Here is a 112,672-nt window from a genome sequence, read left to right on the forward strand (position 1 = left end):
GACTTCGAGATCATCCAGGAGACCGACCAGAGCATCAAGGACAAGACCAAGACCCTGGTGGCCTCCTCGGCACTGCCGGACATCTACTTCTCCTGGACCGGAGACTACGCCGACAAGTTCATCGAGGGCGGGTTGGCCACCGACCTCAGCGACGTGCTCTCGCCCGATTCGGACTGGGGCTCGACGTTCGGGGCAGCGTCGCTCGATGCCTTCGCGCAGGACGGCAAGTACTACGCCGTCCCCCTCTACAACAACGGCAAGTTCATGGGCTACAACAAGAGCATCTTCGAGGCGGCCGGCGTCGCCGTCCCCACCACCTTCGAGGAGCTGATCGCAGCCTGCCCGAAGCTGGAGGCGCAGGGCGTGGAGCCGCTCGCCTTCGGGAACAAGGACGGCTGGCCCGGCCTGCACTTCCTCCAGCAGCTCTTCGCCTACAACGTGCCCCGGGACGTGCTCGAGAAGGACTTCGTCCCCGCGACGGCCAGCTGGGACCACCCCGGCTACGCGAAGTCGCTCGAGGAGTTCCAGACGGTGGTGCGGGACTGCACGGCCACGGGCACCGACTCCAACGGGGTGCTGTACTCCACGGCGCAGCAGGCGCAGTCCGCCGGCCAGGCAGCCATGTACTTCCAGGAGATCCTGGAGTTCGACTCGGTGGTCACGGACGGCTCGGAGATCACCGCCGAGGACTTCGGCATCTTCGCCCTGCCCGCCCCCGAGGGGGCCGAGGGCGATCCGGCCGCGCTCGAGGGATCACCCGAGGGCATGATGGTCAACGCGAGGTCCCCCCGCCAGGCGCTCGCCGTCGACTTCCTCAAGTTCGCGACCAGCAAGGCCAACGCGGAGACGCTCGCCGGAGCCCCCTTCAGCCAGCCCAGTACGATCGTCGGTGCCGTCTCCGCATCCACGGCGAGCCCGGCCGTCGTCGAGGGTGTCGCGAAGCTCAACGAGGCCAGCTACCTCCTCGGGTGGCTCGACGCCGTCACCGTCCCCGATGTCGCGGACGCCTGGCTTGCCGGCGGCGAGGCGCTGGTGTCCGGATCCGAGACTCCCGAAGAGGTTCTGAGCAATGTCCGCGCCGCTTCAGACAGCGCCGAGTAGCACCGCACCCGCCGCGCCCCTGCTTCCACGAACCGTCGACGCAGGGGCGCGGCGGCCCCGCAGGCCACGCGGTTGGGTGTGGGTCGCTCCCGCGCTCCTGGTGCTGGGCGTCTTCGTCTACCTGCCCCTGCTCCAGAACCTGCAGTACAGCGTCATGAAGTGGGACATCTACGCGGGCGGCTCCTCCTTCGTGGGGCTGGCCAACTACGAGAAGCTGGCCGGCGACCCCGTGTTCTGGCGGGCGCTGCTCAACAACACGGCCTACGCGGCGGTCTCCCTCGTCTGCCAGGTCTTCGGCGCGCTGCTCCTCGCCGCGCTGGTGGAGGGCCTCCGGTCCGAGCGGTGGCGCCGCGCACTGCGGGCCGTCTACTTCGTGCCGTCCGCCATCTCCCTGACGGTCGCCGGGCTGCTGTTCTACTTCGTGTACGAGCCGGAACTGGGCATCCTGAACGCGCTGCTGAGGGGCGTCGGACTGGATGGGCTGACGCAGGCCTGGCTGGGGCAGGAGGGCACCGCGATCTGGGCCGTGATCGCAATGAGCCAGTGGCAGGGCTTCGGCTACTCCACGCTGCTGTTCGCGATCGCCATCCAGCGCATCCCGCAGGACCTCTACGACGCCGCGTCGCTCGACGGCGTCGGCCCGATCCGGAGGTTCCTCCAGGTCACCGTCCCGCTGACGCGTGAGATGACCGGCCTGATGATCATCGTCACGCTCTCGGGCGCGTTCCAGGTGTTCAACGAGGTCATGGTGATGACCAGCGGAGGCCCCAACAACTCCAGCCAGGTCCTCGTGTCATGGCTCTACCGGATGGGCTTCGGCCGCAACGACTTCGGCTACGCAGCCGCCATCGCGACGGTGATCTTCGTCCTGACCCTGGGCGTCGCGCTCCTGCAGCTGGCCATCACACGGAAGAGGAGAGTCGAATGGTGACCCGAACGAGTGTCCTCGGCGTCGTCGCGCGGACCTTCGTCGCGTCGTTCCTGCTGGCCCTTGCCGTCGTCGTGATCTATCCGCTGCTGTGGATGGTCCTGAACGGGTTCAAGACCAACAGCGAGCTGTTCGGCAACCCCTTCGCGCTGCCGCTGCAGTTCACCTGGGAGAACTACGCGAAGGCGTGGAACCGCGGTGTCAGCAGCTATCTGATGACCAGCATCCTCGTCACCGTCACGGCGACCATCGCCACCGTCTTCATCAGCGCCTGGGCGGCGTACGGGCTCACGCGGATGCAGATCCCGTTCAGCCGGACGGTCCTCGCCCTGATCCTCGGCGGCCTGATGCTCGCTCCCGCCGTCGCGCTGATCCCGCTCGTCAGGATGTTCCAGGCGCTCGGGCTCTACAACACGTTCTGGGCGCTCCTGATCCTCTACGTGGCGTTCCGGATCCCGTTCACGACCTTCCTGATCCGCGCCTACATGGTGGACCTGCCGGTCGAGATCGACGAGGCGGCAGCGGTGGACGGGGCCGGCAAGGCCAGGGCCTTCTGGAGCATCGTGCTGCCCATGTGCAAGCCGATCCTCGTGTCCAGCGTGATCCTGAACATCCTCTTCACCTGGAACGAATACCTGTTCGCCATGGTGTTCACCAGCGGGGGAGACCTGCAGACCCTGCCGATCGGGCTGACCAACCTGATGAGCAAGCACGGGACCGAATACCCCGTGGTGTTCGCCGGCATGACGATCGCCGCCGTCCCGGTGATCCTGCTCTTCTTCCTCACCCAGAAGTACTTCGTCCGCGGACTCGCGGACGGCGTCGGGAAGTAGGCACCCCGGTCCTGTCCGCGAGGACCGGGGTGCCTGCACCGACCCGACCGGTCCGGTCAGTCGGTGCTGATCTGCCGGCGGAAGGTGTCCCGTCGGGCATGGAGGTCCCAGAGCACGCCGGCGAGGACGGCCGGGTCCTTCTCCGGGTCGCCCTCGATGATGCGGCCGCCGATGATGAGCTGCGAGACGTGGATCCCCTCCTCGCCGAGCACCTCGTGCAGCAGCTGGGCGTAGGCCGCCTGGCCCGCGAAGGCCACCGAGGTGCCGGTGACACCGCGGCCGGGCTTGACCGCGGACCCGCCGTTGACGAACAGGATGGTGCCACGGTTCCCGCCGAGGAACCTCATACCGGGCAGTACCTGGTGCACCGCGGCGACGGGGCCGTAGATGGAGAACTCCACCGGGCCCCTGAGGTCGGCCGGTGTCGTCTCGAGGACGGGCCGCATGAAGTCCTTCTGCGGCAGGGGGCTGTACTGCAGCACCTCGATGGGGCCCAGTGTCTCGGTGGCGGCCTCGAGGGCTGCGGCGATGGATTCGGGGTTCCGGACGTCCGCCGCGAAACCGCGGGCCTGGATGCCCTCCGTGCCGAGGTCCTCGGCGAGGGCGTCCACCTTGCCCTGGCTCCGGGAGATGAGGGCCACGGAGAATCCCTCCGCTCCGAAACGCCGTGCCACAGCGGCCCCGAGGCCGCGTCCTGCTCCGATGATCGCGAGAGTTGTCATACTCCGTGCAAGGAGCCGGGCCGCCCCATCATTCCGACGTGAGCTGATTTTCTCAGCGGAGCGTCCCGAGGATGGTGCGCTGGATGACGACGGCGGCAGCCCCGCGCGCCCACTGGGCGAAGTCCGACGGCTGGCGGCTCAGCCGGATGGGCGCCGCTTCCGGGTCGCGGTGGTAGTCGATCGAGGCCCGCAGTGCCTCGGCTGCGACGTCCGCCAGGTCCATGCCCTCACCGGACAGCACGACGAGCTCCACCATCGTCAGGTTCGCGACCGCCGACACCAGGAGGCCCAGCGCCTCTCCCGCCGCGCCGACGACGGCGGCGGCCACGGGGTGGCCCTCCCCGGCGAGCCCGAGGATCTCGTCGTAGGTCCGCTGCTCGCCGGTGGAGGCGGCGAACTGGGAGCAGATGGCGGGAATGGTCAGCACGGCGGAGGAGCACCCGCGGTGGCCCTCCATGCACCGTGGCCCGGAGGGGTCGAGCGGATAGTGCCCCACGAGGCCGAGCCCGGCATCGGGCGGCGAGATGACGGCGTCGTTGATCACCAGCCCGTAGCCCACGCCGGCGCCGACCGTCAGGACGGCGAAGTCCTTCTCCCCGCGCCCCGCGCCGAACCACTGCTCCGCGATCGTGAGGGCCACGACGTCGTTCTCGACGGCGACCGGCAGCCCGGTCCGCTCCTGCACGAGTGCGGCGAGGGGCACGTCGCGCCACCCGAGGAACGGGGCGCGCAGCACCTCCGCACCGGAGTCCACCTTGCCGCCGATGCTGATGCCGATACCACTGAATCCCGCCAGGGGCCCGAGGTCGGCCACGGCGTCGACGATGGCGTCGATCACCTCCCCGACGGCGTGGCCCGGCAGCGCCGCCTCGCTCGACCCGACGACATCGGCCTTGAGGTTCGTGGCGACCGCGGACGCGGTGTCGCCGGTCAGTTTGACGCCCACGAACCGGTGCGCGTCCGGACTGACCTCGAGCGGGCGGACGGGCCTCCCGATGGCCGCGGCCGCGACCTCGTCCGACTCCCGGAGGACGCCCGCATCGAGGAGGGGCTTGCTCAGCCGCGTGAGGCTGGCGACCGACAGGCCGAGGCGGGCCGCGAGGTCGGCACGGGAGATGGGTCCGCGGATAAGGACTTCGCGCGCGAGCGCCCGGGCCGGGCTGGAGGGTGCGAGCGAGGTGACCGCGTCCATGATGTTCCGTTCGCAGGGGGTACTTATTTTCAGAGTATCGCTAATGGCCTGGCTTTTCGGTGCGGATACTCCTGCGGACGCTCCGGATGTCGCGTGAGTGGAATGGTTGACACCGCTCTTATTTCTGTCGTAAAAATAACCAGTGCCCAGTTCGACACGGACGTGGACACGGCACGCCCTCACACAGCACGAAGGAGAGCCAGTTGTGAAGCAACCCCACGGCCGCGCGAGGCGCGCCGTCCGATGCGCGGCAGGAGCGGCGGCCCTCGCGCTGGTCCTCCCGGGATGCGCAGCCCAGGACGACGTCGTCACGCTCGATTTCTTCCAGTTCAAACCCGAAGCGGTCGCGAACTTCAGCGCCATCATCGACGAGTTCGAGGCCGCCAACCCGGGCATCCGGGTGGTGCAGAACCACGTGCCGGACGCCGACACCGCCATCCGGACCCTCCTGGTCAAGGACAAGACCCCCGATGTCCTCACCCTCAACGGCAACGGGCGCTACGGCGACCTCGCGAAGGCCTGTGTCTTCGCGGACCTCTCGGACCTGCCCGTCGTCGAGCAGGTCCGGCCGGCGGTCAGCGACATCATCCGCGACCTCGGATCCTGCGGCGACGAGGTGAACGCGGTCCCGTTCTCGAGCAATGCGAGCGGCATCCTGTACAACAGGGACCTCTTCGAGCAGTACGGCGTCGAGGTGCCGACCACCTGGGACGAACTGCTGGACGCGGCGCGGACCTTCGAGGCCGCAGGCGTCACACCCTTCTACACCACGATCAAGGACGCCTGGACGGTGGGCCCCGCCTTCGTGAACCTCGGCGGTGCGCTCCAGCCGGAGGGTTTCTTCGACCGGCTCCGTGCCCAGGGGCCGGACGTGCAGTCCGGTGAGGTGTCGTTCTCCAAGGACTACCCGGAAGCGATGGAGAAGCTGACGGCGCTCTACGCGTTCGGCCAGGACGACGCCGCAGGCCGGGACTACAACGCCGGGAACGCCGCCTTCGCGACGGGGGAGTCCGCGATGTACCTGCAGGGCAGCTACGCCATCCCCGCCATCCGGGCCGTCGACCCCGACGTGAACATCGGTTCCTTCCCCTATCCGGCGACCAACTCCCCGGAGGACACCGTCGTCGTGTCCGGCGTCGACGTCGGTGTGTCCATCGGACGGGACACGGACCACCCGGCGGAGGCGAGGAGGTTCGTCGAGTTCCTGATGTCACCCGAGGTCGTCGAGCGGTACGCACAGGAGCAGAGCGCCTTCTCCCCGCTGGCGACCGGCGCCGAGACCACGGACCCGGCGCTTGCCGGCCTCGCCCCGTACTTCGACGACAACCGGATCATCGGCTTCATCGACCACCAGCTCCCCGCGAGCCTGCCGCTGCCCCAGTACCTGCAGGAACTCGTGCTCGGCGGACGGACCGAGGACTTCCTGGCCACCCTGGACCGCGAGTGGAGCAAGATCGCAGCTCGGACCATCCCGAACGAGAAGGACTGACATGAGCACACCAGTCAGCAGCCCGGCGCGCCCGGGCCCGCCGCCGACGGCACTCCGCGGGGAACGGCGCGTGCCGCGGGTCTTCTACCTGATGGTGCTCCCCGCCCTCGCCCTGTTCGCCGTGTTCCACACCGTGCCCCTCCTCACCGGGATGTTCTTCAGCCTCACGAACTACGCGGGCTACGGCGAATGGTCCTTCGTGGGCCTGCGGAACTACGCCAACCTCTTCGGCGACGACCGCATCTACGGCGCCTACGGCTTCACGTTCCTGTTCGCGATCGTGTCCACGGTGGCGGTGAACATCATCGCCCTCGCCGTCGCCATCGCGCTCAACGGACGCATCCGCTTCAAGACCGGATTCCGGGGCGTCTTCTTCATCCCGAACATCCTGTCCATCCTGATCGTCGGGTACGTGTTCAACTACCTCTTCTCGAACTCGGTCCCGGCGATCGCCGACGCACTCGGCATCACATCTCTGACCACGAGCATCCTGGCGAGCCCCGACACCGCCTGGATCGGCGTCGTCATCCTGTCCGTCTGGCAGGCCGCGGCCTTCAACATCATCATCTACCTGGCCGGGCTGCAGACCATCCCGGGCGAGCTCTACGAAGCGGCGTCCCTGGACGGAGCCTCGCCCTGGAAGCAGTTCACGTCCATCACGTTCCCGATGATCGGCGCGTTCTTCACCATCAACATGGTGCTCAGCCTCAAGAACTTCCTGCAGGTCTTCGACCAGATCATCTCGCTGACCGCCGGCGGCCCCGGGACGTCCACCGAATCGATCTCGCTGCTCATCTACCGGGGCGGCTTCCAGGGCGGCGAGTACGGCTACCAGACCGCCAACGCCGTCCTCTACCTCTTCGTGATCATCGCCATCTCATTCATCCAGCTGCGGATCCTGCAGCGCAGGGAGGCCTCGTTCTGATGACCGCCACATCCTCCTCCGCGGTGCGCCGCGTGGCCACCGACCGCCCCGACGGCGACGACGTCGTCGAACGCGCCTACCGACCGGATCGTCGCCGCGTGAACTGGTGGCTGACGGCCCTCGTCGCCGTGTGCGCCCTGACGGTGCTCGTTCCGCTCTACCTCACCGTGGTCACGGCCCTGAAGACGCCCGACCAGCTCGGCGGCACCGGTTTCGGTCTGCCGACGACCGCCCGCTGGGAGAACTTCGCCGACGCCTGGACCCTGACCAGCTTCCCGCGGGCCCTGCTCAACACCGGGCTGGTCACCGTGGGCACGGTGCTGCTGACCCTCGTCACCAACTCGATGGTCGCCTACGCGATCGCGAGGAACATGCACCGCAGGTTCTTCAAGGGGCTGTACTTCTACTTCATCGCAGCCCTGTTCGTGCCGTTCCCCATCATCATGCTGCCGGTGGTCAAGCAGACGGCGATCTTCGGGCTCGACAACCAGCTGGGCCTGATCCTGCTCTATACGGTGTACGGGCTCTCGTTCAACATCTTCGTGTACGTCGCCTACATCCGGTCCATCCCGCTCGAACTCGAGGAGGCAGCGCTCACCGACGGTGCCACCACCTGGACCGTCTTCTGGCGGATCATCTTCCCGCTCCTCGGCCCCATGAACGCGACCGTCGGCATCCTCACCTGCCTCTGGGCGTGGAACGACTTCATGCTGCCGCTGGTCATCCTCTCCGACCCGTCGGCGCAGACGCTGCCACTGGCACAGTTCATCTTCCAGGGGCAATTCAACACCAACTACTCGGTGGCATTCGCGTCCTACCTCATGGCGATGGCACCGTTGTTGATCGTGTACCTCTTCGCGCAGCGCTGGGTCATCTCCGGCGTGATGCGCGGATCCTCCAAGTAACGTCCACATCCCCACTCCTCGAAAGGGACACCTTCGTGACTTCCACCGTCAACCCCGAGGTCGACTCGGCCGTCGACGCCACGTCCGGGCTCTCCGCCGATGCGCTCGCCGAGCGCATGCAGGACCCCTCCTGGTGGCGCCAGGCCGCCGTCTACCAGATCTACCCGCGCAGCTTCGCCGACTCCGACGGTGACGGCATCGGTGACCTGAAGGGCATCACGTCCCGGATCCCGTACCTCAGGTCCCTGGGCATCGACGCCGTCTGGCTGAGCCCGTTCTACCCCTCCGCACTGGCTGACGGCGGGTACGACGTCGACGACTACCGCGACGTCGACCCCAAGCTCGGCACCCTCGAGGACTTCGACGAGATGGTGGCCGCGCTGCACGAGGCCGGCATCAAGCTCATCGCCGACATCGTCCCCAACCACACCTCCGACCGGCACGCCTGGTTCCGGGAGGCACTGGCAGCGCCGAAGGGGTCGGCCGCGCGGGCCCGCTACATCTTCCGCGACGGCAAGGGTCCGAACGGCGACGAGCCGCCGTCGGACTGGGACTCCGTGTTCGGCGGACCCGCCTGGGAGCGGACCGCGGACGGCCAGTGGTACATGCACATCTTCGCCCGGGAGCAGCCCGACCTGAACTGGGACAACCGCGAGGTACGCGACGACTTCCTGAAGACCCTGCGCTTCTGGTCCGACCGCGGTGTCGACGGCTTCCGCGTCGACGTGGCCCACGCCCTCACCAAGGACATGACCGAACCCCTGCCCTCGAAGGCCGATCTCGGCGCCGAGGACGAGAACCACAACGGCCGGCACCCGTTCTGGGACCGCGACGAGGTCCACGAGGTCTTCGCCGAATGGCGTGCGGTGTTCAACGAGTACACGCCGCCGCGCACGGCCGTGGCCGAGGCCTGGGTCCATGCCGAGCGCCGCGCCCGCTACGCCAGCCCGGAAGGGCTCGGCCAGGCGTTCAACTTCGATCTCCTCAAGGCCGACTGGAACCCGGGCCAGTTCCGCGACATCATCACCAGGAACCTCGTCGAGGCGACCTCCTCCGGCGCGTCGTCGACCTGGGTGTTCTCCAACCACGACGTCGTCCGCCACGCCACGCGCTACGGGCTCCCGCCGGCCGACCCCGACAGCAGGAGCAAGCCCGGGCAGGGCGGGCAGGGCGGCCAGGACGGATCGGCCTGGCTCCTGAGCGGTGGCACCGAGCCGGCCCTGGACCGCGACCTCGGCGAACGCCGCGCCCGCGCGGTCACGCAGCTCATGCTGGCACTGCCGGGCTCCGCCTACGTGTACCAGGGCGAGGAGCTCGGACTGCACGAGGTCGCCGACATCGCCGCCGAGGACCGCCAGGACCCGACGTTCTTCCGCAACACGGGCGTCGACGTCGGCCGTGACGGCTGCCGCGTGCCGCTGCCGTGGACCAGGGACGGCGAGTCCTTCGGCTTCGGGTTCGGCGGCGCGCACCTGCCGCAGCCGGAGTGGTTCGGCGAATACGCCGTCGAGGTGCAGGAGGGCGATCCGGCCTCCAACCTCAGCTTCTACCGCCGTGCCCTGGAACTGCGGCGCGAACGGCAGGGCGAGGAGGACTTCGACTGGGTGGCAACGCCCTCCGCCGACGTCCTGCACTTCACGCGTCCCGGCGGATGGCACTGCGTCACGAACTTCGGGTCGTCGCCGGTGGACCTGCCCGCCGGCAGGGTGGTGCTGAGCAGCTCGCCCCTCGTCGACGGCCGGTTGCCGGGGGACACGACGGCCTGGCTCGTCTAGTACCTGCTGTCCGACGGCGGGCCCCTCACGGCGCCCGCCGTCGTCGTTCCCGGCGCTCCGGTGGCCGGGCTGCGGCTTCGTGCACGCGTTTCGACCCCTGGGCTGCGGCTTCGTGCACGCGTATCGACCCAAAAGCTGCGTGTCGCGACGGGACACGCCGTGGGAACGGGGCGGAGCCGTCGGAACGCGTGCACGAACCCGCGCCGTCGCGCGTGCGACCCCGCGGCGCGAGGCCGTTCGTCCGCAGGAGAATCGGTTGCGGGCCCCTCGGCCCCGTCGGAATACTTGGAGGACCGGCACGAGCGAGGCGGAGGGCAGCGGCATCAGCGGGTCCCAGGAGCACGAGGAGAGGCTGCGCAAGGCGGCCCAGTACCGGGCTGCCCGGAGTGGCGGAGGCGATGCGAGCGATGCACTCGCCGAGCTGGAACGCCAGAACGACGACGGCGACGCACCGAACGGGGAGATGGCCCCGCTGCGCACGGGGGAGGACGAGGTCCGGCGGGCACGCCTGATCGTCGACCGGGCCGTGGCCCGCGGGGAGTTCGACGACCTGGCTCTTGCCGGCAAGCCGATCCCCGGCCTGGGGGAAGCACACGATCCGGACTGGTGGGTCAAGGGACTCATCCAGCGCGAGAACATCACCGGGCTCGGACCGCGGGCCATCCTGCTCCGCACGGAGGACGCTGAGCTCGACGACCGCCTCGACCGCCAGTACACCGAGCGGCAGGTGCGCGAGGTCCTCGAGGACTTCAACTACCGCGTCATCGACGCGAGGCGCCAGCTCCTCGGCGGGCCGCCCGTCATCACGAAACTGCGTGACGTCGACGCCGAGGTGGAGCGGTGGCGCGAACGCCGGGCCGCAGCGCGCCTCGCGGCGGAGGCGGCCGCGCCGCCGGAACCGCAGAGGGTGTCCTTCTGGCGGCGCATCTTGCGCGGCTCCAGCTGAGCCGCGCCGGGGACGGTCACCACGGGACGACGCCGATCGCGACCAGATCCGCTGTCGACGCGCACGCCTGACGGTCGCCGGCTCCGGCCCGACGGTCGCCGGCTTCGACCTGGCAATCGGTGGCTCCCACCTGAGGGGCACCGATCAGACATTACGGTCGCCGGCTTCGACCTGACGGGCACCGATCAGACGTGACTGGCGCCGGCCTGAGCCGGACGACGGCGTGGCCGCATCCCCAGCCGTGCGTGGCCCGCGTCCCTGCCCGACGGCGTGGCAGCAACCCCCGCCGTGCGTGGCCGCAGCCTCGCCCGGGGCTCACGCCACGGCGTGCCGCAGGAGTGCTGTCACGGCCTGACGGTGACGGTCGGCATCGACGCGGTCACCAGCGTGCCGTCCGCCCGCCGCGTCCCCTCGATGTCACTCGTGGTCGGAGCGCCGGTCAGGCGCGGGCCCTGGTGGCTGAGGTGGACGGTGACGGGACTGCCGGCCTCGACATGCACGACCTGGCTGCGGACGGAGACCGTCGCGCTTCCACCGGATTCGACCGTCAGCGTCATGGCCTGCTGGGTGACCTCCGCGCGCAGGCGTGTCCCGTGCAGGGTCACACGGAAACTCATGCGGGTCCAGCCCTCGGGGAGGCGCGGGTCGAAGGTGATGCGGCCGCCGTGGTCGCGCATGCCACCGAACCCGTAGGTGAGGGCACTCCACACGCCTCCGGTCGATGCGACGTGGATGCCGTCCGAGGTGTTGCGGTGCAGATCGGCGAGGTCCACGAACAGGGCCGACTGGAAGTACCTCATCGCCAGGTCCTGGTACCCGACCTCGGCGGCGATGATCGACTGGACCACCGCGGAGAGGGTCGAGTCGCCGGTCGTGAGGGCCTCGTAGTACTCGAAGTCGGCGCGCTTCTGCTCCGCGGTGAACTCGTGGCCCTGCAGGAGGAGCGCGAGGACGACGTCGGCCTGCTTGAGGACCTGGAAGCGGTAGATCACCAGCGGGTGGTAGTGCAGCAGCAGGGGCCGCTTGCTCGCGGGCGTGTTCTCGAGGTCCCACAGTTCCTTCTCCAGGAACGCGGCGTCCTGCGGATGGATGCCCGCGCGCTCGTCGAAGGGGATGTGCATCTTCTCGGCGGCGAGCGACCACTCGAAGATCTCGTCCTCGGACAAATTCAGGCGTGCGACCATCCGCTCGTAGGCGACTGGATCGTCGGCCCGCAGCGATTCGACGGAACGCGTCGCCGCCTTGAGGTTGGCGCGTGCCATGACGTTCGTATAGAGGTTGTCGTTGACGACGGTCGTGTACTCGTCGGGTCCCGTGACGCCGTGGATGTGGAAGTTGTCGTCGCCGTTGCTGCGCCAGAAGCCCAGGTCGGCCCACATCCGCGCGGTCTCCACGAGGATGTCGATCGCCCCGCGGACCAGGAAGTCCTCGTCGCCCGTCGCGGCGACGTACTGCATGAGCGCGTGGGAGATGTCGGCGTCGATGTGGTACTGGGCGGTGCTTGCGGCGTAGTAGGCCGAGGATTCCTGACCGTTGATGGTGCGCCACGGGAACAGCGCCCCACGCTGATTGAGTTCGGCCGCCCGCGAGCGTGCCGGCTCGAGCATGGCCTGGCGGAAGCGGAGTGCGTTCCGTGCGACGAGGGGAGCGGTGTAGCTGAGGAAGGGGAGGACGTAGACCTCGGTGTCCCAGAAGTAGTGGCCGCCGTACCCGGAGCCGGACACGCCCTTGGCTGCGATGCCGCCGCCGTCGGTGCGGGCCGTGGCCTGGGCGAGCTGGAAGATGTTCCAGCGCACGGCCTGCTGGATGGCCGGCTGGCCCTCCACCTCGACGTCGGAGCGCGACCAGAAGTCGGCCAGCCACTCCCGCTGCTTCCGGTACTGCTGCTCGAGGGGGATCTCGCGGGCGCGGTCGAGCGTGCGCTCGCAGCGGTCGGCGAGTTCGCGGACGGGCACGCCGCGGGAGGTGTGGTAGGTGATGGTCTTGACGAGCCGGATGGGCCGGCCGGGCATCGCCTTCACGCGGTAGACGTGCTTGGCGAGGTCGTCCTCGATGTGCGACCGCTCGTCCCACTCGTTGTCCGTGACGAGCTCGTGTTCCACACCGCAGGCCAGGGTCATCGAGGAGTTGGTGGTGCGGTAGCCGAGCAGGTAGCGGGAACCGTCGACGCGCTTGAGCCGTGGCTGGAGCACCCGATCCTTGAACGCATCCGCCTTGCGGGGGTCGAAGGACGTGTTCTCCGCGACGGGGTTCACCTGGTCCTTGTCGATGCCGTCCTGGCGGTTGAGGATCTGGCTCGAGATGAGGATGGACGCCTCGGCGTCCAGCATCTCCACCTCGTAGTCGACGACGGCCAGGTGGCGGTCCGTGAAGGAGACGAGGCGGCGCGTCCGGACGAGGACGCGCTTGCCGGAGGGCGTGCGCCATTCGAGCTCGCGCACCAGGAGCCCGTCGGAGAAACCGAGACGCCGCGAGTAGCGCAGGATGTCGGCCTCCGTCAGGACGAACGGCTCGTCGTCGACGTACAGGCGGATGATCCGCGCGTCGGGGACGTTGACGATCGTCTGTCCGACGCGGGCGAAACCGAAGGCCTCCTCCGCGTGCTGGATGGGCCAGGTCTCGTGGAAGCCGTTGATGAAGGTGCCGTAGTGGTGCCCGTCCCTGCCCTCGTCCACGTTGCCGCGGAGGCCGAGATAGCCGTTGCCGACGGAAAAGAGTGTCTCGGTACGGCCCTGGAGGGCGACGTCGAACTCCGTCTCGACGAGCGCCCACTCGTCCACGGGGAAGTGGTTGCGGTCCAGTGGATCGGAGGTGATGAGATTCATAAGGGATGTCCTGGTCAGGAGGTACGCGCGCCCGGGGCGGCGGTGGCCGGCCGGGTCGGGAGGAAGGGGAGGAGTTCGGCGAGGTCGTCGACGACGGTGTCGGCGCCATGGGCGAGGAGGGTGTCGGCGCCGACGCCCCGGTCGACGCCGATGACGAGACCGAAGGCACCCGCCCGACCGGCGGCGACGCCGGAGTGTGCGTCCTCGACCACTGCGCACGCCGAGGCGGGGAGGCCCAGCAGGTCTGCGGCGTAGAGGTAGGTGTCGGGAGCGGGCTTGCCGGCGATCTCCCGGTCGGCCGCGAGGACGCCGTCGACCACGACGTCGAAGCGGTCGCGGAGACCGGCGGCCTCGAGGACGGGGACACCGTTGCGGGAGCTCGTGACGACCGCGACGGCGACGCCGGCGGCGATGGCTGCGTCGAGGAATGCGAGGGACCCCGGATAGGGTGCGACGCCGTCCTCCTCGAGGGTCTCGTTGAAGGCCCGGTTCTTGCGGTTGCCGAGCCCGCAGACGGTCTCCAGCTCGGGCGCGTCCCCGGGGAGGCCCTCGGGCAGTGTGATGCCGCGGGAGGCCAGGAGTGCCCGGACGCCGTCGTAGCGGGGGCGGCCGTCGATGGAGGCGAAGTAGTCCGCGTCGGTGTAGCCCTCCACCTGCTTCCCCTCCAGATAGGGAGTGAACAGCCGCGACCACGCCTGCATGTGGACCTCGGCGGTCGGGGTGAGCACGCCGTCGAGGTCGAACAGCAGCGCTCCGAGGGACGACAGGCGTGCCGGGGTGGGGAAGGAGGTCATGGAGCCTTCACTGGTGGGGCGGGGGCCGTGAATGGACATCACGGTGCGGATCGACATCGGTGGCGCTGGTGCGACGACGTCCTGGAGCCGGTGAAGATGTCCGAGCAAACGGGCCGGCCGGACGGGGTCGTCGACGGCGAGACCAGAACTGGGACGAGCGGCCCCGGGGGGCTCATGATCCTGCAGCGGTGCTGCGGAGCCCCTCCAGTCTACCGGTACGGACGGTCCCCCGGGAGCCACGAGGGACCGGACCGGCGCACTTCCCGCGGTCAGCGCCACGGTCCTCCGTCCGGCCGGAGAGTCGCCGGGCGGCCGGGCGGGGGCGGGTCAGTTCGGGATGATCCCGAAGAGGACCCTCCGCTTCACCAGAACCCAGATGACGAGGGTCACGACGGCGTGGATCAGGAGTCCCTGCCAGGCGTCCGTGCGGTCGAGGCCCGGGATGTTCGCCACCGCGAGCACGAAGAACACGTGGAGGATGAAGACGTACAGGCTCGCACGCCCCAGCGGGACGTACAGCCAGCCCGTCAGCGTGTTGATGGGGCGCCAGAACGCGGTCAGGATCACGTGGGCGGCAAGGATGAAGAAGGCCAGGTTCAGGAGCCTGCCGGGCTGCAGGAACACCCGCACGTACGCGGACTCGTACAGGGTCTCGTAGAAGCCGGCCGGGATGAACGGCAGACCGAGTTCCAGCGTGGAATTCAGCCAGAGGGTACCGAGCACGAGGGCGTAGGCGCCGGTGGCGGCGCCCACCAGGATCTTCCCGCGACGTGTGCTGAGGGCGTCGATGATCGAGCGGCGGTGGTAGCCGAGGACGACGCCGTGGACGAAGATGACCTGCCAGGTCAGCAGGGGGAAGACGTCCTGGAACTGCGAGTCCAGGACCCGCAGCGAGAACACGGCGTCGACCGCGTAGAGTGCCCAGCTGATGGCCAGCACCAGCCACCACAGCTTCTTCCGCAGCAGCAGGACCAGCAGTGGAACCGTCAGGGTCAGCACGACGTAGAGGCCCATGATGTTGAAGGCCCACGGCCCCATGTTCAGGAGCAGCAGGTCCCGTACCGCGTAGGCGGGCGGCGGGTAGTCCACCAGGCGTGCGACGTTCGGGTACAGGTCGTACACGCGCCCCGCGGCTCCCGTTCCGGCCTGGCCTGTTCCGCGGTCCGTGAAGGTGGTCAGCACCGACGCGTCGATGAACGGCACCAGGGAGAGCAGGTAGACGGTGATGACCACGGCCAGGGCCGTGACGTAGAGCTTCACCGCCCGTCGGGTGGTGCTCCTGGCGGCGGCGCCGGCCCCGCGTCGCCGGACGGCGATGGGGTGCACCATCCCGAGGACGACGCCGGAGAGCAGGACGAAGAGTTCCGCTCCGGTGATGGTCCCGATCAGGGTGCGCGAGATGAAGGACCAGGGCCCGGCGACCTCGATGTGGGTGACGACCACCGAGGTGATGATCCAGCCACGCAGCAGGTCGATGCGGGCGTCCCGGGAAGCGTGCTCGTCGGGATACCGCCAGTGCGGAACGAAGCGCCCGGCTGCTCCGGCGAGGAGGACCAGGGCGAAGAGCCCGACGACGCAGGCGACGAGCCAGCCCATCACGGCACTGACCGGGGCGCCTGCCTGCCACACCTGCCGGGTCGATTCGTTCGCATCCGCCTGGTCGACCACCTGGGTGATCGGCCCGAGCCGCACACCCGGTGCCGCACCGAGGGTGTCGCGCAGCGCCGCCACCGTCGCCTCGTCCGCACCGAGCCGCCAGTCCACGGTGTGGCCCTGCGCCTCCGGCTCCTCCCGCTCGGCCTCGAGCCAGGACACCATGCCGATCTCCGGATATCGCGCAGCGATCACCGGGTCGAACAGCTGGTCGAGCCACGCGCGCTTGATGTCCGCTTCAGGGGCGCTGTCGGAATCCTCGGGATCGTGGAGTGCGGCGGTCTGGACGAGGAACCGCTTGCCCTTCGCTGCGGCGTAGTCCTTCACGAAATCGATACGGGGAGCGCCCGGGGCCGCGCCGTAAATGCCGGCGAGCTGGTCTGCGAACTTGTCCGGTTCCGGGAGCACGGAGGTGGTGATCGCGCCGGAGTACTCGCGCGTCCCGTCCGCGTTCGTGGTGGCGCCCTGCTCGTAGCTGCCGAAGTGGTACATGGACAGGCCCACCCAGTCGACGGCGTCGTCCCCCGGGTAGTAGGGCGCGTACGGGTCGTCGCCGCCGTCGATCAGGCCGTTGCCGTTCGTGTCGAGGGCGGTGACGGCGCCGGACGCGAGACCCTCCACGGCGCCGTACGCCTCGGTGAACGGGTAGCCGGCCGCGTACGACGGCGCCCAGACCATGGCGGCGGTCGGCACCTCGGAGTGGATGACGCCGGCGAGGGACCGGAAGGCGTCGACGTACCCGGCGGGCTGCTGGCCCCAGCCGTGCCAGGTGCCGTTCATCTCGGGTGCGAAGCGGAGGAAGAAGGCGGTGCGGAACTCGTCGCCGATGCGGCCGAGCGTGTCGGCGAGACGCGCGGCGTCGTCGCCGGTCAGCTCGTCGAGCGATTTCGTCGGCTCGAGGGTGACGACGGCGACGGCACCCAGGGGTGCTTCCTGCCGTGCGAGGTCGAAGAGGTCGCGCTCGGCCGCTGCGTCGAGCGGGTAGGGGATCGGACGGCTGAAGAACGACGGCGTCGTCCCGGTGCGGTCGGCGTAGGCGCGGGCGTTGTCCTCGGACCAGTCGAGCTCCGGGCCGAAGTAGCGACCCTCGGCGAGGGCTGTCGGGTCCTCGACCGGCGCCTGGCCGCTGCCGTGCGTGGTGGCGGGCAGGCCCGCGGCATCGGCCTGCGCGGGCAGGCCTCCGGCCAGGAACCCCAGCACCAGTGCCACCGGCAGGACCAGGCGGATCAGCGCCCGGCTCCCGGCGGCGGCCGTCATCCCTTCGCTTCCTGGCGGGCCTTGGCGGTCGCGATGTCCGACTGGTAGTGCTCGTATCCCCGGTAGCGGACGGCTTCGATGATGACACTGAAGATGACGAGGTCGAAGAGGACCCAGACGATGTTGACGGAGGTCCCCAGGATGTCCGCCTGTCCCACGGCCATCCGGATGATGCCGATGACCACCGCCGCCACGAGCAGCCCCATGGCCCACAGTTGCGGCTTCACGAGGTCCCACCGCAGCTGGTTGTCCTGCTGCAGGGTCTTCGGCGTCACGGCGAAATCGAGGCTCTTGCCCAGGTAGACATTGCCGAACGCCGAGGTGATCGAACGGATCCAGACGGGGAACAGCGCCAGCGAGTACTGCTGCCCACGCCAGGTCTTCACGCCCTTGCCGACGACGGCGAACAGCAGCTGGTTGACCAGGAGGAAGGGGATGAGCCGCAGGAAGAACTCGGTGCTGATGGAGCTGACGGGCAGGATGCCGAAGATCAGGTAGATGATGGGCGCGGCGATGTAGACGACCGCGGCGAAGCCGGAGAGGTAGCTCCACATGGTCGCCGCGTACATGAGCCGCTGGGCGATCGAGAGGCCCTTCTGTGCGAACGGGTTCTCGCGGAACATCACCTGGATGGTCCCCTGGGCCCAGCGGAGCCGCTGGGTCAGCATGGAGTTGAGGTCCTCAGGAGCGAGTCCGTCGGCGAGCTTCTCGTGGTGGTAGGCCGTCTCCCAGCCGAGGCCGTGGAGGCGCATGCACGTCGCCATGTCCTCGGTCACGGAGATGGTCGCCATCGGCATGACGGCCTGCGCCTCACCGCCGCGGTCGGCGTTGACCGACTCGATGAGGAGGCGGACGGCGTCGATCGCGGCCAGCGGCGACCAGGACCGCTGGGCGAGCTGGTCGAGCGCGCCGGCGTCCACGACGGCGAGGTCGGGAGTGCCCGGCGCCCCTCCTTCGAGGCCCTCGATGCCGAGTTCCTCGAGGGAGGCGAGATCCTCGTGGAGCGCAGCCATGTCCGCGGAGACGAGGTCGCGGCTGACCTGCTCCACGCGCTGCTGGAACTCGTAGGTGACCTCGGAGATGCCGTCCCCCTTCTGAAGCTTGCGGCGTACCCGGCGCAGGTCCTTCGCCACCAGGTCCAGGGCATCCGACATCCTCGGGTTGTCGGCGTCGAGGCCCTTCTTGGCCTTCGCGATCACCCGGTCGGCGGTCTTGAGCGCGCGGTTCAGGGAGAGTTCGATCTCCGTGACGTAGCGCGTGACGCCGAGCTGCATGAGCGCCTCACGCCGGATGGTGGCGTTCGAGCCGCAGAAGAACGCTGCGTTCCACCCGTCCTTGCCCTGCTGGATGGGGCCGTAGAAGAGCGGTGCCTGGCTGCCCAGGGGATCGGACTCCGGCACGTTGATGAAGACCTGCGGGGTCTGGACCAGTGCCATCCTGTCGTTGGTGAAGTACCCGAGGGTCCTGTCGAGGATGAGCGGGTCGGGAATCTGGTCGGCGTCGAGGATCAGGAGGAACTCGCCGTCCGTGGAGGCCAGCGCGTTGTTGAGGTTGCCGGCCTTCGCGTGCCGCGGCATGTCCTTCCAGTCCGCGGACCGGGTGATCCAGCCGATCCCCTCGGCCTCGGCCGCTGCCCGCACCTCGGCCCGGTTGCCGTCGTCGAGGATCCATGTCCGGTGCGGATAGCGGATGTCCTTGGCGGCCCGGGCGGTGGTGAGGACGAGGTCCAGCGGCTCGTTGTAGGTGGTGATGAAGACGTCCACGGTGAGGCCGGCGGGAGGCTCGGGGGCAGTGCGCTTCTTGAGCTTCCACACCGTGAAGCCGAACAGGAGGGAGTCCACGAGGGAATAGGTCTCCGCCAGCACCAGGGGGATGGCGATCCACCACGCGTCCCAGTTGATGGAGTACAGCCACCGCCACACCACGTAGTTGAGGCCGAGGACGGCCGTCACGAGCACGATGGCCCGGATCAGCAGCGTCCGGCCACCGGACGAGGCTTCCCGCTGAGGGGCCCCACCACTGTCTGCGGACGGATCGTTCGGTGACAGTGTCGTCATCGGCCCAGTACGCTCCACTTCTGTTCTCGGTCTACCTGATCAGGGCTTCGGTGGTGCACCTACGCCGGATCGGTATGAGCGCAGGAGATCACCGGACCCTGAGGGACCATGAAGCCAGCATCCAACGTACCCGAGAGCGCGCGTCGGACGGCGCCCACGGGCAGGCTGCGGCAATACTGAGCAATACCTGCGCGCGCGGGCCGGTTCCGGCACGAATCCTTGCAGGAGCGGGGCAGCAGGGGAGCGGGCGTCAGCCCATCTCGGCGTAGCGCCGCGCCTGGCCGAGGGCCCCGCGCATGCCGTCGGCGTCGTGCACCGTGCCGTACCCCGGGGTGTCGCGCTGGAAGCGCCAGCCCTCTGCGAGGGATCCTGCGTCCACGGCGTCGAAGCCGAACTCGTCGAGGAGCTCCACCACGGCCTGCTTCGCGTCGGAGTCGTCGCCGGCGATCGGCAGTGCACGGCGGTCCGGGGTGCCGGCGGGCGTGCCGTCCGTGGTCAGCTGGGCGGCGGCGATGTTGTTGAAGACCTTCACCACGGAGGAACCCGGGAGATGGCGCTGCACGAGCTCGCTCGTGGTCGTGGTCTCGTCGTCCAGCTCGGCGATCCGGCCGTCCCGGTACGGGTAGTAGTTGCAGGTGTCGATGACCAGCTTGCCGGCGAGCGGCTCCACGGGGACCGAGCCGATGTCCTTGAGCGGGATGGTGACGACGACGACGTCGCCCTCCCGCGCGGCGTCGTCGACGGTCCCGGCACGCGCCGCGTCGCCGAGTTCGCGAACGAGGTCCTGCAGCGTCTCCGGGCCCCGTGAGTTGCTCATCACCACGCGGTAGCCACGGGCGACGGCCAGGCGTGCGAGCTGCGAGCCGATGTGGCCGCTGCCGATGAAGCCGATGGTGCTGCGCGGGACGTCGGTCCGGGGTGTCGTGTTCTCACTCATGCCCAGCACAACCTCCCCGGTCCGGGGTTATTCCTCAACCGCGCTGCGCACCGTCCGTCCAGACGTAGAACTTCTCCGGTCGCCCGGCCGAGCCGTACTGCGGAACGATCCTCGCCTGGCCCCGGGACACCAGGAACTCGAGGTACCGCCGCGCGCTGACGCGGGCCATGCCGAGCCTTTCCGCGACGTCGGAGGCCGACGTACCGCGGCCCTGGCTGCGCAGGTCCTGCATCACGGCGTCGAGTGTCGGCGCCGAGAGGCCCTTCGGGGTCGTGACTGTTGCGGTGGCCGCACCGCCGAGGGCGGCTCCGCCCGGCGCGGTCGTCCGGAGGAGCTGGTCGATCCTGCCCTGGTCCAGCGATGCCGACCCGTCCGCCGCGTGGTCCTCGAGGTCGGCGCGGTACGCGACGTACGAGTCCAGGCGCTCGTTGAGCACGGCCGCATTGAAGGGCTTCACGAGGTAGTGCAGCACGCCGCCGGCCACCGCGGCGCGCACGGTCTCGAGTTCGCGGGCGGCCGTGATCGCGATGACGTCGACGGGTTCGCCCGGCCGGTTGCGCAGCGCACGGAGCACCTCGATGCCCGTCATGTCCGGGAGGTGGATGTCGAGCAGGACGAGCCGCGGCCTCAGCTCGTCGGCGAGTTCGAGTGCACGGGCACCGGTGTGCGCGGCCCCGACGACCTCGAACGCGCCGTGGGCGAGGAGGAACCCGGTGTGGATCCCGGCGACCTGGTGGTCGTCGTCCACGACCAGGGTGGGGATCGGGGGCTGCTTCCTGCGCGGTGCCGCGGGGGGAGTCGCGCCGGTCATGGCACCTGCAGCGTGGTGCGGGGGGTGTCGGCGAGCGACGGCGCGAGCCAGACGGTGAACTCCGCGCCGCCGAGGTCGGAGTCGTCGACGACGACGTGCCCGGAGCGGCGGCGCGCGATGCGGTCCACGAGCGCGAGGCCGAAGCCGCGCGTCCCGGTGGAGCCCCCGTCCTTCGTGGAGTAGCCGGAGGAGAAGATGCCGTCGATGTGCGCTGGCGCCACGCCGGGGCCGTTGTCGGAGACCGTGATGCGCACGGCGTCGTCGTCCGTGTCCACCTGGACGACCACCCGGCCGTCGGGGCGTCCGCTGCCTGCGACGGCTTCCATGGCGTTGTCGATCAGGATGCCGAGCACGGTCACGACGTCCGTGGTGCCGTCCGGCTGGAGCGTCGAGGTGTCGTCGATCGAGAGCGTGATGCCCTTCTCCGCGGCGATGGTGCTCTTCGTCATGAGCAGGCTCGCAGCGTCGGGGTCCTGGATGCCCGGGGCGATCGATCCCGACACGAGCGAACCGCCGTGGCCGGAGCGCGAGATGAAGTCCACGGCCTGTTCGGTGCGGCCCAGTTCGAGCAGGCCCGAGATGGTGTGCATGCGGTTGGCGAACTCGTGCGCCTGCGCCCGGAGCGCCTGCGTGACGTCGCGCTCGCCGTCGAGGTCGGTGAGCAGCTGGTACAGCTCGGTGCGGTCACGGAGGATCATGACGCGGCCCACGCGCGTGCCGTCCACCAGGGCGTCGGACGTGCGGGCGAGGAGGACGCGCTCGCCGGACAGCACGGTCTCGTCGGTGTCGGCGGGATCGACGAGGAGCCGCGCGAGGGCGGGTTCCATGACGTCGTCGGCCAACTGGCCCGTGGCGGCGTCGTCGAGGTTCAGGAGCCTCTTGGCCTCGTCGTTGAGGAGCGCGATCCGGTGGTGCTCGTCGACGGCGACCATGCCCTCGCTGATGCCGTGGATCATGGCGTCGCGGGTCTCGAGGAGGGAGGCGATCTGCTCGGGTTCCAGGCGGTAGATGCGACGCCATACGAGGCGGGAGATCCAGATCGCGCCGGCGGACCCCACGAGTGCGGCCACGATCAGCCAGGCCAGGAGGCGCGGGAGGTCCTCGTAGAGGTCGGCGTCGAGCTCCGACTCCAGTGTGCCGACGGACGCCGTGCCGATGATGCTGCCGGCGCCGTCGTAGATGGGTACCTTCACACGCCAGGACTTGCCGAGCGTCCCGGTCTGGGTGCCCACGAAGATGTCCCCGGAGAGGGGGATGGACGGATCGGTGGAGACGGGCTCCCCGATGAGGTCCGGGTTCGGGTGCGAGTAGCGGATGCCCTCCTCGTCCGTGACGACGACGTAGGTCACGCCCGTGGACTGCCGGATGAGGTCGGCGATGGGCTGGATCGTGGCGCTGGGATCCGGCTGGTCGAAGGCCTCGACCACCGAGGGCAGCTGGGCGACCGACTGGGCGACGCCGACCATCCGGCCCTGGTACTGCTCCCGGATCTGCAGGCGCTGCATGGCGACGGCGGTGGAACCCGCCACGGCGACGATGACGAGCACGATGGCCAACTGCAGGAGGAACAGCTGCGATCGGAGCGACATCGTTCGGATCATCCTCATAGTGTGACACGCCGTGTCGCGTCACATCATGGCGCCCCCGGTCGCCGGAGGAGCCGCCATGACCACAAAGACCAATACGAGCACTACGACCGCATTCTTTACCGCCGATCGGCCGCCTTCCTACCCTGAGGACAGCAGTGGTGACCCGCATCACATCTCGCACTCGAATCTCAAGGAAGAGAAGATCATGACGATCGATCGCACAACGGCGCGCCGTTCGACCCTCACAACCCTCGCCCTCGTCTCCGCCCTGGCCCTCTCGGCCTGCAGCTCGATGACGCAGAGCACCACCTCCGACGAGGCGGACGGTGCCATCGAGAAGCTCCAGATCGTGGTTCCCGCCGATCCCGGTGGAGGCTGGGACCAGACCGGCCGGGCCATGGAGACCGACCTCAAGGAGAACGAACTCGTGGGCAATGCGTCCGTGGTCAACGTGGGCGGCGCCGGCGGTACCAACGGCCTCGCGCAGCTCGCCACCGAGACGGACCCCAACACCCTCATGGTCATGGGATACGTGATGGTGGGTGCCGTGGAGACCAACAATGCGGCCAACCGCATCGAGGACACCACGCCGATCGCCCGCCTGACCGAGGAACCCCTCGTGATCGTGGTCCCCGCGGACTCCCCGTACCAGACCATCCAGGACCTGCTCGACGACATCGAGGCCAAGGGCCAGGGCGTCTCCATCACGGGCGGCTCGGCCGGCGGTGCTGACCACATCCTCGCCGGCTCCGTCCTCAAGGAAGCGGGCATCACGCCCGACAACCTGAACTACATCCCGTACTCCGGCGGCGGCGAGTCCCTCGCGGCACTGCTCGGCAACAAGGTGAACGCCGGTATCTCGGGTGTCGGCGAGTACGCGGAGCAGGTCAACTCCGGCAAGCTCCGCGCCCTCGCCGTCTCCGGTGAGGAGGCCGCGCCGCAGCTGCCCGACACCCCGACCCTCACCGAGGAGGGCGTGGACCTTGTGCTCACCAACTGGCGCGGCGTCGTCGCCCCCGGGAACATCGACGACGCCCAGGCGGACAAGCTGACCCAGCTGGTCACCGACCTGCACGAGACCGACACCTGGAAGGCCACCCTCGAGGAGAACAACTGGTCGGACGCCTTCCTGTCCGGCGACGAGTTCCAGTCCTTCCTCGACGAGGACATCGCCAGCGTCAAGACGACCCTCACCGACATCGGACTGCTGTAGCAGATGAGTACCTCCGTGGAGAACGCCCCCGGGAGCGGCACGGCCGCCGCTCCCGGCAGGCCGATCGGTGAGCTGATCTTCGCGCTCATCATCGTCAGCATCGGTGTGGTCGGCTTCGTGGCCGGCGCCGGCATCCAGACCCCGCCGTCGGCCAGCGACATCGGGCCGCGCGCCTTCCCGTTCGCCGTATCGGCACTGCTCGTCGCCGTCGGCGTCGGCCTGGTGATCCAGATCCTCCGCGGCCATCGTGGAGCAGCCGACGAGGGCGAGGACGTGGACCTCGAGGCGAAGACCGACTGGCTGACCGTCGGCAAGCTCGCAGCGTTCGTGCTGGTCCACGCCTTCCTCATCGTTCCGCTTGGCTGGCCCGTCGCCGCCGCCTTCCTGTTCTTCGGAGCAGCCTGGTCCCTCGGGGCCCGCCCCTGGTGGCGCAACCTCGTCACCGCCATCGTCCTGGCACTGGTGCTGCAGTTCGTCTTCGGCGGACTGCTCGGCGTCTCGCTGCCCCCCGGCTTCCTCGAAGGGTTCGGTGTCTTCGGTGGATAACTTCTTCATGCTGATGGAGGGCTTCGCCACGGCGATGCAACCCATCTACCTGCTCTTCGCGCTCGGCGGCGTGCTCGTCGGCACCGCCGTCGGCGTCCTCCCGGGCATCGGCCCGGCCATGACCGTCGCGCTGCTCATGCCCATCACGTACAGCCTGGAACCGACGGCGGCGATCATCGTCTTCGCCGGCATCTACTACGGCGGCATGTACGGCGGGTCGACCACGTCCATCCTGCTCAACACGCCCGGCGAGTCGTCCTCGATCGTCACGGCGCTCGAGGGCAACAAGATGGCCAAGGCCGGCAGGGGAGCGGCAGCGCTGGCGACGGCGGCGGTCGGCTCGTTCGTCGCCGGCACCATCGCCACCGTCCTGCTCAGCTTCGTCGCTCCGTACGTGGCGGCCTTCGCGGTGCAGATCGGCCCCGTGGAGTACGTGGCCCTGATGGTCGTGGCGTTCCTGACGGTCGGCGCACTCCTCGGTTCGTCCGTGCTGCGTGGCCTCGCGTCCCTCGGCCTCGGCCTCTTCATCGCGCTCGTGGGCTTCGACTCGCTCACCGCCCAGCAGCGCTACACCTTCGGCAGCCCCTTCCTGGCGGACGGGATCGACGTCGTCCTCGTGGCGGTGGCGCTCTTCGCCGTCGGCGAGGCGCTGTACGTGGCCTCCCGCCTCCGGCACGGCCCCATCAAGGTCATCCCGGTGACCGGCGGCTGGACGAGCTGGCTCCGCAAGGACGATCTCCGCCGCTCCTGGAAGCCATGGCTCCGGGGAACACTGATCGGCTTCCCCGTCGGCACCATCCCCGCCGGTGGAGCAGACGTCGCGACCTTCCTGTCCTACGCCTCGGAGCGCAAGCTCGCCAAGGGCGAGAACAAGAAGCAGTTCGGCAAGGGTGCCATCGAGGGCGTCGCGGGTCCTGAAGCCGCGAACAACGCGGCTGCAGCCGGCGTCCTGGTGCCCCTGCTGACACTCGGCATCCCGACGACGGCGACCGCCGCCATGATGCTCGTGGCCTTCCAGCGGTACCAGATCCCCGTGGGCCCGCAGCTCTTCGAATCGAACAGCGCGCTCGTGTGGGCGCTCATCGCAAGCCTCTACGTCGGCAACCTGATGCTGCTCGTGCTGAACCTCCCGCTCGTGGGCATCTGGGTCAAGATCCTCCAGATCCCGCGGCCCTACCTGTACGCGGGCATCCTGGTGTTCGCCGTGCTGGGTGCGTTCTCGGTGAACTTCACCCCGATCGACGTGATCATCCTGCTGATCGTCGGCATCCTCGGATTCTTCATGAGGCGCTTCGGCTACCCGATCGCGCCGATGGTGGTGGGCCTGATCCTCGGGCCCATCTTCGAGAGCCAGCTGCGCAGGTCGCTCGCGATCTCGCAGGGCGATCCGGTGGCGCTCGTGCAGTCACCCGTCGCGGCCGTCATCTACGTCGTCCTGATCATCATCTTCGCGCTGTCCTTCCTGCTGAAGCGCCGCCAGCGCCAGTTCGAGGCGATGGTCGCGGCGAACGCCGACGCATCCGACGTCGTCCGCAGTTCCACGGCGGCCCCCGAGGCCGCCGTTGCCCCGACGACGACCACCCGAGAGGATCCTGACCGATGAGCACGATCGTTGTGGGCTACGTGCCCAACGCCCTGGGCGATGCCGCCGTCGCCGAGGCGGTGGAGGAGGCCCGACGACGGGACGCCGAGCTCGTGGTCATCAACACCACGCGCGCCGACCGCCTCGTCAACCCCGCCTATGCCGACTCGGAGGACGTCTCGAAGCTCGAGGGCATGCTCCGGTCCACCGGTGTCCCGTACTCGGTACGTCACAGCATCTCCGAGGCCACGGCGGCCGAGGAGGTCGTGGAGACGGCGGAGGAACTGGATGCTGACCTGATCGTGATCGGGCTGCGGCACCGGACGCCGGTGGGCAAGCTGATCATGGGTTCCACGGCGCAGACCATCCTGCTCTCGGCCCGCTGCAACGTCCTGGCGGTCAAGCTGGCCTGACGCTGCGGCACCGGCGTCACGACGCGGAACGCCTGTTCCACAGGTCGACGGCGGGTTCCTCCGGAAGGGGTGGCCCGCCGTCGTCGTGCCGGGCGTGGGAAGACTGACGGGTGGCCCCGCGCCGGCTGATTCCGTGCCTCATGAGCCCATCCGCCACCCCCAGAATCGGGGGCGAGCGGACAGGTACTGAGCCCGGCACGACCCCGATGTCAAGGGCCTCCGGCCCACCGACCCGAGGTCCTGCCGAGCCATTCGGAAGCAGTCGGACAGCCACGCAGATGCTGCTATGGGGAACGACCCGGTCGGGCTGCGTCGAGCCGGGTGCGCTAAGCCGCGGCGGCGAAGAGTTCGAGGGCGATGTTGTCCGGGTCCCGGAACTCCAGGATGTAGCCCGCACCGATGTCCTTGACCCCGCCGTGTGCGATGCCCATGGCATCGAGCTGCGCCGCCGCGTCGTCGAGCACCGGGCGGCCGTCGACGGCGAAGGCGACGTGATCGAGGCCCACGCGGTTCTCGCTGAAGCGGTCGTCGGCCACAGGTCGCAGTCCCAGCAGGCTGCCGCCCAGTCTGTAGATCACGCCGCCGTAGAGGAACCCGAGGCCCTCACGCGTCTCCTCGTCGGCGCCCTCGGGCACCTCGAACGCGATGGGCAGGCCGAAGAGGGCATCGTAGAAGGCGCGTGAGGTGTCGATGTCCGTGACCGTGAGGCGGACGTGGGCAAAGGCCGTGATGGGGATCGTCATGGTGCGAGTGTTGCACGCTGCACCGACGCGGGTCGGGATCCGCACGCGGGACAAGGCGGCGCGGGCAGCCGCGTCCGGTGGATACGCTGAATCCGTGACCGCCGTCGGAGCCACCCTCCTCGCCCTCGCCCCGACCGCGGGCGCCGTGGTGCTCCTCATGGCCGTCACCCTCGGTGTCCTCACCTGGTCGCGGTCTCCCCATCGGTTCGCTCCCGCGCTCGCCGTCCTGCGCGGTGCGGTGCAGCTGGGGCTCATCAGCCTCGTCCTGGGCGGAGTCATCACGGATCCGCTGTGGGTGGCCTGCGCGCTGCTCGTCATGTTCGCCGTCGCCACCGGAACCGCCACACGCCGCATCGGGTTCACCCGCGCGCACCTCGCCGTCGTGGCCTCCGGCATGGCCCTGGGCGTCACCGTGACCCTCGCCATCGTGTTCGCCACCGGAGCGATCCTCGCGGAGCCGCGCTATCTCCTGGCCCTCGGCGGGATCGTCATCGGCAACACGATGTCCATCGCGACGCTCGCCGGCCGGCGGCTCCGACGATCGACCCTCGAGCGATGGGACGAGGTGGAAGGCTGGCTCGCGCTCGGTTCGACGCCGAGGAGGGCGACCCTGGAGCTGGCCCGCACCGCGGTGTACGAGGCCCTCATCCCGTCCACCGACCAGACCAGGACCACGGGCCTGGTCACGCTCCCGGGTGCCTTCGTCGGTGCGATCTTCGGTGGGATCTCGCCGCTCGAGGCAGGACGCTTCCAGATCGTGGTCCTCGCCGCGATCATGGCGGCGGGCGCACTGACCGCCGTCGTCCTGGTGCGCGGGCTCGCCCCCGCCACCTCCCGGCCTGGTCCGCTCGACTAGGCGGGCCCGCGCCCGGACGGGCCCGACGCCGACGGGCGGGAATGCCGAGCCCTCCCGAAACGCTGCACGGGATATGAAGAAGATCGGATTCCTGTCCTTCGGCCACTACCAGGACGTGCGCGGCTCCCTGGTGCCCACCGCGCAGGAATCACTGGTGCAGGCCGTCGAACTGGCGGTCGCGGCGGAGGAGCTCGGCGTCGACGGCGCGTACATGCGTGTCCACCACTTCGCGCCGCAGTACTCGGCGCCGTTCCCCGTACTCGCAGCCATGGCCGCGCGGACGAAGACCATCGAACTCGGCACGGGCGTGATCGACATGCGCTACGAGAACCCGCTGTACATGGCGGAGGAAGCTGCAGTCACCGACCTCATCAGCAACCGGCGACTGCAGCTCGGCATCAGCCGTGGGTCTCCCGAGACCGCGCTCGACGGCTCACGGACCTTCGGCTACGTGCCGGCGGAGGGAACCACGGACGCGGACCTCGCGCGCGACAAGGCCGCGTTGTTCCGGCGCGCGATCGCAGGGCACGGTGTCGCCGACGCCAATCCCCGCATGACCGGCAGCCCGGGCAGGCTGCCGATCGACCCCCTCTCGCCCGGGCTGCCGGAGCGCATCTGGTGGGGTTCCGGTACCCGGGCCACCGCGCAGTGGGCGGGGGAGCAGGGCATGAACCTCATGAGTTCCACGCTCCTCACCGAGGACACCGGTGTCCCGTTCGACGAACTCCAGGCCGAGCAGATCGACATCTTCCGCAAGGCATGGGCGGACGCCGGACATGCCTGGAGGCCGAGGGTCTCGGTGAGCCGCAGCATCCGGCCCATCGTGAGCGAGGCGGACGAGTACTACTTCGGCATCCGCGCCCAGCGGGAGTCGACGGATCAGGTGGGGATCCTCGACGGCGCGAGGTCGCGGTTCGGCCGCAGCTACATCGGAGCGCCGGACGTCATCGCGGAACAACTCGCCGCCGACGCCGCCGTCCAGGCCGCCGACACGCTGCTCGTGACCATCCCCAACCAGCTGGGCGTCGACTTCAACGCCGCACTGCTGGGCAACATCGTGACGCTCGTGGGACCGGCCGCGGGTCTGCGCTGACCCCGCGGGGGACCCGAACCCTGCCGGAGGGTTTCCCCTCCGGCGAACCTCCGGTACCGTAAAACAATAAGCATGCTGACCATTCCGTCGGCGGACGTGGACGAGCCGAAGGACGTGCAGTGGACCGGGTCCAGCGACAGAGGATGCTCGACGCGCTGTCGCTGTGCAACCTCCCCCTCGACCAAGTGTGGCTCCACTACTGCGGCAACGGTGGCCACCTCGGGGAGGCACGGATCGACCTCTTCCTCAAGGGCGGGGCACGCCTGCCGGCCCTCGAGCGTGACATCCTCGCGCACGCGATCAACGAGATGCTCTGGGACCGGCAGCTTCCCAGCCTCGTACCCTACGTGCTCCCGCCCGTCGTGGACGGAGGCACCGACGGTCCCGGGATCAGCGCCGCCGCAGCATGGTTGCTCACCGACGACGAGGCGGAGGGCGAGCGGTTGAAGTCCCTCGCCGCGACGGGCCTGGTGCACAGCGGTCCTGTCCCCGTGCTCGACGCCCTGGTGGAGGAGGCGCGGGACGCCTTCGGCGTCAGCTCCGCGAGCGTGTCCGTGATCGGCGCGTACCACCAGCACCTGAAGGCCTCGATCGGGCCACTCCGTGGGCACCTGCCGCGGAGGGAGGCCTTCTGCGACGAGACGATCCGGACGGCGTATCCGCTGGTGGTTACCGACACCCATGCGGACGGCCGCTTCAGCGACCACCCGCTCGTCGTCGACGAACCGTACCTGAGGTTCTACGCGGGCCACCCGCTCCAGGGCCCCGGCGGCTGGAACATCGGCACCTTCTGCATCCTCGACCAGCGTCCCCATCCCTTCCCGGGGGAGAAGCAGCGGTTCCTCCGCTCCTTCGTCCGCCGTGCCCAGCAGGAGATCGGGCGCTCACGCCACGCCGAGGAAGCGCGCCGCGGCGACGCGACGAGGAACTGAGCCGCAAGGATCAGGGGGTGCGCGCCGTGCCGCCGGTCAGCTCGAGCGCGACGTCCGCGACGGAGCGCCTAGCCTGCTCCGCCCGGGAGACCAGCTCACGGAACGCGCTGCGGTCGTCGATGCCGAGCTGGGCCATCAGGATGCCCTTCGCCATGCCGATGCGGTCGCGCATCTGCAGGGCGGTCGCCAGTTCCGACCGGATCTGGTGCGGAGTCTCCGTCGTCTGGACGTGGCTGAGGAGGGCCGCGGCGGGAACGGCGAAACGCGTCAGCGCGCGCTCGGTGGCCTCGTCGAAGGCGCCGGCCCGGGTGGAGTACACCTTCATGGCCCCGATCGTCGTGCTGCCCTGGATCAGGGGCACGCTCTGGCAGGACCGCACCCCCATGGCGGCGGCGGCCTCGGCCCATCGTGGCCACAGCTGGTCGGCGGCGGTGGTGTCGTCCGCGCGGACGGGTGCGCTCCTGGACCAGGCGGTGAGGCAGGGACCCTCGGAGAACTCGTACTGCAGTTCGTCGGCGCGGCGGACCAGGGTATCGGTGGCGCCGGTGCTCGTGCGCTCCCCGCGGTGGATCAGGGACACGCCGGCCCCGACCGCGCCGGGGATGAGGTCGCGTGCAGCTTCGGCGAGCAGGTCGACAGCGTGCTGCACGGTCTCTTCGGTGAGGAGGAGGCCACGGACGCGGCCGAAGACCACGGCCAATTCGTTGAGATTGGGCTCTGAGTGCAAGATAAGCCTCGGGATGTCCAGGTGCCGGCCATGCCGGCACTATGCCGTGCCCACTTCTGGACACGTCAAAGATAGTCAACGGGTGGAAGCGAGGCAAATTGCCCGACCCCGATACCCGATGCCTCGTCGGTCGGGTCGATCTCGTCCTCTGCGTCTGTCCTCACGCCGCTCCACTCGCTAGCATTGTCGGTAGTTGTTCAACAGCCAGCAGCTTCCTGATCGTCGCGCCCGCCTCGAGGGCGTTGCAGTGCAAGGGGGACATGTCATGGGCGAGGCGTTGGACTTCCTACCCGGATCGGATGCACGGAGCCTGCTCCAGGACCTGCTGGTGGTGAGCGCCGGCCTCGACGAGTTCCTCGACGGGCTCGTGGGTGCCGCGGCGGCCGTGTTCTCGGACGAGCATTCCGAGACCCTGACCAGCGTCACCCTCCTGCGTCCCCGGAGCAAGGCCACCATAGCGAGCAGCTGCCAGACGGCCCGCCGACTCGCGGACATCCAGTACCGGTTCGACGACGGCCCCTGCATGAGGGCGGCAGCCACGGGCCGGACCGTCGGTGTGCCGGACTTCGCCGCTGACGGCACCTTCCCGCTCTACGCCTCCGCGGCCCTGCAGCGCGGCATCCGCTCCAGCCTCGGTGTCCCCGTCCCACTGGACGGGCCGGAGAGAGTCGCGGTCACCTACTATTCCCGCGAGCCGGGTGCGTTCCCCGAGGAGAAGGTGGAGCGGGCGGAACACTTCGCCGCGGAGGCGTCCACGCCCCTGCGCCTCGCTCTCCGCCTCGCGCGGCTCACGGAGCGGGCGGAACACCTCGCCGCGGCCATGGAGTCACGCACCACCATCGACCTGGCAGCGGGAATCATCATGGCGCAGAACCGGTGCGGCCAGGAGGAGGCGATCGAGATCCTGCGGGCGGCGTCCAGTTCGCGCAACATGAAGCTCCGCGATCTCGCCTCGAGTGTCCTCACGAGCACGGTCGATGCGCCGGTCAGCACGCACTTCGACTGAGCGCCGGGATCATCGACACGAGCGGTGCGTCTCCGGTCAGGGGTGTTGGGTGGCGGAATTCACGACGCGTTCGGCGACCAGTCGGAGCTTCATGTTCCGGCTGCTGGCGGCCCGTTGCAGGATCGCCATGGCGTCGGCCTGGGAGCACTTGTTCTGGAACATGATGATCCCGACCGCGGTGTTGATGGTCTGTCGGGAGGCGAGCGCCGCTTCCAGATCGTGGTTCTCGTCGTCCACCGACGCGGCGCGCACGGCGAACCGCAGCGACGACGACGCCGCCTCGGCCAACGCTTCGGCGGCCTTGATGGCTGCCGATGGAAAGGCATCGGGCTGGGCGGCGTACAGATTGAGAGCCGCACGTCCGCTGTCCTCCAGGGCGAACGAGACACCCAGGATCGATCGGACCCGGCGGGTGTCGAGCCGCTCGAGGTACACGGGCCAGCGCGCATCCCGGACGGTGTCCGGGCAGTACACCGAGCGTTCCGTCATGGCGGCCTCGAGGCACGGGCCCTCGTGGAAACGGTTCTGGAACTCGTCGGCCTGCCGTGCGACGGCGTCGCTCGCTGCCAGGGTGCCGGCTTTCCGACGCCGGACGAGCGTGATAGCACAGGATACGGGAACCGCTCCGGAGAGCCGCTCCGCCGCCATGACGGCGAACTCGTCGAGGAACTCCTGGATACCCGCCGTCTCGGTCAGGAGGGAGAACAGCTCGTCATTGACGTCGCTCAGTACTTCCTGCTCGGTCACAGCTCTTCCCTCGGCCTGGCGGATACTCCTGATCTCGGTTCTAGCCTACGCCGTTGCCCGGGCCGGCGAGGGAGCCGTTCAGGGGCTCAGGGCGCGGACCTGAGCCGCGGCGGCCTCTTCCGCCTTCGTCGCCCGCGCGAGGGCGCGGTCGGCGGACGCCGCCTCCCGATCGAGGGCAGCGGCCTCGGCGTCGACGTCGGTGATCTCCCGGCGGAGTGCGTCGAGGCGTTCCTCGAGATCCTCGATGGAGGCCGTCAGCCCATCGCGCCGCACGACGAGCCGCCGGGATTTCTGCTGCAGCCCCGCCGCTGCCTCCTCGGCCTCCATCCGCGCGTGCTGAGCGGCCGCGAACCGCGCGTCGGCTTCCTTCCGCCGGCGTGCAGGGACCGCGGTCGGCTCCGGCGTCCGGTGACACGGGCCCGCGGCGCCCGTGTCGGTCGCGTCGTCCGTCGCCGTCGTCTCCCCGTCCGCGGGTGGAGTGAAGGGGCCGGCCACCGCGCCCTCGAGGTCCACGGGATCCCAGCCGGTGACCTCGAGCGTCCGGACGAGCCGGCCGGTGAGTACCGCCGCAGCCGCCGCAGGATCCGCGAGGGCGGCCCGCAGGGTCTGCTCGACGCCGGGCAGGGCTGCGGGGCCGATGGTGTGCCCGATCTCCGCGGCGGCATCGAGGGACTGCCGCGCGACGGCGGTGAGGAGGCGCTGTCGCTGCTGGCCCAACGCGTTCAGTTGGGCACGGTCGAGGCTGTCCTGCGCCTCCCTGAGCGAGGCACCGAGCTCGAGCACCTGCTCCACCTCGTTGCGCCGGCGATCGACGAGGACGTTGACGAGCCAGGCCGCCGCGGCCGGCTTGGGTAGCTTCCGCAGGGTCGCAGCGAGGTCCCTGGCGCCCTCCCCGGTTGCTTCCTTCGCCGCGGTGTTCCGGGCCTCCGTGAATCGATCGAGCGGCAGGACGTACAGGGCCTCTGCCTGTTCCACGAGGTCCATGGGGCTGCGGTGTCCTTTCGTGGTGCTCGTTACGGCCGCCCCGGGCGGGCCGGCCGCCGTCGTCGGGGGAGGGGCAGCGGCACCCGTGCGACCAGCGAGGGCCGGACCACGGGCCCGGACTCTCACCGGGGAGCACGCCCGATTATAGGCACCGGACATCGGCGGCGACAGGGGAGCGCGCTCCTGTTCCCGACGGCGGCGGGCGGGTAGAGATGGGAGGGGTGCCATCCCGGCACCGCCTTCCGTACGGCCCCAGGGAGACTCCGTGTACACCTCGGTTGCAGACCAGACCACCGAACAGCTCGGTGGGCCGCTCAGCGTGCTCGTCCGCCAGAAGCGGGACCACGTGAGGCTGAGCGCGTTGCTCGAGCAGCTGCGTGGGACGTCCGGCGAGACCCAGGCCGACGTGCTGCTCGACATCTACCGGCTGGTGTTCCCCCACGCGTTCGCGGAGGAATCCGTCCTGTGGCCCGTGATGCGCAGGGTCCTGCCCGACGGCGGCGAGCTCACGCTGGAGGTGGAGCGCGAGCACCAGGAGGTCAACGAGCTGGTGCAGAAGCTCGAAGGACTCCCGGACGGCTTCACCGAACGGGCGGATGTCCTCGGGCGGCTCGCCGAGGTGCTCGACGACGACGTCCGTGACGAGGAGGACTCCCTCTTCCCCCGGCTGCAGGCCCGGGTCTCCCGCCGGGAGCTGCAGGTGCTCGGCGTCCTGTGGGAGGTGGTGCGGCGCATCGCGCCGACGCGGGCCCACCCCGTGGTGGCACGGCGCCCGCCCGGCAACGTCGTCGCCGCCCTGCCGCTGTCCGTCCTCGACCGGGGCCGTGATGCCGTGGACCACGCGCTCCTCGGCGCTCCCGGGAGCCTCGTCCCCGCGCTCCACCGGATCAGTTCGGCACTGGCGCGGGCCTCCCACGCCGTCGAGCTGCTGCCGATCATGCGCTCCGGCGAGGACCCCTCCACGCGGTACGTCGCCGGCAGGCCGCCGTTCCCCTGGGTTGCCGTCCTCGTCTGCCTCGCTGCGGCGGGGCTGGTCGGCGCCGGGGCCCGGCGCGTCCTCCGGCGGAACGGTTGAGCCCTGGCGTTGCCGGTGTCCATCCGGCGGAGTCGCGACGGCCGGTGGTGGCGCAGGACAGGCAAGCGGTGTGTACTGGGGTCTTCGCGGATGCGTGGGCATGTCGCGGACCTGATGCACGGAAAGGACCCGCCCCATGGAAGCACGATGCCCCAGCTGCGGATCGGCCCTGATCGAACTGAGCGAGGATCAATGGCCGGCGGAGGGGCCGGTGCCCGACGGGACCCTCGCCGTCTTCCAGTGTGAGCAGAACCACAGGATCCTCGTGGGGGAGACGCAGGTCCAGGCGTAGGCCGCACGATCCGATCGGGACGTGGCGGGCGCCCCTGGCCGCCCTGCCCTAGGCGCCGGTACCGCCGGCGTCCCGGATGATGCGCGTCAGCTCGTCCCGCAGGGCCACTGCCTCGTCGACCGTGAGCTGGAGGCGATCGCCCTGCTCCATCCAGCCCACGCTGATGGTCGGCCTGCCCTGGTCGTCGGGCGAGGGGGACAGCCCGACCGCCAGGGCCCGGCCCCCCGTCCGTGTCACGTCACCGACGATCAGTTCGCCGCCGTCGTCCTCTGCAACTGCCATGATTCCTCCTGCAGGTCCTGTGCTGTTCCTCCCATGCTGGCGGGACGCGGACGGCGGTGTCCACTCTTTGTTCCGCATCGGGGCGCCGGACGCCGTCGGTGCCTAGCCGGCATCCGCCGCACGGAGTGCGAGGTTGGGGTGCAGCAATTCGAAGCCCTCGTCGGTCAGCGCATTCCGATCGATGTCGTCCGGCAGCAGCACCACGGTGGCCCTGCTGTCGCGGATCGTGGCGCCTGCGCTCCCGGGTACGAGCGGCGCGCATTCCAGACCGACCCCGATGCCCTCCTCGACGAGGAGGCAGGCTATGTCGTCGCTGCCGGTGCCGGCCGTCGGCCTGGCTGCGAAGTACTCGACGCCGTCGCGTTCGGCGAGGAAGCGGGTGGTCGAGAGGTCGATGCCGTCGAGATCCGTCCGAATGGTGAGGACGTCCTGGTCCGTCTGGTCCCGATCGAGGACGCCCAGCACCGGCCCCAGGCCGCACGCGGCCAGTCCGAGCAGCACGCTGCAGCATCCGGCGACCAGTGCCGGGCAGCGGGGGATGCGGCGCATTGATCTCCTGGGGGCGGAATCGGGGTGGATGATGCTCCCAGCCTAGCGAACGGGCGCACCCCTAGGCTGGGAGCCATGGAGTCCACCCGTGCCCTGTCCGGTCGTACCTTCGTCGTCACCGGGGTGAGCCGACGCAGGGGCATCGGCTACGCCGTCGCGTCCCGCCTCGCGGGCATGGGCGCGAGCCTGTTCCTGCATTCCTACGCTCCGCACGACGCCGAGCAGCCGTGGGGCGCGGACGACGTCGACCTCGTCGTCGCGGGGATCCGCGGCCTGCTGCAGGACGACGCGCGGCTCGCCCACGCGAGTATCGACCTCTCCCGGCCCGACGGCGGCGAACGGCTCATCGCCGAGGCACGGGACGCGCTCGGACACCTCGACGGGCTCGTGTGCAACCATGCGAGGAGCGGGGGCGACGGCCGGCTCGGCGACATCTCCTGGGAGGACCTCGACGCGCACTGGCAGGTCAACACCCGCGCCACGATCATGGCCACCAGGTACTTCGCGGACCAGCACGACGGCAGGGAGGGTGGCCGCGTCATCTGGCTGACGTCCGGGCAGGTCGCCGGTCCGATGCCCGGCGAGATCGCCTACGCCGCGTCCAAGGCGGCGCTCGCCGGGCTGACGGCGTCGGTCGCCGACGACCTCGTCGACCGGCGCATCCTGCTCAACACCGTCAACCCCGGCCCGGTCAACACCGGGTACCTCGACGAGGACACCGCGGACCGGCCTGCCGAGGTGCTGCAGCAGGTCCTCCGGCACTGCCCGTCCGGGCGCTTCGGCGAGCCCGACGATCCGGCACGGCTCATCGCCTGGCTGCTCGGGGACGAGGGCCGCTGGATGGTGGGCCAGGTCCTGAGTACGGAGGGCGGCTTCCGCCGCTGGTGACCCCGCGCGGACCTCGGCGCCCAGGCAGGCGGCATCCGCACGACTAGCGGATGCCGCTCCGGGCCAGCCCCTGCACGAAGTACTTCTGGAACGCGAGGAACATGATGACGATCGGCGTGATGGAGACCAGCGCCAGGGCCATGATGGCGCCGTAGTCCGCCCCGTACTGGCCCCGCAGGTACAGGAGGCCGATGGGCAGCGTGAAGAGCTCGCTGTCCTTCAGGGCGATCAGCGGCCAGGCGAAGTCGTTCCACTGGTACATGACGGTGAGCAGGACCAGGACGGCGATGAGCGGCTTGCAGAGCGGCAGGACGATCTGCAGGAAGATCCGGAGGGTCCCGGCGCCGTCGACCTTCGCCGCTTCGATGAGCTCGTCCGGGATGGCGATGATGAACTGGCGTGCCAGGAAGATACCGAACGCCGACGCCGCCGACGGGAGGATGACGGCCCAGAAGGTCCCGTAGATGCCGAGCTGCGTCACGAGGCGGAACTGCGCCACCATCAGCACCTGGACCGGGATCATCATGGTGCTCAGGACGAGCAGGAAGATCGCGCCCTTGCCGCGGAAGTCCAGCTTGGCGAAGGCATAGCCCGCGAGCAGGTTCACCGTGACCGTGAGGACCGTGACGAACGCGGTGATGACCACGGAGTTCCCGAACCAGGTTGCCGTGGGGAAGCTGCCGAAGACCGTGCGGAAGTTGTCGAGGCTCCACGAGGACGGCCAGATGCGCAGCTCCCTGCTGAAGACGTCGGCGTTCGGCGAGAAGGCGAGCGTGACCATCCAGTAGAGCGGGAACATCATCACCAGCCCGACGGCGACCGCCGTGACCAGGCGGGCGGCTGCGGCCACACGCTGGGCCGGCGGTACATGCCTGACACGCGGTACGAAGCCGCCCGGAGCGTCGTCGGTCCTCGCTGCGGCGGTGCGCGCGCCGTCGTCCTGGAGCGGGAGTGGTCGGGCCATGGGGGTCCTGTCCTGGTGGTCCGGGGCTATCCGGCAGTGTCGCGGGAGCGGTTGCCGCGCCACTGGATCGCCGTGAAGAGAAGGGTGAGCAGGAAGATGACGATGCCGATCGCCGCCGCGTAACTCTGGTCGCGCGTGACGAAGCCGTTCTCGTAGGCATAGGTGACCAGCACCGACGTCGAGCGCCCCGGGCCACCGCCGGTCATCACGAAGATCGTGTCGAAGACCTGGAAGGAGTAGATGACGTCCATGATCAGCAGGAAGAACGTGGACGGTCCCACGAGCGGCACCGTCAGGTAGCGGAACTGCTGCCACGGGCCCGCCCCCTCGAGGCGTGCGGCCTCGTAGAGCTCGGGCGAGATGCCCTGCAGGGCGGCCAGGTAGATGACCATGTTGAAGCCGACTCGGATCCACAGGGTCACGAGGATGATCGACGCGAACGCGGCCGACCCCTGCGACTGCCACGGGATGACGGCGAGCCCGCCTTCGCGCAGGAGCTTGTTGACGATCCCGATGGCCTCGTCGAACAGCAGGACGCCCATCAGGGCCGTCGCCACGCCCGAGATGACCATGGGGAGGTAGATGAGGGTGCGGAACAGCCTCCGCCCGGGAAGGACGGAGTTCATGAGGACGGCGAGGCCCAGCCCGAGGGCGAGACTGAGCGGCACCGTGAGAAGCGTGAAGACCGCGGTGTTCAGGGCGGACTGCCAGAACGTGGGGTCCGCGACAAGGCGTTGGTAGTTCGCGAGCCCCACCCATCCGCTGGCGCCGAAACCGCTGGATTCCTGGAAGCTGATCAGGAAGGCCCAGCCCAGGGGGAGGAACAGGAAGATCCCGAGCAGGACGAGGTTCGGGCCGAGGAAGCCGTAGGAGGCCAGGGTGGCGCGCTGCCGCGACGACACCCGCCGGGTCCTCGCGGCATAGGTGGCGGCCGGGGAGGCGGCTGGATCGGTCCTGCCGGTCGACTCCTCGCGCGCCGAGGTGCCGGCGGACATCAGCCGGCTGCCTCGTCGACTGCTGCCGCGATGTTCGCCAGCGTCTCCTCGACCGGCTGGCCCTGGACGAACGCGGCCTCCAGCTGGTCGCGGAGCTTCGGGTTGATGGTCGCCATGGCGGGGGAGGTGAGCTGCTGGACGTCACCCGGTTCGAGCGTCGTCGCCTGCTCCACGAAGATCCCCGCGATGTCGGGCCGCGTCTGGTAGTCGAGGTCGGTGTCCACCAGGCTGGTCAGGGTGGGCAGCTCCATCGCGCGGGCACAGAAATCGGACATCTGGTCCGGTTGCGTCATGAATTTCAGGAACTCCGCGGCGAGGTCGGGATTGCGTGCGTTCTTCGTGGCCACGAGGGCGTTGCCACCGAGATCGCAGGCGCCTCGCTGATCGCGTGGCAGGTAGGTGGCCCCCCACTCGAAGTCGGTGATGGCCTCGTCGAGGCTCGGGAGCACGAAGTTGCCGACGAAGGCCATGGCGGTGGTGCCGGCCGAGAACGCGTTGTCGGCGTAGGTCGAGGACTTCACCGAGCTGCTCGGAGGCACCAGGCCGTCGGTGAAGAACCCCTGCGTGAACGCGAGGGCCTTCGCGCCGGCATCGGACTCGATCGCGGATCCGGTCAGGTTCTCGTCGAAGAGCCGTCCCCCCGCCTGGAACAGCCAGCTCAACCAGCGGGTGGACCCGCCCAGCTGCCAGTTGTAGACGAAGGGGAAGAGGTCGTCGGGGAGGGACCCGCGGAGCTGCTCCGCGACCTGGCGGAACTCGTCCCAGGTCCAGGCGGAGTCGAGGCTGTCCGGGACACTGCCGATGCCCGCCTGCTCGAAGAGGTCCGTGCGGTACACGACGGCCGAGGTGTCCGTCTGGTGGGGCACGCCGTAGGGCTTGCCGTCGAACTGGACGGCCTGCCACATCGCAGGGAGGAACTCCTCGCCGGCGGCGGTGTCGAAGTAGCTGCCGAGGTCGAGGAGCTGGTCCTGGCTGCTGTAGGCGCCGATGGTGCCGTAGTCCACGCGGAAGAGGTCCGGAGCCGTGCCGGCCTGCAGCTGGGCGTCGATGTTCGAGAAGATCTGCTCGTAGGGGACGAGGTCGAGCTCGACCTTCGTGCCCGAGTTCGCGGCCTCGAAGGCGGCGATGCCGCGGCGGAAACCCTCCTCCTCGGCGGGGCTGCCCCAGGTGGTGAACGTGAGGGTGTTCTCCCCGCCGTCGTCGCCGCCCTCCGACCCGCCGCCCCCCGAGAATCCCGCGCAGCCGTTGAGCGCTGCCGCCGCTGCGAGGAAGCCCGCACCACCGAGTATCTGCCGTCTGGAAATGGTCATCGATCTGCCTTCCGAGTGAGCGTGGTCACAACGTACAGCACGGCGCCGACAGCGCAACCACCCTTGCTCCCCGGGAGGAGGTGCGCTAGGACCCGGTCGGTGGCGACCTACCGCTCGAAGCCCGCGCGTCCGCCGACCGGCTCACCCCGCCCGAGCCGGCGGTGGAGGCACCGAGGGCGGCCTCGGGGGTCGGCGCCTCCGAGGGCACGAGCGGTTCCGTGCCGGCCGGGTCGGGGCGGGACCGCATCCGCTCACGGCGCGAGGACGGACCTCAGAACCCGACGAGGGGGTGGGGCACGTAGTGCTCCTCCAGCGCGCCGACCTCGTCCTCCGTGAGCTCGAGGTCCAGCGAGGCGAGGGCGTCCTCGAGGTGCCGCGGCTTGCCGACGCCGACGATCGGCGCGGAGACCACGGGATTGCGCGACACCCAGGCGAGGGCGACCTGGGCGCGGGTGACCCCGCGCGCCCCGGCGACGGTCCCGACGGCGTCGGACACGCGCCGGTCCGCGTCGAGGGTGCCGTAGAGGGTCTTGCCGAAGGAGTCCGTCTCGGACCGCGACGTCGTCTCGTCCCACGGGCGCGCCAGCTTCCCGCGCGCGAGCGGGCTCCACGGCAGGACGCCGACGCCCTGGTCCGCGCACAGCCCGTACATCTCGCGCTCCTCCTCGCGGTTGATCAGGTTGTAGTGGTCCTGCATCGTGACGAAGCGGGTCCAGCCGTTGATGCGCTGGAGGTAGAGGGCTTTCGAGAACTGCCACGCATACATGGAGGACGCCCCGAGATACCGCACCTTGCCGGCCCGGACGACGTCGTGCAGTGCTTCCAGGGTCTCCTCCAGCGGGGTTCCCGGATCGAACCGGTGGATCTGGTAGAGATCCACGTAGTCGGTCCCGAGGCGCCGGAGGCTGTTGTCGAGCTCCGCGAAGATCGCCTTGCGGGACAGCCCGGCGCCGTTCGGCCCCTCGTGCATGCGGCCGTGCACCTTGGTGGCGATGACGGTCTCCTCGCGGCGGGTGAACTCCGCCAGCGCGCGTCCGACGATCTCCTCGCTCGAGCCGTCGGAGTAGACGTTCGCCGTGTCGAAGAAGTTGATGCCCGCGTCGACCGCGGCGCGGATCAGGGGGCGGCTCTCCTCCTCGGTCAGCGTCCAGGGGTGGTTGCCGCGGTCCGGTTCGCCGTAACTCATGCAGCCGAGGGCGAGGGGCGAGATGTCGAGGCCTGTGGAGCCGAGTTTCACGTAGCGCATGCGTTCCCTTTGCTGGCGTCGGAGGTGTTCCTCCACCCTAGCCCGGGCTCCTCCGTCGATCCGAGGGAGGAGCCCGGCGGGTGCAAGCGGCCGGCCCACCCGGCGCCGCCGGCCGGGACTAGGGCAGGATGGCTGTGTGACACCTGCAGACTCCGACAACCCGGCAGACCCGACCTCCGCGCGATCCCGCTCCCGCCGCTGGCGGCTCCCGGCGGCGCCCGCCCCGGCGGAACCGCACGGCTCCTCGGTGGCCCGGCGCTTCCGCCCCCACGCCTTCGCGGAGGGATTGAAGGCCAGTGCCGCCTGGACGGCGCGCAGCATCATCGTCCTGGCAGGACTGGTCATCCTCTGGTACATCACCGGGGCCCTGTGGTCGATCGTGCTGCCCACGCTGTTCGCACTGCTGCTCGCCTCGGTCCTCTGGCCGGTCAACCGGTTCCTGCGCAAGGGCCTCCCGAAGGTGCTCGCCGCCCTCGTGACGCTCTTCGGATTCCTCGGCCTCGTCGGCGGGATCGGAGCGCTGACCGTTCCCTCGATCGCCGGCGGGGTCGCCGACCTCTCGACGCTGGCCCGGGACAATGTCGCCGACCTCGCGGATTTCGTCGCCGGGCCGCCCCTGAACCTGGACGGTGCCAACCTGGACGGGATCGTGGACACCGGCCTGAGCCAGCTGCAGGCGAACGTCGGGAACATCGTCACCGGTATCACCACGGGGCTGAGCGAGCTGACCTCGGGCACCGTCGTCGTGCTGCTGGCGCTCGTCTTCACGTTCTTCTTCCTCAAGGACGGCGACCGCTTCCTGCCCTGGGCGGGGCGGTGGACCAACTCCGCGGCGTACGCCCACGCCGCGAGCATCGCCGGCGGGGCCTGGAAGACGCTGTCCTCCTACATCTTCGCGCAGGCCACCGTGGCGCTCGTGGACGCCGTGTTCATCGGGCTGGGCCTCGTGCTGCTGGACATCCCGCTCGCGGTCCCGCTGGCCGTGCTCGTGTTCTTCTCCGCGTTCATCCCGGTGGTCGGAGCCATCGTCTCCGGCCTCGTCGCGACCCTCGTGGCCTTTCTGGCCTACGGCTGGGTGACGGCACTGATCGTCCTCGGGCTGGTGGTGCTCGTGCAGCAGCTCGAGAGCAACTTCATCCAGCCCCTGCTGGTGGGCCGCACCCTCGAGATCCATCCCGCCGTGGTCCTCGCCTCCGTCACGGCGGGCGGCACGATCTTCGGTATCATCGGCGCCTTCCTCGCCGTCCCCACCACGGCCGTGGGGATCGTGGTGCTGCGGTACCTGCGTGACCTGTCGATCGAGCACCGCCCGGAGACGGGCGTCGCCTCCGGTGATCCCGCCGCCTCGCCGCCTGCCGGCGGGGCCGGCGAGCCCGTACCGGACACGGGTCCGCCCCCGGCCGGCCCCGTGGGGCACCGGTCGGAGCAGCCATGACCGGTCGTCCTGTGGTCGCGGTCCTCGAGGGTGCGACGCCGGTGCGCGGGCTCGAGCGCGTGGCCGAGGTGGCAGAGGTCCGGGTGGCGCAGGCGGCTGGCCTCCCCGGAGCCCTCGACGGCGCCGACGTCCTCTACCTCTGGGACTACTTCTCCGGAGCGCTCCCCGCGGCCTGGCACGCAGCCGGCTCCCTCCGCTGGCTGCACGTCGCGGCCGCCGGCGTGGACAAACTGCTCTTCCCGGGACTCGTGGCCTCCGACGTCGTCGTGACGAACGCCCACGGCATCTTCGACCAGCCGATGGCGGAGTACGTGCTGGGTGCCATGCTCCACGCCGCGAAGGGTTTCGGGCCCCTGCGGGACTCCCAGCGCGAGGCCCGCTGGGCCTGGCGGGAGGGCCGCAACATCGCCGGTTCCCGGGCACTGGTGGTGGGCACGGGCAGCATCGGCCGCCATACCGCACGACTGCTGCGGGCGGTCGGGGTGCGCGTCGAGGGCGCGGGCAGGGTCGCGCTGGAGCACGACGACGATTTCGGCCGCGTGCACGCCGCCGCGGACCTGGCCCGGGTGGTGCCCGGGTTCGACTGGGTCGTCCTGGTGGCCCCCCTGACCCCGTCCACCGAGAACATGATGGGCGCTGAGGCGATCGGGGCGATGAAACCGTCCGCCGTCCTCATCAACGTGGGACGGGGGCGGCTCGTGGACGAGGCGGCCCTCACCGGCCGACTGCGGGCCGGGACGCTCGCCGGAGCGGTCCTCGACACGTTCGCCGTCGAACCGCTGCCCCCGGAGAATCCGTTGTGGTCCCTGCCCACCGTGCTCGTCACGCCGCACATGGCGAGCAATGCCGATTCCTGGCTCGACGACCTCGCCGCGCAGTTCGAGCGGAACTTCCTGCTGTGGGTCGAGGGGCGGCCCCTGCCGGGTGTCGTCGACAAGGCCCTCGGGTACGTGCCCTCCGGGCGTCCGCCCGGCTAGGCCGGTGTGGCGGCCAGCTCTCCGCGCCACCATCGTACGGTCTCGTCGAGGGCGGCCTCCAGCGGCGTGGGTGCGATGCCCAGCAGCCGCTGCGACGACGTCGAGTCCATGACGAACGGCCGGTCGAACTGGTAGGACATCTCGGCCAGCTCCCGCACGGACGGCACGACCACGCCGAGTCCGCGGAACAGCCAGCCCGGTGTCCCCGTCAGGCGGGGTGCGGCGACTCCGGCCGTCGATGCGAAGGCCTCGACGAGCGCGCGCTGCGTGAGGGCGGGGAGGGTCGGTGCGTGCAGCACCCGGTCGCGGACGCGCGGCAGCTCGGCCGCCGCGATCATCGCCGCGGCGAGGTCGGGGACGTAGGTGAACGAGTGTGCGGCGTCCGGACTGCCCACGAGCCGGATCGGGCTGCCGTCCAGCACGGCCGGCACCATCCGGTCACCGGCGTGCGCCATCCGCACCCTCGGCCCGTAGAAGTCCGACGCGACCACCGAGACGGTGTCCGTCGTGGACGCTGCCCGCGCCGCCAGCAGGGCCGTCCGGACACCGCGCTTGCCGCCTTCCGCAGCGCGCTCGCCCTGCTCCGTCATCACCTGGTCCGGCCTGCTGTAGGAATACAGGCTCTCGGGGAACACGACGACGGCGCCCTCCCGCGCTGCGGCCTCGAGCACCACGGACTCGGCCGCGGGTAGTTCCCGCTGCCAGGCCGCCGCGGAGTAGGTGCTGCCGTGGATGCAGGAGAAGACCGCGACCGCCCCGGTGATGGCGGTCGCGAGGGCGGAGGCGTCGGACACGTCGACGACCAGCTTCTCGACGAGGGGGTGGTCCGGCCCGCTGCCGGACCGTGTCAGGATGCGCACGGAGTCCCCGCGCGCTGCGAGCTGTTCCGCGACGGTCCAGCCGACAGGTCCTGCTCCGGTGACGATGTACTGGCTCATGGTGTGCCTTTCGGGCCGTAGGAGAATGAGAGCAGTGCTCTCGCTTCCAAGGTTGTACCCTCCTCCGGCTCTGGTCAAGATCACTGCTCTCAAAAGTTGACACTGCTCTCATCCGGGTGCCAGAGTGACACCATGGCCGGAACACCGCGCGAACGCGCCCGCGAACAGACACTCAGCGACATCACCCTCATCGGCCGCCGTCAGCTCGGGGAGGTGGGCGCCGCGGCCCTCTCCCTGCGTGCCGTGGCGAGGGAACTCGGCGTCGTCTCCTCGGCCGTCTACCGCTATGTCGCCAACCGCGACGAATTGCTCACGCTCCTCGTGGTCGACGCCTACAGGGAGCTCGGTGACGAGGTCGACGCCGCCGTGGATTCCGCGCCGCAGGCTGCCCTCGGGCGTTTCACGGCACTCGCCGGCGCCGTCCGGGCATGGGCCGTGCGTGAACCGTCGCGTTACGCACTGCTCTACGGCAGCCCCGTCCCCGGCTACGAGGCGCCAGCGGAGCAGACCACGACCCAGGGGACCCGCGTCGTCACGCTGCTCGCGCACATCGTCGACGACGCCTGGCGCGCGGGGAACCTGCACGGCGCCGCCGGACCGGCACCCACACGGCTCGCGGGCGACTACCGCGTCATCCGCGACCAGCTGTCGCTCGCCGCGCCGGACGACGTCCTCGCCGCCACCGTGCAGGCCTGGTCCGCCCTCTTCGGTGCCGTCTCGTTCGAGGTCTTCGGTCAGTACGGCACCGATACGTTCAGCGATCCGGACGCGCTCCACGACTACACGGTCGCGCGACTCGCTGCGCAGCTCGGGCTCCGCGACGTAGGCGTGCAGGACGCTCAGGGAACCGCCTGACTGACGAGCAGTACGGCCGTGGACCCTGGACCGCGGTCGCCCACCGGACGGGTGCCGGCCGAGCTCCACCGTGCGGAACTACTCACCCGCCCGGGGCGGCATGCACCCGCCCGGGCCGCCCTCGCGCAGGCGGAGGCGCTCGTCGATGCGGCGGAGGGGAAGGGGCCGCGGAGTACCTCGCCGCCGCCCGCGAGGTCGTGGCCGGCGGGAGTCCGGCGCGTCCCCGGGGGATTGGCGTCGGCAACGCGGCGGGTGAGACACTGGCGGCTGCCGCCACCCCGCTGATCAGGAGCCCCCGTGCGCATCCGCCTGCCCCGTCCGGAGACCCGCAACAGCGCGCACCCGGTCTGGCTGTTCTTCGCCCTCGTCCACGCCGGTTTCCTCGCACGCCTGCTGCCGTTCATCCTCGGGGGCGGAGTGCTCAGTGACATCCGCTTCTACCGTGAGTGGGCGTACCAGGGGCTGGACGACGGCGTCTGGCAGGGGATCGACACCGCCTGGGTGTACCCCGTCGGAGCCCTCGCACCGATGGTCCTCGCCACCGTCCTCGGCCCGTATCTCTACCAGCTCGCCTGGTTCCTGCTCTTCGCCGCGCTCAACGCCGTCGGCACAGCTGCCCTGGTCCGGCGGGGCACACCGTCGTCGTTCACCGCCGCCTACTGGTGGCTGACGGCGACGGCACTGCTCGGGCCGGTCGCGGTCGGCCGGATCGACGGCCTGACGGCGCCCCTGGTGATCACCGCACTGCTCCTCGTCGCCGCGCGGCCCTTCGTGGCCTCGCTCGTCCTGAGTGCCGCCACCTGGATGAAGGTCTGGCCGGCCGCCGTCGTCCTCGCGGCGCTCGTCGCCGTGCGGAGGGGCCGGCTCCGCATCCTCGGCGCAGGCCTCGCCCTCACCGCCGGCATCGCCGCCGTCGTCGCGCTGACCGGTGACGTCCGCAACCTCACCGGCTTCCTCAGCGCGCAGGGTGCCCGCGGCATGCAGCTCGAGGCGCCGCTCAGCACGCCCGGCGTGTGGCAGGCGATCACGGGGACCTCGGGCGCCTACTTCTTCGAGGACGAGGTCATCAACACCATGGAGGTCCGGGGTGCGCTGAGCGGGGTCGTCGGGGACCTCATGACCCCGCTGATGGCGCTGACAGTCCTCCTGGTCGCCGTGTTCCTCGCGGTCGCCCTGCACCGCGGAGCCCCGGCCGATGCCCTGCTCGCCACGGGGGCGCTGGCGCTGGTGAGCACCCTCGTGGTGTTCAACAAGGTGGGCTCCCCGCAGTTCATGCTGTGGATGGCGGCCGTGATCGCCGGAGGACTCGTGCTCGACCGCGTGTCCGAGTGGCGCTACCCGGCCCTCGCCATGCTGGCCACGGCGGGCCTGACGACCCTCGTGTATCCGGTGTTCTACGACGCCCTGCGCTACGAGCTCGACCCGGCCGTCGCCGTCCTGCTCACGCTCCGGAACCTGCTCGTGGTGAGCATCCTGGTCTGGTCCCTCGTGCGGCTCGGACGCCTGACCGCCCGGGCGCGGATCCCTGCCGCCGCGGCTACGGGTGCCTGACGCCCTGCCCTGCCAGGACGGCGCGGTAGCCCTCCCGGTACGTCGGGTGGGTGAAGGAGAACCCCGTGGACCGGAGCAGGCTGCTGTCCACCCTGCGCGCGCCGCCGCGGGTCGGGGACACCTCGCCGCGGGGCGGCTCCGGCAGGCCGAGCTCTCCGGCGAGGAACTCCAGCACCTCACCGAGGTCCACGGGTAGCTCGTCACTGCCGAGGTAGATGGGTGCGGGAGCGTCGACCGCCGTGACCAGGTGCACGATCGCAGCCGCGGCGTCGTCGCGGTGGATCCGGTTCGTCCACTGCGGTTCCGCCGGCAGCACGGCCGCGCCGGTCCTCACCTGGTCGATCAGGCGGGTGCGGCCCGGCCCGTAGATCCCCGAGAGCCGGAGGACCGTGCCGCGGTCAGAGCGGCGGAGGAGCACCTGCTCGGCCTCGCGGACGAGGCGGGCCGTCGGGGCGGGGCTCTCCGCCGGTGACTCCTCGGTGACCCAGCCGCCGTCGAAATCCCCGTACACCGCGGTGGACGACACGAAGAGGATGCGGCGCGGCCGGACGCCGTCGCGGTCGAGGGCGTCCAGGACGTTCCGGGTCGCGTCGACATAGGCGCTGCGGTAGGCAGCCTCGCTGCGGTCCCCGGCCGCCGTGGCGATGACGACGACGTCGGTGTCCTGCGGGATCGCGGGCAGTGCCTGCGTCAGATCCGCCGCCACGCCCTCGATCCCCGCCGGGATGCGCCCGGACGAGCGCCGCCACCCGACCACCCGTTCCCCGCGCGCGGCCAGCCGGAGGCCCACCTCGGTCCCGAGGTCTCCACAGCCCGCTATCAGCACCGTCATCGCGCATCCGTCCTTCGTCTTCGGCCGAGCCCTGGCAGCCGGTCCGTCCGCCAGTCTAGGGCGGGCGGGACCGGCGTCGTCCACTAGTCCCGGATGCGTACCGCGGTCTCCCTCAGGTACAGGTCCACACGCGTGTAGGCGTCCCGCGTCAGGGCCTTCCAGAGTTCGACGGCGAGTCGGGGGTCCTCCTGCTCGATCGTCCGGATGGCCCGGGCCGTCAGCACCTTGACGTGCACCTCCTCCAGGGCCTTGACCGTCGTCTCCTGGCGGTCGTCGCTGCCGAGGGCCAGCTCCCCGAACGTCATCCCCGCGCTCAGGGTGGTCAGCCGGAGCCGCCCGCCGGAGGGGCCGGGGACCGAGGTGGAGATCCTGCCGGAGAGGATGAAGTAGACGCCGCCGAAGGCCTGGCCGACACGGCGAATCACATGGCCCTTCTCGTACGTGCGATCCTCCATCCGCCGGGCCAGGGCCTCGACGTCCTCGTCGCTCAGGGGGCTCAGCGCCGGGCACTGGGCCACCTCCACCTCGGCCGGGAGGACCAGGTCCCCGCCGTAGCGGGTGATCAGTTCGTTCTCGCACCACTCGACCGCGGCGGTGCGCGTGTCGAATGTCGGGACCGCGCGGTCCACGTCCCGGAAGGTCTCCGCGAGCGTGCCTTCGCCGTCGATCAGCACCAGCTCACGGTTCACCGTCGCGAGGTTCTCACGCACCTCGCTGAGCAGCCGGAGGGAGACGTCCGCGACCTCGTCGACGCGGCGCAGATCGAGGATCACGAAGTCGACGTCGTCGTCCAGGCTGCTGAGCTCCCGGACCATCGATTCGGTGCCGGCGAAGAGCAGGTCACCGTTGAGTTCGATGACCATGGCGCGGTGGCCGTGGTCGCGGAGGACGTCCATCGCCTCGTCGGTCCGCCGGATGCCGGAGGGAGCCGCCGTGATGTCGTAGGTCGCGCGGATGGCCGATCGCCCCGCCCGCGCGGCCCGCACGAAGTGGAGCTCCATGTCGCGGGAGAGCCGCTGGCTGGTCGCCATGCCGCGCACACTGCTGCCGTGGTCGTCGAGGGGTGGCGAATAGACGGCGAGGCCCACCTGACCGGGGAGCACGGCGATGGTGCCGCCGCCCACCCCGCTCTTGGCCGGCATGCCCACCGTGCTGATCCACGATCCGGCGTCGTCGTACATGCCGCAGGTGGTCATGACGGACAGGACGCGCTCCACGGCGGACAGGTCCATCGCCTCGACGCCGGTCAGGGGATTGCGGCCCGAGTTGGCGAGGGTCGCCGCCATGACGGAGAGGTCCATGCAGGTGACCATCACGGAGCACTGGCGGAAGTAGTCCTCCAGAACGGGCGTCGGGTCCTCCTCGATGATGTCGAAGGACCGCAGCAGGTAGGCCAGGGCGCGGTTGCGGTGTCCGTGCTCGAGCTCGGACCGGAAGATCTCCTCGTCCACGCCCAGCTGGCGGCCCGCGAAGGCGGAGTAGGTGTTCACGATGCGGCGGAACCGGGTGTTGCCGCCCCGGGACCGGACGAGGGACGTCGCCGTGAGCGCGCCGGCGTTGATCATCGCGTTCGACGGCCGGCCCGTGCCCGGCGCCAGCGAGATCTCGTTGAAGGAGTCGCCGGAGGGCTCCACGTCCACCTTCGCGTCGACGGCCTCCATGCCGAGATCGGAGAGCGCCAGCCCGTAGGTGAAGGGCTTGGAGATCGACTGGATGGTGAACTCCTCGCGGGTGTCACCGACCTCGTACATGTATCCGTCCACGGTGGTCAGGCAGATCCCGAAATTGTCGGGATCGACGTTCGCCATCGCGGGGATGCTGCTGTACGGCTTGCCGTCCCGCAGTTCGGAGATCTCCCGGTGGATGGTCCTGAGGTAGCTCTCGATCGGCGATTCCATGCTGTCCACCCTACGGGGGCCGCGCCGGCACGACGCCCCGGGCGCCGGTCAGCGGGTGCGCAGGGTGTGGCGGATCGAGAGCACGAAGAGCTGGACGACGGCGGTGGCACCGCCGAGGAGGATCAGCGGCGGCGCGGCCGTCACGGTGTACTGGAACCACGGGGGGCCGGTGGGGCCCGACGGCGCGAGCGCCATGCTCTCCAGGTACTGCTGGTCGTGCAGGATCGGCGCCACGAGGAGGTAGGTGCCCGCCGCCAGGAGGACGCCCGCGACCAGCCACACCCACACGTCGAAGGGATTGCGGGGCGTGTCGTGCGCCGGGCGCGCCACCGTCCCGGGTCCCACCTCGCGGATCTCCGACGGATCGGCCGTGCTCCCGATGACCTGCGGCAGGGCGGGTGCGAGCGGCGCGGGGATGCCATCCGCGATGCCGCATCGCCGTCGCCGCCACGCTGGTAGATGTCTGCGTAGCGTGGATCGTAGGTTCCCTGCATGCGGTCGCTGCTCATCGGATTCCCCCCTGGACTGACGATCGCTCCAGAGTAGACCACGGGTCCTTCGTGGTCCCCCTGTCGTCCCACCGTTTCTCGCCGGGGCCGTCGGCTCTGGACCGCGCGGCTAGACTGGCCAGCCGGTGCACCCGCACCGGATGACGGGGAGGGACCCATGCCCAGGAAGACCGCAGGTGGCGCGACTCCCGCGCCGCGGCTTGCCCTGCGGGCGCCGCAGGGCGTCACCCGGGTGGCCGAGCCGCGGCTGCTCGACGGCGACCACCGGGAGGGCGAGCACTACGAGCGGACCTCGTTCGACGGTGGGGAGCTTGCCGGCATCACCCTGCAGGAGTGCCTGCTCGAGGGCGTCTGCCTGAACGACACGGACCTGCGCGGCGCCCGCTTCCTCGAATGCGCCCTCGAGGACACGTATGCGCCGGTCTTCCGCGCACCGCGGAGCAGCTGGCGGGAGACGTCCCTGCGGAGCACGCGGTGGGGTTCCGCCGAGCTGTACGACAGCCGGTTCGACGCGGTGCACCTCGACGGCGGGAAGCTGGACTACGTGAACCTCCGCAGCTCCCAGCTGACGGACGTCCTGGTGAGCGACTGCATCATCGGCGAACTGGACCTGACCGGGGTCCGGGCGACCCGGCTGGCCCTGCGGGACTGCACCATCGGGACCCTCACCCTCGACGGCGCACAACTGAAGGACGCCGACCTGCGCACGAGCACCTTCCGCAGCATCCACGGTCTCGACGGCCTGCGCGGCGCCACGATCGACGAGTACCAGCTACAGCTGCTGGCGCCGTTCCTCGCCGAGAGCATGGGTCTGCGCATCGAGGGGTGAGCCCGGATCACCGCCGCGGGGGCACCAGGCCGTCAGGCGGATGCGGACGAGCCGGTGCCCGGGTAGCCGGGTCCGCCGGGGTGCGCCGTGCCTGAGGGATGGCCGGGGCCCGGCGGATGGGCCGGTCCGGACGGATGCCGGTCGGCGGTGTAGTCCCGGCCCGGAGCGGGTGATGGCGCTGCCACGGAACCCTGTGCTGCGGACGAGGAACCGGACGAGGAACCGGACGCGGTCCGAGGCACCGGTGAGCGTCCGGACGGGCCCTCTGCGGAGGCCGCCGGCGCATCGACCGACCGGGCCGAGGTCGGGGCGGCAGATGAGGCGGGGGCGGGTCCGGCGGCCGGTGCGTAGTGCGCGGCGTCGTACTGCGACGGGTCGTAGGCGTGTCCCGGCGACCGAGGCAGCGACCGTGACTGCGGCAGCGCCGGCCCCTGTGCCCAGGGTGTCGCGCCGACCGGTGCCTGTCCGGCATGGGCGAACGGCGCGGGCATCCCGGCCGGGACCGAGGAAGCGGGGTAGGGCGGGCGCCGGACGGCGGGCAGGGGGGCCGCGGTGCGCGTCCGGGCGATGCCACGGCGGTCCGCGAGGCGGACGATGACGACCGTGGTCACCGCCATGGTCGCCACGGACACGACGAGTCCACTCACGGAGCCGTCGGTCGAGTTCACGTCGACCAGCCCGAACGCACCGAGCACGAAGATGGTCATGTTGTTGATCGCGTGGACGGCGATCGCCGCCTCCAGGCCGCCGGTCCGCCACGTGAGCCAGCCCGCGACGACAGCGAAGACCGCGACGTCGGCCTGGCCGAGCGGGTCGTAGCCGTGGCCGAGGACGAAGAGCGGGACGGGCAGCAGGATCGCGAAGGCCGGGTGCCGCAGCCAGCTCCCGATCGCCTGCATCAGGAAGCCCCGGAAGACGTACTCCTCCGCGGCGGCCTGGAACGGGACCGCGAACAGGGACAGGGCCAGCAGGACGAGCAGGATCGTCGTGTCCTGCTGCACGGGGGCGGCGGCGGCCTCCTCGGGGAAGAGGAAACCGATCCCCGTCGAGACGGCGAGGCTCACGAGGAAGACGGACAGCGCCGCGACGGCGCAGACCCCCAGCCAGCGCCAGCGGATGCGGCCGGCCACCGAGGAGAGCAGGCCGAGGGGCCGCGGCCCGACGATCAGCACAGCGAGCGCGAGGGCGGGGATCATGAGGATCAGCGAGGCCAGGGTGAAGGCGAAGATCACCGGATCGGCGAGGTCGATCGCCGCTGCGGCGTCGAGGTAGGGCCCGATGTCCGCCGAGGAACTCAGTGCGAGGACCACTCCGACGATCAGCAGGAGTACCGTGAGGACCAGGTAGAAGGCGACTCCGAGCAGTGCGGTGAGGAGCGGTCTCCACCAGCGGTGCTGCGGCCACGAGTGGGCCAAACGGTGGAATTCGAACTGCCGGTCAACCTGTTCCATGCTTCTACCGTAGTGCGGATTCCTTGGCGTTCTCTGCGACGGATTCCTTGCGGTCCCGCCGGTGGCGCAGGTGCCCGAGGAGTGTGACGACGGCGGAGAGCAGCGCCGATACGGCGATGCCGAGCCAGAGATCCACCGTCAGGGTCAGGGCGCCGACCACGGCTCCGGCCATGATCAGCGCGATGGCGGAGAAGCGGCGCGCCCAGAAGGGACTCTTCCCGCCGGCGAGGCGGGAATCCGAGGCGAGGCCCGTGATGGTGGACGTGACGACCACCGTGGTGATCTCGGCGACCTTCAGGCGCTTCGCCGTCGCGGCCTGGACGCCCATCATCGTCGCCAGCACCGACGTCGTGATGCTCCCCAGCACCTCCTCGGCGTGCACGTCCACGAGGGCGACGTACACCGCGAGGGCCGTCAGGCCCACGGTCACGGCCAGGAGGGCGATCGACGTGCGGCCGGACCACCCCTCCGGGCCCTTCCGCAGGACACGCCCGGCGAGGGCGGCGCCGACCATGAAGAAGACGAGGGCCAGTGCGGGCCGGAGGATCGGCAGGTCCGCCCCGCCGGCGAAGGCCATGCCCAGCAGCACCACGTTGCCCGTCATGTTGCCCGTGAAGACCCTGTCCAGGCCGAGGTAGCCGACGGCGTCGATCACGCCCGTGGAGAAGGTCAGGGCGAGCATGAGCCACAGGTGGAGCCGGTCGGTCGCTATACGCGGATTCTTCTTTCCCATGAATTCCCTCGGTAACAGCCTTGAAACGAATGTATACGAAGCTTATCGTCGTACAGGCGATTGTATTCAATCTTTCGATCTCCCTGCAGAAGCAGTTCCATCCTTCCGTTCGTGAGGAACCCCATGCAGCACTCCACCCCCACCCCGACACCCCGCAGGAGATCCGGCCGGGCCGCCGGACTGCTGGCGGCCGCGGCCGTCGCCGTGACGGTCCTGACCGCATGCCAGCCGGTCCAGCCGTTGCCGGCCGCCCCCGTCCGTGAGGACGTCACCAGCGTGCCCATCGGGGACGCCGCAGTCCGTGAGGGAGGAGACCTCGTCATGGCACTCTCCGCCGAGCCGGACAAACTCGACCCGACGACGTCGTCGTCCCTCTACACGCGCTACGTCATGCAGACCATGTGCCAGAAGCTCTACGACATCGACGCCGACGGGGAACTCGTACCGCAGCTCGCCACAGCGCTGCCGGAGATCTCGGACGACGGACTCACGGTCACGATCCCCGTGCGCACCGACGCCGTGTTCGCCGACGGTGTCCCCTTCGACGCCGATGCCGTGCGCGCCACTTTGGAGCGCCACCTCACGCTCGAGGGCTCGACCCGCAAGAGCGAGCTCGGGCCGATCACGGAGATCCGTGCCGTCGGCCCGGACCGTGTGCGGATCCGCTACGAGCGGCCCTTCGCGCCGCTGGCGGCCGCGCTCGCCGACCGCGCGGGCATGATGCTCTCGCCCGAGGCCATCGAGGAGAAGGGCGCGGACTTCGGGAGCAGCCCGGTCTGCGTCGGACCCTTCAAGTTCGTCGACCGCGTGCCGCAGACCTCCATCACCGTCGAGCGCGATCCGCTCTACTACGACGCCGCCAACGTGCACCTGGACACCATCACCTACCGGATCATCACCGACGCGAACATCAGGGCCGCGAACCTGCGCTCCGGCGACGTGCAGGTCGCCGACACCATCTCGCCGCAGGACATCGACGCCCTGCTCAAGGAGGACGGGCTCGGAGTGCTGCAGGTCGGCTCGCTGGGCTACCAGGGCCTCACCGTGAACGTCGGCAACACCGACGGCGTGGGGGAGCCCGTGGGCACCATGGCCACGCCGCTCGCCCAGGACAAGGCCATCCGCCTGGCGCTGTCCATGTCGATCGACCGGGAAGCCCTCGTCAACACGGTGTTCAACAGCTGGTTCGAACCCGCCTGCTCACCCGTCTCGCCCGACAGCCCCTACGCCTCCGAGGCCAGCGAGGCGTGCCCGCCGTACGACCCGGACGGCGCGAAGAAGCTGCTCGAGGACGCCGGCGTCGAGGCGCCGTACCCGATCGAGATGCAGGTGACCAACACCCCGGACACCCTGCGCTACGGTCAGGCGCTGCAGGCCGCGGTCGCCGACGGCGGCTTCGACCTCACCGTGGTGCCGGTCGAGTACTCCACGCTCCTCGACGTGCAGTCCCAGGGCGACTTCGAGGCGCTGCAACTCGGCTGGTCCGGACGCATCGACCCCCACGGCAACATGTTCAACTTCCTCTCGACCGGCGGCGGCAACAACTACTCCGGCTACAGCAATCCCGAGGTGGACGACCTGCTCACCGACGCGGCCCAGATCAACGACGTCGCGGAACGCGCGGCACTGTACGGGGACGTCGTGGAGCGGCTGCACGAGGACAACCCCCTGATCTACCTGTACCGGCAGCGGAGCCTGACCGCGTACAGCACCGACATCGCCGGTGTGGAGACCTTCGCCGACGGCGTCGTGCACCTCAGCGGCGCGGCATTCATCGAGACGGAGAACTGACATGGGCCGTTACGTGTTCACGAAACTCTGGCAGTCGGTCCTCACCCTGGTCCTGGCCTCGATCGTGGTCTTCGTCGGGGTGCGCCAGCTTCCCGGCGACCCGGCCCTCGCCATGGCGGGGGAGGAGGCGACACCGGAACAACTCGCCGCGGTCCGCGCGGAGATGGGCCTCGACCAGCCGCTCGTGGCCCAGTACCTCGCCTTCGTGCGCAACATGTTCCGCGGCGACTTCGGCGAGTCCACCCGGACGGGGACACCCGTGACCGAGCTGATCGCCACCACGCTGCCCGTGACGCTCTGGCTCTCGGCGTACGCGATCGTCGTGGCGATCGTCGTCGGGATCCTCTTCGGCGTCATCGCCGAGCGGTTCCGCGGCCGCTGGCCCGAATGGGTGGCGAACGCCTTCGCGCTGGTGGGCTTGTCCGTCCCCAACTTCTGGCTCGGCATCCTCGCCATCCTGTACCTCGCGGTGACGCTCGGCTGGTTCCCCGCCTCAGGCTATGTGGATGTCCTCTCGGATCCGCTGCGGGGCCTGTACTACCTCACGCTGCCCGCGCTGATCCTCGGGACCGGGCTCGCAGCGGTGATCATGCGGCAGACCCGCGCCTCGATGATCGAGACCATGACCACCGACTACGTCCGTACGGCCCGCGCGAAGGGGCTGGGACGGGGCCGTGTGCTGGTGCGCTACGGGCTCCGGAACTCGCTCATCGTCGTCGTCACCATCGTGGGCCTGCAGCTCGGTGGCCTCATCTCCGGGGCCGTGGTCACCGAGCGGATCTTCGCGCTGCCGGGCTTCGGCAAGCTCACCCTGGACGCCGTCTTCACCCGCGACTATCCCGTCATCCAGGCCGTGGTGCTGATCATCACCGTCAGCTACATCCTCATCAACCTCGCCGTGGACATCCTGTACTCGGTGGTCAATCCCAAGATCCGTGTCGGAGGAGCCAACTGATGGCCGTCGAAACACTGCCCCCCGGAACCGCCGGGTCAGGCCTGGGCTCCGGCCGCGGCCGCATCCTGTCCTCGCTCCGCTCCAACCCGCTGGGCATCACCGGCGGCGTGATGCTCGTCGCCGTCGTGCTGGCCGCGCTCCTCGCCCCCGTGCTCGCGCCCTATCCGCCCACCGAGGTGCACTTCGACACCCCGTTCCAGCGGCCCCTCACCGAGGGCTTCCTGCTCGGCACGGACGACCTCGGCCGTGACGTCCTCTCCCGTCTGCTCTTCGGGATCCAGACCTCGCTGCAGGTGGGTGTCCTCTCCGTGCTCCTCGCAGTCGTCATCGGGACGCCGCTCGGTCTCCTGGCCGGGTACTCCCGCGGGTTCGACGCCGTCATCTCACGCCTGACCGACGTCACCCTCGCCTTCCCGTTCCTCATCATCGCCGTCGGACTGGCCGCGATCAGCGGGCCCAGTCTCGGCAACGCGGCGGTCGCCCTCGGCATCGCCCAGATCCCGACGATGATCCGGGTGGTGCGCGGCGAGACGCTGCGCATCAAGGAGAGCGACTTCGTGCTCGGCGCCCGCACCATGGACGCGTCGCCGACCTGGATCATGCTGCGGCACGTGCTCCCCAACGCGACATCGGCCATCATCGTCCAGGCGACGGTCATCATGCCCGTCGCGGTGATCGGCGAGGCCCTGCTGTCCTTCCTCGGGCTCGGCATCCAGCCACCCACACCGAGCCTCGGCATCATGCTCTCGGACGCCCAGCAGTACATCTTCCGGGCACCCAGCGCGGCCATCTTCCCCGGCATCGCCATCGCCGCGATCTGCCTCGCCTTCAACCTGTTCGGGGACGCCCTCCGCGACGCCTTCGACCCGACGAACACCACCCGAAAGTGACGACGATGACGTACACACCCCCACCCTCCTTCACCACGCGGCCCACCCTCCAGGGCACCTTCGGCATGAGTGCGTCCACGCACTGGCTGGCCACCGCCTCCGCGCAGGCCGTGCTCGAGCGCGGTGGCAACGCCTTCGACGCCGCCGTCGCCGGCGCGTTCGTGCTGCACGTCGTCGAACCCCACCTCAACGGACCGGGCGGCGACATGACGGGTGTCTTCGCCACGGCCGACGAGCCGGGCCGGCCCGTGGTGCTCATGGGACAGGGCCCGGCACCTGCCGGTGCCACGCGTGAGCACTACCTCGCCGAAGGCCTCGAACTCGTCCCCGGCGCCGGAGCCCTCGCCGCCGCCGTCCCGGCCGCCGTCGACGCCTGGCTGGTCCTGCTGCGCGACCACGGGACGTGGGAACTGGAGGACGTGCTCGCCTTCGCGATCGGCTACGCCGGCGACGGCCACCCGGTCGTCGGACGCGTGGGGGCCACCATCGCCGCCGTCGCGGATCTCTTCACCGAGCACTGGCCCACCTCGGCGGCCCTCTGGATGCCCGAGGGCCGCCCCCCGCGCGAGGGCGAGGTCATCCGCAACGAGGCCTACGCCCGTGTCCTCGGGTCGCTCGTCAGCGCGGCCTCGGACGGCGCCACCCGCACCGAGCGGATCGACGCAGCACGCCTCGAATGGCGCACCGGCCTGGTCGCGCAGGCCGCCGCCGAGTTCGTCCGGACGCCGCACCGGCACTCCTCCGGCCTCGACCACGCCGGCGTCCTCACGGTCGACGACTTCGCCGGCTTCGAAGCCGGCTACGAGGAGGCCACCACCCTCGAGTTCCGCGGCTACACGATCGCCAAGACCGGACCGTGGGGCCAGGGCCCGGCCCTGCTGCAGACCCTCGCCATCCTCGACGGGTTCGACGACGAGCGCCTCGACCCGTCCACCGCGATCGGCGCGCACACCATCCTCGAGGCGCAGAAGCTCGCCATCGCCGATCGCGAGGCGTACTACGGCGACGCCGACGTGCCCCTGGACCACCTCCTCTCGGCGGGATACGCCGCGGAGCGGCGGGCCCTCATCGGCGACGAGGCATCCCTCGAGTTCCGCCCCGGTACAGTGCCCGGCGTCGAGCCGTTCCTCCCGCCCCTGCGCACCGGCTACACCCCGCCGGCACTCGCCGACGGGAGCGGGTTCGCCGGGGTGGGCGAGCCGACCGTCTCGCGTGAGGGGGAGACGCGCGGCGACACCTGCCACATCGACGTCGTCGACTCGGCAGGCAACATGGTCTCCGCGACACCGAGCGGCGGCTGGCTGCAGTCCTCGCCCACCATCCCCGAACTCGGCTTCTGCCTCGGCTCACGGCTGCAGATGACCTGGCTCGAGGAGGGCGGCCCGTCCACGCTGCAGGCCGGGAAGCGGCCCCGCACCACGCTCACCCCGACGCTCGTCCTGAAGGACGGCCGGCCCGTGGTCGCCCTCGGGTCCCCCGGAGGCGACCAGCAGGACCAGTGGCAGCTGCTGTACCTCCTGCGCACGATCGTCGGCGGCTACTCGCCCCAGCAGGCCATCGACGCCCCGTCCCTCCACACGACATCCATCCCCGGCTCCTTCTGGCCGCGCACCTGGGAGCCGGGCGGTGCCGTCGTCGAGGACCGGCTCGGGGCGGACGTCATCGCCGACCTCGAACGGCGGGGCCACGTCATCACCCGGGCAGGGGACTGGTCGCTCGGCCGGCTCTCCTCCGTCACCAGGGACCACGAGACCGGCGTGCTGTCGGCCGCCGCCAATCCGCGAGGAGCACAGGGCTATGCTGCAGGACGCTGAGAACATCCTGGAAGTCACCGATCTCGAGGTCGCCTTCGGCGGAACACCCGTGCTGCACCGGGTCGGCTTCTCGATGCGGCGCGGCGAACGCGTCGCCATCGTCGGGCAGTCCGGGTCCGGCAAGTCGACCGCCATCGGGGCGATCCTGCGGCTGCTCCCGGGCAGCGGGCGGATCACGCACGGTTCCATCGTGCTGGGTGCCGGACGCACCCGGGGCGACGTCGTGGACCTCGCCACCGCCTCCGAACCCCTGATGCGGGGCATCCGCGGCCAGCGCGTGGGCCTCGTGCCGCAGGACCCCATGTCCAACCTCAATCCGGCCATGAAGATCGGTCCGCAGGTGGCCGACGCGATCGTCGCCAGCCGGCGCGACCTCGGGAAGCCGGACCGGGCCGACGTCAAGAAGCGGGCGATCGCCCTGCTCTCCGAGGCCGGGATCCCCGACGCCGGACGCCGCTACGGCCAGTACCCGCACGAATTCTCCGGGGGCATGCGCCAGCGCGTGCTCATCGCGATCGCCCTGGCGGGAGAGCCGGAGCTGCTGATCGCCGACGAGCCGACCTCGGCGCTCGACGTCACCGTGCAGCGGCAGATCCTCAACCACCTGCAGTCGCTCGTCGACGCGCGCGGGACCTCGCTGCTGTTCATCACGCACGACCTCGGGCTGGCGGCGGACCGCACGGACCGCATCATCGTGATGTCGGAGGGCCGCATCGTCGAAGTGGGGACGCCCCGCGAGATCCTGCTGGACCCCCGGGAGGAGTACACGAAACAGCTCGTCGCGGCGGCGCCCTCGGTGGCGGCGGTCCTCGACGCGGAACCCCTGGCCGAGCCGCCGGCACCGGCGGAGGTCCGCCCGCCGTCGATCCTCGTGGTCGACGGCCTCGTCAAGGAGTTCGCCCTCCGCGGGCAGCGCGGCGGCACCGTGCGGGCGGTCGGTGACGTGTCCTTCGAGGTGGCACGCGGGACGACGACGGCGGTGGTCGGGGAGTCCGGCTCGGGCAAGACGACGGTCGCGCGCATCATCCTCGGGCTCGAGACCGCATCATCGGGGGAGGCCCTGATCGACGGGGAGTCGCTCACCACCACGCGCGGGAGCCGGCGCCGGGCCCTGCGCCGGAAGGTGCAGCCCGTCTTCCAGGATCCCTACGGTTCCCTCGACCCGACCTACAGCATCGAGCGCCTGATCGACGAGCCGTTGCGTATCTTCGGCGTGGGCGACCGCTCGAGCCGGCAGGAGAGGGTCGCCGAACTCCTCGACCAGGTGGCCCTGCCGCGCAGCGTCGCCCAGCGCCGGCCGAACGAGCTCTCCGGCGGGCAGCGACAGCGCGTCGCCATCGCGAGGGCCCTCGCCCTCGAACCGGAGCTGCTCATCTGCGACGAGGCCGTCTCCGCACTGGACGTCCTCGTCCAGGACCAGATCCTGACGCTGCTGGCAGACCTGCAGGAGCGGCTCGGGCTCACCTACCTGTTCATCACGCACGATCTCTCGGTGGTGCGCCAGATCGCCCACCAGGTGGTGGTCATGCGGTCGGGCGAGGTCGTGGAGAGCGGCCCGGTGGACGACGTGTTCAACCGCCCGCGGGCGGACTACACGAAGGAGCTCCTCGGAGCCATCCCCGGTGCGGCCTTTGCGGCCTGACCAGGACGCGGCGGCGCCGCAGCGCGTCCTCGACGCCATCCGCCGGGACATCATCTTCGGTGCGCTGCGCCCCGGCACGCGCGTGACGGAGGCGGCGCTCGCCGGGAGGTACGGTGTGTCACGCGTGCCGGTGCGGGAGGCGCTGCGGGCCCTCGAGGCGGAGGGTTTCGTCGAGTCGAGGCCCTACGCCGGGTCCACTGTCGCCGAGATACCGCTCGATGACGCCGAGGACCTCTTCGCGGTGCGCGGCGTCATCGAGTCGACGATCGCCCGCCGGGCGGCGCGCCGTGCTGCGGCGCAGTTCGCGGCGGACGCGCCGAGCGCCGCGTGGTGGTCGGCGCGGCGCGCCCTGACCGACATCCTCGACGACGGCGACCGCGCCGTGGCGGCCGACGCCCTCGTGGACCTGCCCGAGCTGAACATCCGGTTCCACCTCGGCGTCGCGGAGCTCAGCGGGAGCTCCTCGCTGGCCGCGCTCCTGCGGCAGATATCGGGGAAGATCGAGTGGCTCTACGCGGCCGACGTCGACAACCGTGGCAAGCAGTCCTGGGGCGAGCACCGCCTCGTGATGGCGGCGATCGACGCGGGGAACGAGGCCGAGGCGGAGCGGCTCATGGCCGCCCACGTGGGATCCTCCCAACGGGGCTACCTGGAGCGCTTCTCGGCGCCCTCCTCGGGAGCCGGGGCCGGGGCCGCTGGGAGTGCGGGACCCGGGACTACAGGAACGGGCGCAGCGGAGCGAGGATGAGTTCGCTGGCGCGGGCCACGACATGGCGGCCCTCCCACTCCTCCTTCGTGAGCACGCGGCTGTTGGAGGAGTCCACCTCGAAGATCTGCTCCATCGTGGCGGCGAGTGCGCGGTCGAAGATCTCCAGGTTGATCTCGTAGTTCCCGGTGAGGCTGAGGCGGTCGATGTTGGCCGTGCCCACGGTGCTCCACTCGCCGTCGATCGTCGCGGTCTTCGCATGGATCATGGAGTTCTGGTACAGCAGGATCTGCACGCCGGCCCCGATCAGCGACGAGTAGAACCCGCGGGACAGCCAGTCGGACACCACGTGGTTGGATTCCTCGGGCAGGATCACGCGCACATCCACACCGCGGCGGCTCGCCCGCAGGAGGGCGTCGAGGATCTGGCGGTCCGGGATGAAATAGGCCGTCGTGATGAAGATGTGCTTCTCTGCACGGTTGATCGCGTCCAGGTAGATCCCGCGGATGGGGAACACCAGGTACGCCGGGATGTTGTTGACCGCCCGGATGCGGGGCTCCCAGAAGGAGGCGCTGAGATCCGGCAGGAGGGGCCTGCGCGGGATGGCGCGGAGGTTCCAGAAGCTGACGAAGGCCTCCCGGAGCTCCCAGACGGACGGACCGCGGATCTCCAGGTGCGTGTCGCGCCACTTCGTCGCATAGTCCGCGCCGATGTTGTAGCCGCCCACGAAGCCGACCTCGTCGTCGACCACGAGGACCTTGCGGTGGTCGAAGCCGGTTCCGCGGATGTTCGTGAAGACGATGGACGGGCGGAGGACGGGGAAGCGGTAGGCGTTCACGAGGGGGTGGAACGAGTAGAAGAACGGATTCACCACGAGGTTCGCGAAGCCGTCGTAGATGACGAAGACCTTCACACCGCGCTCCGCTGCCCGGTTCACGGCATCGCGGAACCGCGCCCCGACGGCGTCGCCCTTCCAGATGTACGTCTCGAGGAGGACCTGGTGCTCGGCCTTGTCGATCGCCGCGATCATGGCGTCGTAGAGGTCCTCGCCGTAGGTGTAGACCGTCGTGTCCGTGTCGGCGATCGTCGTCCGGAAGGTGCCCGGCTGCGGGAAGCCCGGACGCCTGGTACGCCGGCGTTTCTGGTAGGCGTCCACCCCGACGAGCCCGGCGATGACCACGGCCTGTGCCGAGAACAGGGTGACGGCCGCGCGTTTCGCCGTGGTGCGTGCGAATCCGAATATCGTCTTCTGCTTCAGCCAGCCCATGCGCCCAGCGTATCCTCTCGCCGTTGCACCGATGCGCCCGACGACGGCACGCGCCTAGTGACCGCCGACCTCCAGCGCCTGGGCCACCGCCGACTCCACGCCGGCACGCCACGGGAAGCCGTGCCCCGGCAGGACGGTGCGGGCCGCCGTGGCGCGCAGTGCGTCGAGCGAACGCAGTGCCGTGGCGGTGTCCGCCGTCGCCGCTCGCGCCACGACCTGCGGACCCGGGTGTCCCGTGTACGGGTCGAGGGTCACGAGGGCGTCCCCGCTGATCACGGCGTCGCGGTCCGGGAAGTGCAGGCCGCAGTGGCCCCTGGTGTGGCCCGGGGTCGGGACCACGAGGGGGGCGCCGGGCAGCGCCGCCGCCGCCTCGGGGGTGAGCGGGAGGGTGTCGCGGATGCCCTTGACGGCCACGGCCCCCGCGACGGTCATCCGCAGCAGGCCCGGAACGGCCCGCGGATACCTCAGGGGGTAGAGGAACGGCGAGCTCTCGTGCTCGTAGCTGTAGGGGTGTGCGGCGATGTGCGCGTCGTCCGGGTGACAGTACACGGGGATCCCGTACCGGGACCGCAGGTGCTCGGCCGTGCCCACGTGGTCGAAGTGCCCGTGCGTCAGGACGACGGCGCGGATGTCCCCGACCGCCCTGCCGATGCGGCCCAGGGCCTCCAGCAGCACGGTCTTCGACCGGGGGAGCCCGGTGTCCACGAGCAGGATGCCGTCGTCGTCCTCCACCAGGTACACATTCGTCCTGGCGTGCTCGACGTAGTGGATGCCGGGCGCGATGTCCGTCCTGATCATGGTGGCTCCCTCTCTCCTCGCCTGACTCCGACCCTAGGCACCGCGGGGCAGGGCGACAAGCATGCGCGGAAGGGTTCTGCGGGCTTCCCATCCGAGGTGCGCGTCGCTACGTTGATGAACAGACCGACGACGGTGCGCACGGCGGCCGGTGGCGGTAGCCGGGAAGGTACGGGAATGAGCACGGGCATGAGCGAGGAGGAGCAGCAGCGCCGCACGTGCGCCGCGTTCCGGTCCACGAGCCTGAGCACCTACGACCTCTGGCTCCGGTACTTCAGCCTCGGCGGCAACGTCGGGGAGGAGGAGATCGACGCCTACCTGTACAGCTCGTTGCTGCTCCCCCCGTTCGAGCGGGACATGCTGGCACTCGCCGTCAACGAGTACATCGCGGACCTGCCGCCGGCCCCGCGGGCCACGTTCAGCGGGACGGACCGGTCCTGACCTCGGTGACCTGACCTCGGTGACCTGACGTCGGTGACCTGACGCCGGTGACCTGACGTCGGTGACCTGACCTCGGTGACCTGACGTCGGTGACCTACAGGAGCGTCTGCTGTTCCCCGTCGGCCGTGACATCACCGGGGAGGGGGTCGATGAGGTCCGGCCCGTTGTTCCGCACGGAGCCGACCCGGTCGCCCACCAGGCGCGGGACGAGGTGCGGGTCCGGGATGGCGTCGAGCAGTTCCTGGACGGCCGGGCGCGAGTCGTTCCGCGGATCGAGCCAGTCCCCGCGCAGCTCCGGCGGGACGATCACGGGCGTGCGGTCATGGATCTCGCCGAGGGCGTCGCTCGCCGGACGCGTGATGATCGAGCAGCTCACCACCCACGAACCCGCGGGATGCTCCGCCGACGCGGTCGAGGGGTCGCGCCAGAACTCGTACAGCCCGGCGAACCCCAGGTGCGAGCCGTCGGCGCCGTGCAGGTAGACGGGGGTCTTCGACCCGTCGTCGTTCTTCCTCCACTCGTAGTACCCGTCGGCGGGGACGAGTCCGCGGCGCTTGAGCGCAGCGGCACGGAAGGACGGCTTCTCCAGGACGGTCTCGCTGCGCGCGTTGATCATGCGTGCACCGACCGCCGCCGACCGCGACCAGGAGGGGATGAGCCCCCAGCGCGCCGGCTCGAGCCGCCGCGTCAGTTCCCCGGTCTCCGGATCCAGCCGCTCGACGACGAGCTGCACGGTGTCCGTCGGCGCGACGTTCCACGAGGGTTCGACCTCGTCCACGAGCGCCTCGTCGACGTCGAAGGCGTCGATGAGGGCGGCCCTGTTGCCCGCGATCACGAAGCGCCCGCACATGCCGTTCCTCCCGTGTCCTGTGGGTCCTCCCGGAGCGAGCCCCAGGAGGGACCCGGCTGTGCCGATGCGCCCGGACCCTCCTGGCGCATCGGACGCCGCAGCCGGTTTACTTCTTCCTGCGGTCCAGGATGAGGGACAGGGCGATGCCCACCATCCAGACGTCCTTCGCGACGGCTGTGCCGTCCTGCGTGGGACGGATGCCGTCCTCCTGGGTGAGTTCGGGGGTCCGGAGGTACATCGTCATCATGCCCGACGAGAAGGCGAGCAGGCCCAGACCGGCCACCCTGCTCGGGACGAACGGCGCGAGCAGCACAGAGCCGAGGGTGATCTCCGCCGCCGCGAGGTACCTGCCGAACTTCTCCGCCTCGAGCCGGCTCAGCTGGGGGAAGGCCTTGGCGGCCATGGACTGGAGGTAACCCGCGGAGCCCTCGTCCAGGCCGGTCTTCCCGAGGCCCGAATTGAGGATGAAGGCGCCCGTGGCGAGACGGAGGGGGATGTGGCTGGGGCGGAGTCCCATGGTGATGCCTTTCGCTGCTGGAAGAATGCTTCGCTTGTGAAGCCTACGGCGCGTGCTGCCGCCCCGCCAGTACTCCCGCATTCCCTCCGGGCACCCGGGCGGCCGCCCGGCGCGGGAGGGTGCCTGCGGGATCGCCGCTGGTGCCCGCGCGCAGGAGTTTCCCCGATGTTCTCCGACGTGCCGCAGTGAGTTCATCGGGTGGGCCGGCACCTCTGCTGGAATGGTCGGACACGACGATCAGCTATCGGAGTAGGTTCCATGGTCCCCAGGACAGCAGAACACCCCCGGCCGCAGCACTTCCTCCTCCACCTCAGCGACACGCACCTCGTCGCCGGCGACGGTCCGCTGTACGGCGCGGTGGACAGCGAGCAGCGGCTGCGGGAGGTCTTCGACGACCTCGAGGCGTCAGGCGCGCGCCCGCAGGCCATCGTGTTCACGGGCGATCTCGCCGACAAGGGGGAGCCCGGCGCGTACTCGAAGCTCAGGGCCCTGGTGGATCCTGCGGCGGCCCGCCTCGGAGCCCGGGTCATCTGGGCGATGGGAAACCACGACGACCGGGCCGCCTTCCGGGCGGGCCTCCTCGACGAACGCTCGTCCGTCCGCGCGGACGCTCCGGTGGATGCGGTGCACTTCGTCGACGGACTGCGCATCATCACGATGGACTCGACCGTTCCCGGCCACCACCACGGCGAGTTCACCGCCGAGCAGCTCCGGTGGCTCGCGGGTGAGCTGGAGGTGCCCGCACCGCACGGGACCATCCTCGCCCTGCACCACCCTCCCGTTCCCAGCGTCCAGGACCTGGCCGTCCTGGTGGAACTGCGGGACCAGCGCTCCCTCGCCGGTGTCGTCCGCGGCTCGGACGTGCGGACCATCCTCGCCGGGCACCTGCACTACTCCACGACCGCGATGTTCGCCGGCGTCCCCGTCTCGGTGGCGAGTGCCACCTGCTACACGCAGGACCTGCTGTTCGACGGCGGCGGCACCCGCGGACGGGACGGCGCGCAGTCCTACAATCTCGTGCACGTGTACGAGGAGACGATCGTCCACTCCGTGGTCCCGGCGGGCCGCCACACCCCGGTGGGCGAGGTGGTCCCCCGGGAGGAGGCCCGCCGCAGGCTGGACGCGCACGGGGTGACGATCACCGACGGGCGCCGGGTGCGCGAACTCGCCTCCGCCTGAGGCGCGGGCCGGTCAGGCGTCCAACGCGTCGGGCAGGCCGACGCTGAACAGCGTCCTCGGATCCTGGAGCAGCGCGGGTGGGTCGAAGTCCGAGCGCTCCAGCCAGCCATGGAGGCTGGCCGGGCGGAGGAGTCCGTCCTCGTGCATGAGGACGCGGCCGACGCGACCGGTGCGGAAGTGCCGGCCGTCCGGATCGGCGATGGCCACGGCGTCGCCGTCCTCCAGTGCCTCTTCGAACGTGTGCAGCTGCCGCTCCCATTTCGGGGCTGCGCGCCCGCTGGGCGGGACCGGGGGCATGAGCAGCGTGGCATCGCCCTCCGGCGGATGCGACGCCGCACGCCACACCCACAGCCGGCGCCCCTCCGGCTCGGCCGGGACGAGCTCGTGCTCCGGCTCCGGCCAGACGTACGGCAGGTCCTCGGGGATGCCGGGGAACCTGCTCCGGTAGATCTCCGGAGCCTTCTGGATCAGGTTCGACTGGTGGCTGACGTGGAGGGCCGGCTCCCCGAGCCATGGCGGCATGGCCACGTCGGGGTCCTCGAGGACCCCGGGCGCGAACTCGAGGATCTGCCGGTGCGTCGTGTCGGCATGCCCGCGGGAGACCCACTCCGCGACCATGGCCAGCCCGTACACGGTCAGGGCCGGGACGTAGCCCATCCACATGCGGATCGCGGGGTGCTGGCGCCAGCCGTAATCAGGGATCACGAGTGCGCGCAGTGCCTGCAGGGTCTCCACCCGTTGCTTGCCGAGCCTCGCCTGGTCCAGCACCGCGGCGCTCGCGGCGAAGTCGGGGTACGGCAGGAAGGTCTGCATGCCGCCAGTCTCGCATGCGTCCCCGACGCCGGGACGGACGCCTCAGATCTCCCAGGGAGCCTTGACCGGGAAGTACTTCTCGAGGAAGTCCCGGACCAGGTGGGCCCGCTCCTCGGCGGGGACCTCGGGGAAGCTCCCGTCATTGAGGCAGAAGAAGTCCTGGTTGCGCTTGTCGAGCAGCTTGATGAGGCTGCTCAGCCCGGAGCGCATCGTGGTGTCGACGTACTTGACCTTCGCCATCTCCTGGGTCACGGCACGGCCGGTCAGCAGGGCGTAGTAGTGGTACAGGGAGTTGGTGACGGAGATGTTGTCCTTGGCGCGGAAACGCGACGCCGCCGTGGCGGCGAACTCGGCCGCGAACTCGTCCTCCATCTCGAGCAGCACGCTCTTCCGCAGGGGCGCTGCCGTGTGCTCGAGGTGCCGGGTCGTGATCCTGCCGAAGCGCTCGTGCAGCAGGCGCCGGTTGACGCGCGCCGCGTTCTCGAATCCGCTCCGGTCGGCGTCGTTCTCGCCGAGTCCGATGCGCGTGTCGGCCTCGATGAACTTCGTGATCCCGCCGGGCGAGAAGAACATGTCGGGAGCGACGGGACGTCCGAAGAACATGTCGTCGTTCGAGTACAGGAAGTACTCCGACAGTCCGGGGATGTGCTGCAGCTGTGCCTCGACGGCCTGGGAGTTGTGGGTCGGCAGCACGGACGGATCGCTGAAGTGCTCCTCGGAGCGGACGAGCGTCACCGACGGGTGGTCGGCGAGCCAGGCGGGCCGGTCCGAATCGGTGGCGATGAAGATGCGCCGCACCCATGGCGCGAACATGTAGACGGAGCGCAGCGCGTACTTGAGCTCGTCGATCTGGCGGAAGCGCGCCTCGTGGTCGTCGCCCTCGCCGACCACCACGCCCTGCATGCGGGCGGCGCGGGCCGCCTGGTACTCGGGGCTGCTGCCGTCCACCCAGGAGAAGACGAGGTCGACGTCGAAGTCGATGTCCGTCGCGTGGTCCGCGAACATGTTGTCGATCGTCGGCCAGGAGAGGCCGTGCCGTACCACCTCGCCACGCACCACCTCGGCGGCGGGCAGTGTGCGGCGGGTCAGGGAGTTCTCCACGGGCAGCTCGATCGTGGTCTCGCCCAGGGCCCAGAGCTCGATCTGCACCCCGGCGGACGGCCCGTAGGCGAGACCGCCGAGGGGCTCGATGCGCGGGCGGAACAGGCGGAAGATCCGGGCCCTGCCGCTCTTCGAGAGCTCGCCGTCACCGACGAGCAGGGTGGTGCGCCGCTTCGTGTCGACGGTGCGGGAGTAGAAGGGCTCGTCGCGGCACGCCTCGACGAGCGCTGCGCGGAGCTTCTCGCGGTCGTTCAGGTCGACGGCGATCACGGGCCGCTGGTCGTTGCCGCGCACCAGCAGGAACCCGATGCCGGCGTCGTCGAGGGCCGCGCGGATGAACAGCAGGTCCTCGACCATCGCCTGGTGCGGCGTGCGGTCGGAGTTGATCAGCGTGAAGCGCCGTTTGACCGTGGTGATGTCGGAGCGGCCGTCGAACCGGGCTACCGCCGCGCGAGACGCCGACTCGAGGATCTCGGCTTCATTCTCCGGCTCGGGTGCGCCGAAATAAATGTCGTGTTGGGCAGCGGTGTCTGTAATCGGAACCTCCGGGGGTGGGTGTGTCGAATCCCATGATAGGGCCTGTGGGGGTGCCGCGATTGCGACGAGGCACGATACCGCTTCGGGTGGGTGCCGTCCAGCCTTCCGGCCGGCGGGTTCAGTGTTGCACGGGAACCCTGCGGTGCTCGGCGACGTCCGCGCGTTTCCGCTGCACGGCGATGGCCTTCCCGTAGTAGGTGGTGAGCTGCTCGCAGAGGACGGGCCACGTGCGCCCCTGCACCGAGGCGTGGGCGGCCCGGCCGAACGCGCGGCGCTTGGCGTCGTCGCCCACCAGGTCGGCCACCGCGGCGCGGAGGCCCTGCAGGTCCCCGGGTCCGTAGATCCATCCGGTGCGCGAGGGGTCCACCAGGTCCAGGGGGCCGCCCCGGCCCACCGCGACCACCGGCACCCCGGAGGCCATGGCCTCCTGGATGGTCTGGCAGAAGGTCTCGGACTCTCCCGGGTGGACGAAGAGGTCGAAGGTCGCCACCCTGCGCGCGAGGTCGAGGCCGGCCTGGAACCCGGCGAAGTGCGCGCGGGGCAGGCGTGTCCGCAGCTCCTCCTGCTGCGGACCCGATCCGATGATCACGAGGCGGGTCCCCGGCAGCGCGTCGAGCACCGCGAGGTCCTCCACCTGCTTCTCCGCGGCGAGCCGGCCCACGTAGCCGATGATGCGCTCGTGCGGCCCGGCGACGGTGGCCCGCCAGGCGGCGTCGTACCGGTCGGGTGAGAACCGTTCGGTGTCGACGCCGCGCCGCCACAGGTTCAGCCGCTGCACCCCGCGGGACCGCAGCTGATCCAGCGCGGCGGAGGACGGGACGAGCGTCAGCGTCGAGGCATCATGGATGTTCTGCACGCGCTGCCACAGCAGCGGTTCCAGCCACGGGAAGCCGTAGCGCGCCGCGTATGCGGGCACCTCGGTCTGGTAGACGGAGACGGTGGGCAGGCCGAGCTGCGCACTGGCCTGCACGGCACGCCAACCGAGGACGAAGGGGGAGGCGACATGCACGACGTCGGGCCGGAAATCCGCGAGGAGGCGGCGCACCCGGGCCACGGTGCCGGCGGCGAGCCGCACGGTCGCGTACCCGGAGAGGGGTACGGAGGGCAGCGCGTGGACGGGGTAGCCCTCCACCCACGCCGGTGCCTCGTCGTCGGACCGGGACGACGACGGCGCGATCACCAGGACCTCGTCTCCCCGGCTGCGCAGGTGGGCGAGCACCTGGAGCAGCGACTGGGTGACCCCGTTCATCTGGGGCAGGAACGATTCTGCGACAACGGCGATCCTCACCGGCCCAGCGTCGCCCGCGCAGGCGGAGGGGCGGCCACGGAAGGATGGAGGCCGGGTGAACGCCGGGCGAAATCGCCGTCCCGGCGGTCACTCGGGGCCGGGGCGACCCTGGTGGGCGCCGTGGGTGAGCTGCCGGGTCAGGGTGTCGATCTGCAGGCTGACGCTCTTGAGCTGGTCCTGGACCTGGGTGTCGGACTCGGCGGTCCGGCCCTCCGCGGCCTGCGCGGCGGCGACGTTCTCCACCAGCCATGAGGCGAACGCCGCGGTGACGGCACTGAGGACCCCGATCCCGCCGATCATCAGGCCTGCCGCGATCAGGCGCCCGGGTCCGGTGACGGGGTAGTAGTCGCCGTAGCCCACGGAGGTGACGGTGGTCAGCGCCCACCAGAGCGCATCGGGGAGGGTCACGATGGTCGCCCCGGGGGCGTCCTGTTCGACGTCGAGTACCGCGAGTGCGCCCGCGTACCCGAGCACCGTCATGGCGGAGACGACGTAGAGCACGATATGGCCGCGCAGCGCGTCACCGCCGGAGCGGTTGAGGACGCGCAGGAGGGGGATCAGCCGCAGCAGCCGGAGGGGCCGCAGCATGGGCAGCAGCAGGATGACGAGTTCGTGCAGGTGACGGAGGAACCAGCGGCCGCGCGCGGGTGCCAGGGCGAGATTCACGAGGTAGTCGAGGAGGAAGAGCCCCCAGACACCCCAGACGACACCCTCGAGGAATCGCGCGGCGGCAGGCCCGGGATCTCCCGTGACCTGGATCGAGTAGGCCGCGAGGTAGAGGACGGCGGCGATGATGAGGGGCACCTCGGAGCGGCGGCGCCACTGGTCCTGTTTCATCGGGTCGTGTTCATCGGGTCGTCCTCATCGTTCGGGCTCCTCGCCGGTGGACGGCGCCCACGTCGCCGTAGCTCCAAAGCCTACGGACTGCCGGGCCGTCGCGCAGTGCCGGCCCGACCGGTCAGTACGCGCGGTAGAGCTCGCCGACCGGGGCCTCGTCGAGCAGCCGGTTGCCCGGCCCGGGCAGGGGGCAGGCCCACTCCTCGTCGTAGGCGCAGGAGGGGTTGTAGGCGAAGTTGAGGTCGACGACCAGGCTGCCGGGTGCGCGCCCCTCACCGAGGTGCGCGCCCTTGATCGTGTCCAGGACGTAGCGTCCGCCCCCGTACGTGCCGCCGGGCCTGCCCGCGGTGGCGTCCCGCACGGGGAGGAAGAGCCCGCCGCCGTAGGATCCGAGCTTCCAGAGGGCCAGTCCACCGAGGCCCGGCAGCAGGAGGGTGCCGAGGCGGTGGAACGGCACGACGCCGTCCGTGCCGGTGGCGACCTCCATCAGTTCGCCCGCGCCGTCGTCGTCGAGGATCGCCTCGAAGCGGAAGGCGGGATCGTAGGGCGCGACGGCCAGGCCGCGGAAGGAGGACCTGGCCTGCTCCGGCAGGGCCGACGCCGGGTGGACCCGGAACAGCTCGTCGCGACCCGTCCGCCACAGGGCGTGCGCCGCTTCGGGGGACTCCGCGACGGCGCGCTCGCGGACATCGGCGTACAGGCCGAACACGCGCCGGCGCCAGTCGGCCGTGGCCAGTGCGGTGGTGGCTGCTGTCATACGGACAGGCTACCGTCGGGCGGTGCTCCACGGCAGGCGGACCGGGTGAGCAGGTGGTTGCCCCGGCGTACTGTAGCTGGGGTGACCCTCGGCATCTTCTCCATCGTGCTCGCCTCCGTCCTCGTGGGGGCCATCGCGCAGCGCATCGCCGGACTCGGGTTCGCCCTGCTGATCGCACCCTTCCTCGTGATCATCCTCGGCCCGCACGCCGGTGTGCTCCTCGTCAACATCTGCGGTGTCGTGTCCTCGACGATCATCGTGGGCCGCGTGTGGAAGGACATCGACTGGAGCATGTTCCGCTGGCTGGTGGTGCCGTCCCTGTTCGGGTCGGTGCCAGGTTCCTTCCTCGCGGTGGCCGTGCCGTCGGCGCCCCTGTCCGTCACCGTCGGCGCCGTCGTCCTCGTGGCACTGACCATCTCCCTCGTGCTCCAGCGCTCCGACGTCGTCGTCCGCGGCAACGTGCCGAAAGTGGTCGCGGGCTTCACGGCGGGCCTCACCAATTCCATGGCCGGCGTGGGCGGCCCGGCGGTGAGCGCGTACGCCGTCCTCTCCCGCTGGCCGCAACGCCCGTTCGCCGCGACCCTCCAGCCCTTCTTCGTCTGCATCGGCACCGTGACGCTGGTCGCGAAGCTGATCCTCGACCCGTCCCAGGCTCCGGTGCTCGCGCCGTGGATGTGGATCGCGATCGGGCTGGCCATCGTCGCCGGCATCTTCGCCGGCGAGAAACTGGGACGCTTCGTCCGCGACCACCAGGCCCGGCTGTTCGTCCTCGTCATCGCGTTCGTCGGCGCGGGGCTGGCCGTCGTCAAGGGGCTCGTCGACCTCCTCGGGTGACAGGCGCCACCGGGCGGGCAGCGGTAGGCGCCCGCGTCGCTCGGCCCCGGCGGAGGCTCCCGGTGGCACCATGGAGGGGATGAAACTCCCCACCAAACCCCGTTCCCTTCCCATGCCCCTGTGGCTGCAGGGGGTGTTCGAGCTCGGCCAGGCGGCCCTGATCTCGGCGCTGCTCGTGGTCCTCCCCGTGGCCGCCGTCTGGCTGACGGGCGGATTCGCGGACCGCACGGCCGAGTCGGCGGCGCGGCTGGCCGGCCAGGGATGGCTCGTGATGCACGGGGTCCCGCTCGTCCTGCAGTTCCCGGCAGGCGTGGCCGGAGCCGAGGCGTCCGCAGGGCTGTTGCACGTGATCCCCTTCGGCCTCATCCTGGTGCCGTTGCTGCTCGCGTGGCGGGCAGGGCGGCGGCTCGCCCGCGCCTCCTACACGGATCAGCTCTGGCAGGCCCTGCTCGGGGCTTTGGTCACCTATGCCGCCATCGGCGCGGCCGTCGCCTACGTGTCCACGAGCGCCGACGCCTCCGCTCCGCTGGCCGCGGGAGCCCTGATACCGCCCGTCTCCGCCGGGATGGGCCTGATCACCGGTGCCTACCGTGAGGCCGGCGCCTGGAGCCGCCTGGTCGGTGTCGACTTCGCGGCGTGGGTGGGCCGTACGAGCCAGCACTCGCGCTGGGCGGGGTCCTACGCGTGGTCCGTCCTCCGCTCGGGGTTCCTCGCCGTGCTGGTCGCGGCGGGCCTGTCCGCAGTACTGCTCGCGGTGGCGATCGGCCTGAACTGGGCGGGGATCGCGGCGATCTACGAGCGGATCGACGGCGGGATCGCCGGTGCGTCGGTGGTGACCCTGCTCCAGCTCGGGCTCCTGCCCAACTTCGCGGCGTGGACGATGGCCTGGTCCACGGGGGCGGGATTCGCGCTCGGCACGGGCAGCTCCATCACCCCGCTCGCCAGTACCGTGGGTCCGCTGCCCGCCCTGCCCGTCCTCGGCGCGCTGCCGGCCGGCATCCTCGAGTACGGCTACGCCGCGCTGGCCATCCCGGTCGTCGCGGGACTCCTCGCCGGCTGGTGGTTCTTCCGCGAGGGCGAGAACCACTTCGACGAGTGGCTCGTCCTGCACAGCAAGCAGCGCTGGCTGACCGCGACGGCGTCCACCCTGGCCCTCGCGGGGCTCATCGGCATCGCGGCCGGGCTGGGCGGTGCCGCCGTCGCCGCCCTCTCGCGTGCCTCCCTCGGCCTCGGCCGTCTCACCGAGCTGGGGCCGGATCCGCTGACCGTCGGCCTGTGGTTCGCGATCGAGGTGGCCGTCGGCGCCCTCCTCGGGCACGCCGTCGGGCCCCTGCTCGAGCGGGAACCGCGGCGGCGCTGACGCGCCGGTGCCGGCCTGCGCTGTCGGGATGCCGCTCCGCCCGACGCTTCTTCGGCCCGGGTGCCACCAGTCCGGGCGCTACCGGCCCGGCGCGAAGCCCTCGAGCTTCCTGAGGCCTTCCTCGCAGTCCGCCTGCGCCTGCAACGTGAGGGCACGGGACATGCAGTCCTCGTAGTTCTGCGTGACGGGCCACAGGAGGACCGAGGCCGTGGTCCCCGCCGTCAGGAACAGCGCGGCGGCTAGGCCGAGGGCCGTCGCGACGACCACGAACCGGGACAGTTTCGCGCTGATCGCCTTGACGAGCGCGACGACGCCGGCCCCGAGCGCGAACAGCGCCAGGACGAGCCCGAGGACCTTCCAGGGCAGGACCAGGCTGCTCGCGACCGCCCCGCCGAGCAGGGCCAGCAGGAACAGGCGCAGCCACAGCCCGGCCGACGCGGCGCGCGCGGCAGCGGCGTCGTCCGGACCTCCCCGCCCGCTCCCGACGCTCCGCGATCCGCTCGGTCTGGTGCCCTGCTCCGTCATCGTTCCTCCCTCGGCATGGTTCAACCCTAGGTGAGACGAGACCCTAAGGTTGAGCCATGCGCATCGTAGTACTCGTCTCCGGCAGCGGATCGAACCTCCAGGCCGTGATCGACGCCGTCGCCGACGGCAGCCTTCCCGTGACCATCGCCGCCGTGGGGGCGGACCGGCCCGGGACGGGCGGCGTGCAGCGGGCGCGCGACGCCGGCATCGCCACGTTCGAGGTGGACTTCCGGCAGTACGGGGACAGGGCGGCATGGAACCGGGACCTCACCGCGGCGGTCGCCTCCCACGCTCCGGACTACGTGGTTTCCTCGGGCTTCATGCGGATCGTCGACCAGCACTTCCTGGATGCGTTCCCCGACCGCTACCTGAACACCCATCCCGCCCTCCTGCCCAGCTTCCCGGGCGCCCACGGTGTCCGTGATGCCCTCGCCTACGGGGTCAAGGTGACGGGCTGCACCGTCATGATCGCGGACGCCGGGGTGGACACCGGCCCCATCCTCGCGCAGGCCCCGGTCGCCGTGCTGCCCGACGACACGGAGGACTCCCTGCACGGTCGCATCAAGGTCGAGGAGCGCCGGCTCCTGATCGAGACGCTCGCGGGGCTCGCGGCCGACTCCGCCGCAGCGGGAGCCTGAGATGCCCGTCGTCGCCAATGCCGTGTACGTCGGCGGGGAGACCCGCATCGATCCCGAGAACCTCGACAAGACGTTCGAGATCATGCGGGACAGCGGCGGTATGGGCTGGATCGGCCTGTACCGTCCCGAGCGCGAGGAGATCCACGCGGTCGAGGCCGAGTTCGGGCTGCACCCCCTCGCCGTCGAGGACGCCACCAACGGACACCAGCGGGCGAAGCTCGAACGCTACGGCGACACCCTCTTCCTCGTGCTGCGCCCCGCGCGCTACCTGGACGCCGAGGAGAAGGTGGAGTTCGGGGAGCTGCACCTCTTCGTCGGCCATGACTTCGTGGTGACCATCCGGCACGCCGAGTCGCCGGACCTCGGCATCGTGCGGCGGAGGCTCGAGGCCGATCCGACGCTGCTCGCCGCCGGGCCCCAGGCCGTCCTGTACGCGCTGCTCGACCAGGTGGTCGACGAGTACGAGCCCGTGGTGCGGGGCCTCGAGAACGACATCGACGAGATCGAGGACGAGCTGTTCGGGGGAGCGCCGGATGTCTCGCGCCGGATCTACGAGCTGCATCGCGAGGTGATCGAGTTCCAGCGCGCCACGCAGCCCCTGGAGGCCATGATGGACGCCCTGCTGCGCGGGTCCGAGAAGTACCAGGTGGATTCCGAGCTCGGACGCAACCTGCGCGACGTCCAGGACCATGTGATCCGCGTCGTCGAGCGCGTGAACACGTTCCGCGCCCTGCTGCAGAACGCCCTCACGGTCCATTCGACGCTCGTGGCGCAGCGCCAGAACGAGGAGATGACGCGGCTGACGGAGACGTCGCTGAGCCAGGGGGAGGAGGTCAAGCGCATCTCGTCGTGGGCGGCCATCCTCTTCGCGCCGACCCTCATCGCCTCCGTCTACGGGATGAACTTCGACGTCATGCCGGAACTGCACTGGGCCCTGGGCTATCCGTTCGCCCTCCTGCTGATGGTGGCGATGGGCATCGGGCTGTGGTGGACGTTCAAGCGCAACGACTGGCTGTGACCCGGCCCGACGCCCAGATGCACGCGGGAAGGACCACTCGTCAGGCCTGCATGACCAGTCCATGACGGCGGCCGGGACCCGAGGGGGCCCGCCCGCCGTCATGCCGTGCAGGCGGAGTCAGCGGGTGCTGATCACCTTGGTGCGGTGGTCGTAGACGAACGTGATCGGACCGCCCGGATGGGTCAGGGCGATATTGGTGCCGTTGAACGCGCCACCGGCTCCGTAGTTCTCCGTCCAGGACCGGTTCAGGGCGGCCTTGTACTCGTAGCTGCCGGCGGGCAGCTCCTCGATCCCGAGGAGCCAGGTCTGCGATGCGGCGTCGAACGTCATCTGCGCCTGGTCGCACGCCGGGTCCCAGTCGGCACCGCAGCCCAGTTCGGAGTCGAGGCTGCCGGCCACCGCCACCGTCCCGGGCTGCTCGATGACCGATCCGACACGGACCGTCCTGGTATCGCTCACGGACGTACCGAGCACGGCCCGGTACTGCACCCGGGTGCCCTCCGCGAGGTCCAGGGAGGCGAGGTCGTCGACCGCCGTGTAGGTCGGCGACGAGTCGTCGGTGCCGATCGGGGTCCAGGCCCCACCCGCGATGCTGCGCTCGATCGTCACCGTGTACTCGGAGTCCCCGGGACTCGCCGTCGCGGTGACCTCGACGTCGCCCTGCACCTGCGTGCCCTCGGCGGGCAGGCCCATGGTGAGCCGGGGTGCGGAGACGACGGCCGACGCGGTCGGGCTCGTCCTCGTGTGCCGGCCGTTGTCGAGCACGACGGCGCGGTACTCGACGGCGGTCCCGACGGGCAGGGCGCTGGTGTCGTGGTAGACGCTGTAGGGGGCGTTGTCGTCGGTGCCGATGCTCGTCCAGCCGCCGCCGGGCGTGCGTGCCTCGAACGTGACCTCGTAGAACGAGGAGCCGGCGACGTCGGCCGCCACCCGGGTCCGGCCGTTGTCCTCGGCGGCAGGGGTGGGCTGCTGCAGTGCGATGGCCGGCGCCTTGCTCGAGTGCGGGACCTTCCCGGAGAGCTCGTACACCACGGTGGACAGTGCGGGGACGGTCACGCTCAGGGTGCCGTCGGCGGCCGACCTCGCACGCTTCGGCGCATCCCCGTACACGAGGCCGAAGCTGCGCTTCGCCGCGTAGGTGGGGATGGCTGCGGTCTGCGGCTCGGTGCTGTTGTTCAGCGCCACGACGTACTCACGCTGCTCCTCGGCATCCGTCCGCGAGAACGCGTAGATGCCGGGGCCGTCCGCGGCGTAGCGGTGCTGGTGGGCGCCGTCGCGCAGGGCCGGGTGCTCCGCGGTGACCCCGGCGAGCGTGGCGATGCCGCGGTAGAGCGGGTGGCCGGTGTCGAAGTTGTCGGTCGCATGCGTCGCGGCGGTGCCTAGCAGGTCGTCGTCGAGGTACTCGGGCACCTGGCTCGCGAACAGCGTCTGGCGTGCGTCCTGGTCACCGCCGGGGCCGGTGAAGCCCTGCTCGTCGCCGTAGTAGATCACAGGGTTGCCGCGCGAGAAGTACATGAGCTCGTGCGCGAGGGTGTCCCGGGCCAGCAGCTCGTCCTCGGCGGCGCCCGGGTTGTCGGCGGTGAGGAAGCTGCCGATCCGCCCCATGTCGTGGTTCCCCAGGAACGTCGGAAGGCTGTACGCGTTGGAGTCCGCATCGGTGTACCAGTCGTCGCCGGCGAACAAGGCCTGCAGGTCCGAGGCGGGAGCACCCTGGGACGCATAGCCCCGCGCCGCCGCCTGGAACGGGAAGTCGAGCACGGACTGCATGCGGTTGCGCGTGGTGAACTGCGAGGTGAAGGACTTGGTGGTGTCGAAGACCTCGCCGAACATGAAGAACTCGTCCTTGCCCTGCTCCTGGGCGTAGGAGAGCACCTCGGGACCGAAGGCCTGCCAGAACTCGTCGTTCACGTGCTTCATGGTGTCGATCCGGAAGCCGTCGACGCCGAAGTCCGCGATCCACGTCTTGTAGATGTCGATCATGCCGTCGACCACCCGGGGGTTCTCGGTGGAGAGGTCGTCGAGCCCGAAGAAGTCGCCGTAGTAGGCGTCCTCACCGGCGAAGGTCGTGTCGCCCCGGTTGTGGTAGAGCGTCGGGTCGTTCAGCCACTCGGGGACCTTCAGGTCGCGGTCGGCCTCCGGGACCACGGGGACGTACGGGAACGACGTCGCGGCGTCGAGTGCCGGGAAGGTGCCCGTGCCCGCGTAGTCGCGGTCGTCGAACGCGGCACCGTCGGCGTCGCGGTAGGGCTCCTCGTCCTTCGAGATGTACGGTGCCCGCTCTCCGGCGTCGTACCCGATCACGTCGGCCGTGTGATTGGTGATGATGTCGAAGTAGACCTTCATGCCGCGCTCGTGGGCGGCGTCGATGAGGGCCTTCAGGTCCTCGTTGGAGCCGAGGTGCGGGTCGATCTGCGTGAAGTCGGTGATCCAGTAGCCGTGATAGCCGGCGGAGTCGTCCTCCGGCTGGACGGCACGGTTCTTGAAGCTCGGGGTGAGCCAGATGGACGTGGTCCCCATGCCCTGGATGTAGTCGAGCTCCTGCAGCAGGCCCTGGAGGTCCCCGCCGTTGTAGTAGCCCTTGCGGGTGGGGTCGAAGCCGGACACCGACGGATCGGGTCCCAGCCCGCCGTCGTCGTTGGCCGTGCTGCCGTTCCGGAAGCGGTCGGCCATGACGAAGTAGAAGTTCTCGTCGGTGACGGCGGAGCGGAGGGAGTGCCGGGCTTCGGCCGCCGGCGGGGAGCCTGGATCCTCGGGTGCGGCGGTGGCGGGCAGTGCCGTGACGGAGCCGGCAACGAGGGCGGTCAGCACGACGACGGTGGCGTGGCGAGGTTTCACATGTCTCCTTCGTGGGAAAGGACCAGCGTGTCCCACGTCACAGGAGGAGTCAATCCTGCGCGGCCCGGTCGGCCCCTGAAGTTGCCTGGGGCACCGGTAGGGTGGGGGAGGCCTCCGGCCACTCCGATCTCGAACACCGTTGGGACTCTCATGAACACCTCGCGCATCGCGGCCACCGCCGCCCTCACCCTGCTGGCGCTCACAGCCTGCGCCGGCACCCCCGAGTCCACGCCGGCGACCCCGGCCGGGACCGGACCGTCCCCCGCCAGCTCCTCCGCCGCAGCCTCGAACATCCAGCGGCCCGCGACCAACGACCTCGTCGGGGAGGTGTCCGCCGAGGGCGCCCGGGCGTTCCTGTACTACTACTTCGACCTCAAGGCCTATGTCCTGCAGACCGGGGACGCGGCCGCCGTGCTCGAGGTCCTCGACGGAGCGGCGAGCGAGCAGGCCGAGGCGGAACGGCTGGAGGCCGTGTACGACGGCGGCGGGTGGGTGCTCGGCGGCCAGCCCAAGGTGAAGAACGTCTACCTCACCACGCCGGAGGACGAGGTGGCGGAGGGCGCCGATGTCACCGCCCTGATCCCCGTCAACCCCGACGCCTACACCGAGTTCGCGGAGGACGGTGCCGTCGCCGAGCAGCGCCCGTTCTCGCCGGCCGGCACCATCTACACCGCCACCGTCCGCTACGCCGACGGCGCGTGGAAGGTCACCTCGCTCGAGGAGACCCCGGACGCGGTCCTGCCCGAGGCCTAGCCCGCACCTGCGGCCCGCGACGAGGAAGGGGTGCCACCGCCACGGCGGTGGGACCCCTCGTCGTCCCGGGCCGGTCAGCGCAGCGTGGCGTTCCGGGTCTCGGGGGCGTTGAAGGCCATGAACACGACGGCGAGGAGCACCAGTCCGCCGGTCAGGGCGAACGTGAGCGGCAGGCCGAGGTAGGGCCACAGGAGCGTCCCGAAGATCAGGGGGACCAGGCCCGCGCCGATCCGGGAGATGGTCGACGCCCAGCCGAACCCGCTGCCGCGCAGCTCCGTCGGGTACAGCTCCGAGACGTAGGTGTAGAGGACGGGGATGGCCACCTGCACCACGAAACCGAAGCCCAGCAGCCATGCCGTGGCGGCGGCGGGCAGGTCGAGCGTCAGCGCGAAGACGACCAGGAGCGCGGCGGAGCCGGGACCCGTGACAGCCAGCAGCCACTTGCGGCCCACGCGCTCCACGAGGAGGGCGGCCGCGATCACCCCCAGGAAACCTACGCCGGTCATGAACGTGGTCGTGATGAAGGCGACCGACTGCGCGTAGCCCGAGGCGATGAGGATCCGCGGCATCCACGTCAGGGCACCGTAGTAGACGAGCAGGATGGTCAGGAACAGGCTCCAGGCCGTGAGGGTGATGCGCCAGTCGTAGCGCCACAGCCCCGCCAGCTGGCCCGAGACACTGCCGAGCGAGAGCCGGGGCGTCTGCTCGGGCTCCGGCAGGCGCCATTCCCGCTGCTCCGCGCCGGTCCGGGCCACCAGGTCGTCGATGACCGTCCTGGCCTCCTCGCCCCGGCCGCGCTGCACGAGGTAGAGCGGCGATTCGGGGACGCCGCGCCGCACCCAGAAGACGAGGAGTGCCGGGAGCACCATGACGAGCATCGCGTAGCGCCAGCTGCCCGACTGGGCCACGACCACCGTCGTGACCACCCCGCACAGGAAGGCGCCGACGGGCCACCACGCATCCATCGCGGTGAGGACCCGGCCGCGCTGCCGCCGGGGCGTGAACTCGCCGACCAGGGCGTAGTCCACGGGGATGCAGCCGCCGAGGCCGAAGCCCGCGAGGAACCGGAACACGCAGAACCAGACGATGTCCGGGGAGAACGCCCCCAGCACGGTGAAGACCGAGAAGACGAGCAGCGTGAGGGTGAAGGCCCGCTTGCGACCGATGATGTCGGCGACCGAGCCCCAGGCGAAGGCCCCGACCGCCATGCCGATGAGGTTCGACGTCGCGACCCAGGCCGCCTGGCCGGAGGACAGGCCCCAGTCGTCGATCAGGAGGGGGATCAGGTAGGCGTTGAGGGTCACGTCCCAGGCGTCGAACATGAAGCCGAGGCCGCCGATGAGGAAGATCTTCCCCTGGACCTTCCAGCGCCAGGGGAGATCCTGCACCACCTGGTCACCGGTGGGGAGTTGCGTATGGGTGTTCATGATGCCTTCTCGGAGGGTGCTGTTCTGCCAGAACTGTACCGCCAGCCACCCGGGACCCCGTGCCGTCCCCTCGCGACCGGGCAGGGCCGCACCTATAGACTTGGTGCCGACCCCAGCGACGCTCTACTGACGGAGATCTGCGTGAGCCTGACCCACCTCGACCGTGTCCCCATCCGCCGAGCACTGATCTCGGTGTTCGACAAGACCGGCCTGGAGGAGCTGGCGCAGGGCCTGCACCGTGCGGGCGTCTCCATCGTCTCCACCGGCTCGACGGCGCAGCGCATCGCCGCCGCAGGTGTCCCCGTCACCGAGGTGTCCGAGGTGACCGGATTCGCCGAGACCCTCGACGGGCGCGTGAAGACCCTGCACCCCAAGGTCCACGCCGGCATCCTCGCGGACCGCCGCCGGCAGGAGCACGTCGACCAGCTCGCCGAGCTCGACATCGAGGCGTTCGACCTCGTGGTGGTGAACCTGTACCCCTTCGTCGAGACGGTGCGCTCGGGCGCGGAGCCCGACGCCGTCGTCGAGCAGATCGACATCGGTGGACCCGCCATGGTGCGGTCCGCCGCGAAGAACCACCCGTCGGTCGCCGTCGTCGTGGACCCCGCCCGCTACGGTGACGTGGTCACGGCGGCCGCGGAGGGCGGCTTCGACCTGAAGGCACGACGCCGGCTGGCCGCCCTCGCCTTCGCGCACACCGCCGCGTACGACACCGCCGTCGCGTCCTGGACCGCCGAGCAGTTCGAGACCGACGACGACGCCTTCACCTGGCCGGGCTACGCGGGCCTCGCGCTCGAGCGCTCCGAGGTGCTCCGCTACGGCGAGAACCCGCACCAGCAGGCGGCACTGTACGTGGAGAAGGGCGCCACGCCGGGCATCGCCCAGGCCGACCAGCTCCACGGCAAGGCCATGAGCTACAACAACTTCGTCGATGCCGACGCCGCCCTCCGGGCGGCCTTCGACTTCGAGGAGCCCGCGGTCGCGATCATCAAGCACGCCAACCCGTGCGGGGTCGCGGTCGGCTCGGCAGACGCCGAGGACCCCATCGCCGACGCCCACGCCAAGGCCCACGCCTGCGACCCGGTGTCGGCGTTCGGCGGGGTCATCGCCGCGAACCGCGAGGTGACCGCCGGCATGGCCGCCACGGTGAAGGACATCTTCACGGAGGTCGTGATCGCGCCGTCGTTCTCCGCCGGGGCCGTCGAGATCCTCTCGCAGAAGAAGAACATCCGGCTCCTGACCCTGCCCGAGGGCTACGGCCGGAACCCCGTGGAGTTCCGCCAGGTCTCCGGAGGGGTGCTCCTTCAGGTCGCGGACACGCTCGACGCCGACGGCGACGACCCCTCCGGCTGGACCCTGGCCGCCGGGAAGGCCGCCGACGACGCCACGCTCGCCGACCTCCGCTTCGCCTGGAAGGCCTGCCGGGCCGCGAAGTCCAACGCCATCCTGCTGGCGAAGGACGGCGCAGCCGTGGGTGTGGGCATGGGCCAGGTCAACCGCGTGGACTCCTGCAGGCTCGCCGTCGAGCGCGCCAACTCGCTCGCCGACGCCGAGCGTGCCCGCGGCTCGGTCGCGGCGTCCGACGCGTTCTTCCCCTTCGCGGACGGACTGCAGATCCTGCTCGACGCCGGTGTCCGCGCCGTCGTCCAGCCGGGCGGCTCGGTGCGCGACCAGGAGGTCATCGACGCGGCGGACGCGGCCGGCGTGACGCTGTACCTGACCGGCGCACGCCACTTCTTCCACTGACCTCCCCGCAGGCGCGCCGGCGGCTCCGGCCACCGGCGACCTGCGGGATACACCCGTCGACGCCGTCGTTCCATCGGGTCCGCCGTTAGGCGATGCCTCGGGGACCTCGGTAAGTTAGAGCCGATGGGCAAGCCCCAACCGACCGCACAACGCAAGAGCACCAGGGAGACGCCACCCATGGCCAAGATCATCTACACCCACACCGACGAGGCGCCGATGTTGGCCACCTACTCGTTCCTGCCGATCATCGAGGCGTTCGCCTCCACGGCGGGTGTCGAGGTGGAGACCCGCGACATCTCGCTCTCGGGCCGCATCATCGCCCTCTTCGGCGATCACCTCACCGAGGACCAGCGACAGGCGGACGCGCTCGCGGAACTCGGCGCACTGGCGAAGACGCCGGACGCCAACATCATCAAGCTGCCCAACATCAGCGCCTCCATCCCGCAGCTCAAGGCCGCCATCACCGAGCTCCAGGGACAGGGCTACGCGCTGCCGGACTATCCCGACCACCCCTCGACGGACGAGGAGAAGGAGGTCCGCGCGCGGTACGACAAGGTCAAGGGCAGCGCCGTGAACCCCGTCCTCCGCGAGGGGAACTCGGACCGCCGGGCTCCCGCGTCGGTCAAGAACTACGCACGCCAGAACCCGCACAGCATGGGTGCCTGGACGCCGGAGTCCAGGACGAACGTCGCGCACATGACGGGCGACGACTTCCGCTCCAACGAGCAGTCCGTCGTGATCCCCGCCGACGGCACGATCTCGATCCAGCACGTCGCCGCGGACGGTTCCGTGACGGTCCTCAAGGACTCCTTCCCGGTCCTCGCCGGCGAGGTCGTCGACGGAACGGTCATGCGGGCCGAAGCACTCAACAGCTTCCTGAAGGCCTCCGTCGCCCGCGCCAAGGAGGAGGGCGTGCTCTTCTCGGCACACCTCAAGGCCACCATGATGAAGGTCTCGGACCCCATCATCTTCGGCCACGTGGTCCGCGCCTTCCTGCCCGAGCTCTTCGAGACCTACGGTGAGCAGCTGACGGCTGCCGGCCTGAGCCCGAACAACGGCCTGGCGTCCATCCTCGGCGGCCTCGACAAGCTTCCCGAGGACGTGCGCGAGGGAGTGCAGCAGGCGATCTCGAAGGGCATGGAGGACGGCCCGGCGATCGCCATGGTCGATTCCGACAAGGGCATCACCAACCTCCACGTGCCGAGCGACGTCATCGTCGACGCCTCCATGCCGGCGATGATCCGCTCGTCGGGCCACATGTGGGGACCGGACGGCAAGGAAGCGGACACGCTGGCCGTCATCCCCGACAGCAGCTACGCCGGCATCTACCAGGTCGTCCTGGACGACTGCCGTGCCCACGGCGCCTTCGACCCGACCACCATGGGCACCGTCCCCAACGTCGGCCTCATGGCGCAGGCGGCCGAGGAGTACGGCAGCCACGACAAGACCTTCGAGATCCCCGCGGCCGGCACGGTCCAGATCCTCGACGCCGACGGCTCCGTGCTGATCGAGCACGACGTCGCGCCCGGCGACATCTGGCGCGCCTGCCAGACCAAGGACGCGCCCATCCTCGACTGGGTGAAGCTCGCCGTCACGCGCGCCCGTGCCTCGGCGACGCCCGCGGTGTTCTGGCTCGACGAGAGCCGCGCGCACGATGCGAACCTGATCGCCAAGGTCCAGGCCTACCTGGCGGAGCACGACACGGACGACGTCGAACTGCAGATCATGACGCCCGTCGACGCGACGGCCTTCACGCTCGAGCGCATCCGCAGGGGCGAGGACACCATCTCGGTGACCGGCAACGTGCTGCGCGACTACCTGACGGACCTGTTCCCCATCCTCGAGCTCGGCACGAGCGCCAAGATGCTCTCCGTGGTACCGCTGATGAACGGCGGTGGACTCTTCGAGACCGGCGCCGGCGGGTCCGCTCCGAAGCACGTGCAGCAGCTCGTGAAGGAGAACCACCTCCGGTGGGACAGCCTGGGTGAGTTCCTCGCCCTGGCGGTCAGCTTCGAGCACCTGGCGACGTCGACGGGCAACGCCCGCGCGCAGATCCTCGCCGACACGCTGGACCGCGCCACCGGCACGTTCCTGCTCGAGAACAAGTCGCCCAGCCGCCGCGTCGGCGAGATCGACAACCGCGGCAGCCACTACTTCCTCGCCCGCTACTGGGCCGAGGAGCTGGCCCGGCAGGAGCAGGACGCCGAACTCGCCGAGAGCTTCTCCCGCGTCGCGGAGGCGCTGACGGGCAACGAGGACACCATCGTGGCCGAGCTGCTCGCCGTGCAGGGCTCACCCGCGGACATCGGCGGCTACTTCCACCCCGACGTCACGAAGGTCACCGAGGTGATGCGTCCCTCCGCCAAGCTGTCGGAGGTCCTCGCGATCCTCGCCCGGTAGGCTCCGTCGCTCCAGCCGGTGGACCGGAGTCCACCGGCGCAGGCGACGTTCCGGGACACGGACGGGCTCCCGCGGTAGCGACCGCGGGGGCCCGTCCTTCGATGCCCGACTGCCGGGGACGATGCTGGCGGACCGTCAGACGGAGTCGTTCGCGTAGCGCAGCCCGATCTGGGCCCGTACGCCGTCGAGCAGGCGCATGGTCCTCACCGTGTCACCGACGGGCATCGTGGGGCTCTCGGTCAGCCCCTGCTGGATGCAGCGCGTGACCTCGCGCAGTTCGTAGGTGTACCCGGCGCCGACCTGCTCGAAGTGCTCCACCCTCGGCTCCTCCTGACCGATCCGGACGGTCAGTTCCTTCGGGTTGTGGAGGTTTCCGCCACCGGTCTTCAGCCAGCCCTTCGATCCGGCGACCGTCGCCTGGCCCGGGCAGGAGGCGACGAGCGACGACGACAGCTGGGCGTACGCCCCGTTCCCGTAGCTCAGGGTGACGGCGTTCTGCACGTCGACGCCGTCGCTGTTCAGCGTTCCGAGCGCGGAGACGGAGTCCGGGAAGCCGAGGGAGCCCAGGGCCCAGGTGAGCGGGTAGACCGTGAGGTCCATCAGGGCACCGCCCCCGGCCTTCGGGTCCCAGAGGCGGCTGCCGGGATCCTGCGGTGCGGGGAATCCGAGGTCTCCCTGTACCCACCGGATCTCGCCCAGCTCGCCGGAGGCGATGATCTCCCAGGCACGGTTGATGCTCGGCAGGAAGCGCGTCCAGACCGCCTCCATGAGGAAGAGCCCGCGCTCGGCCGCCAGTCCTGCCAGTTCCTCCGCCTCGGTGGCGTTGATGGTGAACGGCTTCTCGCACAGCACGTGCTTGCCGGCGGTCAGTGCGGCCTTCGCGACGTCGTAGTGCTGGGCGTGCGGCGTCGTGATGTAGACGACCTCCACCTCGGGATCGTCCATGAGCCGCTGGTATCCCGTGACCCCGCCGTCGTCACCGTAGCTGGTGGCGAACCCGAAGCGGTCGGCGAAGGCGGCGGCGCTGTCCGCACTGCGGGAACTGACGGCGTGCAGCACGGCGTCCTCGAGCAGCGCGATGTCCTGGGTGACCTTGGCGGCGATCCCGCCCGTGGCGACGACACCCCACGTGAGGGGACGGCCGGTGGCGTCGATCGGACTGGGGGCGCCTGCTTCGGCGCAGGGGGGAACGGCGATGCGGTTCTGGAGGTTCATGGACCTATCCTTGCCGCTGCGGTGGTCCCGCGTCCATCGCCGGGAGACGCCGCGCGTGGACGGGTCGGCGGCGGCGTGCTTGCGACGCGGACGGTCGCCGCGTCCCGGACGCGCATGCGGTCCTCCAGGGGGCCGGCAGGGCCGGAGACGAAGGAAGCGCCCCGGCCTGGGCCGGGGCGCTTCGGGTACTGCTGCCGGACGGATCCGGATCGGTGCTACTTGGTGAGTGCCGACAGCGTGGGATCGTCGGCGTACGCCTCCGCGGCGTTGTCCTTGGTGACGATCTGCGGCTCGAGGAGGTAGGCGGGAACGGTCTTCACGCCGTTCTCGTAGGAGTCGGGATCGTTGATCTCGAGTTCCTCGCCGGCCTGCAGGCCGTTCACCATCTCGATGGCGTGCTCGACCAGGGCACGGGTGTCCTTGTTGATCGTGGAGTACTGCTTGCCCTCCATGATGGACTTCACGGACTCGACCTCGGAGTCCTGGCCGGTCACGACGGGGAGCGTCTTGCCTGCACCCTCGACCGAGGTCAGGATGGCGCGGGCCAGCGTGTCGTTGGGGGAGAGGACGCCGTCGAGCTCCTCGGTCCCGTAGCTGCCCGAGAGCAGCGTGTCCATGCGCTTCTGGGCGTTCTCCGCCTTCCAGCCCTGGGTCACGGCCTGCTCGAAGGTCTCCTGGCCCGATACGACGACGAGGTTGCCGTTGTCGATCTCGGGCTGGAGGACGCTCATGGCACCGTCGAAGAAGACCTTCGCGTTGGCGTCGTCGGGCGATCCGGCGAACAGCTCGACGTTGTAGGGGCCCTCGGGCTTGGCGGCCTTCATGCCGTCGAGGAGGGCCTGGCCCTGCAGCTCGCCGACCTTGAAGTTGTCGTAGGCCACGTAGTAGTCCACGGCGTCGGTGTTGAGGAGCAGGCGGTCGTAGGCCACGACCGTGATGCCGGCCTCCTTCGCCTGGGCGAGCTGGGTGCCCAGCTGCGCGCCGTCGATGGCGCCGACGACGAGGACCTTCACGCCGTTGGTGATCATGGAGCTGATCTGGTTCTGCTGCTCGGCGACGCCGCCGTTCGCGAACTGTACGTCCGGCTCGTAGCCGGCCTCGGTCAGGCCGTCGTTGAAGAGCTGCTCCGCGAGGACCCAGTTCTCCGACGTCTTCTGCGGGAGTGCGACGCCGATGGCGGACCCCGTCTCGAAACCGGCGGCTGCAGATTCGCCGCCCTCGGTCGCGGGGGCCGCCTCTTCGCGGCCGCATCCTGTCAGCGCCAGTGCTGATATCGCAGCGATGGCTGCGACGGACTTTGCGAATTTACGCATTTCCATTCTCTTTCTATTGCTCTTGCTGTGTGGACGGGTGGAGCGTTGTCGCCCGGGAAGCCGGTTCCATCCGGTTCCTAGACGTCGTGGGAGATGACTTCCTTCGTTCCGACGGCCTGTTCCGTGGGAGCAGGCCGGGGATCGGGGGTGCCGGCCTTCGCGCCGCCGCCACCTCCGCCGAAGTTCCTGGTGAGCAGGCCGATGATGGACGGCTTGCCCTGGCTCTTGTTGTAGACGTCGAAGGCGACGGCGACGAGGAGGACGATGCCCTTGATGATCTGGGTGTCGTCGGCGCCTGCGCCGAGCAGCTGGAGTCCGTTGTTGAGGACGGCCATGACGAGGCCGCCGATAATGGATCCGACCACGGTCCCCACGCCACCGGTGACGGCAGCGCCGCCGATGAACACGGCCGCGATGGCGTCGAGTTCCCAGCCGACGCCGTCGGACGGGCCGGACGCCGTGGAGCGGCCGACGAAGATCATGCCGGCGAGGGCGGCGAGGATGGACATGTTCATCATGACCATGAAGTTCACGCGCTTGCTCTGCACACCGGAGAGTTCGGCCGCGTGGCGGTTGCCGCCGACGGCGTAGACGTGGCGGCCGAGGATCGTCTTGTTGGAGATGAAGGCGTAGATGATCACGAGGACGCCGAGGATCAGGCCGGGGACGGGGAAGGAGGTGCCGGGGCGACCGGTCGCGAACAGGTACGTCGCGTAGAGGATGACGGCGGAGAGCAGGACGACCTTGGTGACGGGGACCCACATGGGGGGGACGTCGGCCTTGATCCTCTCGAGCTTGCGGCGGCCGCGGAACTCGCTGTAGATCACGAATGCCACGAGGGCGAAGCCGATCAGGAGGGTCAGGTTGTTGTAGCCGGTGGTGGGGCCGACCTCCGGGAGGTAGCCCGCGCCGAGGTACCGGAAGCCCTCGGGCACCGGGACGGTGAGGGAGTTGCCGACCGACTGGTTGGCGCCACGGAACAGGAGCATGCCGGCGAGCGTGACGATGAACGCCGGTATGCCCACGTAGGCGACCCAGAAACCCTGCCAGATCCCGATGACCGCGCCGAGGACCAGGCCCAGGAGCACGCCGAGGTACCAGGGGATACCCCAGTCCCGCATCGCGATCGCGACGACGATGCCGACGAACGCAGCGATGGACCCGACGGAGAGGTCGATGTGCCCGGCGATGATCACGAGGACCATGCCGATCGCCAGGATCAGGATGTAGGAGTTGCCGTTGAAGAGGTTCATCATGTTCACGGACGTGAGCGTCTTGCCGCCCGTGCGCCACTGGAAGAACACGACGAGCGCGACCAGGGCGAAGATCATCCCGAACTGGCGGGTGTTCCCGCCGAATATTTGTTTGAGGGAATTCATGGTGTCTTTCCTAGGGAGCTACGGTCAGGCAGATTTCCTGCTGGCGGTCATGAGTTTCATCAGGGATTCCTGGTTCGCGTCCTCACGGGTCACTTCTCCCGTGATCGCGCCTTCGAAGATGGTGTAGATGCGGTCCGAGAGGCCGAGCAGTTCGGGCAGCTCCGAGGAGATGACGATCACGCCCTTGCCCTGGTCCGCGAGTTTCTGGATGATGCCGTAGATCTCGTACTTCGCCCCGACGTCGATCCCGCGGGTGGGTTCGTCGAGGATGAGCAGCTCGGGGTCGGTGAACATCCACTTCGCGAGGACCACCTTCTGCTGGTTGCCGCCCGAGAGCTTGGCGACGCCCTCGTTGACGCTCGGCGTCTTGGTGCGCAGCGACTTCCGGTACTCCTCGGCAACGCGGAACTCCTCGTCCTTGTCGACGACGAGGCCGTTGGTGATCTTCTTCAGGTCGGCGGACACCGTGGTGGTCTTGATGTCGTCGAGCAGGTTCAGGCCGAGGGACTTGCGGTCCTCGGTCACGTAGGCGAGCCCGGCGTCGATCGCCTGGGGGACCGAGCGCAGCGTGACCTCCCTGCCGTTGATGAGGATCTGCCCGGACTTGAAGTTGCCGTAGGAGCGTCCGAAGACGGAGCGGGCGAGCTCCGTGCGTCCTGCACCCATCAGGCCGGCGAAACCGACGATCTCGCCGCGGCGGACATGGAAGCTGGAGTTCTTGCACACCAGGCGGTCGGCCACCGAGGGGTGGCCGACGGTCCAGTTGCGGACCTCGAAGAAGGTCTCGCCGATCGTCGGGGTGTGGTCCGGGAAGCGGGATTCCAGGGACCGGCCCACCATGCCGCGGATGATGCGGTCCTCGTCGACGCCGTCGTCCTTGACGTGCAGCGTCTCGATCGACTTGCCGTCACGGATGATGGTGATCGAATCGGCGATCTGCTCGATCTCGTTCAGCTTGTGGGAGATCATGATGCACGAGATGCCCTTGGAGCGCAGGCCTGCCATGAGGTCGAGGAGGTGCTGCGAGTCGGACTCGTTCAGGGCCGCGGTGGGCTCGTCGAGGATGAGGAGCTTCACGGACTTGTTGAGGGCCTTGGCGATCTCGACCAGCTGCTGCTTGCCGACGCCGATGTCCTTGACCTTGGTGGTCGGGTCCTCGCTGAGGCCCACGCGGGCCATGAGCTCCAGCGTGGTCCGGTTGACGTAGTCCCAGTCGATCACGCCGAAGCGGGTGGGCTCGTTGCCGAGGAAGATGTTCTCGGCGATGGAGAGCTCGGGGATCAGGGCCAGTTCCTGGTGGATGATGACGATGCCCGCGGCCTCGCTGGAGCGGATGTCCTTGAACTGGACCTCCTCGCCCTGGAAGACGATGTCGCCCGAGTAGTCGCCGTAGGGGTAGAGCCCCGAGAGGACCTTCATGAGCGTGGACTTGCCGGCACCGTTCTCGCCGCAGATGGCGTGGATCTCGCCTGCTCGGACCGCCAGCGACACGTCGGAGAGGGCTTTGACTCCCGGGAATTCCTTGGTGATGGAACGCATCTCAAGGATGGTGTGGTTCTTCATGGAGCCTCCCGCAGTGACGGCGTTGTCTTGGTGCAGGCCCAACCTCGGCCCGAAAGAATTGAACACGGTAGGAGGCGTTGTCGTCAACTGTTGAACGCAACCTCCGGTGAAAACAGAGGAAAACTTTAGGCAGAACTCGCCAGGGCGGGGGTGAACCCCGGTTGGGCGAGGACGACGGCTGCCGCGCCCAGGGCCTCGGCGCGATCACCGAGGGAGGACATGCAGACGTTCGTGGTCTCGCCGACGATCGGCACGGCATGGCGGGCCAGGCCACGGCGGACCGGCTCGAGCAGGATGTCCCCGAGACTGGTCAGCGGTCCGCCGATGACGATCGTCTCCGGGTTGATGAGGTTGGCCGTATGGGCCAGTGCCCGGCCGATGGCGACACCGGCGTCATCGATCACCCGCAGGGCCGCCGTGTCGCCGGCGAGTGCCCAGTCGATGATGCGCTGCGTGTCGACGGTCTCGTTGCTGCCCCGGCTGAGCAGTTCGATCATCGTCGAGGTGGAGGCGACGGTCTCGAGGCAGCCGCGGTTGCCGCAGCGGCAGATGACGCCGTGCTCGTTGATGGTGGTGTGGCCCAGTTCCCCCGTCACCCCGACGTTGCCGTAGTACAGGGATCCGTTGAGGACCAGACCGGAGCCGATGCCCGATCCGACCTTCATGAACATCAGGTTCTCGACGGCGCTGTGCGGACCCCAGGTGACCTGCGCGAGGGCACCGAGATTGGCGTCGTTGTCGATGAAGACGGGGACCTGCAGCCGTTCGCCGAAGGTCTCGTGGATGTTGATCCCCACCCACTCGGGCAGGATGGCGCCCTGCACCACCGTGCCCGTCCTGCGGTCGATGGGGCCCGGGATGCCGATGCCCGCGCCGAGGAGGGACCTGCGGCCGATCCCGCCGTTCTCCAGCAGGGTGTCGAGGAGGTCCGACGCCGCGGTCAGTCCGTCGACCGCGCTGTGGCCGAGGGGGAGGCTGACGGCCGCCTCCTGGACGACGCGGTAGTTCGGGCTGGCGAGCACGACGCGGAGGTGGCGCCGGCCGATGTCGATGCCCGCGGCCACCTGGCCGTTGTCGTTGAGGATCACCGACAGTGCCCGCCGGCCGGAACTGGTGGTCGGAGCCGTGCTGACGACGCCGGTCGCGGCCATCACCTTGACGATGTTGGAGACCGTCGCCGTGGACAGTCCGGTCTGCCGTGACAGCTCCGCCTGCGTCTGGGGCCCGCCGCTCATCAGGGCCGCGATGACCCGCTGCTGGTTCTGCTCGCGCAGGGCGGACTGCGAGCCCGGCTTCGGAAGCGGGGCGCTCAGGCTTGTCCTCGCCGTCGAGGGGGGATCTGCGGGCATGATCTCTAGGGTGCCGCAGGGCTCCCTTGTAGTCAAGAAGTTAACGCGGCGCGATGTTCCTGCGCGAGGGACCGGTAGCGATCGGCGTTGGCCTTCACGGCGTCGACCTCGGCGTCGTCGAGCTGCCGGCGCACCTTGCCCGGGACGCCGGCCACGAGGGAGCGCGGGGGGACGACCGTCCCCTCGAGCACCACGGCGCCCGCGGCGACGAGGGAGCCGGAGCCGATCACGGCACCGTTCAGGACCGTGGCTCCCATGCCGATGAGGCAGTCGTCCTCGATGGTGCAGCCGTGCACGACGGCGGCGTGCCCCACGCTCACGCCGGCGCCGATGTGCGCGGGGTACCCGGGATCGGCGTGGACCACCACGTTGTCCTGCAGGTTCGTGCCCTCGCCGATCCGGATGGCCGCGGTGTCGGCCCGCACGACGGCGCCGTAGAACACGCTCGCGAAGGGCCCCAGCACCACCTCGCCGATGAGGGAGGCCGTCGGGGCGGTGAATGCCGAATCGCTGACGTCGGGGGTCTTGCCGCGGAAGGGGATCAGGTGTGCCATGGCGCCAGCCTAGGCGACGCCCGGCCGGCCGGGGAGTGATCGGTGCCGGTCGGCGAAGGACGGCCGGTGAAGGCGGGTCCGCTCGGATCCGTCAGTTGAAGACGATGGTGCGGCGCCCGTCGAGGAGGACGCGGCGCTCGGCGTGCCACTGCACCGCCTGGACGAGGGCCCTGCCCTCGAGTTCGCGCCCGATCGACGTGAGCTGCTCTGCCGTCCGCGCGTGGTCCACGCGGATGACCTCCTGCTCGATGATCGGCCCCTCGTCGAGGGCGCCGGTGACGTAGTGGGCTGTGGCGCCGATCAGTTTCACTCCTCGGGCGTGGGCCTGGTGGTACGGCCGAGCCCCCTTGAAGGACGGCAGGAACGAGTGGTGGATGTTGATGGCGCGCCCGAGCAGGTCCTCGCAGAGCTCGTCACTGAGGATCTGCATGTAGCGGGCGAGCACCACGAGTTCGATGTCGTGCCGGTCCATCAGGGCTCGCAGTTCGGCCTCGGCCTCCGCCTTGGTCGCGGGAGTCACCGGGATGTGGTGGAACTCGACCCCGTAGAAGGCGGCGAGGTCCTCGAGGTCACGGTGGTTGGACACGATCACCGGGATGTCGATGGCCAGGGTCCCGGAGCGGTGCTGGAACAGGAGGTCGTTGAGGCAGTGCGCGGCCCTGGACACCATGATGAGCGTGCGCGTCCGCCGCTCGGACCGCGCGAGCGCCCACTCCATCCCGAACTCCGCGGCGACGGGTTCGAGGGCCGAGCGGAGCTCCTGTTCCGGGGCGTCCGTGGCGAGTGCCACCCGCATGAAGAAGGTGCCCGTGTCCGGGCTCCCGTACTGCTGGGACTCGGTGATGTTGGCGCCCACGCCGACCAGGGCGCCGGACACGCCGTGGACGATGCCGGGCCTGTCGGGGCACGAGAGCGTCAGCGAATAGGAACGGGAGGTGTCGGGGGAGGTCACCTACGCCAGATTACCGGCAGGCCCCTCGTGTGACGCGATGCTTCGGAGGGCGCCGACCGCGGCTGCCGCCGCGGTGCGGCCCGCACGGGAGGCACCGAGGGTCGATGCCGATGCCCCGTAGCCGACGAGCAGGAGTCGCGGCTCCCGTCGGACGTGGACGCCGTCCATCCGGATGCCGCCGCCGGGCTCGCGGAGGCGCAGCGGGGCCAGGTGGTCCAGCGCGGCCCGGAATCCGGTGGCCCACAGGACGACGTCGATCGGCTCCTCCGATCCGTCGGTGAACACGGCGGAGTGGTCCAGGAGCCGGGCCAGTGGTCCCCGCGACACGAGGATGCCGGCGTCGATCCCGGCTCGGTACTGCGCGGTGAGGGACAACCCGGTCACGGACACCACGCTGGCCGGCGGGAGCCCGGCGCTCGTGCGGGCGTCGACCTCGGCCCCGACCTCCCTGCCCCACTCCGGATCGAACGGCCGGCGGGTGAAGGCCGGCGGGCGGCGGGTGGACCACAGGGGATGGGCACCGGCCTCGTGGAGCTGGAGCAGGAACTGCACGGCGGACGTCCCTCCGCCGACCACGAGGACGCGCCGGCCCTCGAACTCGGCGGCCGACCGGTAGTCGTGCGTGTGCAGCTGGCGGCCCGTGAAGAGGTCCCGGCCGGGGTAGTAGGGCCAGTACGGGCGGTCCCAGGTGCCCGTCGCGTTGATGACGACGTCCGCGATCCATGCACCATCTGTCGTCCCGACCCTCAGCGGGCCGGCGCCGTCGTCCGCGCCACCGCTGGACGCGCCACCGCTGGACGCGTCGTCGGCCGACCCGACGCGGAGCACGGTGACCGGTCGGACGACCGGCACGTCGAACTCCCGCTCGAAGGCCCCGTAGTAGCGATGGACCACCTGCGAGGCGGGCTCCTGGGGGTCGGGCGTGCCGAGCGGGAAGCCGGGCAGGTCGTGGAGGGCGTGGGCGGCATCGAAGGTCAGGGCGGGCCAGCGATGCAGCCAGGCACCACCCGGCGCGCGATTCGCATCGAGGACCACGAAGTCCCGGTGCGGCTCGAGCCCCCGGCGCCTCAGGTGGTACGCGCTGCTCAGCCCCGCCTGGCCCGCACCGATCACGACGACGCGCACCCTGCGCGGTTCCCCGCCCGCCGATACCTGCTGAACCGACCCGAGCATGACCAAGACCTCCCCGGCGGCGCCCGTCCGTCGGGACACCGTTCCACTCATCCCGAACGGGCCGGCATGAGCCCGTATTCCACGGGCTCCCGCCACAGGCCCGGGAGGGAGCCGCCCCTTCGGGCGGATGCCGAGGAGGCGGAGCACGCGGGCCGGGCGCCCCGCGCGGGAGTGCGCAGGGAGCGGTGGCGGGGCACGCCGTCGTACGGCTAGCATGGGACCGTCGCGACTGGCGTAGGGTGGGCAACCACCAGGAAGCGGCATGGAGCCGGATCGATCCCCCCGGGAGGACCCGTGCTTCCAGTGCAGACCACGGATCGCACGCCTGGGCCGCGGGTCACGTTTCTGAGCGGCCGGGGCGCGGATGATCGATCCGCCGCCTCACCCGCGACTCAAGCTGACCTCTTGCGAGACCCACAGAAGGATCAACCGATGACCACTTCGCCCACGGCTCCATCCCAGGCTGCCGCAGATTCCGTCACCAACGCGCCCCTGTCCGAGGTGGACCCGGAGATCGCCGCCGTCCTGCGGGACGAACTCGCACGTCAGCGGGACACCCTCGAGATGATCGCCTCGGAGAACTTCGCGCCGCGCGCCGTCCTCGAGGCGCAGGGGAGCGTGCTGACCAACAAGTACGCGGAGGGCTACCCCGGGCGGCGGTACTACGGCGGCTGCGAGCACGTCGACGTCGCGGAGAACCTCGCGATCGAACGCGTCAAGGCCCTGTTCGGCGCGGAATTCGCGAACGTGCAGCCGCACTCCGGCGCCCAGGCCAACGCCGCGGCCCTCGCCGCCATGATCAAGCCGGGCGAGAAGATCATGGGCCTGTCCCTCGCGCACGGCGGACACCTGACGCACGGCATGAAGCTCAACTTCTCCGGCAAGCTGTACGAGGTCGCGGCCTACGGCGTCGAGGAGGACACCCACCGCCTCGACATGGAGCGCGTGCGCGAGCAGGCGCTCGCCGAGAAGCCCCAGGTCATCATCGCCGGCTGGTCCGCCTACCCGCGCCAGCTCGACTTCGCGGCCTTCCGCTCCATCGCCGACGAGGTCGGCGCGCTCCTGTGGACCGACATGGCGCACTTCGCCGGCCTCGTGGCCGCGGGCGTCCACCCCAGCCCGGTGCCGCACTCGGACGTCGTCACGTCCACCGTGCACAAGACCCTCGCCGGACCGCGCTCCGGCGTGATCCTGGGCAAGCAGGAATGGGCCAAGAAGCTCAACTCGAGCGTCTTCCCCGGCCAGCAGGGCGGCCCGCTCATGCATGTGATCGCGGGCAAGGCCACGGCCTTCAAGATCGCCGGCTCACCCGAGTTCAGGGAGCGCCAGGAGCGCGTCCTCGAAGGTGCCCGGATCATCGCCGAGCGCCTCACCGGGGCCGACGTCGCCGAGCACGGCGTCTCGGTCCTCACCGGCGGGACCGACGTCCACCTCGTCCTCGTCGACCTCCGCAACTCCTCCCTCGACGGCCAGCAGGCGGAGGACGTCCTGCACTCCGTCGGCATCACGGTCAACCGCAACGCCGTGCCGTTCGATCCCCGCCCGCCGATGGTGACCTCAGGCCTGCGCATCGGCACCCCGGCGCTCGCGACCCGCGGTTTCGGCGCGGCCGAGTTCACCGAGGTCGGGGAGATCATCGCGGCCGCCCTGAAGCCGTCGCCCGACGTCGAGGCGCTGCGCGCCCGTGTCTCAGCACTCGCGGCGGACTTCCCGCTCTACCCGGGCCAGGAGGAGTGGTAGATCCGATCCTCCGCGCCGCCCTCTCCTCGAGGGCGGCGGCGTCACCGGACTTCGACATCCCCGCCGCAGAGTGCTGCTTCACCGGCTGCTGCGACCGCGGCAAGGCATTCCTGCTCGAACAGCTGGACGAGCGACCAGAGAAGGATCTTCCCCATGAACAACGCCCGCATCCTTGACGGCAAGGCGACAGCCGCACGTATCAAGGAGGAACTGACCGAGCGCGTGAGCGCGCTGCGCGAGCGCGGGGTGACTCCCGGCCTCGGCACCGTCCTCGTCGGCGACGATCCCGGAAGCTCGTCCTATGTGGCCGGCAAGCACCGCGACTGCGCCCAGGTCGGCATCACCTCGGTCCGTCGCGACCTGCCGGACACGATCACGCAGGAGGAGCTCGAGGCCGTCCTCGACGAGCTGAACGCCGACGACGCCACGACGGGCTACATCGTCCAGCTCCCCCTGCCCGCCCACATCGACACCAATGCCATCCTCGAGCGCATCGACCCGGCGAAGGACGCCGACGGCCTGCACCCGACCAACCTCGGGAGGCTCGTCCTCAACGTCAACGCGCCGATGGACTCCCCGTTGCCCTGCACCCCGCACGGCATCGTCGAGCTCCTGCTCCGCCACGACGTGGCGCTCACGGGGCTGAACGTCCTCGTCGTCGGACGCGGCGTGACGGTCGGCCGTCCACTGGGCCTGCTGCTGACGCGCAAGCAGGTCAACGCGACCGTGACCCTCGCGCACACCGGGACCGTCGACCTCGCCGACCACCTCGGACGGGCCGACGTCGTCGTCGCCGCGGCCGGCATCCCGCACATGATCCCGGCCGGGCAGCTCAAGCCCGGCGCCATCGTGCTCGACGTCGGCGTGAGCCGCGTCGAGGACCCGGACACCGGGAAGGCGACGCTGACCGGCGACGTCGCCCCGGAGGTGGCGTCGGTGGCGAGCTGGCTCTCGCCGAACCCCGGGGGAGTGGGGCCGATGACCCGCGCGATGCTGCTCACGAACGTCGTCGAGGCCGCCGAGCGTCAGGCGGCCGGGGCCTAGGCCCGCGCGAGAACTCCCATTGGCTTCTGCCAATGGGAGTTCTCGCCTAGGCTGGGCAGGTGTCGACGACCCCCTCCGGACCACCGGTCATCTCCGCCCAGCAGCTCAGCAAGCACTACGGTGACTTCCGGGCGGTGGACGGCATCTCCTTCGACGTCCCCGCGGGCGAGTCGTTCGGCCTGCTGGGGCCGAACGGGGCCGGCAAGTCCACGACGATGCGGATGATCGGCGGTGTCTCGCAGCGGACCTCGGGCAGGCTCACCATCATGGGCCTCGACCCGGAGGAGCACGGTCCGGAGGTCCGCGCCCACCTCGGTGTGGTCCCGCAGCAGGACAACCTCGACGAGGAACTGCGGGTGCGCGACAACCTGCTCGTCTACGGCCGGTACTTCGGCCTGCCGATGAGCTACCTCAGGCCCAAGGCCGACGAACTGCTCGAGTTCGCGCAGCTCACGGACAAGGCCACGGCCAAGGTGGATGCGCTGTCGGGCGGCATGAAGCGGCGCCTGACCATCGCCCGCTCCCTGATCAACGAGCCGAAGATCCTGCTGCTCGACGAGCCCACCACCGGGCTGGACCCCCAGGCGCGCCACATCCTGTGGGACCGCCTGTTCCGGCTCAAGGAGTCGGGCGTGACACTGATCCTCACCACGCACTACATGGACGAGGCCGAGCAGCTCTGCGACCGCCTGGTCGTCGTCGACAAGGGCCGGATCATGGCCGAGGGGTCGCCGGCGCAGCTCATCCGCGACCATTCGACCCGGGAGGTCCTCGAACTGCGGTTCGGGTCCGAACGCAACACCACAGTGGCGGCGGAGCTGCAGGGTATCGGGGAACGCCTCGAGCCGCTGCCGGACCGGGTGCTCATCTACGCGGACGACGGCGAAGCGGCCCTGGAACAGGTGACCTCGCGCGGGCTCCGGCCGATCACGTCGCTCGTCCGGCGCTCGTCGCTCGAGGACGTCTTCCTGCGCCTGACCGGAAGGAGCCTCGTTGACTGACCCGACACCCGCCCGCGTGCAGGAAACGGCAGCACCGCCCTACCGACCCTCCGCCCACCCGCCGGCGGTGTCAGCGGCGCGCGCCCGGACGTTCGGCTCCTGGTACTACGCCGAACACGTGCTCCGGTCCATGAACAGCTACCGCTGTACGCTGCTCGCCTCGAGCGTGGGCACACCGGTCCTGTACCTGTTCGCCATGGGGGTGGGGCTCGCGACGCTCGTCGACCGCACCGCAGCGGGAGCGTTCGGCGGTGTCGGCTACCTCGCTTTCCTCGCCCCCGCCCTGCTGGCGTCGGCGACGATCATGACGGCGGCCACCGAGTTCACCTACCCGGTCATGGACGGATTCAAGTGGCGGCGCGTCTACTACGGCCCGCACGCATCGCCGCTCAGCACGGACCAGATCGTCGACGGGCACATCATCGCGATCACGGCGCGCCTGACGGCGACGACGATCATCTACTTCCTCATCGTCGCGGCGTTCGGCGCCTCCCCGTCCGCCGCCGGCGCGGCAGCCATCCCGGTCGCCGTCCTCAGCGGCCTCGCGTTCGGCCTCCCGCTGATGGCCTATTCGGCCGGCGTCGAGGAGGACAAGGGCCAGTTCGCCCTCGTGATGCGCTTCGTCGTGACCCCGATGTTCCTCTTCAGCGGCACCTTCTTCCCGCTCGACACGCTGCCCGTGTTCCTGCGGTGGATCGGCTGGATCTCGCCGCTGTGGCACGGCACCGAACTCGGCCGGGCACTCACGTACGGGTACGACGTACCGGCGTGGCTCGCCGTCGTGCACGTGCTGTTCCTGCTGGTCCTCGCCGTGATCGGCTGGCGCAGGGCCCACACGGTGTACGCGAGGAGGCTCGGGAGATGAGCGCGCAGCTGACGGCCCGGGACTATGCCCTCAGTGGGTCGAAGCGGCCCCTGGCGGCGCTCTACTCGCGCAACGCGAAGGCGGTCATCGCGCGCGGCCTGCTGGCGACGCGCAGCAGCAACTGGCTGATCATGGTGTCCGGATTCTTCGAACCCGTGCTCTACCTCGTCTCGATGGGAGTGGGGCTCGGGGCACTCGTCGGCACCCTTGCCGGACCGAACGGCGAGCAGATCAGCTACGCGGCCTACATCGCGCCGGCGCTGCTGGCCGTCTCCGCGATGAACGGGGCCGTGTACGACAGCACGTGGAACGTGTTCTTCAAGATGAACTTCGCGAAGCTCTACCAGGGCATGCTCTACACCTCGCTGGGGCCGCTCGACGTCGCCATCGGTGAGATCTTCCTCGCCCTGCTCCGCGGAGCGATGTACGCCACAGGCTTCACCGCCGTGATGGCCGTGATGGGACTCGTCACCACACCCGTGGCCCTGCTCGTGATCCCCGCATCTGTCGTGATCGCGTTCGGGTTCGCGTCCTTCGGCATGGGGATCACGAGCTACATGAAGACCTTCCAGCAGATGGAGTGGATCAACTTCGTGATGCTCCCGATGTTCCTGTTCTCGGCCACCTTCTATCCGCTGAGCGTCTACCCGCAGGGCCTCCAGTGGTTCATCCAGGCCCTGCCGCTCTGGCACGGGGTCGAGCTGCTGCGCCAGATCAGCATCGCCTCGTTCACCCCGGCCGCCGTGCTCCACCTCTGCTACTTCCTCGTCATGATCGTGGTCGGCATGCTGCTGACCACGCTGCGCCTGCGGAAGCTGTTCCTGAGGTAGCCCTCACACCACCAGCGTCGCGTAGACCACGTAGTTGTCGTCGAAGGCGCCCGTCTCCGGGTTGTAGCCGTCGCAGGTGATCAGGCGCAGCTCCGAGCCGGGAGTGTTCCCGTACACCGTCAGGGTGGGGAACTCGTCCTTCTGGTAGGCCTCGCCGCGCTGGAACTCGAAGACCGCCGTGGTGCCGTCCTCGCGGACGACGTTCATGCGGTCGCCGGAGGAGAGGGAGCGCAGGTCGGCGAAGACGCCCTTGCCGCCGTCGGTCGCATTGACGTGCCCGAGCATCACGGCGGGTCCGCGTTCGCCCGGGGTGGGGGACCGGTCGTACCAGCTCGCCGGGGCGCCGGGGCCGTCCGGCGGAACCTCCAGGCTCCGGTTCTCCCGCAGGCCGAGGGTGAGCAGATCGGTCCGCACGCCGATGGAGGGGATCTCCAGCGTGACCGGCGCCGAGGCGGCGAGCACGGCAGGCTGTGCCGTCGGTGGGGCAGCAGGAGCGGCCGGCTCCGTGGCAGCAGCCGCCGAGGGCACGGCCGGACCGGGTGCAGCCGACGCAGGACCGGCGGAGCTGCTCGCAGGGGCCGACGGGGAGTCCGGGGTCGCTGCGGGCGCGTCCCCGGTTCCGCAGCCGGCAAGGAGGAAAAGGGCGGCCACCGCCGGGGCGGTGAAGCCCCAGCGGCGGCCGGTTACCTTACTGATCACGGGAAGCGATCAGGATCATGCGTTGGTCGCGCGGCGGCGGACGGCGTAGGTTCCGCCGGCGGCTGCAGCCAGGACCAGGCCACCGCCGAGGGCGATCATGCCCGCGGAGTTGGAGGAGGACTCGGTGGCGACACCGGTGTCGGCTCCGCCGGACGGCATGGCGCCCATCTGGGTCGCGGCGAGGGTGCCGCACAGTGCGGGCGAGGTCGCGCCGAGCGGGAGCTCGGGAGCGATCTCGGACGGGCTGCCGAAGACCTCCGGGGACACGCCGGCCGTGGCGGGATCGAGACCGTGCACGACGACGACGGCGGTGCCGGCTTCGAGCGATGCCTTGGTGGCGGCATCGAGGGTGATCTCGCGCTGGATCGAGTAGGTCCCGCCCTGGCCACCGAGCTGCAGGTTCAGGCCCTCGGCAGGGGTGGTGGCGCCGGAGGTGGTGAGCGTGGTCTGGATGTCTCCGTAGCCCGGGACACCCTCGGCGACGTTGATGATCCCGTCGCCATTGGCGTCGTCGGCGGGCGTGGGGCAGACGCCCTTGGCGCCACCGTGGATGTGCTGCACGTGGGGGTACGGGGCGTCCATGAAGGTCTGGGCGAGACCGGAGACCTGCAGGTTGACCATCGCCTTGTCACCGGTGACGTCGAGCGTGATCGTGCCGGAGCCCGTGGTGCCGTTCAGCTGGCCGAGGGTGGACGAGTAGGAGCCGTCGGCGGCCATCGCGGGAGACCCGGCGAGGGCGACAGCGCTGATGGCGAGGGCCGGTACTGCGAGGAGACGCATCTTCTTGTTCATGGGTAAGTCCTCCGTAGTGCGAATGAAGCGCACCGTAGGGCGCGCACGACAGTACTTCGCGGTGACCCCGGTCACGGATGGGCGGAGATGGAAGAAACCTTGGGGAAGCCTGACAGTTCGCCCGCGGTGGAAGGAGCGGGAGGCGCCCGGACGATGCGGGAGAATGGTCGGATGCAGTCACTGGGAAGTAATGGCCGGCCCGCGGGCCGGGGTATGAGCATGCGCATGGGCAGCGCCGGGATGGCGATCATGCTCGTCGTGTTCCTGGTCGCCGTGGTCTTCGCCGCGAACCAGAACGACGTCGTCGGCTGGCTGGTGGTGATCATCTCCCTCGGCTGGCTCCTGGTCTTCAGCTTCGTCGTGTTCAGCCTCCGCTCGGCCGCGCGCAAGGCCGCGTCCCGCCTCCAGGGGCATGCGGGGTTCGGCGGGCAGGGGCAGGCCGCTCCGGTCGCCGTCGACAGGGCCCGGGACCTCAAGCTGGACCACAGCTTCAAGATCGTCCAGGTGCAGGTCGGAGTCGTGCGTGAATACCTCGGCCGGGACGAGGGGATGGTCGAGCGCGCACTCGAGACGATCGAGATCACCTCGCACAATGCCCGCTCCATGATGAAGGGGTCCACGGACGGCCCCGTGGAGGGCACCGTCGTCGACTGACGGGCCCCCGTCGGAGATGAATCGGAATATCGTGCGGGGTAAGGTTGATCGAGTGAGTCCGGCATCGAACCCTCCGCAGAATCCCCTCCGCATCGCCTCCGTCAATGTCAACGGAATACGTGCCGCCTACAAGCGGGGCATGCAGGAATGGCTGGACGGGCGGGACGTCGACATCCTCTGTTTGCAGGAGGTCCGGGCCCCCGATGCCGTGGTCCGCGACCTGCTCGGGGACGGATGGCACATCCTCCACACCGAGGCCGACGCCAAGGGCCGTGCCGGGGTCGCCGTCGCCTCCCGCCGGGCGCCCACGGCGACGCGCACCACCATCGGCGACAGCTACTTCGAGACCGCCGGCCGGTGGGTCGAGGCGGACTTCGAGGTCGACGGCGCGAGCCTGACGGTCGTGAGCGCCTACGTGCACTCCGGCGAGGTCGGCACGCAGAAGCAGGACGACAAGTACCGCTTCCTCGACGCGATGACCACGCGGCTGCCCCAGCTCAGGGACGGCGCCGACCATGCCGTGGTGATGGGCGACCTCAACGTCGGCCACACGGAGCTCGACATCCGGAACTGGAAGGGCAACGTCAGGAAGGCCGGTTTCCTGCCCGAGGAACGCGCCTACTTCGACCGCTTCTTCTCGGACGAGTGCGGTTTCGTCGACGTCGCACGGCTCCTGGCGGGCGAGGTCGACGGTCCGTACACCTGGTGGTCATGGCGGGGCAAGGCGTTCGACAACGACACCGGCTGGCGCATCGACTACCAGCTGGCCACGCAGGCCCTCGCGAAGAGCGCACTGAGCGCCGACGTCGACAGGGCGCCGAGCTGGGACACGAGGTTCTCCGACCACGCCCCTCTCGTCGTCGACTACCAGATCCAGAGTGCAGGACAGCTTCCATGACGACACCCGCCCCCGCCCCGGCCCCGAACCGGCGGCAGCGCATCCTCTCCGGCATGCAGCCGTCCGCCGGCTCGCTGCACCTCGGCAACTACCTCGGTGCGCTCGTGCACTGGGTACGTCTGCAGGAGACCTACGACGCCGTCTTCTTCATCCCCGACCTCCATGCGATCACGGTGCCGCAGGACCCGCAGGAACTGGCGCACCGTACGCGCCTCACGGCCGCCCAGTACATCGCCGGAGGTGTGGACCCGGACCGGGCCACCCTCTTCGTCCAGTCCCACGTGCCGGAGCACGCCCAGCTGGCCTGGGTGCTCAACTGCTTCACCGGCTTCGGCGAGGCGTCGCGCATGACCCAGTTCAAGGACAAGGCGTCCAAGCAGGGCACGGATGCCGCCAGCGTGGGCCTCTTCACCTACCCCGTCCTGCAGGCCGCGGACATCCTCCTGTACCAGCCCGACGGCGTGCCGGTCGGCGAGGACCAGCGGCAGCACGTCGAACTGAGCAGGGACCTGGCGCAGCGCTTCAACTCCCGCTTCGGGGACACCTTCGTGGTCCCGAAGCCCTTCATCCAGAAGGAGTCGGCGAAGATCTACGACCTGCAGAACCCGACGGCGAAGATGTCGAAGTCCGCGTCCTCGGTCGCCGGGCTGATCAACCTGCTGGACGATCCCAAGGTCACGGCCAAGCGCATCAGGTCGGCGGTGACCGACGCCGGAACGGAGATCCGCTTCGACACCGCGGAGAAGCCGGGCATCTCGAACCTGCTGTCCATCTACTCGGCGCTGTCCGGCAAGGGCATCGCCGAGCTGGAGGCGGAGTACGAGGGACGGATGTACGGGCACCTGAAGGTGGATCTCGCCGACGTCGTCGTCCAGGCGTTAGCGCCCGTGCGGACCCGGGCGGAGGAACTGCTGTCCGACCCCGCGGAACTCGACCGCCTGCTCGCGCAGGGTGCGGCGAAGGCCCGGGACCTCGCGGCCCCCACGCTCGCCGACGTCTACGCCCGCGTGGGCTTCCTCCCCGCCGCGGGAGTCCTCTGATCCATGTGCGCCTCGACCGGTCAGCCCAGCGGAGCGGTGACGACCATGGCCGGATCCGACGTGGACGGTAGCTGCGTCGGGATCACCATCCCGATCCCCGAGCCCCTCGCCGGTGCCCTGGAATCGTGGCGGGCGTCGTTCGGGGACCCCATGGCGGCCGTCGTGCCCCCGCACATCACCCTCATCACGACGACGCCGGCGTCCGACTGGGACGCGACCATCGACCACGTGCGTGCGGTCGCCCGCACGCAGCGGCCCTTCGAGGTGCGCCTGCGCAGCACCGGTTCCTTCCGGCCGGTCTCGCCCGTGGTGTTCCTGAAGCTCGTCGAGGGCTTCGACGAGTGCGTGGAGCTGCACGCGCGGCTCCAGACCGGACCGCTGGAACGGGACCTGGACTTCCCCTTCCATCCGCACGTCACGGTGGCGCATGATGTGTCCGAGGCCGGCATGGACGCCGCGGTCGAGGAGCTCCACGCCTTCGAGGCATCCTTCGAGGTGCGATCCATGGGACTCTACGAGCACGTGCCGTCGGGCCTGTGGAAGCTGAGGGAGGAGCTGCATTTTGGCGAAGTCGCTGACGGCTCCGAAGCCGCCGCAGGTTGACCAGCCCTCGCCCGCCAGCCTGCCGGACCTCCGCCGCAAGGTCCTCGACGCGCAGGTCCGCCTGGGCCGACTGACCCGGTCCGGAAGCGGGGGCTCCGAGCTCCTGCTGGCACGGCTCGACCTCGCGATCTGCCGGTTCTACACCCTGCGACCCGTGCGCGTCGTGCTGCTGTACAACGAGCGCCGGGGCCCACTGATGGCGGCCGGACTGGCGTACCGGTTGTTCTTCGCGATCGCGGCACTCCTGGTCGTGGGGTTCGCCGCGCTCGGCCTCGTCGTCGCGGGGGATGCGGACCTCCGGGATCTTTCCGTCGACGCCCTCGACCGGGCGGTGCCGGGACTGATCGACAGGGGCGAGGACGGGCGGGGACTCGTGACCCCTGCCCGTCTCTTCGACGCGACCAGTGGCCTGGGCTGGACGATCGTCGTCTCCTCGGCCGTGATGCTCGTGACGGCGCTCGGCTGGATCGGGGGGATGCGCCAGGCGATGCGCGGGATCTTCGCCCTCCAGCCCGTCGCGGCACCCCCGATCGTGCTCTGGCTGAAGGATCTGGGCACGCTCGCGGTGCTCGGTGTCATCATGCTCGTGACGACGGGACTGGGTATCGTCGCCACCAACTCGCTGGGCGCACTCCTGGCGATCCTCCACCTGGCAGCAGTGAGCCAGGTGCTGACGCAGGCGGCAGGATTCGCCGTGATGATCCTGCTGGACATCCTCGTGGCCGTGGTGCTGTTCCACTCGGCGTCGGCCATCCAGATGCCGCGCCGGATCCTGCTCCAGGGGTCGGTCATCGCGGGGCTCGGGACGACACTGCTGCGGACCTTCTCGACGCAGATCCTGGGCACCTTCGGCAACAACCCGCTGCTGCTGTCCTTCGCCGTGATCCTGGCGCTGTTCATCTGGTTCTTCCTCCTCAGCCAGGTCTACCTGCTGGCGACGGCCTGGTGCGCGGTGGGGTCGGCCGACGCCCTGACCCGGGCGGAGCGCGAACACCACGCGAAGGGCGGCACACTGCGGCAGCGGAGCCGACGGAAGCCGGGCACCGGGAATCCTCCCACCTGACCCGCCCTGACCCGCCGTGACCTGAGCTGACCCGCCGTGACCTGAGCTGACCCGATCCGCCCGTCCTGCTCGCAGCGACGAGGTGCCCGGGAGACCTCGGGAACGACGAAGGGCGGCCCGTCGATGCGGGCCGCCCTTCTCGGCAGCTGGACTGCGTGATCGCCGGTGGCGGTCAGATCTTGCGGGTCAGGATCGCCTGCTTGACCTCGGAGATCGCCTTCGTGACCTGGATGCCGCGGGGGCATGCCTCCGAGCAGTTGAAGGTGGTGCGGCAACGCCACACGCCTTCCTTGTCGTTCAGGATCTCGAGGCGCATGTCCCCGGCGTCGTCGCGCGAGTCGAAGATGAAACGGTGCGCGTTCACGATCGCCGCGGGGCCGAAGTACTGGCCGTCGGTCCAGAAGACGGGGCAGGACGACGTGCACGCAGCGCACAGGATGCACTTGGTGGTGTCGTCGTAGCGGTCGCGCTCCTCGGCGGACTGCAGGCGCTCCTTCGCGGGCTCGTGGCCCTTGCTGATCAGGAACGGCATGATCTCGCGGTAGGACTGGAAGAACGGCTCCATGTCGACGATGAGGTCCTTCTCCACGGGAAGGCCCTTGATGGGCTCCACGAGGATGGGCTTCGACGTGTCGAGGTCCTTCAGCAGGGTCTTGCAGGCGAGGCGGTTACGTCCGTTGATGCGCATGGCGTCGGAGCCGCAGACACCGTGCGCACACGAGCGGCGGAAGGAGACGGAGCCGTCATGCTCCCACTTCACCTTGTGCAGCGCGTCCAGCACGCGGTCCGTGCCGTACATGGTCAGCTTCCACTCGTCCCAGTGGGCGTCGTCGGAGACCTCGGGATTGTAGCGGCGGACCTTCAGGGTGATGTCGAACGTGGGGATCTCTCCACCGCCGCCGACGCCGGGCGCGAGCTCGACCTTGGAGGCCGGCTCCTTTTCCATCGTTTCGGTGCTCATCAGTACTTACGCTCCATGGGCTGGTATCGGGTGAAGATAACCGGTTTGGTCTCAAGGCGGACGCCACTCGTCTCGGTGGCGCTGGGATCCTTGTAGGCCATGGAATGGGTCATGAAATTCTCGTCGTCACGCTCCGGGTAGTCCTCGCGGAAGTGGCCACCACGGGACTCCTTGCGGTGCAGGGCCGCCGCCGTCATGACCTTCGCCATGTCGAGGAGGAACCCGAGCTCGACGGCTTCGAGGAGATCGAGGTTGAACCGCTTGCCCTTGTCCTGCACGGTGATCCGCGTGTACCGCTCCTCCAGCGTATCGATCACGCGGAGGGCCTCGATCAGGGTCTGCTCGGTGCGGAACACCTGGACATTCGCGTCCATGATGTCCTGCAGCTCCTTGCGGATCTGCGCCACACGCTCTCCGCCCTCCGAGCTGCGTGCCCGGTTGAGGAGCTCCTCGGTCTCGACCGTGGGGTTCTCGGGGATCTCGACGAAGTCGGCCGTCAGGGCGTACTCGGCCGCGGCCAGCCCTGCGCGCTTCCCGAAGACGTTGATGTCCAGGAGCGAATTGGTGCCGAGGCGGTTCGATCCGTGCACCGAGACGCAGGCGACCTCGCCGGCGGCGTAGAGGCCCGGGACCACGGTGTCGTTGTCCGCCAGGACCTCGGCCTTGATGTTCGTCGGGATGCCGCCCATGGCGTAGTGCGCCGTCGGGAAGACAGGGACAGGCTCCGTGTAGGGCTCCACGCCGAGGTAGGTGCGGGCGAACTCGGTGATGTCCGGGAGCTTCGCGTCGATGTGCGCGGGCTCGAGGTGCGTCAGGTCGAGGAGGACGTAGTCCTTGTTCGGTCCGGCACCGCGGCCCTCGCGGACCTCGTTCGCCATGGACCGCGCGACGATGTCACGCGGGGCGAGGTCCTTGATGGTGGGGGCGTAGCGCTCCATGAAGCGCTCACCCTCCGAGTTGCGGAGGATGGCGCCCTCGCCGCGGGCGGCCTCGGAGAGCAGGATGCCCAGTCCGGCGAGGCCGGTCGGGTGGAACTGGAAGAACTCCATGTCCTCGAGGGGGATCCCGCGGCGGAAGGCGATGCCCATGCCGTCCCCGGTCAGGGTGTGGGCGTTCGACGTCGTCTTGTAGACCTTGCCGACACCGCCCGAGGCGAAGACGACGGACTTGGCCTGGAAGATGTGCAGTTCACCCGAGGCCAGGTCGTAGGAGACGACGCCGGCGACGCGCTTCTGGATGCGCGTCACGCCGTCGACCGTGACCTCCTCGTCCACCATGAGCAGGTCGAGGACGTAGTACTCGTTGTAGAACTCGACGTTGTGCTTGACGCAGTTCTGGTAGAGCGTCTGCAGGATCATGTGTCCCGTACGGTCCGCCGCGTAGCAGGACCGGCGGACGGGGGCCTTGCCGTGGTCGCGGGTGTGGCCGCCGAAGCGCCGCTGGTCGATGCGTCCCTCGGGGGTGCGGTTGAACGGGAGGCCCATCTTCTCGAGGTCGAGGACCGCCTCGATGGCTTCCTTGGCCATGACCTCGGCCGCGTCCTGGTCGACGAGGTAGTCGCCGCCCTTGACGGTGTCGAAGGTGTGCCACTCCCAGTTGTCCTCCTCGACGTTGGCGAGTGCAGCGCACATGCCGCCCTGCGCCGCACCCGTGTGGGACCGGGTGGGGTAGAGCTTCGTCAGGACGGCGGTGCGGGCGCGCTGCCCTGATTCGATGGCTGCGCGCATCCCCGCGCCACCGGCGCCGACGATGACGACGTCGTACTTGTGGACCTGCATGCTGGTCGCTCTTTCTGTTGAAACCGGTGTGTGTGCACGGGGGCGCCCCAAAAGGCCCGCCGTGCGGGAACTGCCGACGTGGGCAGGCTTACGGTGCGGGGCAGTAGTCCGCGACGTGGGCCACCCCGTCGATGACGGGGCAGGGGTCGAACGTGAAGATCACGAGGGTGCCGAGCACCAGGATGACCACGGTCGCCGTGTACAGGACACCCTTGAGCCACATACGGGTGCTGTTCTTCTCGGCATAGTCGTTGATGATCACGCGGATGCCGTTGGTGCCGTGCAGCATGGACAGCCACAGCAGCGTGAGGTCCCAGATCTGCCAGACGGGGTCCGCCCACTTGCCGGCGACGAAACCGAAGTCGATCCCGGTGATGCCGTCACCGGCGACGAGGTTCACGTAGAGGTGGACGAGGATCAGCACCAGGAGGATGGCGCCGGAGAGGCGCATGAAGAGCCAGGCGGTCATCTCGAAGTTGCCGCGCGAGCCGGGGGTGCGTGAGTAGCCCGGGGCGACGCGTCCGGAGCGGGGGCTTTCGATGGTTGGGGTAGCCATGGGTACTAACCTCCGAAGACGTGCGAGAGATGGCGGATCGAGAAGGCGATCATGACGACCGCCCAGAGGCCTACGACGGCCCACAGCATCTGGCGGTGGTACCTCGGACCCTTCTTCCAGAAGTCCACGAGGATGACGCGGACCCCGTTGAAGGCGTGGAACAGGATGGCTGCGACGAGGCCGAGTTCCCCGAGACCCATGATCGGGTTCTTGTACGAGGCGATGACGGCGTCGTAGGCTTCCGGCGAAACGCGGACGAGCGACGTGTCCAGGACGTGCACGAGGAGGAAGAAGAAAATCACTACCCCGGTGATGCGGTGGGCCACCCAGGACCATTGGCCTTCCCGGCCACGGTAGAGGGTGCCTGCTGGTGTCAGTGTCTTCGGCATTGAAATTACCTCCCTGCATCGCATGGGCGTTAGCGCGTTATACGCAGGGATTACGCCGGTGCGACAGCACTCTTCAGATAAGAATAATGTAGGCCGGTGACACTTCCCGTTCAATTTAGGCACCCCTTCCCTGTGACCTTGTTAACACCCGTGCACACCGGGTCGGACAGGGCATCGGCAGAGCGCCGACCGGGAGCCGGCCGGGACGGTGGCGAGGGTGCGTGCCGGGGTCCACGCCGGGACTGATGGAGGTCCTCCCCCGAGTGCCGGAGGCGCTGCCGGGGCCGTCCCCGATGAGGGACGGATCGCCGCCGGGGACCGCCCGTCCGTTACCGTGGAACGGATGAGTACAGAGAGGGCCGCGGCCCAGACCCCCGAGAACGTGCTGGACCGCTTCCACGGCGTCATCCCCGCGGGAGGCACGGGCACACGCCTGTGGCCGCTCTCGCGGGCGGCCGCACCCAAGTTCCTGCACGACCTCACGGGGTCCGGCAGCACCCTGATCCGGGCGACGTACGACCGCCTCCGGCCGCTGTGCGACGGACGCATCATGGTGGTCACCGGGATGGTGCACCGCCGGGCCGTGCTCGAGCAGCTGCCCGAGATCGAGGACATGAACCTGGTGCTCGAGGCCGAGCCGAAGGATTCCGGGGCGGCGATCGGGCTGGCGGCGGCCATCCTGCACCAGCGGGACCCGGACATCATCATGGGGTCCTTCGCCGCCGACCAGGTCATCGCGCCCGTGGACGTCTTCCAGGCTGCGGTGCGAGAGGCCATCCAGACCGCGGCACGGGGATACATCGTCACGATCGGCATCAAGCCGACCCACGCGTCCACCGGGTTCGGGTACATCCGCGCCGGTGAATCGCTCGCCTCGGCGGGAGCGCCCAGCGCGCGCGCCGTCATCGAGTTCGTCGAGAAGCCCTCGCAGGAGGTCGCCGACGGCTATATCGGGAGCGGCAACTACTCGTGGAACGCGGGCATGTTCGTGGCACCCGTCGACCTGATGCTGAAGCACCTCTCCGCCAACGAGCCCGAGCTCTACGCGGGACTGATGGAGATCGCCGAGGCGTGGGACACCCCACGCAGGGTGGAGGTGGCCCGCCGGGTCTGGCCGACCCTGCCGAAGATCGCGATCGACTACGCCGTGGCGGAGCCGGCCGCCGCCGCGGGCGACGTCGCCATGATCCCCGGGGAGTTCAACTGGGACGACGTCGGCGACTTCGCGGCCATCGGCCGCCTCAATCCTGCCGAGGAGAACAGCGAGCTCACGGTGATGGGGGAGGGGGCCCGCGTCTTCTCGGAGAACGCGTCCGGGATCGTCGTCTCCGACACCAAGCGGGTGATCGCCCTCATCGGCATCGACGACGTCGTCATCGTCGACACACCCGACGCGCTCCTCGTCACGACGAAGGAGCACGCGCAGGAGGTCAAGAAGGCCGTCGAGAGGTTGCGCGCCAGCGGCGACACGGACGTGCTGTAGGACGGGACCCCGATTCGTCCATGACACGGGCGAGTCCGATCGTGTGAGGGTGCCGGGCCGTCGGTCGGTAGGCTGATCCAGTGGAAACGTCCAGTACCCAGAGTCCGCCGATCTCCCGAGTAGGTGCCTCCCTCGAGCCGATGCTCGGCGAGCTGACCGAGATCCGGCGCGACATCCACCGGCATCCGGAGCTGTCCTACAAGGAACACCGGACCACCGACCTGATCGTGGCCAGGCTCGCGCAGGCCGGGCTCGTGCCGCACCGGCTCGAGGGCACCGGAGCCTACGTGGACATCGGCCGGGGGCCCCTGCGGATCGCCCTGCGGGCGGACATCGACGCCCTGCCGATCGTCGAGGAGACGGGGCTGGACTACACGTCGGCCGCCACCGGTGTCACCCACGCGTGCGGGCATGACATCCACACCACGGTGATGCTGGGGGTCGCACTCGTGCTCGCCGACCTGGATGCCGACGCGCCGCTACCCGGCACGGTGCGCATCATCTTCCAGCCCGCGGAGGAGATGATGCCCGGTGGGGCGATCGACGTCATCGCCCAGGGCGTGCTCACCGGCGTCCCGCGGATCCTGGCGCTCCACTGCGATCCGAGGATCGACGTCGGCCTCGTCGGCACGCGTATCGGCGCCATCACCTCGGCGTCGGACACCATCCGCGTGGAGCTCAGCGGCCGCGGCGGCCACACCTCGCGCCCGCACCTCACCGAGGACCTCGTGTTCGCCCTCGCCTCCATCGCCGTGAACGTCCCGGCCGTCCTCTCGCGCCGCATCGACGTGCGCAGTGCGGTGTCCGTGGTGTGGGGGCAGATCCATGCGGGCTCCGCGCCCAATGCCATCCCGGCGCACGGCTTCATGTCCGGCACGCTCCGCTGCCTCGACGGGGAAGCCTGGGAATCGGCGGGCGAGCTGCTCGACCGTGCCGTGCGCGAGGTGGCCGCCCCGTTCGGGGTCGACGTGAGGCTCGAGCACATCCGCGGCGTCCCCCCGGTGGTGAACCAGGAGGCGGAGACCGGGTTACTGGAAGCCGCGGCTCGCGCCGAACTCGGTTCGGGCGCCGTCGTCCTCACCCCGCAGTCCATGGGCGGCGAGGATTTCGCCTGGATGACCCAGGAGGTGCCCGGTGCCATGATGCGGCTGGGCACGCGCACCCCCGGTGGCGAGACCTACGACCTCCACCGCGGGGACTACGCACCCGACGAAGGCGCGATCGCCTGCGGTATCCGCGTGATGGCCGTCGCCGCCCTCCAGGCCGTGCTCGGTCGAGACCACTGATGGCCGGGTCCTGCGTCCTGGAGGAACCGGGACCTCCTCCCGGCTGTCCTCAGCCGCCTGTGCATAACGAAAACCGAACGATCCTCCCGCCCGGACCGCCCGTGTAGTGTTCCCCATCACTTGGCGCTTAGGATATTCGCATACGTGCTGCACCGACGGTGTCGCGGCGCCACGGTCTCCCAGTGAAAACAGAGCCTCGGATCCAATCGTGGACCGTGATGGACACTCACTGGTATTCGTCCCGTGGCGCATTTCTCTCCTGGAGGCATTTTTGAAGAACTCACTGCGCTCATTCTCGCGTGGCACCGGCCTGTCCGCCGCCGTTCTCGGCGTCTCGGCCCTCGTCCTGTCCGGCTGCGGCGCGCCGCCCGCCGAGGACTCGGCCGGTGGCGGCTCGAGCGCCGAGGCCAACACCGACTACCTCGGCTGCATCGTCTCCGACTCCGGTGGATTCGACGACCGCTCGTTCAACCAGTCCAGCTACGAGGGCCTGAAGAAGGCCGAGACGGACCTCGGCATCACGATCAACCAGGCCGAATCGCAGGCCGAGACCGACTTCGGCCCCAACGTCGACCAGATGGTCCAG

103 protein-coding genes (2 of these 103 only partly in view) are annotated in these 112,672 nt (G+C 69.9%); 52 read left to right on the forward strand and 51 right to left on the reverse strand.

From position 1 onward, the window contains the following. The 3 genes from ACX80U_RS04130 to ACX80U_RS04140 form a co-directional block, all read left to right on the forward strand. Positions 1 to 1,101 carry the 3' portion of an ABC transporter substrate-binding protein gene (locus tag ACX80U_RS04130; RefSeq protein ID WP_133082650.1) on the forward strand. The gene continues 216 nt to the left of window position 1, outside the view, so 1,101 of the gene's 1,317 nt are visible here — the last part of the coding sequence; its start codon lies off the left edge, out of view; the stop codon is at positions 1,099 to 1,101. 76 nt (positions 1,102 to 1,177) lie between these two features. Next, entirely contained in the window at positions 1,178 to 2,032 is an 855-nt protein-coding gene (locus tag ACX80U_RS04135) for a carbohydrate ABC transporter permease (protein ID WP_459267527.1), read from the forward strand. Further along, entirely contained in the window at positions 2,026 to 2,862 is an 837-nt protein-coding gene (locus tag ACX80U_RS04140) for a carbohydrate ABC transporter permease (protein WP_133082652.1), read from the forward strand. Before ACX80U_RS04135 ends, ACX80U_RS04140 begins: the two co-directional genes overlap by 7 nt. Before the next feature lie 56 nt (positions 2,863 to 2,918). Here the strand turns inward: ACX80U_RS04140 and ACX80U_RS04145 are convergent, their stop codons facing one another. Together ACX80U_RS04145 and ACX80U_RS04150 are read right to left on the reverse strand one after the other, a co-directional pair. Then, complete coding sequence (locus ACX80U_RS04145) at positions 2,919 to 3,584, reverse strand: SDR family NAD(P)-dependent oxidoreductase (RefSeq protein WP_459267528.1); 666 nt, start codon at positions 3,582 to 3,584, stop codon at positions 2,919 to 2,921. A gap of 52 nt (positions 3,585 to 3,636) precedes the next feature. Continuing rightward, positions 3,637 to 4,776 carry an ROK family protein gene (locus tag ACX80U_RS04150; protein ID WP_133082654.1) on the reverse strand — a complete coding sequence of 380 codons (1,140 nt, stop codon included), beginning with the start codon at positions 4,774 to 4,776 and terminating at the stop codon, positions 3,637 to 3,639. A gap of 205 nt (positions 4,777 to 4,981) precedes the next feature. Between ACX80U_RS04150 and ACX80U_RS04155 the strand changes: the two genes are divergently transcribed. From ACX80U_RS04155 to ACX80U_RS04175, 5 genes are all read left to right on the forward strand, one after another. After that, on the forward strand, positions 4,982 to 6,265 hold the full coding sequence (locus ACX80U_RS04155) for an ABC transporter substrate-binding protein (protein ID WP_208739059.1): 1,284 nt from the start codon (positions 4,982 to 4,984) through the stop codon (positions 6,263 to 6,265). Position 6,266: 1 nt separating this feature from the next. Then, positions 6,267 to 7,190 carry a carbohydrate ABC transporter permease gene (locus tag ACX80U_RS04160; RefSeq protein WP_459267529.1) on the forward strand — a complete coding sequence of 308 codons (924 nt, stop codon included), beginning with the start codon at positions 6,267 to 6,269 and terminating at the stop codon, positions 7,188 to 7,190. Beyond that, a complete protein-coding gene (locus ACX80U_RS04165) occupies positions 7,190 to 8,095 on the forward strand; it encodes an ABC transporter permease subunit (protein WP_133082657.1) in 906 nt (301 codons plus the stop codon). The genes ACX80U_RS04160 and ACX80U_RS04165 overlap by 1 nt, the downstream gene beginning before the upstream one ends. A gap of 116 nt (positions 8,096 to 8,211) precedes the next feature. Next, positions 8,212 to 9,870 (forward strand): glycoside hydrolase family 13 protein, encoded by a 1,659-nt coding sequence (locus ACX80U_RS04170; protein WP_459267633.1) that lies wholly within the window; start codon positions 8,212 to 8,214, stop codon positions 9,868 to 9,870. Positions 9,871 to 10,192: 322 nt separating this feature from the next. Beyond that, positions 10,193 to 10,816, forward strand: a complete 624-nt coding sequence (locus tag ACX80U_RS04175) for a DnaJ family domain-containing protein (RefSeq protein WP_459267634.1) — start codon at positions 10,193 to 10,195, stop codon at positions 10,814 to 10,816. Between the two features lie 344 nt (positions 10,817 to 11,160). Here ACX80U_RS04175 and ACX80U_RS04180 read toward each other — a convergent pair whose 3' ends face one another. From ACX80U_RS04180 to ACX80U_RS04210, 7 genes are all read right to left on the reverse strand, one after another. Continuing rightward, on the reverse strand, positions 11,161 to 13,641 hold the full coding sequence (locus tag ACX80U_RS04180) for a glycoside hydrolase family 65 protein (RefSeq protein ID WP_459267530.1): 2,481 nt from the start codon (positions 13,639 to 13,641) through the stop codon (positions 11,161 to 11,163). 14 nt (positions 13,642 to 13,655) lie between these two features. Then, positions 13,656 to 14,435 carry an HAD family hydrolase gene (locus ACX80U_RS04185; RefSeq protein ID WP_133082660.1) on the reverse strand — a complete coding sequence of 260 codons (780 nt, stop codon included), beginning with the start codon at positions 14,433 to 14,435 and terminating at the stop codon, positions 13,656 to 13,658. A gap of 327 nt (positions 14,436 to 14,762) precedes the next feature. Continuing rightward, complete coding sequence (gene opgC, locus ACX80U_RS04190; RefSeq protein ID WP_459267531.1) at positions 14,763 to 17,345, reverse strand: OpgC domain-containing protein; 2,583 nt, start codon at positions 17,343 to 17,345, stop codon at positions 14,763 to 14,765. Further along, entirely contained in the window at positions 17,342 to 19,402 is a 2,061-nt protein-coding gene (locus ACX80U_RS04195; RefSeq protein WP_459267532.1) for a glycosyltransferase, read from the reverse strand. Before ACX80U_RS04195 ends, opgC begins: the two co-directional genes overlap by 4 nt. A gap of 250 nt (positions 19,403 to 19,652) precedes the next feature. Then, the gene (locus ACX80U_RS04200; protein ID WP_133082663.1) at positions 19,653 to 20,339 is read right to left on the reverse strand and encodes an NAD(P)-binding domain-containing protein; all 687 of its coding nucleotides are present in this window, start codon (positions 20,337 to 20,339) and stop codon (positions 19,653 to 19,655) included. Between the two features lie 34 nt (positions 20,340 to 20,373). After that, positions 20,374 to 21,150, reverse strand: coding sequence for a response regulator (locus ACX80U_RS04205; protein WP_459267533.1), 777 nt, complete (start codon positions 21,148 to 21,150; stop codon positions 20,374 to 20,376). Then, positions 21,147 to 22,751, reverse strand: a complete 1,605-nt coding sequence (locus ACX80U_RS04210; protein ID WP_459267534.1) for an ATP-binding protein — start codon at positions 22,749 to 22,751, stop codon at positions 21,147 to 21,149. The genes ACX80U_RS04205 and ACX80U_RS04210 overlap by 4 nt, the downstream gene beginning before the upstream one ends. Before the next feature lie 193 nt (positions 22,752 to 22,944). On the opposite strand from ACX80U_RS04210, the gene ACX80U_RS04215 reads away from it, so the two are divergent. From ACX80U_RS04215 to ACX80U_RS04230, 4 genes are read left to right on the forward strand one after another with little or no spacing between them, the layout of a single operon-like run. Beyond that, positions 22,945 to 23,952, forward strand: coding sequence for a tripartite tricarboxylate transporter substrate-binding protein (locus tag ACX80U_RS04215; RefSeq protein ID WP_133082666.1), 1,008 nt, complete (start codon positions 22,945 to 22,947; stop codon positions 23,950 to 23,952). Positions 23,953 to 23,955: 3 nt separating this feature from the next. After that, positions 23,956 to 24,498, forward strand: coding sequence for a tripartite tricarboxylate transporter TctB family protein (locus ACX80U_RS04220; protein ID WP_208740456.1), 543 nt, complete (start codon positions 23,956 to 23,958; stop codon positions 24,496 to 24,498). Beyond that, a complete protein-coding gene (locus ACX80U_RS04225) occupies positions 24,491 to 26,101 on the forward strand; it encodes a tripartite tricarboxylate transporter permease (protein ID WP_459267535.1) in 1,611 nt (536 codons plus the stop codon). Before ACX80U_RS04220 ends, ACX80U_RS04225 begins: the two co-directional genes overlap by 8 nt. Beyond that, positions 26,098 to 26,493 (forward strand): universal stress protein, encoded by a 396-nt coding sequence (locus ACX80U_RS04230; protein WP_133082669.1) that lies wholly within the window; start codon positions 26,098 to 26,100, stop codon positions 26,491 to 26,493. The genes ACX80U_RS04225 and ACX80U_RS04230 overlap by 4 nt, the downstream gene beginning before the upstream one ends. Positions 26,494 to 26,819: 326 nt before the next feature. Here ACX80U_RS04230 and ACX80U_RS04235 read toward each other — a convergent pair whose 3' ends face one another. Next, a complete protein-coding gene (locus ACX80U_RS04235) occupies positions 26,820 to 27,236 on the reverse strand; it encodes a VOC family protein (RefSeq protein ID WP_133082670.1) in 417 nt (138 codons plus the stop codon). A 94-nt stretch (positions 27,237 to 27,330) separates the two neighbouring features. Here ACX80U_RS04235 and ACX80U_RS04240 point away from each other — a divergent pair, with 94 nt between their 5' ends. The 3 genes from ACX80U_RS04240 (at position 27,331) to ACX80U_RS04250 (ending at position 30,117) form a co-directional block, all read left to right on the forward strand. Further along, entirely contained in the window at positions 27,331 to 28,092 is a 762-nt protein-coding gene (locus ACX80U_RS04240) for an ABC transporter permease (RefSeq protein WP_459267536.1), read from the forward strand. 73 nt (positions 28,093 to 28,165) lie between these two features. Further along, on the forward strand, positions 28,166 to 29,185 hold the full coding sequence (locus tag ACX80U_RS04245; protein ID WP_459267537.1) for an LLM class flavin-dependent oxidoreductase: 1,020 nt from the start codon (positions 28,166 to 28,168) through the stop codon (positions 29,183 to 29,185). 119 nt (positions 29,186 to 29,304) lie between these two features. Beyond that, positions 29,305 to 30,117 (forward strand): GAF domain-containing protein, encoded by an 813-nt coding sequence (locus tag ACX80U_RS04250; RefSeq protein WP_208739583.1) that lies wholly within the window; start codon positions 29,305 to 29,307, stop codon positions 30,115 to 30,117. Between the two features lie 10 nt (positions 30,118 to 30,127). On the opposite strand, the gene ACX80U_RS04255 is transcribed toward ACX80U_RS04250, so the two are convergent. Beyond that, positions 30,128 to 30,844, reverse strand: coding sequence for a GAF and ANTAR domain-containing protein (locus tag ACX80U_RS04255; RefSeq protein ID WP_459267538.1), 717 nt, complete (start codon positions 30,842 to 30,844; stop codon positions 30,128 to 30,130). A gap of 265 nt (positions 30,845 to 31,109) precedes the next feature. On the opposite strand from ACX80U_RS04255, the gene ACX80U_RS04260 reads away from it, so the two are divergent. Next, a complete protein-coding gene (locus ACX80U_RS04260) occupies positions 31,110 to 31,850 on the forward strand; it encodes a GAF and ANTAR domain-containing protein (protein WP_459267539.1) in 741 nt (246 codons plus the stop codon). A 36-nt stretch (positions 31,851 to 31,886) separates the two neighbouring features. Here the strand turns inward: ACX80U_RS04260 and ACX80U_RS04265 are convergent, their stop codons facing one another. Beyond that, complete coding sequence (locus tag ACX80U_RS04265; protein WP_459267540.1) at positions 31,887 to 32,597, reverse strand: GAF and ANTAR domain-containing protein; 711 nt, start codon at positions 32,595 to 32,597, stop codon at positions 31,887 to 31,889. Between the two features lie 78 nt (positions 32,598 to 32,675). Then, complete coding sequence (locus ACX80U_RS04270) at positions 32,676 to 33,581, reverse strand: hypothetical protein (RefSeq protein ID WP_459267541.1); 906 nt, start codon at positions 33,579 to 33,581, stop codon at positions 32,676 to 32,678. A gap of 265 nt (positions 33,582 to 33,846) precedes the next feature. Here ACX80U_RS04270 and ACX80U_RS04275 point away from each other — a divergent pair, with 265 nt between their 5' ends. Both ACX80U_RS04275 and ACX80U_RS04280 read left to right on the forward strand, forming a co-directional pair. Further along, a complete protein-coding gene (locus ACX80U_RS04275; RefSeq protein WP_459267542.1) occupies positions 33,847 to 34,656 on the forward strand; it encodes a hemerythrin domain-containing protein in 810 nt (269 codons plus the stop codon). Between the two features lie 136 nt (positions 34,657 to 34,792). Then, positions 34,793 to 34,948 carry a hypothetical protein gene (locus ACX80U_RS04280; protein WP_208739579.1) on the forward strand — a complete coding sequence of 52 codons (156 nt, stop codon included), beginning with the start codon at positions 34,793 to 34,795 and terminating at the stop codon, positions 34,946 to 34,948. A gap of 48 nt (positions 34,949 to 34,996) precedes the next feature. Here the strand turns inward: ACX80U_RS04280 and ACX80U_RS04285 are convergent, their stop codons facing one another. Continuing rightward, complete coding sequence (locus tag ACX80U_RS04285) at positions 34,997 to 35,230, reverse strand: hypothetical protein (protein WP_133082679.1); 234 nt, start codon at positions 35,228 to 35,230, stop codon at positions 34,997 to 34,999. Positions 35,231 to 35,332: 102 nt separating this feature from the next. Beyond that, positions 35,333 to 35,779: a hypothetical protein gene (locus ACX80U_RS04290; protein WP_133082680.1), complete on the reverse strand. Its 447-nt coding sequence runs from the start codon at positions 35,777 to 35,779 to the stop codon at positions 35,333 to 35,335. Between the two features lie 75 nt (positions 35,780 to 35,854). On the opposite strand from ACX80U_RS04290, the gene ACX80U_RS04295 reads away from it, so the two are divergent. Next, complete coding sequence (locus tag ACX80U_RS04295; RefSeq protein ID WP_133082681.1) at positions 35,855 to 36,667, forward strand: SDR family oxidoreductase; 813 nt, start codon at positions 35,855 to 35,857, stop codon at positions 36,665 to 36,667. Positions 36,668 to 36,710: 43 nt separating this feature from the next. On the opposite strand, the gene ACX80U_RS04300 is transcribed toward ACX80U_RS04295, so the two are convergent. The 4 genes from ACX80U_RS04300 to ACX80U_RS04315 form a co-directional block, all read right to left on the reverse strand. Continuing rightward, entirely contained in the window at positions 36,711 to 37,631 is a 921-nt protein-coding gene (locus tag ACX80U_RS04300) for an ABC transporter permease subunit (RefSeq protein ID WP_133082682.1), read from the reverse strand. Positions 37,632 to 37,657: 26 nt separating this feature from the next. After that, a complete protein-coding gene (locus ACX80U_RS04305; protein ID WP_459267543.1) occupies positions 37,658 to 38,626 on the reverse strand; it encodes a carbohydrate ABC transporter permease in 969 nt (322 codons plus the stop codon). After that, a complete protein-coding gene (locus tag ACX80U_RS04310; RefSeq protein ID WP_459267544.1) occupies positions 38,626 to 39,936 on the reverse strand; it encodes an ABC transporter substrate-binding protein in 1,311 nt (436 codons plus the stop codon). Before ACX80U_RS04310 ends, ACX80U_RS04305 begins: the two co-directional genes overlap by 1 nt. Before the next feature lie 271 nt (positions 39,937 to 40,207). Continuing rightward, positions 40,208 to 41,182, reverse strand: coding sequence for an aldo/keto reductase (locus tag ACX80U_RS04315; protein WP_133082684.1), 975 nt, complete (start codon positions 41,180 to 41,182; stop codon positions 40,208 to 40,210). Between the two features lie 136 nt (positions 41,183 to 41,318). Here ACX80U_RS04315 and ACX80U_RS04320 point away from each other — a divergent pair, with 136 nt between their 5' ends. Together ACX80U_RS04320 and ACX80U_RS04325 are read left to right on the forward strand one after the other, a co-directional pair. Then, positions 41,319 to 42,617, forward strand: coding sequence for an AI-2E family transporter (locus ACX80U_RS04320; protein WP_459267545.1), 1,299 nt, complete (start codon positions 41,319 to 41,321; stop codon positions 42,615 to 42,617). Beyond that, positions 42,614 to 43,594 (forward strand): NAD(P)-dependent oxidoreductase, encoded by a 981-nt coding sequence (locus ACX80U_RS04325; protein WP_133082686.1) that lies wholly within the window; start codon positions 42,614 to 42,616, stop codon positions 43,592 to 43,594. The genes ACX80U_RS04320 and ACX80U_RS04325 overlap by 4 nt, the downstream gene beginning before the upstream one ends. Here the strand turns inward: ACX80U_RS04325 and ACX80U_RS04330 are convergent. Next, a complete protein-coding gene (locus ACX80U_RS04330) occupies positions 43,591 to 44,532 on the reverse strand; it encodes an NAD-dependent epimerase/dehydratase family protein (protein ID WP_133082687.1) in 942 nt (313 codons plus the stop codon). The two genes, ACX80U_RS04325 and ACX80U_RS04330, sit on opposite strands and share 4 nt — an antisense overlap. A 132-nt stretch (positions 44,533 to 44,664) precedes the next feature. On the opposite strand from ACX80U_RS04330, the gene ACX80U_RS04335 reads away from it, so the two are divergent. After that, positions 44,665 to 45,387 carry a TetR/AcrR family transcriptional regulator gene (locus ACX80U_RS04335; RefSeq protein ID WP_133082688.1) on the forward strand — a complete coding sequence of 241 codons (723 nt, stop codon included), beginning with the start codon at positions 44,665 to 44,667 and terminating at the stop codon, positions 45,385 to 45,387. A gap of 297 nt (positions 45,388 to 45,684) precedes the next feature. Continuing rightward, entirely contained in the window at positions 45,685 to 46,938 is a 1,254-nt protein-coding gene (locus ACX80U_RS04340) for a glycosyltransferase 87 family protein (RefSeq protein WP_459267546.1), read from the forward strand. Here ACX80U_RS04340 and ACX80U_RS04345 read toward each other — a convergent pair. The 3 genes from ACX80U_RS04345 to ACX80U_RS04355 all read right to left on the reverse strand — a co-directional run bounded on the left by ACX80U_RS04345 (position 46,925) and on the right by ACX80U_RS04355 (position 50,013). Continuing rightward, positions 46,925 to 47,770 (reverse strand): SDR family oxidoreductase, encoded by an 846-nt coding sequence (locus ACX80U_RS04345; protein WP_459267547.1) that lies wholly within the window; start codon positions 47,768 to 47,770, stop codon positions 46,925 to 46,927. The genes ACX80U_RS04340 and ACX80U_RS04345 overlap by 14 nt on opposite strands. A gap of 83 nt (positions 47,771 to 47,853) precedes the next feature. Next, on the reverse strand, positions 47,854 to 49,668 hold the full coding sequence (gene glsA, locus ACX80U_RS04350; protein WP_459267548.1) for a glutaminase A: 1,815 nt from the start codon (positions 49,666 to 49,668) through the stop codon (positions 47,854 to 47,856). Between the two features lie 48 nt (positions 49,669 to 49,716). Next, positions 49,717 to 50,013: a hypothetical protein gene (locus ACX80U_RS04355; RefSeq protein ID WP_459267549.1), complete on the reverse strand. Its 297-nt coding sequence runs from the start codon at positions 50,011 to 50,013 to the stop codon at positions 49,717 to 49,719. A 321-nt stretch (positions 50,014 to 50,334) separates the two neighbouring features. Here ACX80U_RS04355 and ACX80U_RS04360 point away from each other — a divergent pair, with 321 nt between their 5' ends. After that, complete coding sequence (locus ACX80U_RS04360; protein WP_133082693.1) at positions 50,335 to 51,006, forward strand: pentapeptide repeat-containing protein; 672 nt, start codon at positions 50,335 to 50,337, stop codon at positions 51,004 to 51,006. Between the two features lie 32 nt (positions 51,007 to 51,038). Here ACX80U_RS04360 and ACX80U_RS04365 read toward each other — a convergent pair whose 3' ends face one another. Together ACX80U_RS04365 and ACX80U_RS04370 are read right to left on the reverse strand one after the other, a co-directional pair. After that, positions 51,039 to 52,457 (reverse strand): CPBP family intramembrane glutamic endopeptidase, encoded by a 1,419-nt coding sequence (locus tag ACX80U_RS04365; protein WP_459267550.1) that lies wholly within the window; start codon positions 52,455 to 52,457, stop codon positions 51,039 to 51,041. Positions 52,458 to 52,461: 4 nt separating this feature from the next. Next, the gene (locus ACX80U_RS04370; RefSeq protein WP_133082695.1) at positions 52,462 to 53,190 is read right to left on the reverse strand and encodes a YoaK family protein; all 729 of its coding nucleotides are present in this window, start codon (positions 53,188 to 53,190) and stop codon (positions 52,462 to 52,464) included. Positions 53,191 to 53,313: 123 nt separating this feature from the next. On the opposite strand from ACX80U_RS04370, the gene ACX80U_RS04375 reads away from it, so the two are divergent. The 6 genes from ACX80U_RS04375 to ACX80U_RS04400 are packed head-to-tail and all read left to right on the forward strand — an operon-like array spanning position 53,314 to position 61,030. After that, positions 53,314 to 54,981 (forward strand): ABC transporter substrate-binding protein, encoded by a 1,668-nt coding sequence (locus ACX80U_RS04375; protein ID WP_459267551.1) that lies wholly within the window; start codon positions 53,314 to 53,316, stop codon positions 54,979 to 54,981. Position 54,982: 1 nt separating this feature from the next. Continuing rightward, the gene (locus tag ACX80U_RS04380) at positions 54,983 to 55,936 is read left to right on the forward strand and encodes an ABC transporter permease (protein WP_133082697.1); all 954 of its coding nucleotides are present in this window, start codon (positions 54,983 to 54,985) and stop codon (positions 55,934 to 55,936) included. Then, the gene (locus tag ACX80U_RS04385; RefSeq protein WP_459267552.1) at positions 55,936 to 56,826 is read left to right on the forward strand and encodes an ABC transporter permease; all 891 of its coding nucleotides are present in this window, start codon (positions 55,936 to 55,938) and stop codon (positions 56,824 to 56,826) included. The genes ACX80U_RS04380 and ACX80U_RS04385 overlap by 1 nt, the downstream gene beginning before the upstream one ends. A 5-nt stretch (positions 56,827 to 56,831) precedes the next feature. Continuing rightward, positions 56,832 to 58,640 (forward strand): gamma-glutamyltransferase family protein, encoded by a 1,809-nt coding sequence (locus tag ACX80U_RS04390; RefSeq protein ID WP_459267553.1) that lies wholly within the window; start codon positions 56,832 to 56,834, stop codon positions 58,638 to 58,640. Continuing rightward, entirely contained in the window at positions 58,624 to 60,282 is a 1,659-nt protein-coding gene (locus ACX80U_RS04395) for a dipeptide ABC transporter ATP-binding protein (RefSeq protein WP_133082700.1), read from the forward strand. Before ACX80U_RS04390 ends, ACX80U_RS04395 begins: the two co-directional genes overlap by 17 nt. Further along, a complete protein-coding gene (locus ACX80U_RS04400) occupies positions 60,272 to 61,030 on the forward strand; it encodes a GntR family transcriptional regulator (protein ID WP_459267554.1) in 759 nt (252 codons plus the stop codon). Before ACX80U_RS04395 ends, ACX80U_RS04400 begins: the two co-directional genes overlap by 11 nt. On the opposite strand, the gene ACX80U_RS04405 is transcribed toward ACX80U_RS04400, so the two are convergent. Both ACX80U_RS04405 and ACX80U_RS04410 read right to left on the reverse strand, forming a co-directional pair. Further along, complete coding sequence (locus ACX80U_RS04405) at positions 60,999 to 62,255, reverse strand: phospholipase D-like domain-containing protein (RefSeq protein WP_133082702.1); 1,257 nt, start codon at positions 62,253 to 62,255, stop codon at positions 60,999 to 61,001. The genes ACX80U_RS04400 and ACX80U_RS04405 overlap by 32 nt on opposite strands. A 54-nt stretch (positions 62,256 to 62,309) precedes the next feature. After that, complete coding sequence (locus ACX80U_RS04410) at positions 62,310 to 63,053, reverse strand: MBL fold metallo-hydrolase (protein WP_133082703.1); 744 nt, start codon at positions 63,051 to 63,053, stop codon at positions 62,310 to 62,312. Positions 63,054 to 63,227: 174 nt separating this feature from the next. Between ACX80U_RS04410 and ACX80U_RS04415 the strand changes: the two genes are divergently transcribed. Continuing rightward, on the forward strand, positions 63,228 to 63,491 hold the full coding sequence (locus ACX80U_RS04415; RefSeq protein ID WP_459267555.1) for a hypothetical protein: 264 nt from the start codon (positions 63,228 to 63,230) through the stop codon (positions 63,489 to 63,491). A gap of 94 nt (positions 63,492 to 63,585) precedes the next feature. Here ACX80U_RS04415 and ACX80U_RS04420 read toward each other — a convergent pair whose 3' ends face one another. Together ACX80U_RS04420 and ACX80U_RS04425 are read right to left on the reverse strand one after the other, a co-directional pair. Then, positions 63,586 to 64,341, reverse strand: a complete 756-nt coding sequence (locus ACX80U_RS04420) for an SOS response-associated peptidase (RefSeq protein WP_459267556.1) — start codon at positions 64,339 to 64,341, stop codon at positions 63,586 to 63,588. A 106-nt stretch (positions 64,342 to 64,447) separates the two neighbouring features. Then, the gene (locus ACX80U_RS04425) at positions 64,448 to 64,858 is read right to left on the reverse strand and encodes a hypothetical protein (RefSeq protein WP_133082706.1); all 411 of its coding nucleotides are present in this window, start codon (positions 64,856 to 64,858) and stop codon (positions 64,448 to 64,450) included. Positions 64,859 to 65,116: 258 nt separating this feature from the next. Between ACX80U_RS04425 and ACX80U_RS04430 the strand changes: the two genes are divergently transcribed. Then, entirely contained in the window at positions 65,117 to 66,037 is a 921-nt protein-coding gene (locus tag ACX80U_RS04430) for a phosphodiesterase (protein WP_459267557.1), read from the forward strand. A gap of 12 nt (positions 66,038 to 66,049) precedes the next feature. Here ACX80U_RS04430 and ACX80U_RS04435 read toward each other — a convergent pair whose 3' ends face one another. The 5 genes from ACX80U_RS04435 to ACX80U_RS04455 form a co-directional block, all read right to left on the reverse strand. Further along, positions 66,050 to 66,850, reverse strand: a complete 801-nt coding sequence (locus tag ACX80U_RS04435; protein WP_133082708.1) for an MSMEG_6728 family protein — start codon at positions 66,848 to 66,850, stop codon at positions 66,050 to 66,052. A gap of 42 nt (positions 66,851 to 66,892) precedes the next feature. Then, positions 66,893 to 68,422 (reverse strand): stealth family protein, encoded by a 1,530-nt coding sequence (locus ACX80U_RS04440; RefSeq protein ID WP_459267635.1) that lies wholly within the window; start codon positions 68,420 to 68,422, stop codon positions 66,893 to 66,895. A gap of 184 nt (positions 68,423 to 68,606) precedes the next feature. Continuing rightward, a complete protein-coding gene (locus tag ACX80U_RS04445; RefSeq protein WP_459267558.1) occupies positions 68,607 to 69,776 on the reverse strand; it encodes a glycosyltransferase family 4 protein in 1,170 nt (389 codons plus the stop codon). Between the two features lie 87 nt (positions 69,777 to 69,863). Beyond that, positions 69,864 to 70,613, reverse strand: coding sequence for a potassium channel family protein (locus ACX80U_RS04450; protein ID WP_459267559.1), 750 nt, complete (start codon positions 70,611 to 70,613; stop codon positions 69,864 to 69,866). 121 nt (positions 70,614 to 70,734) lie between these two features. After that, positions 70,735 to 71,370 (reverse strand): DUF1684 domain-containing protein, encoded by a 636-nt coding sequence (locus ACX80U_RS04455; RefSeq protein ID WP_208740427.1) that lies wholly within the window; start codon positions 71,368 to 71,370, stop codon positions 70,735 to 70,737. Positions 71,371 to 71,451: 81 nt separating this feature from the next. On the opposite strand from ACX80U_RS04455, the gene ACX80U_RS04460 reads away from it, so the two are divergent. After that, positions 71,452 to 72,204, forward strand: a complete 753-nt coding sequence (locus ACX80U_RS04460; RefSeq protein ID WP_459267560.1) for a TSUP family transporter — start codon at positions 71,452 to 71,454, stop codon at positions 72,202 to 72,204. Positions 72,205 to 72,283: 79 nt separating this feature from the next. Further along, a complete protein-coding gene (locus ACX80U_RS04465) occupies positions 72,284 to 73,564 on the forward strand; it encodes a cell division protein PerM (RefSeq protein ID WP_459267561.1) in 1,281 nt (426 codons plus the stop codon). A 78-nt stretch (positions 73,565 to 73,642) separates the two neighbouring features. Here ACX80U_RS04465 and ACX80U_RS04470 read toward each other — a convergent pair whose 3' ends face one another. Continuing rightward, complete coding sequence (locus ACX80U_RS04470; protein ID WP_208740429.1) at positions 73,643 to 74,089, reverse strand: hypothetical protein; 447 nt, start codon at positions 74,087 to 74,089, stop codon at positions 73,643 to 73,645. 56 nt (positions 74,090 to 74,145) lie between these two features. Here ACX80U_RS04470 and purN point away from each other — a divergent pair, with 56 nt between their 5' ends. Continuing rightward, positions 74,146 to 74,727 carry a phosphoribosylglycinamide formyltransferase gene (purN, locus tag ACX80U_RS04475; protein WP_133082716.1) on the forward strand — a complete coding sequence of 194 codons (582 nt, stop codon included), beginning with the start codon at positions 74,146 to 74,148 and terminating at the stop codon, positions 74,725 to 74,727. 1 nt (position 74,728) lies between these two features. Further along, the gene (gene corA, locus ACX80U_RS04480; protein ID WP_133082717.1) at positions 74,729 to 75,745 is read left to right on the forward strand and encodes a magnesium/cobalt transporter CorA; all 1,017 of its coding nucleotides are present in this window, start codon (positions 74,729 to 74,731) and stop codon (positions 75,743 to 75,745) included. A gap of 117 nt (positions 75,746 to 75,862) precedes the next feature. Here the strand turns inward: corA and ACX80U_RS04485 are convergent, their stop codons facing one another. Then, entirely contained in the window at positions 75,863 to 78,580 is a 2,718-nt protein-coding gene (locus ACX80U_RS04485) for an alpha-amylase family glycosyl hydrolase (protein ID WP_459267562.1), read from the reverse strand. Positions 78,581 to 78,730: 150 nt separating this feature from the next. Here ACX80U_RS04485 and ACX80U_RS04490 point away from each other — a divergent pair, with 150 nt between their 5' ends. Then, positions 78,731 to 79,333, forward strand: a complete 603-nt coding sequence (locus ACX80U_RS04490) for a DUF6318 family protein (RefSeq protein ID WP_459267563.1) — start codon at positions 78,731 to 78,733, stop codon at positions 79,331 to 79,333. 74 nt (positions 79,334 to 79,407) lie between these two features. On the opposite strand, the gene ACX80U_RS04495 is transcribed toward ACX80U_RS04490, so the two are convergent. Continuing rightward, the gene (locus tag ACX80U_RS04495) at positions 79,408 to 80,760 is read right to left on the reverse strand and encodes an MFS transporter (protein ID WP_133082720.1); all 1,353 of its coding nucleotides are present in this window, start codon (positions 80,758 to 80,760) and stop codon (positions 79,408 to 79,410) included. Positions 80,761 to 80,901: 141 nt separating this feature from the next. On the opposite strand from ACX80U_RS04495, the gene purH reads away from it, so the two are divergent. Together purH and ACX80U_RS04505 are read left to right on the forward strand one after the other, a co-directional pair. Then, on the forward strand, positions 80,902 to 82,506 hold the full coding sequence (gene purH, locus ACX80U_RS04500; protein WP_459267564.1) for a bifunctional phosphoribosylaminoimidazolecarboxamide formyltransferase/IMP cyclohydrolase: 1,605 nt from the start codon (positions 80,902 to 80,904) through the stop codon (positions 82,504 to 82,506). A 177-nt stretch (positions 82,507 to 82,683) separates the two neighbouring features. Beyond that, a complete protein-coding gene (locus ACX80U_RS04505; RefSeq protein ID WP_459267565.1) occupies positions 82,684 to 84,906 on the forward strand; it encodes an NADP-dependent isocitrate dehydrogenase in 2,223 nt (740 codons plus the stop codon). Between the two features lie 135 nt (positions 84,907 to 85,041). Here the strand turns inward: ACX80U_RS04505 and ACX80U_RS04510 are convergent, their stop codons facing one another. The 8 genes from ACX80U_RS04510 to ACX80U_RS04545 form a co-directional block, all read right to left on the reverse strand. Continuing rightward, positions 85,042 to 86,121 carry a Gfo/Idh/MocA family protein gene (locus tag ACX80U_RS04510; RefSeq protein ID WP_459267566.1) on the reverse strand — a complete coding sequence of 360 codons (1,080 nt, stop codon included), beginning with the start codon at positions 86,119 to 86,121 and terminating at the stop codon, positions 85,042 to 85,044. Between the two features lie 215 nt (positions 86,122 to 86,336). Next, the gene (locus ACX80U_RS04515; protein WP_459267567.1) at positions 86,337 to 87,434 is read right to left on the reverse strand and encodes a substrate-binding domain-containing protein; all 1,098 of its coding nucleotides are present in this window, start codon (positions 87,432 to 87,434) and stop codon (positions 86,337 to 86,339) included. 77 nt (positions 87,435 to 87,511) lie between these two features. Continuing rightward, positions 87,512 to 88,813, reverse strand: coding sequence for a multiple monosaccharide ABC transporter permease (gene mmsB, locus ACX80U_RS04520; protein ID WP_133082725.1), 1,302 nt, complete (start codon positions 88,811 to 88,813; stop codon positions 87,512 to 87,514). Positions 88,814 to 88,837: 24 nt separating this feature from the next. Continuing rightward, positions 88,838 to 90,376 (reverse strand): multiple monosaccharide ABC transporter ATP-binding protein, encoded by a 1,539-nt coding sequence (gene mmsA / locus ACX80U_RS04525; RefSeq protein WP_133082726.1) that lies wholly within the window; start codon positions 90,374 to 90,376, stop codon positions 88,838 to 88,840. Between the two features lie 125 nt (positions 90,377 to 90,501). Continuing rightward, positions 90,502 to 91,725 (reverse strand): ROK family protein, encoded by a 1,224-nt coding sequence (locus tag ACX80U_RS04530; RefSeq protein WP_133082727.1) that lies wholly within the window; start codon positions 91,723 to 91,725, stop codon positions 90,502 to 90,504. Between the two features lie 32 nt (positions 91,726 to 91,757). Next, entirely contained in the window at positions 91,758 to 92,279 is a 522-nt protein-coding gene (locus tag ACX80U_RS04535; protein WP_133082728.1) for a DapH/DapD/GlmU-related protein, read from the reverse strand. 91 nt (positions 92,280 to 92,370) lie between these two features. After that, positions 92,371 to 93,231, reverse strand: coding sequence for a formyltetrahydrofolate deformylase (gene purU / locus ACX80U_RS04540; RefSeq protein ID WP_133082729.1), 861 nt, complete (start codon positions 93,229 to 93,231; stop codon positions 92,371 to 92,373). After that, positions 93,232 to 94,404, reverse strand: a complete 1,173-nt coding sequence (locus tag ACX80U_RS04545) for an FAD-dependent oxidoreductase (protein WP_459267568.1) — start codon at positions 94,402 to 94,404, stop codon at positions 93,232 to 93,234. Positions 94,405 to 94,836: 432 nt separating this feature from the next. On the opposite strand from ACX80U_RS04545, the gene glyA reads away from it, so the two are divergent. From glyA to ACX80U_RS04570, 5 genes are all read left to right on the forward strand, one after another. After that, positions 94,837 to 96,144, forward strand: a complete 1,308-nt coding sequence (glyA, locus tag ACX80U_RS04550) for a serine hydroxymethyltransferase (protein WP_133082731.1) — start codon at positions 94,837 to 94,839, stop codon at positions 96,142 to 96,144. 153 nt (positions 96,145 to 96,297) lie between these two features. Then, complete coding sequence (locus ACX80U_RS04555; RefSeq protein WP_133082732.1) at positions 96,298 to 97,188, forward strand: bifunctional methylenetetrahydrofolate dehydrogenase/methenyltetrahydrofolate cyclohydrolase; 891 nt, start codon at positions 96,298 to 96,300, stop codon at positions 97,186 to 97,188. 59 nt (positions 97,189 to 97,247) lie between these two features. Then, a complete protein-coding gene (locus ACX80U_RS04560) occupies positions 97,248 to 98,189 on the forward strand; it encodes an ABC transporter ATP-binding protein (RefSeq protein WP_208740647.1) in 942 nt (313 codons plus the stop codon). After that, positions 98,182 to 99,054, forward strand: a complete 873-nt coding sequence (locus tag ACX80U_RS04565; RefSeq protein WP_459267569.1) for an ABC transporter permease — start codon at positions 98,182 to 98,184, stop codon at positions 99,052 to 99,054. The genes ACX80U_RS04560 and ACX80U_RS04565 overlap by 8 nt, the downstream gene beginning before the upstream one ends. Then, complete coding sequence (locus ACX80U_RS04570) at positions 99,051 to 99,884, forward strand: ABC transporter permease (protein WP_459267570.1); 834 nt, start codon at positions 99,051 to 99,053, stop codon at positions 99,882 to 99,884. The genes ACX80U_RS04565 and ACX80U_RS04570 overlap by 4 nt, the downstream gene beginning before the upstream one ends. A 3-nt stretch (positions 99,885 to 99,887) precedes the next feature. Here ACX80U_RS04570 and ACX80U_RS04575 read toward each other — a convergent pair whose 3' ends face one another. Both ACX80U_RS04575 and ACX80U_RS04580 read right to left on the reverse strand, forming a co-directional pair. Next, positions 99,888 to 100,583, reverse strand: coding sequence for a sortase domain-containing protein (locus ACX80U_RS04575; RefSeq protein WP_133082735.1), 696 nt, complete (start codon positions 100,581 to 100,583; stop codon positions 99,888 to 99,890). A 15-nt stretch (positions 100,584 to 100,598) separates the two neighbouring features. Next, the gene (locus ACX80U_RS04580; RefSeq protein ID WP_133082736.1) at positions 100,599 to 101,375 is read right to left on the reverse strand and encodes a hypothetical protein; all 777 of its coding nucleotides are present in this window, start codon (positions 101,373 to 101,375) and stop codon (positions 100,599 to 100,601) included. Positions 101,376 to 101,546: 171 nt separating this feature from the next. Here ACX80U_RS04580 and ACX80U_RS04585 point away from each other — a divergent pair, with 171 nt between their 5' ends. From ACX80U_RS04585 to ACX80U_RS04605, 5 genes are read left to right on the forward strand one after another with little or no spacing between them, the layout of a single operon-like run. After that, positions 101,547 to 102,029, forward strand: coding sequence for a hypothetical protein (locus tag ACX80U_RS04585; protein WP_133082737.1), 483 nt, complete (start codon positions 101,547 to 101,549; stop codon positions 102,027 to 102,029). A 16-nt stretch (positions 102,030 to 102,045) separates the two neighbouring features. Continuing rightward, a complete protein-coding gene (locus tag ACX80U_RS04590) occupies positions 102,046 to 102,927 on the forward strand; it encodes an exodeoxyribonuclease III (protein WP_459267571.1) in 882 nt (293 codons plus the stop codon). Further along, entirely contained in the window at positions 102,924 to 103,967 is a 1,044-nt protein-coding gene (gene trpS / locus ACX80U_RS04595) for a tryptophan--tRNA ligase (protein WP_133082739.1), read from the forward strand. Before ACX80U_RS04590 ends, trpS begins: the two co-directional genes overlap by 4 nt. 45 nt (positions 103,968 to 104,012) lie before the next feature. After that, positions 104,013 to 104,570: a 2'-5' RNA ligase family protein gene (locus ACX80U_RS04600; RefSeq protein WP_459267572.1), complete on the forward strand. Its 558-nt coding sequence runs from the start codon at positions 104,013 to 104,015 to the stop codon at positions 104,568 to 104,570. Continuing rightward, on the forward strand, positions 104,530 to 105,633 hold the full coding sequence (locus ACX80U_RS04605; RefSeq protein WP_133082741.1) for a YihY/virulence factor BrkB family protein: 1,104 nt from the start codon (positions 104,530 to 104,532) through the stop codon (positions 105,631 to 105,633). Before ACX80U_RS04600 ends, ACX80U_RS04605 begins: the two co-directional genes overlap by 41 nt. Positions 105,634 to 105,805: 172 nt before the next feature. Here the strand turns inward: ACX80U_RS04605 and ACX80U_RS04610 are convergent, their stop codons facing one another. The 4 genes from ACX80U_RS04610 to sdhC all read right to left on the reverse strand — a co-directional run bounded on the left by ACX80U_RS04610 (position 105,806) and on the right by sdhC (position 109,317). Further along, positions 105,806 to 106,594 carry a succinate dehydrogenase iron-sulfur subunit gene (locus ACX80U_RS04610; protein WP_208740650.1) on the reverse strand — a complete coding sequence of 263 codons (789 nt, stop codon included), beginning with the start codon at positions 106,592 to 106,594 and terminating at the stop codon, positions 105,806 to 105,808. Further along, positions 106,594 to 108,372 carry a succinate dehydrogenase flavoprotein subunit gene (sdhA, locus tag ACX80U_RS04615; protein ID WP_459267573.1) on the reverse strand — a complete coding sequence of 593 codons (1,779 nt, stop codon included), beginning with the start codon at positions 108,370 to 108,372 and terminating at the stop codon, positions 106,594 to 106,596. Before sdhA ends, ACX80U_RS04610 begins: the two co-directional genes overlap by 1 nt. 88 nt (positions 108,373 to 108,460) lie before the next feature. After that, the gene (locus ACX80U_RS04620) at positions 108,461 to 108,928 is read right to left on the reverse strand and encodes a succinate dehydrogenase hydrophobic membrane anchor subunit (RefSeq protein ID WP_133082744.1); all 468 of its coding nucleotides are present in this window, start codon (positions 108,926 to 108,928) and stop codon (positions 108,461 to 108,463) included. A gap of 5 nt (positions 108,929 to 108,933) precedes the next feature. Continuing rightward, positions 108,934 to 109,317: a succinate dehydrogenase, cytochrome b556 subunit gene (gene sdhC, locus ACX80U_RS04625; protein WP_133082745.1), complete on the reverse strand. Its 384-nt coding sequence runs from the start codon at positions 109,315 to 109,317 to the stop codon at positions 108,934 to 108,936. A gap of 343 nt (positions 109,318 to 109,660) precedes the next feature. Here sdhC and ACX80U_RS04630 point away from each other — a divergent pair, with 343 nt between their 5' ends. The 3 genes from ACX80U_RS04630 to ACX80U_RS04640 all read left to right on the forward strand — a co-directional run. Beyond that, a complete protein-coding gene (locus ACX80U_RS04630; RefSeq protein ID WP_459267574.1) occupies positions 109,661 to 110,800 on the forward strand; it encodes a mannose-1-phosphate guanylyltransferase in 1,140 nt (379 codons plus the stop codon). Positions 110,801 to 110,940: 140 nt separating this feature from the next. Then, positions 110,941 to 112,086: an amidohydrolase gene (locus ACX80U_RS04635; protein WP_432206149.1), complete on the forward strand. Its 1,146-nt coding sequence runs from the start codon at positions 110,941 to 110,943 to the stop codon at positions 112,084 to 112,086. 271 nt (positions 112,087 to 112,357) lie between these two features. Continuing rightward, positions 112,358 to 112,672, forward strand: partial view of a BMP family lipoprotein gene (locus tag ACX80U_RS04640; protein ID WP_459267575.1) — the start only. The gene runs 798 nt beyond the window's last position; only the first 315 of its 1,113 coding nucleotides appear in the window; the start codon lies at positions 112,358 to 112,360; its stop codon lies off the right edge, out of view.

The organism is Arthrobacter sp. TmT3-37 (assembly GCF_054510835.1).

Excerpts from the sequence above, each read along its gene's own strand:
- ACX80U_RS04140 (WP_133082652.1), top strand. The coding sequence starts at position 2,026 with ATGGTGACCCGAACGAGTGTCCTCGGCGTCGTCGCGCGGACCTTCGTC.
- ACX80U_RS04145 (WP_459267528.1), bottom strand. The coding sequence starts at position 3,584 with ATGACAACTCTCGCGATCATCGGAGCAGGACGCGGCCTCGGGGCCGCT.
- ACX80U_RS04150 (WP_133082654.1), bottom strand. The coding sequence starts at position 4,776 with ATGGACGCGGTCACCTCGCTCGCACCCTCCAGCCCGGCCCGGGCGCTC.
- ACX80U_RS04160 (WP_459267529.1), top strand. The coding sequence starts at position 6,267 with ATGAGCACACCAGTCAGCAGCCCGGCGCGCCCGGGCCCGCCGCCGACG.
- ACX80U_RS04165 (WP_133082657.1), top strand. The coding sequence starts at position 7,190 with ATGACCGCCACATCCTCCTCCGCGGTGCGCCGCGTGGCCACCGACCGC.
- ACX80U_RS04170 (WP_459267633.1), top strand. The coding sequence starts at position 8,212 with ATGCAGGACCCCTCCTGGTGGCGCCAGGCCGCCGTCTACCAGATCTAC.
- ACX80U_RS04180 (WP_459267530.1), bottom strand. The coding sequence starts at position 13,641 with ATGAATCTCATCACCTCCGATCCACTGGACCGCAACCACTTCCCCGTG.
- ACX80U_RS04185 (WP_133082660.1), bottom strand. The coding sequence starts at position 14,435 with ATGACCTCCTTCCCCACCCCGGCACGCCTGTCGTCCCTCGGAGCGCTG.
- opgC (WP_459267531.1), bottom strand. The coding sequence starts at position 17,345 with ATGACGGCCGCCGCCGGGAGCCGGGCGCTGATCCGCCTGGTCCTGCCG.
- ACX80U_RS04195 (WP_459267532.1), bottom strand. The coding sequence starts at position 19,402 with ATGACGACACTGTCACCGAACGATCCGTCCGCAGACAGTGGTGGGGCC.
- ACX80U_RS04200 (WP_133082663.1), bottom strand. The coding sequence starts at position 20,339 with ATGAGTGAGAACACGACACCCCGGACCGACGTCCCGCGCAGCACCATC.
- ACX80U_RS04205 (WP_459267533.1), bottom strand. The coding sequence starts at position 21,150 with ATGACCGGCGCGACTCCCCCCGCGGCACCGCGCAGGAAGCAGCCCCCG.
- ACX80U_RS04210 (WP_459267534.1), bottom strand. The coding sequence starts at position 22,751 with ATGATCCGAACGATGTCGCTCCGATCGCAGCTGTTCCTCCTGCAGTTG.
- ACX80U_RS04215 (WP_133082666.1), top strand. The coding sequence starts at position 22,945 with ATGACGATCGATCGCACAACGGCGCGCCGTTCGACCCTCACAACCCTC.
- ACX80U_RS04220 (WP_208740456.1), top strand. The coding sequence starts at position 23,956 with ATGAGTACCTCCGTGGAGAACGCCCCCGGGAGCGGCACGGCCGCCGCT.
- ACX80U_RS04230 (WP_133082669.1), top strand. The coding sequence starts at position 26,098 with ATGAGCACGATCGTTGTGGGCTACGTGCCCAACGCCCTGGGCGATGCC.
- ACX80U_RS04235 (WP_133082670.1), bottom strand. The coding sequence starts at position 27,236 with ATGACGATCCCCATCACGGCCTTTGCCCACGTCCGCCTCACGGTCACG.
- ACX80U_RS04245 (WP_459267537.1), top strand. The coding sequence starts at position 28,166 with ATGAAGAAGATCGGATTCCTGTCCTTCGGCCACTACCAGGACGTGCGC.
- ACX80U_RS04260 (WP_459267539.1), top strand. The coding sequence starts at position 31,110 with ATGGGCGAGGCGTTGGACTTCCTACCCGGATCGGATGCACGGAGCCTG.
- ACX80U_RS04270 (WP_459267541.1), bottom strand. The coding sequence starts at position 33,581 with ATGGACCTCGTGGAACAGGCAGAGGCCCTGTACGTCCTGCCGCTCGAT.
- ACX80U_RS04280 (WP_208739579.1), top strand. The coding sequence starts at position 34,793 with ATGGAAGCACGATGCCCCAGCTGCGGATCGGCCCTGATCGAACTGAGC.
- ACX80U_RS04285 (WP_133082679.1), bottom strand. The coding sequence starts at position 35,230 with ATGGCAGTTGCAGAGGACGACGGCGGCGAACTGATCGTCGGTGACGTG.
- ACX80U_RS04290 (WP_133082680.1), bottom strand. The coding sequence starts at position 35,779 with ATGCGCCGCATCCCCCGCTGCCCGGCACTGGTCGCCGGATGCTGCAGC.
- ACX80U_RS04295 (WP_133082681.1), top strand. The coding sequence starts at position 35,855 with ATGGAGTCCACCCGTGCCCTGTCCGGTCGTACCTTCGTCGTCACCGGG.
- ACX80U_RS04300 (WP_133082682.1), bottom strand. The coding sequence starts at position 37,631 with ATGGCCCGACCACTCCCGCTCCAGGACGACGGCGCGCGCACCGCCGCA.
- ACX80U_RS04305 (WP_459267543.1), bottom strand. The coding sequence starts at position 38,626 with ATGTCCGCCGGCACCTCGGCGCGCGAGGAGTCGACCGGCAGGACCGAT.
- ACX80U_RS04310 (WP_459267544.1), bottom strand. The coding sequence starts at position 39,936 with ATGACCATTTCCAGACGGCAGATACTCGGTGGTGCGGGCTTCCTCGCA.
- ACX80U_RS04315 (WP_133082684.1), bottom strand. The coding sequence starts at position 41,182 with ATGCGCTACGTGAAACTCGGCTCCACAGGCCTCGACATCTCGCCCCTC.
- ACX80U_RS04325 (WP_133082686.1), top strand. The coding sequence starts at position 42,614 with ATGACCGGTCGTCCTGTGGTCGCGGTCCTCGAGGGTGCGACGCCGGTG.
- ACX80U_RS04330 (WP_133082687.1), bottom strand. The coding sequence starts at position 44,532 with ATGAGCCAGTACATCGTCACCGGAGCAGGACCTGTCGGCTGGACCGTC.
- ACX80U_RS04335 (WP_133082688.1), top strand. The coding sequence starts at position 44,665 with ATGGCCGGAACACCGCGCGAACGCGCCCGCGAACAGACACTCAGCGAC.
- ACX80U_RS04345 (WP_459267547.1), bottom strand. The coding sequence starts at position 47,770 with ATGACGGTGCTGATAGCGGGCTGTGGAGACCTCGGGACCGAGGTGGGC.
- glsA (WP_459267548.1), bottom strand. The coding sequence starts at position 49,668 with ATGGAATCGCCGATCGAGAGCTACCTCAGGACCATCCACCGGGAGATC.
- ACX80U_RS04360 (WP_133082693.1), top strand. The coding sequence starts at position 50,335 with ATGCCCAGGAAGACCGCAGGTGGCGCGACTCCCGCGCCGCGGCTTGCC.
- ACX80U_RS04365 (WP_459267550.1), bottom strand. The coding sequence starts at position 52,457 with ATGGAACAGGTTGACCGGCAGTTCGAATTCCACCGTTTGGCCCACTCG.
- ACX80U_RS04370 (WP_133082695.1), bottom strand. The coding sequence starts at position 53,190 with ATGGGAAAGAAGAATCCGCGTATAGCGACCGACCGGCTCCACCTGTGG.
- ACX80U_RS04375 (WP_459267551.1), top strand. The coding sequence starts at position 53,314 with ATGCAGCACTCCACCCCCACCCCGACACCCCGCAGGAGATCCGGCCGG.
- ACX80U_RS04380 (WP_133082697.1), top strand. The coding sequence starts at position 54,983 with ATGGGCCGTTACGTGTTCACGAAACTCTGGCAGTCGGTCCTCACCCTG.
- ACX80U_RS04385 (WP_459267552.1), top strand. The coding sequence starts at position 55,936 with ATGGCCGTCGAAACACTGCCCCCCGGAACCGCCGGGTCAGGCCTGGGC.
- ACX80U_RS04390 (WP_459267553.1), top strand. The coding sequence starts at position 56,832 with ATGACGTACACACCCCCACCCTCCTTCACCACGCGGCCCACCCTCCAG.
- ACX80U_RS04395 (WP_133082700.1), top strand. The coding sequence starts at position 58,624 with ATGCTGCAGGACGCTGAGAACATCCTGGAAGTCACCGATCTCGAGGTC.
- ACX80U_RS04405 (WP_133082702.1), bottom strand. The coding sequence starts at position 62,255 with ATGGGCTGGCTGAAGCAGAAGACGATATTCGGATTCGCACGCACCACG.
- ACX80U_RS04410 (WP_133082703.1), bottom strand. The coding sequence starts at position 63,053 with ATGATCAGGACGGACATCGCGCCCGGCATCCACTACGTCGAGCACGCC.
- ACX80U_RS04415 (WP_459267555.1), top strand. The coding sequence starts at position 63,228 with ATGAGCACGGGCATGAGCGAGGAGGAGCAGCAGCGCCGCACGTGCGCC.
- ACX80U_RS04420 (WP_459267556.1), bottom strand. The coding sequence starts at position 64,341 with ATGTGCGGGCGCTTCGTGATCGCGGGCAACAGGGCCGCCCTCATCGAC.
- ACX80U_RS04425 (WP_133082706.1), bottom strand. The coding sequence starts at position 64,858 with ATGGGACTCCGCCCCAGCCACATCCCCCTCCGTCTCGCCACGGGCGCC.
- ACX80U_RS04430 (WP_459267557.1), top strand. The coding sequence starts at position 65,117 with ATGGTCCCCAGGACAGCAGAACACCCCCGGCCGCAGCACTTCCTCCTC.
- ACX80U_RS04435 (WP_133082708.1), bottom strand. The coding sequence starts at position 66,850 with ATGCAGACCTTCCTGCCGTACCCCGACTTCGCCGCGAGCGCCGCGGTG.
- ACX80U_RS04450 (WP_459267559.1), bottom strand. The coding sequence starts at position 70,613 with ATGAAACAGGACCAGTGGCGCCGCCGCTCCGAGGTGCCCCTCATCATC.
- ACX80U_RS04455 (WP_208740427.1), bottom strand. The coding sequence starts at position 71,370 with ATGACAGCAGCCACCACCGCACTGGCCACGGCCGACTGGCGCCGGCGC.
- ACX80U_RS04465 (WP_459267561.1), top strand. The coding sequence starts at position 72,284 with ATGAAACTCCCCACCAAACCCCGTTCCCTTCCCATGCCCCTGTGGCTG.
- ACX80U_RS04470 (WP_208740429.1), bottom strand. The coding sequence starts at position 74,089 with ATGACGGAGCAGGGCACCAGACCGAGCGGATCGCGGAGCGTCGGGAGC.
- purN (WP_133082716.1), top strand. The coding sequence starts at position 74,146 with ATGCGCATCGTAGTACTCGTCTCCGGCAGCGGATCGAACCTCCAGGCC.
- corA (WP_133082717.1), top strand. The coding sequence starts at position 74,729 with ATGCCCGTCGTCGCCAATGCCGTGTACGTCGGCGGGGAGACCCGCATC.
- ACX80U_RS04490 (WP_459267563.1), top strand. The coding sequence starts at position 78,731 with ATGAACACCTCGCGCATCGCGGCCACCGCCGCCCTCACCCTGCTGGCG.
- ACX80U_RS04495 (WP_133082720.1), bottom strand. The coding sequence starts at position 80,760 with ATGAACACCCATACGCAACTCCCCACCGGTGACCAGGTGGTGCAGGAT.
- ACX80U_RS04505 (WP_459267565.1), top strand. The coding sequence starts at position 82,684 with ATGGCCAAGATCATCTACACCCACACCGACGAGGCGCCGATGTTGGCC.
- ACX80U_RS04510 (WP_459267566.1), bottom strand. The coding sequence starts at position 86,121 with ATGAACCTCCAGAACCGCATCGCCGTTCCCCCCTGCGCCGAAGCAGGC.
- ACX80U_RS04515 (WP_459267567.1), bottom strand. The coding sequence starts at position 87,434 with ATGCGTAAATTCGCAAAGTCCGTCGCAGCCATCGCTGCGATATCAGCA.
- mmsB (WP_133082725.1), bottom strand. The coding sequence starts at position 88,813 with ATGAATTCCCTCAAACAAATATTCGGCGGGAACACCCGCCAGTTCGGG.
- mmsA (WP_133082726.1), bottom strand. The coding sequence starts at position 90,376 with ATGAAGAACCACACCATCCTTGAGATGCGTTCCATCACCAAGGAATTC.
- ACX80U_RS04530 (WP_133082727.1), bottom strand. The coding sequence starts at position 91,725 with ATGCCCGCAGATCCCCCCTCGACGGCGAGGACAAGCCTGAGCGCCCCG.
- ACX80U_RS04535 (WP_133082728.1), bottom strand. The coding sequence starts at position 92,279 with ATGGCACACCTGATCCCCTTCCGCGGCAAGACCCCCGACGTCAGCGAT.
- ACX80U_RS04545 (WP_459267568.1), bottom strand. The coding sequence starts at position 94,404 with ATGCTCGGGTCGGTTCAGCAGGTATCGGCGGGCGGGGAACCGCGCAGG.
- glyA (WP_133082731.1), top strand. The coding sequence starts at position 94,837 with ATGACCACTTCGCCCACGGCTCCATCCCAGGCTGCCGCAGATTCCGTC.
- ACX80U_RS04555 (WP_133082732.1), top strand. The coding sequence starts at position 96,298 with ATGAACAACGCCCGCATCCTTGACGGCAAGGCGACAGCCGCACGTATC.
- ACX80U_RS04570 (WP_459267570.1), top strand. The coding sequence starts at position 99,051 with ATGAGCGCGCAGCTGACGGCCCGGGACTATGCCCTCAGTGGGTCGAAG.
- ACX80U_RS04580 (WP_133082736.1), bottom strand. The coding sequence starts at position 101,375 with ATGAACAAGAAGATGCGTCTCCTCGCAGTACCGGCCCTCGCCATCAGC.
- ACX80U_RS04585 (WP_133082737.1), top strand. The coding sequence starts at position 101,547 with ATGCAGTCACTGGGAAGTAATGGCCGGCCCGCGGGCCGGGGTATGAGC.
- ACX80U_RS04590 (WP_459267571.1), top strand. The coding sequence starts at position 102,046 with ATGAATCGGAATATCGTGCGGGGTAAGGTTGATCGAGTGAGTCCGGCA.
- trpS (WP_133082739.1), top strand. The coding sequence starts at position 102,924 with ATGACGACACCCGCCCCCGCCCCGGCCCCGAACCGGCGGCAGCGCATC.
- ACX80U_RS04600 (WP_459267572.1), top strand. The coding sequence starts at position 104,013 with ATGGCCGGATCCGACGTGGACGGTAGCTGCGTCGGGATCACCATCCCG.
- ACX80U_RS04610 (WP_208740650.1), bottom strand. The coding sequence starts at position 106,594 with ATGAGCACCGAAACGATGGAAAAGGAGCCGGCCTCCAAGGTCGAGCTC.
- sdhA (WP_459267573.1), bottom strand. The coding sequence starts at position 108,372 with ATGCAGGTCCACAAGTACGACGTCGTCATCGTCGGCGCCGGTGGCGCG.
- ACX80U_RS04620 (WP_133082744.1), bottom strand. The coding sequence starts at position 108,928 with ATGGCTACCCCAACCATCGAAAGCCCCCGCTCCGGACGCGTCGCCCCG.
- sdhC (WP_133082745.1), bottom strand. The coding sequence starts at position 109,317 with ATGCCGAAGACACTGACACCAGCAGGCACCCTCTACCGTGGCCGGGAA.
- ACX80U_RS04630 (WP_459267574.1), top strand. The coding sequence starts at position 109,661 with ATGAGTACAGAGAGGGCCGCGGCCCAGACCCCCGAGAACGTGCTGGAC.
- ACX80U_RS04635 (WP_432206149.1), top strand. The coding sequence starts at position 110,941 with ATGCTCGGCGAGCTGACCGAGATCCGGCGCGACATCCACCGGCATCCG.